Consider the following 115,343-nt stretch of genomic DNA (forward strand, 5'->3'; position numbering starts at 1 on the left):
TCGTCGAGCCGGACCGCCAGATCATGTTCCGCGTCCCGTGGGTCGACGACGCCGGCCGCACCCAGGTCAACCGCGGCTACCGCGTGGAGTTCTCCTCCGCGCTCGGCCCGTACAAGGGCGGGCTGCGGTTCCACCCGTCGGTCAACCTCGGCGTCATCAAGTTCCTCGGCTTCGAGCAGATCTTCAAGAACGCGCTCACCGGTCAGGGCATCGGCGGCGGCAAGGGCGGGTCCGACTTCGACCCGCACGGCAAGTCCGACAGCGAGGTCATGCGCTTCTGCCAGTCGTTCATGACCGAGCTGTACCGCCACATCGGCGAGTACACCGACGTCCCCGCCGGCGACATCGGCGTGGGCGGCCGCGAGATCGGCTACATGTTCGGCCAGTACAAGCGCATCACCAACCGCTTCGAGGCCGGCGTGCTGACCGGCAAGGGCACCGGCTGGGGCGGCTCGTTCGGCCGCACCGAGGCCACCGGCTACGGCACCGTCTTCTTCACCGAGCGCATGCTCAGCCGCCAGGGCAAGTCGCTCGACGGCCAGCGCGTCGTGGTCTCCGGCTCCGGCAACGTGGCGATCTACGCGATCCAGAAGGCCCAGCAGCTGGGCGCGCACGTCGTGGCGTTCTCCGACTCCTCGGGCTACGTGCTCGACGAGCAGGGCGTCGACGTCGAGCTCCTCCGCGAGGTCAAGGAGGTCCGTCGCGGCCGCGTGGCCGACTACGTCGAGGGGCGTCCCGGAGCCGAGCTCCGGACCGAGGGCTCCGTCTGGGACCTGCCGTGCACGATCGCGCTGCCCTGCGCCACGCAGAACGAGCTCGACGAGAACCACGCCCGCACGCTCGTGGACAACGGGGTGATCGCCGTGGCCGAGGGCGCGAACATGCCCTCGACGCCCGAGGCCGTCGACATCTTCCAGGCCGCCGGCACCGCGTTCGGCCCGGGCAAGGCCGCGAACGCCGGGGGCGTGGCGACGTCCGCCCTGGAGATGGAGCAGAACGCCTCGCGCGAGCAGTGGAACTTCGACAAGACGGTGGCGCGGCTCGAGGTCGTCATGACCCAGATCCACGACACCGTGGCGCGCACGGCCGAGCGGCACGACGCCCCGGGGAACTATGTCCTCGGTGCGAACGTCGCCGGCTACGCCAAGGTGGCGGACGCCCTCCTCGCCCACGGCGTCGTCTGACCACTTCTTGTCGAGAGTGCGGGTTGGCTCGCAACTTCCTTCGTCGAGATTGCGGTTCGTCGTCACCGAGATTGCGGTTTGTCGTCGTCGAGATTGCGGTTGGGGCCCCAACCGCAATCTCGACGAGGGGCGGGCGGCCCGAACTTGACCGGGCCGGTTCCCCACCGCACTCTCGATGAACGAGGGCGCTCTCACGCTGGACAGACGGAGGCTCCCAACCGCAATCTCGACGAGCACCAACCGCAATCTCGACGAATTCCCCTCGGCAACACCCCTCGGAGGAGACATGACCCGCACGGTTCGTCCGGCGCTCACCGCCGGCATCCTCGGCGCGGCCCTCGCGCTCGCGGCCTGCACGGGTGACGACTCGTCCGCCCCCGCCGCCGAGACCCCGCCGGAGTCCGACACCTCCGCCGCCGAGGCCGACCAGCGCGCCGAGGAGGCCGCGGCCACGCTCGCGGACCTGCCGACCACGGACGTCGACGTCAGCCCCGACGAGAACTACCTCACCGCCGTCGGCGCCCCGGACGCCGAGGTGACGATGGTCGTCTTCGAGGACTACCTGTGCCACTACTGCCAGGCCATGTCCACGCAGGCGCTGCCGGAGCTGCAGGACCTCGTCGACGACGGCACGCTGCGCATCGAGTACCGCGACGTCGGCGTGCTCGCCCCCCAGTCCGTCACCCTCGCGCAGGCGGCGTGGGCGGCCGCGCAGCAGGACGGCTACGCCGCGTACCACGAGTCGCTCATGGCCGACCCGCCGGCGGCCGAGGACGTCACGGCGGAGACGCTGACCGAGCGTGCCGTCGAGGCCGGCCTCGAGCCCGAGCAGTTCGGCACCGACCTCGCCGCCGCCGACACCGCCGCCCAGATCAGCGCCAACGCCCAGCTCGCGATGGACATCGACCTCAGCGGCACGCCGACCACCGTGGTCGGCGGGTTCGTCATGGTCGGCCTGCAGGACGCGGAGACGCTGCGGCTCGCCGTCGAGGGCGTCGCCGCGGGTGTCACGCCGGGCGGGGAGACCTCGAGCGAGTCGGGTTCCGGCCCCTCCGCGTAAGGACGATGCCCGACGCCGAAGCTCACCTCGCGTGCGTCGCGGAGGGCCGCGTAGCGGCCACGATCGACGACGACGAACGACTCGCCCGCTCCCGGGATTCCGCGTCCTCGTCGAGAGTGCCGTTGGGGCCCCAACCGCACTCTCGGCGAGAGAAGTGGCGTCAGCGCAGTCGCGACACATCGGGCACCTCGCCGGCGCCCGACCAACCGCGGGTGAACTCTTGGAGACCGGCGAACGATCCCATAGTTTGGCCTTCACCCCGGGGATAACCTGGCCGAGCCTTACCCCTGTCGGCCAGACGAAAGACTGAGGTCTCTCTCCCATGTCACGCCCCTCCCGCGTCAGGATCACGGCCAGCGCCGGCGTCCTCGCGCTCATCGGATCGGTCGCCGCTGCGGCCCCGGCCTTCGCGGTCGAGAACGAGGACGGCACGGTCACCATCGACCTCGCCGTCATCACCGACTTCCACGGCCACATCGAGACGGCCGCCCAGGTGCAGACCGTCGTCGACGGCATCCGCGCCGAGAACGAGACCGGCACGCTGTTCCTCAGCGCCGGTGACAACATCGGCGGCTCCGCGTTCGTGTCGGCCATCGCCAACGACCAGCCGACGATCGACATCCTCAACGCGATGGGCCTGAACCACACGGCCGTCGGCAACCACGAGTTCGACCAGGGCTACGAGGACCTGCGCGACCGCGTCATCCCGGCGTCGGAGTTCTCGCACCTCGGCGCGAACGTCGCCGGTGCGCCGGAGATCGCGGACCCGGGCTTCGTCGTCGAGGAGATCGACGGCGTCAGCGTCGGCATCATCGGCACGGTCACCTCCGACACCCCGAACGTCGTCTCGCCAGCCGGTATCGAGGGCCTCGAGTTCCAGGACGAGGTCGACGTCGCCAACGAGCGCGCCGCCACCCTCAGCGACGGTGACGACGCCAACGGTGAGGCCGACGTCGTCGTCGCACTCATCCACGAGGACGCCGACATCATCGCCCCGGGGCTCGACGAGAACATCGACGCCGCGTTCGCCGGTCACTCGCACCTCCTGAAGAACACCGAGACCGGCGCCGGCGCCCCGCTGCTCCAGCCGGGCAACTTCGGCAGCCACGTGGCCAACACGCAGCTGACCGTCAACCCGGAGTCGGGTGAGATCACGGTCGACACGGCCGAGAACATCGAGATCACCGAGGAGACCGCGCGCGACGCGGACATCGAGGCGCTCTACCAGGAGGCCCTGGCCGAGAGCCAGGTGCTCGGCCAGGAGGAGGTCGGCACCGTCATCGCGCCGTTCAACCGCGGCTCGCGTACCGGCGCCCCGGACGGCACCAACCGTGGCGCCGAGTCCACGCTCGGCAACCTGCTCGGCGACGCCGCGCTCGCGTCGGCGAACGAGTTCAACCTCAACGCCGACATCGGCGTCATCAACCCGGGCGGCATCCGCGCGGACCTCGACCCGAACGGCGACGGCACGGTCACCTACGCGGAGGCCTTCGACGTCCAGCCCTTCGGCAACACGATCGGCGCCGTGACGATCCCGGGCGCGGACCTGCGTCTGCTCCTCGAGCAGCAGCTGCGCACCGCGACCGACTCGCACCCGTACCTCGCGCTCGGCTGGTCCGAGAACCTCGACTACGTGTGGGACCCGGAGAGCAACGAGATCCTCTCGCTGACGATCGACGGCGAGCCCGTGGCCGACGACCAGGAGATCCGCATCGCGGGCAACACCTTCCTCCTCGCCGGCGGTGACGCCTTCACCGGCTTCACGGACAACGCGAGCAACTTCGTCGACACCGGCGTCCAGGACGTGCAGGCGCTCAACGACTACCTCGCGGCCAACGAGCAGCTGGCCCCGAGCTACGACCAGGCGTCGATCGGCTGGACCGGTCCGACCACGGCCGCGGCCGGCGAGACCGTCTCGGTCGACCTCTCGGGCCTGTCCTTCACCACCGAGCCCGACGCCAAGCCCTTCGAGGTCGAGGTCCTCCTCGGCGACGAGGTCGTCGGCACGGGCGAGGTCAACAACGACCCGTCGGACGGCTACAACACGACCGGTACCTCCACGGTCGAGATCACGATCCCCGAGGGCGCCGAGGCCGGCGAGCAGTCGCTGACCGTCAACGCCGAGCCCACCGTGGCCCAGGTGCCCTTCGAGGTCACCGCCGGCGCCGAGGAGCCCGAGCCGACGCCCCCCTCGGCCGGTCGCGGCTTCTACCTCAACAACGGCTGGGACGCGAACGCCGAGCACGAGTTCTCGTTCGGCCGCGTCGGTGACGACGTCCTCGTCGGCGACTGGGACGGCGACGGGCAGGACACCCTGGGCGTGCGTCGCGGCAACGCCTACTTCCTCACCAACTCGCTGTTCGGCGGCGACGCCGACGTCGAGCTGACCTACGGCCGCGCCGGCGACACGGTGCTCGTGGGTGACTGGGACGGCGACGGCGTCGACACCTTCGCCGTGCGCCGCGGCAACGGCTACTTCCTCTCGAACTCGCACGAGTCGGGCTGGGCCGAGACCGAGCTGGACTACGGCCGTGCGAACGACCAGGTCCTCGTCGGTGACTACGACGGCGACGAGGTCGACACCTTCGCGGTTCGCCGTGGCAACACCTACTTCGTCTCCAACACGCTCGAGTCCGGCTGGGCCGACGCGGAGTTCGACTACGGCCGCTCGGGCGACGAGGTGCTCGTGGGTGACTGGGACGGCGACGGCAACGACACGTTCGCCTCGCGTCGCGGCAACCTCTACCTCATGTCCAACGCCCTCGAGGGTGGCTGGGCCGAGATCGAGCAGAACTACGGCCGCTCCGGCGACGAGGTCTTCGTCGGCGACTGGGACGGCGACGGCTCCGACACCCTGGGTGTCCGCCGCTGATCCAGGAGGGATGCGCCCGCCTCGCCCTCATGGCGAGTGAGCGGACGTCCTCTTGACGAGTGAGCGGACCTCGGTCCGACACACATCGAGCGCTCCTCCACCCGATCCGGGTGGGGGAGCGCTCGGTCGTTCACGGGCCATGGTCGACAATCCCGGCACGGAAAGTGCTGGCAACAATGCGGGGCGCCGTCGTCGGTGGTGTGAGTCTCGAGTCAGCCGCGGGGGAGCGTCATTCCACCCGCGGTGCACCGCGCAACGGATGCGCAGGTGCGTGAGTCGAGGACGACTACAGGAGGACGGACGATGTCAGGATCCCCACGCGCGAGACGACTGCGGGTAGCCGTCGGCACAGCGGCCACGGTGCCGATGCTGTTGACGGCCGTATTGTCCGGCGGAGCCGCTGCCACCCAGAGTCCCACGGACGACACGACCGACGACGCCGGCATCGCCGAGAGCTCCGCGAACGTGCCCGCGACCCCAACCCTCACCGCGATCCCGGAGGTGCGTGGCCCGATCGCCGAGACGTCCGACAGCCTCATGTGGTCCGGGATGGAACGCGCGCGGGTGCCGTTCGACGTCGCAGACCACGGGTACGTCGAGGAGGAGTACTTCCTGTCCGGCACGGCCAACGTCTACGACGACGCCGACGGCATCGAGATCACCCGCGAGGAGGTCCCGTACGTCAACAACATCCTCGTGCGCCGGCCGGCGGACCCCGCGGACGCGAGCGGCGTGGTCCTCGTGGACATCCTCAACGCCTCGAACGGTTTCCCGGGCGAGGACCACTGGCGGCGCATGTGGGACTGGGCGATGGAGGAGGGGCACACCGTCATCGGCCTCACCTCGAAGCCGATCCAGGTGAACGCGCTGCAGAACTACGACCCGGAACGGTACGCCGACCTGTCCTGGGTGACCGACCCGTCGGTAGACCCGGGCCCGATCGTCGCGGACCCCGAGGACCCGGGGTCGTTCGACCCGTTCATGCTCGTCGAGGGCTCCGAGGAGGGGCTCGTCTGGGACATCACCACCCAGCTCGGAGTGCTGCTCGCGAGCGACGAGGCAGGAACGATCCTCGGCGGCCAGACGCCCGAGACCACGCTGCTGCTCGGCCAGTCGCAGTCCGGCGTGTACCTCAACACCTACACGAGCGCCTTCCACGAGGCGCAGGCCGAAGCGAACGGCGGTTCCGTCTGGGACGGGTACCTCAACTCCGTCGGCGCCGTGCTCGAGCGCCCGCTATCGCAGAGCGACGAGGGCGGCTTCGTCACCGTTCCGGGGGCGGAGCCGGGCTTCGACGTCCCCTTCATCACGGTCTCGTCCGAGGGCGACGCCGGCCTGTTCGGTGCGGCCACCCTCGCCGAGACCGAGCTGCCCGAGAACCGCTTCCACTGGCAGGTCCCCGGCACGCCGCACACCGACCTGCTCTCGACGGTCATTCCTGCGGACGAGGAGATCCATCAGGCGGGGCGTGTGCCCAACACCCAGGTGCACGACGCCGACTTCCGCGACGCGCTCAACCTCTACCCGCTCGAGCCGGCGATCATCGCCGCTGCCGAGGCACTGGTCGACGCCGACCAGGACGGCACGGCCCCGGCGCAGTCGCGGTGGTTCGACCAGACCGAGGCCGAGCTCGTCCGGGACGGTGACGGCAACGCCACCGGCGGGGTGCGGTACGGGCTCATCGAGCACCCGCTCGGGACGTACGCCGGAGCCGCGTCCCCAGGTGCCGTATACGGCTCGATGGACCTCATCTCGGCCGAGGAGTTCGCCGCCCGGTACGGGACACGGGACGCGTACCTCGAGATCGTGTCGTCCGTCGACGCCGAGCTGATCGAGGCCGGTTACCTCACGGAGTACGGCGCCGAGTACTTCCTCGACGTCGCAGAGCAATTGCTCGACCGCATCGGCGTGACCGATGAGCCGGAGGAGCCCGAGCCCACGCCCCCCTCGGCCGGCCGCGGCTTCTACCTCAACAACGGCTGGGACGCGAACGCCGAGCACGAGTTCTCGTTCGGCCGCGTCGGTGACGACGTCCTCGTCGGCGACTGGGACGGCGACGGGCAGGACACCCTGGGCGTGCGTCGCGGGAACGCCTACTTCCTCACCAACTCGCTGTTCGGCGGCGACGCCGACGTCGAGCTGACCTACGGCCGCGCCGGCGACACGGTGCTCGTGGGTGACTGGGACGGCGACAGCGTGGACACCTTCGCCGTGCGCCGCGGCAACGGCTACTTCCTCTCGAACTCGCACGAGTCGGGCTGGGCGGAGACCGAGCTGGACTACGGCCGTGCGAACGACCAGGTCCTCGTCGGTGACTACGACGGCGACGAGGTCGACACCTTCGCGGTTCGCCGTGGCAACACCTACTTCGTCTCCAACACGCTCGAGTCCGGCTGGGCCGACGCGGAGTTCGACTACGGCCGCTCGGGCGACGAGGTGCTCGTGGGTGACTGGGACGGCGACGGCAACGACACGTTCGCCTCGCGTCGCGGCAACCGCTACCTCATGTCCAACGCCCTCGAGGGTGGCTGGGCCGAGATCGAGCAGCACTACGGCCGCTCCGGCGACGAGGTCTTCGTCGGCGACTGGGACGGCGACGGCTCCGACACCCTGGGTGTCCGCCGCTGATCCAGGAGGGATGCGCCCGCCTCGCCCTCATGGCGAGTGAGCGGACGTCCTCTTGACGAGTGAGCGGATTCCGGTCCGACACACATCGAGCGCTCCTCCACCCGATCAGGGTGGGGGAGCGCTCGGTCGTTCACGGGGCGCCATCGGGGATGGCGATATCCGACGACGCCGCATCTCACCTCGAGTGGGTCGCGCACCCGGGCGGGTCGGCCCGGAAGCGCGAGCCAACGGCTCCGGGACGAGCTGCCCTGCCCATCGAACGGCGGAGGGGGAGGGGTGTGCTTCCCGCGCGGATCTGCACATGCCAGTGTCATGAATAGCTTCGCTTCAAATAGCACTGTGATGCATAGTTCCCGCGGTGAACAACACCCCCGCCCCCAGGGGCATCCCGCGAGGAGAGCGACGTTCGTTCACTCGCAGAGGTCGGCGCGTCGCAAGTAACCTTGCGACATGGAGGGTGAGCTGCTCATCATCGCCGACGCCCAGGGGCACCGAGTCTCCGAAACGGCGATCGACCGCGCGCGTCGGTGCCCGATCAGCCCACGCGTCCGGACCCTTTCGGCAAGGTGACTGACGATGACCCGACGTTCCATCGAGGAGATCAAGGCTCGCGCTGACGAGTTCGCGGACCGTTTCGAGAACTATGAGCCTGCGCCCGGCGACGAGGGTGCGCCGCTCCCGCCCGTGTTGGCGGTCAAGCTCGCTGCATGGCGTCGTGGCGTCGCCGAGCGGGAGCTGGCCGATGCGGTGCGCGGTGCCCGAGCGCAGCGACTCTCGTGGCGAGAGGTCGGCGATGCGATCGGTACGACGGGCGAGGCAGCCCGTCAGCGGTACGGAGCGGGCGACGTTAGCGACGAGTGATCGTGGACGGGCGTCAGGCCACCATGGAGAGAATGTGGTCGATCCGTTCGGGGACGAGGACATCGTCGAGGACGAGGCGCGCGAGCCCGTACACGCCGGCGCGCGATCCGAGGGTGCTCGGCACGATCTCGAGATCCCGGGTGGCGAGGGGGAGTGAGCGTCGGTACACCGTCTCGCGAATCCCCGCGATGAGGCTGTCGTCGACGCCGGCGATCTGTCCCCCGATAACGATGCGTCGCGGGTTCACGATGTTGACCAGGTGGCTGATCGACGTGCCGATCACATCCGCTGACCGGCGTACGAGCTCAACGGCGGCTGGTTCCCTCGCCCGAATGAGCTGTACTGCGTCGTCGACGCTCTTGACGTCGAACCCGGATGATTCAAGCTCCCGGACGAACGCCCATCCGCTGACATATGCCTCGAGGCACCCGTAGTTGCCGCATCGGCAGATGGGCGGCGACCCTTCGTCTGAACGGCTCTCGATCGGGATGTGCCCGATGTCCCCGGCTGCGCCGTCGGCGCCGCGATAGATGCTCCCCCGCAGGACCATTCCCGTACCGATGCCGGTCCCCAGCTTGACGAAGACGAGGTCGGAGATCGCCGAGTGGTTGAGGCTCTGCTCCCCGAGCGCCATCGCGTTGGTGTCCTTCTCGACCAGCACGGGGCAAGAGAAGCGATCCTTGAAGAAGGCGGGGATGTCGTAGTCGTGCCACCCCGGCATGATCGGAGGTCGTACGACGCGGCCGAGCTCGTGATCGACGGGGCCCGGAACGTCGAGACCGACCCCGACGACGTCGGCTGGGAGCCGCCCGGTTGACGCGAGCAGCTCATCGAACATCCCACCGATGACGGCAAGGATCGCTTCCGGGCCGCTCGTAATGTCGACCGGCGCCGTCTTCTCGGCAAGGAACGTGGCGCGCAGGTCGCAGACGGCAGCTCGGATGGCTGTGGCGCCCATGTCGGCGATCAGCAGGAGCCCCCAGCCTGCGTTCAGCTCGAATCGTTCGGCGGGTCTGCCGCCCGTGGCCCCCTGAGTATCGGCCGGCCCGAGCAGACCGGAGTCGATGAGAGGTGCGATTCGCGCGTTGATCGCACTTCTCGATAGCCCGGAGTGCCTGGCGACGTCCGACTTGGTCAGTGGGGTCAGGTGGTGCCGAAACAGCTGGTACACCGCCCCAGGGCTGTCGCGAAGCCAGCCCTGAGGAGAGACGTCGGTGTCCATGGTCATGACGCTAGCGCGCGTCGTCGCGCCTCGATGCACGATCACCACCCCCTTATGACGGCGACAGTAACAGAATTGACGTTCGAAGTCAGAAGTGGCAATGTACCGATCGTCGATGCAAGAGCGCGTCGACCCTCACCACAGGAGCTGAGATGACCCGAACCACGCACCGGCGCCGCGGGCAGGCCGTTCTTTCCGGTCTCGCCGTCGCCGCGCTTGCACTGACCGCTTGTTCCTCCGACGATGCGGAGGCCGGTGGCGACGGATCAACCACCTACGTCACCATCATTACGAAGGACCCGGACAACCACTTCTGGACCGCGATGGTCGAGGGTGCCGAGGAGGCCGCCGCTGACGCCGGCATCGAGCTCACCGTTGCGGCGGGTGCTGACCAGTCCGACGCGGATGGCCAGATTCAGGCGATCGAGGATGCGATCGCTCGCGGCGACAGCGCGATCCTGATCGCGAACAACGGACCCGCGGTGAACGATGCCATCGAGCGTGCGCGTGACGAGGGACTGCTCGTCCTCGCGTTGGACACGCCGACCGACCCGGTGGATGCGGTTGACGCAACGCTTGCGACAGACAATTTCGAGGCCGGGCAGTTGATCGGCCAGTGGGCGGCGGGGTCGCTCGACGGAGAGCAGGCCACCATCGCGCTCATCAACCTCTTCGACGACAAGATTGTGTCCGTCGACTACCAGCGTGGTCAGGGATTCCTCGACGGGATGGGGATCGACATCGCGGATCCCGAGACCAACGGCGACGAGTCTGCGACTGGCGAGTACAGCGCCGGCGAGTACGAGATCGTCTGCAACGAGGCGTCGAACGGCTCCGAGGATGGCGGCCGCACGGCGATGGAGAACTGCCTGTCACTGAACCCCGACATCAATGTCGTCTACACCGCGAACGAGACTTCGGGTGTCGGCGCCGTCCAGGCGCTTGAGGCCGCTGGCAACACAGACGCTCTCGTTGTCTCGCTCGACGGCAGCTGCTCCGGCGTCGACTCGGTCGCGGCCGGAGAGTTTGGAGCGGTCGCCCAGCAGTACCCCTTCCAGATGGGGCTGCAGGGCATCGAGGCGGTCGTTCAGTGGCTCGACGACGGGACCCTGCCCGAACCCACCGAGGGATCTGACTTCGTCAACACCGGCACGGCCCTCGTCACGGACGAGGCGGTTGACGGACTCGACAGCATCGACACCACCGAGGGCTCCGAACTGTGCTGGTAAGGAATCCGTTCGAGGAGCGACGCCGTGACCACGACTGAAGCCGAGCCGCAGACAGCGGCAGAGTTCTTCAAGAGTCGAAAGCTCTCCCCACTGCAGAGGCTGCAACAGCTGCTGCACCGGAACCCGACGATAAGCCCGCTCGTCGTCCTGGTCGGCGCGGTGCTCGTCTTCGCGCTGATCAACGACCGATTCCTGCAGCCGAGCAACCTCTCGCTCGTACTCCAACAGGTAGCGATCATCGCGGCCCTTGCCGTCGGCCAGACCCTGATCATCCTTACGGCGGGGATCGATCTCTCGGTCGGTGCCATCATGATCTTCGTCGCGATGGTCATGGGGACGCTGGCCGGCGAGATGGATGTGCCGGGTGGCATCGCCTTCGTCGTCGGCATCGCCGCTGGTGCGGCCGCGGGCCTCCTCAACGGGGTGCTCGTTGCCGTGCTCAAGCTGCCGCCGTTCATCGTCACTCTCGGCACGATGGGCATCTTCACCGCGCTGGGGCTGATGATGAGTGGCGGCCGTTCGATCCGCGGCGACCAGCTCGGGTCCTTCCTCACGTGGACTTCAAGCTCGATCTCGGTCGGTCCGTTCCGGCTGACCGCGGGTGTGCTGCTCGTACTCGTGATGTATGCGGTCGGCGCCTATGTCCTCTCGCAGACCTCGTGGGGACGGCACGTGTACGCCATCGGCGACGATCCTTCGGCTGCGATGCTCGCCGGGATTCGTACCACCCGCACGTTCCTCAGCGTCTACATCAGCGCCGGCGTGATCTTTGCCCTGTCGGCCTGGGTGCTCATCGGACGCGTCGGTGCCGCAACGACGAACTCGGCTGTTGACGCGAACCTGGACTCGATTACCGCCGTGGTCATCGGCGGCACGAGTTTGTTCGGAGGGCGTGGCCGCCTGCTGGGCTCACTGATCGGGGCGCTGATTGTCGGGATCTTTCGCAACGGGCTCTCGCTCGCGCGGGTCGACGTCCTCTGGCAGACCCTGGCGATCGGTGTGCTCATCATCGCCGCCGTAAGCCTCGACCAGTGGATCAGAAGGGCGGGACGGCGATGACGACCACCGACGTGACAAGCGTCGAGACGACGCCAACGCGAACTCCGATCCTCTCTGTCCGCGGCCTGGTGAAGACGTACGGAGCGGTCGTTGCCGCCGACGGGGTAGATCTGGATCTTTACGGGCTCTTCACATTCGAGGGTGTAGTTGGGGTCGGAATCCGCCCGTCTCGAGTAGTGATCGGGCGATGTAATTGGTCAGGTTGCGGAAGCCGAGGGCCGAGCCGCGCAGGTGCTCGAGCCTGCCGTTCATGGCCTCGGTGGGGCCGTTGGACGTGCCGGGCCGGTCGAAGTAGGCGAGCACGTCGGCGGCGCGGCGCTTCAGGGTCCTGCCCAGCTTGCGCAGCTCGGTCAGGGCGGCTGGCACGGTGGAGCTGACGGAGGCGATGAGCTGGGCCATGAGCTGGCGACCATGTGCGCGGTCGGGGACGCGGTAGGCGGCGATCATGCGCTGGTAGACGGCCCAGGCGGCCTCGACCGCTACGTGGGTGTCGCCGTCGAACAGGCCCTCCAGGCGCTGGGACTGCTTCTCGGTGAGCAGGTCGGCGCCGGTGTGCAGGGTCCGGCGGGCGGCGTAGAGCGGATCGCCCTTGCGGCCCCGGTGCCCGCAGGTGTCCTGCTGGACACGGCGCCGGCAGTCATCGAGCGCGTCGCCAGCGAGGCGGACCACGTGAAAAGGATCCATGATGGCGACCGCGTCGGGCAGCTCTTCGGCGGCGGCGGTCTTGAACCCGGTGAAGCCGTCCATCGCGACGATCTCGACCCCGTCGCGCCAGTCCTGCGGCCGGCCCGCGAGCCACTGCTTGAAGGCGTGTTTCGAGCGGCCCTCGACCATGTCCAGCAGCCGGGACGGGCCGGTCCCCTCGCGAACAGCGGTGAGGTCGATGATCACGGTCACGAACCTGTCGCCGCGGCGGGTGTGGCGCCAGACATGCTCGTCGACACCGATGGCGCTGACGCCGTCGAACCGGGTCGGATCATCGATGAGGACGCGGCGTCCTTCGGTCAGGACCGCGGCGTTGGCGGTGTTCCACGAGACCCCCAGCCCCTCGGCGACACGAGCGACACTCAAGTGCTGGCACACGATCCCTTCCAGCGCCCACCGCAACCCGCGGCGGGAGAGCCGAGCGCGCGGCTCGGCCGCGGCGGTCGTGTCCTGACGCCACACGTGCCCGCAGCCCGTGCACCGGTACCGACGCACCCTCACCTCCAGCGTCGTGGGACGCCACCCCAAAGGCTCGTGAGCGAGCTCGCGCGTGACGGTGTCCCGCGCGACGCCCTCGCACCCGCACCGCCGGCACCAGCTGTCCGGTTCGACGACCCTGCAGGCCAGGACCGCCCGACCAGGCTCGATGCGCTGGCCGACGACCTCCAAGCCGAGCTCGTCCAGACGAGCGAACGTGGTCAGATCAGGGCGGGCGAAGGTAGCGTCAGGCACGTCGAGGTCTTCCCGGTGGGTGGCGTGAGAACCCCCATCATCGGAAGACCTCGACCCCTATCTGGACGCTGACACGCCGGCACCTCGCTCACCACCGCGCCAGGCCGTCTACACCCTCAATCCGGAAGAGCCTCTTTACGCGGGCGAGATTCTGGCTGTCATCGGGGACAACGGCGCCGGCAAGTCAACGCTCATCAAGTGTCTGACCGGAGCTGAGACGCCTGACGCCGGCACGATCACTGTCGACGGCGAGGAGATGCAGTTCCGGAGACCCCAGGATGCGCAGGACGCCGGCATCGAGACCGTCTATCAGCAGCTGTCGCTCGCACCGGCACTCGACATCGCCTCGAATCTCTTTCTGGGGCGGGAGCGGCGCCGGCCTGGGGTGCTCGGGTCGGTCCTGCGGATGCTCGATCACCAGGGCATGCGTGACGAGGCGAGAGAGAAGGTCGATGCCCTGGGGATCCGCACCCTCCAGGACATCACCCAACTCGTGGAGACCCTGTCGGGTGGGCAGCGCCAGGCAGTGGCGGTGGCTCGCGCGGTTGCCTTCGGGAGCCGTGTGGTCGTGCTCGACGAGCCCACCGCCGCGCTGGGTGTGCGCGAGACCGGTCAGGTCCTCGACGTCGTCCGCGGTCTTCGTGACCGTGGGATCGGAGTCATCCTCATCAGCCACAACATGCCCAACGTGTTCGAGGTAGCTGACCGCATCCAGATTCAGCGGCTCGGACGTCGCATCGGCGTCATCAGCCCTGAGTCGCACACGCCCGCCGAGGCTGTGGCCATCATGACCGGCGCAGTCTCGGTTCACGACGACACGGAGGCCGGGGAATGACTCGGAAGATCATTCTTGACACCGATCCGGGTGTAGGGATCCCCGGAACGGACGCCGACGACCCCATTGCGCTCCTGCTGGCGCTTGCTGACCCACGGCTCGACCTCCTCGCGGTGACGACGACATTCGGGAACTGCCCGCCGGAGCTCGGTGCGCGCGGAGCCGCTGCGGTTCTGGCTGCCGCGGGGCGCCCGGACATCCCGGTAGGGGTGGGACGGGGAACCCCGATCGCTCGAGATCTTCCTGGTGTGCTGCGCGACGCGTACGACGGCGAACGGGGAAGAGAAGGTGCGATCGCACTCCCGCAGATCGATGCGGGTGCAGCCCCGACAGCGGTCGAGCTCATCATCGAGACGGTCCGCCGACACCCCGGTGAGGTGACGATCGTGGCCGTGGGGCCACAGACGAACCTCGCGGAGGCTCTGGCGCAGGCCCCGGACATCGCCGATGCGATCGAGTCCATCGTCTTCATGGGCGGTGCGCTGGGACGGGAGCCGGTATACGGGCGAGGGAACATCACGCCGGTCGCCGAGTGCAACATCTGGTTCGACCCGGAGGCGGCCGACCAAGTCTTTCGCGCCGGCGTGCCTCTGACCATGGTGAGCCTGGACGTCACGAGTCCGGCAAGCGGGGTCGTCCTGGCGGCCGACACGATCCGGTCATGGGAACCGACTTCGACCGCGACCCGGTTGCTCGCTGAGATCTGTTCGACCTACCTCGACCGGCCGATGTTCGAGTGGGCGGATGGCTGCGTCCTCTACGACCCGTTGGCCGTCGCGGTCGCGGCGGACGGAGCCCTCGGTCGATTTGAGGATCTGTTGGTCGGCGTCGAGACGAACGGCGACCTCACGACCGGCCAGACCGTCGAACTTCGCGACGGCGATCCCAACCTGCGTGCGCTCGTCGAGGTCGACGGGCCTCGCGTTGTCGATCACATGGTCGACACGCTCTTCACCCATCTCTGACATGAAGGAAGACCACCTGATGGCTAGTACCACCACGACCAACCCGCTCGGTATCCATGCCCTCGTATGGGAGGGCAACACCTCGGTCGACGAGGTCCAGAGCATCGTCGCGCAGTCTGCGAAGGCGGGTTACGACCTCGTCGAGCTCTCGCTGCACGACCTCGAGAACCTCGACGTGGCAAGCACGCGAGCGGCGCTCGACGAGGCGGGTCTCAAGGTCGCGTGCTCCCGTGGACTTGCGTTCGATGCTGACGTCTCCAGCCCGGACACCGGTGTCGTTGCACGCGGTCTGGCGCTCCTGCAGGAGTCGCTGGCCGCCACCGCCGCGCTGGGTGGAACGGTCTTTACCGGAGCCCTCTACAGCGCGCTCGGGAAGTACGGAAGCGCGATGACGCCGGACGGGAGAGGCAATGCGGTCGCGGCTCTGCGCGAGCTGGCGTCCGAGGCAGAGAAGCTCGGCGTGACGCTGGGTCTGGAGATCTGCAACCGTTACGAGACGAACGTGATCAATACTGCTCGTCAGGCATTGCGGTTCGCCGATGACATCGGCAGCGACAACGTGATGATTCATCTCGATACTTATCACATGAATATCGAGGAGGATGACCTTGTGCGGCCCGTCCTCGAGGTCGGTAGCCGACTTGGCTATGTACATGTCGGTGAAAACCACCGCGGATATCTCGGGTCGGGGCATCTCGATCTTCCTGGCTTCTTTCATGCACTTGCGGACGTGAACTACAGCGGGCCGATCACCTTTGAGTCGTTCTCATCGAGCGTGGTTGCGCGTGGCCTCTCCGACGACCTCGCCGTCTGGCGCGACCTCTGGGACGACGGTGCCGATCTCGCTGCTCACGCTCACCGGTACCTGACGACGCACCTGGCAGTGAGTGGTCCCCGTGACTGACCGCCTCATCGAGCTCGCGGCGGCCATCGTGGAACGCGCTCGGTCCGCCGAATCCCCCACCCGCCCGATCCTCGGCATCACCGGCGCCCCCGGAGCGGGCAAGTCCACCCTCGCCGCCGCCCTCGCGGCCGGTCTCCACGACCGCGGCATCCGCACCGCCCTCCTCCCGATGGACGGCTTCCACCTCGCCGACGTCGAGCTCGACCGCCTCGGCCGCCGCGACCGCAAGGGCGCCATCGACACCTTCGACGGCTGGGGCTACCTCTCCGCCCTCGAGCGCGCGGCCGCCGCCACGGACCACGTCGTCTACGTCCCCGGCTTCGAGCGCGACCTCGAGCAGCCGATCGCCGGCGCCGTCCCCATCGACCCCGCCGCGGACCTCGTCATCACCGAGGGCAACTACCTCCTCGCCGACGCCGCCCCGTGGGACCGCCTGACCTCAGTCCTCACCGAGACCTGGTTTATCGACATCGCCGATGCCTTGCGCCGGGACCGCCTCGTCGCCCGCCACGTGGAGTTCGGCAAGTCCCCCGACGACGCCGCAGCCTGGGTCCGCGACGTCGACGAGCCGAACGCTCGGGCCATCCTCGCGCGGAAGCACGCGGCCGACCGCGTGGTCCAGGGCGGCTGACGCTGCGCGCTCCGACGGCGGACTGCCCCGCGCTAGCGAGTGAGCGACTCGTGGGCCGGCGACCGGCCGTGCGGGTTCTCGAGGCATAGACGTCAAACAGGCGTCGGAGTATAGTCGGAACTCACTCGTCTATCAGTCGTTTCGATGATGGCGTCCCGGCCCGGAGGGAGTTCCGTCATGGTGTCCCCGCGATCGGCGCATGGAAGCCGATCTCACGCTCACTCGACGATGTCCGGCGCGCGTCCGGAGGATTGGACGACGGCACAGATCGTCGAGTACTTGAACGAGAACCTCGGGCCCAAGCTGGTGGCCTTCATGGTGGGCAAGTCGCCGCAGACGGTGTCCCGGTGGGCCGAGGGGACGCAGCGCCCCCCGCAGCCTGAGGTCGAGCGCAAGCTCCGAGGCGCCTTTCAGATCTTTCAGCACCTCGTCGAGCGAGACTCCCGGCACGTCGTGCGGGCATGGTTCATCGGGATGAACCCTCAGCTCGAGGACCGCAGCCCGACCGAGGTCATCGCTGACGGTGACGTCCGCGCCGCGATGTCTGCGGCACGCGCCTTCTCCATCGGGGGATGAGCGATATCCACCCCCGAACTGTCGAAGCGCCGGACCGCATCTGGCGCGTCGCTCGGCTGGGGAAGGGCACGGAGTTCTCCTTCATCGACCCGGCGGAAGCCCTGTCGCCGCACGCGGGCAACCGCTTCGATGTCGTCGGTGGGGGAGTGCTGTACGCGGCGACCGATATCGAGGGGTGCTACCGGGAGGTGCTTGCGCGTCTTCGACCCTCGCCGGCGATGGTGGAACTTGCCGAGGACGGTGGCGAGCACATGCGGCCCGGCTCGATCGCTGCTGACTGGCGACAGACGCGACGTAGATTCGAGCTGGCGACACCAGCGGCGTTGCCGTTCGTCGACGTCGAGCATCAGGACACCTGGAACGTGCTCGACCGAGATCTGGTGCTGCCCGCTGGTGTGGAGCACCTGGATGTCGGGCACGTGCGCGGGGCCGATCGGCTCCTGACACGGGCGATCGCGTCCTGGGCCTATGCCCAGGCCGACGACGACGGCGATCCTCTCTACTCCGGTCTGCGGTACATGTCGCGCACCGGCGACTTCGAGTGCTGGGCAATCTTTGACGGGACGCCGGTCGTGGACGCAGCACCGGCCGGCGAGATCGCCCTGGACGACCCGGCGCTCGCCCGCGTCGCTTCGGCCTTCCGACTGACGATGAACTGATCTCCCGTATCGCGGTCGTTCTCGATCTCTGCGCGGATATCAGCACCTTTCTCGCCAGGTTGGCGCCTCCGACGACGAACACCAATCCCGCTGGGCTCGCCTGGACGTGCAGCTCGACCAGACCCGGGGAAGCCTGCGAGATCAGATGATATTGCCTCTGGTCTCATCCGTTTCACCTGATCTCGTGGGGTGTGGCGACGCCTATATGTCCTAGAGGCCGGGAAATCCCCTCACTCGCGAGGGAATCTCCCCTCATTCGTCAGAAGGCGAGCGGGCACCTCTACCGGGGGCAGCGCTCCCTCTGGGCCGGCCCCCTCACGCCCCCTACGGTCGGCTCATGACGACGACGTCCCCCCGCCGCCGCTGGCGCCAACCGGTCCTCGGCGTGCTCGCCGGCGCCGCGGCCGCGCTCATCGCCTTCCTCCTCATCGGCCTGATTCGCGGCGACCACCCCGAGGAGCTCACCACCGGCTATTCGCTGAGCGACGAGGACGCCTTCGCCCCCGGCCCCGTCTCGCTCGTCTCCGTCTGGGACGTCCGGCAGCCCTCCTCTATCCCGGGTCTCGCGGCGCCGACGGGCGACCGCTACCTCACCCTCGACGTGGCCCTCGACAGCAACGAGGGGACCGCCGACGACTGGCTCGACCTCGAGGGGCTCGAGCTCGGGCTGTTCGCCGTCGACGACTCCGGCGAGCGCGAGGAGCTCGTCCCCACCGACTCCTCCCGCGCCACGCTCGACAGCATCGGCGGGACCATCCGCGCGATCGACCCGTACTGGATCGACCTCACCTACGAGCCACCGTCCGGCGACGCCGCGCACTACGAGGTGGACCTGACGGTCGGCGGCGAGGAGTACACGCTCGCCGCCCACCCCGGGGAGGACGCATGACCGACGCCGACCGCCCCGCCCCCGATGCGGCCGCCCCCGAGGAGACGACCGCCCCGCCGGGCGCCGCTGACGACACAACCCCCGCCACGTCGACCACCCCCTCGCGCCGTCCCTTCGTCACGACGGCGATCCTCACCTTCGTCCTCGCCCTCACCATCCTCGTGCTGCTCCCGCGCGGCGACGCCGCGACCCCGGCCGTCGCCGGGGACGAGTTCACCGTGGAGCTGACCGACGACGTCACGGCCACCGTCGTGCCCGAGCTGCGGGACCAGGGCTGGCGCGCGTCCTCCTCGGTCCGCCCGTATGCGCTCGACCTGCGCGTCACCGTCACGAACGACTCCGCGGACCTGTTCCCTCGCTGGTACCGGGTCGAGGTGTTCGAGGCCGGCAACGTCGTCGACGGAGAGGACCTCGGCGAGCGGGTGACCGCCAGCCTGGGAACGGCGCACGTCCCCGCGGGCGGCCGGCACGCCGTCGAGTTCTCCTACACCTACGACCGGCCGTGCGGCGAGTTCGTCGCCCGGATCTCGTCCCTCCTCACCCTCGACGGCGACGAGCGGTCCGAGACGGAGACCCCGTTCAGCGTGGGTGACGAGGAGTGCCTCGCCGAACTCGAGTGACGCGAAGCGCCCACTCGCCGGGAGGAAGTCCGTTCCCTCGCCGCAGGGTTGAGCGCACTCCCACCTACTCGACCGGGAACACACCGTCCTCCGTCTCAATGAGCCCGTTCGATGCTTGGCACCCCTCACCGGTGACCGGCCCGTGGAGCTCCCCGTCCGGTGCCATCGCCCAGCAGACAGGCCTCTCGTGCCCCGTGACGTCGCGGATCTCGCCGCCCAGCGACAGCCACGACCAGCCGCCAAGGGTCCATACATCGTCGACATTCACCCCGTCCGGAACCTCGACAAGCTCGTCGCTGATGGGGTTCCACAGTGTGTGCCCCTCCTCGCCGGGGACGAGCACCCACACGTCGTCCTGCCGTTGCCACTCCAGCACCTCGATCCGTCCGGCGTCCGGGTCGAGCACGCCCGCGGGGGGGCGGACCCGCTCGGACTCGCCGGTCTCGACGTCGATGAGGTCGACCCCGGCCCAGTCGGCTGCACGAGAGCTGGGTGGGACGACGATCGTGCTGCCGCTGCCCTCCCACACCCAGGGGCGGTCGATCTCGGTGCGCCAGAGCTCCGTGCCGTCGGTGATGCTCCTGCCGACCAGATCGTCGCCGCCTTCCTCGACAAGGATTCCGCCCACGAATCGGGCCTTGTGATCGCAGTTGGCGACTGTCACGGTGACCTCGCCCGTCGCAACGTCGAGGACCCGCCACTCCCGGCTCATGGGGGAGTCGTTAGGCCCGATCAGCACCGCGGTCGACTCCGTCGCTGGCCGGTCCGTGCGCCTGCTGCGGTCGTTGGTGCACTCGTGCGTGGGTGCTCCCGGCCGCTTCCACCGGACTTCGCCGTCGGCGAGGCCGAGGGCCACAGCGTCGTCGTCGTTGGTGGCCATGACGATGACGTCGCCGTCATGGCTGATGCCGAATCCGCCGACCGGGGCGGTCCATACCTGTTCGCCGCTCGTAGGGTCGACGGCCACCGTCGCATCGGCGGTCGCGAAGACGACGAGCTCATCGGACACGGCCGACGGGATCGCGTAGTCCGTGAACTCGATCGACCACGCGACATCGCCGGTCGCGACGTCCCACGCCGCGCCGTCGGCGATGTACAGGTCGCCGACCCGGACCGACCTGCGGTCCACCACGTCTGCGTCCTCGCCGGGGTCGTCCCACGCCTCGTACTCGCTGGGGGCGCCGTTGACGGCGACGACCGCCCCGCCCGTCAGCATCACCGCAGCGGTGCTCGCGAGGACGGTGGCGACGGCACGACGACGAACAGCTTCCGTGATCAGGGCCGTCACGCCCAGGACGGCCAGCAGGACACCGGCGCCGTAGGCGAACCGTCCCCAGCCCCAGATGATCGTCGAGGCCACGAGGACCGCCCCGACGATCGCGAGCACCGCGCCGATGCGGAGGCCAGACCTGGTGGGGGAGTCGTTCACATCCCGAGGTTATCGAGCGTCAGTGCAGGCTCCATGGGCACTTCTCCCTTGCGCAGCCCGCCCCTCAGGCCCCGACCGGCCGAGAACCAGGCTGCGGCCCCCTCGCGCGCAACCACTTCTCCGCCGGGTGCTCGACCAGCGTGTACAGCCCCCAGGCCGCCACCTGGGTCAGCACCAGCAGGTACACCCACTCGAACGCCGGGCCCACCCCCATCGCGTGATGGCCGAACCCGTCCGGCACCACCTGATTCCACGTCCGGATGACGGGCTCGTGCACGAGGTACCAGGCGTACGACCACGCCCCGAGCCGCACGGACACCCGGTCGCGCACGAGGGTCGGCCGCCCGTCGATGTCGTTCTGCGCCGCGGCCACGATGAGCAGCGCGAACAGGGGAGTGGACCACCACTGCGACCCGGAGTACGGCCCGAACGCCGCCCCATCACCGACGGCCCGCTCCCACGGCACCATCGCCGCGTGGAACACCACCACGAGAGCAACAGCCACCCAGTACCCCACCGGCGACCGCCCGCCCCGGCGCACCATGACCGCGCACAGCACCCCGACCACGAACTGCACGAGCCGCGACGGCGGGAAGTAGTCGAGCCAGAACCCCGCCCAGCCGGCGGTCCCGAACACCCACCACAGCCCGACGAGCACCACCGCGCACGCCACCCACAGCGCCGCCCGCCACCGCCTCCCGGCAGCGGCCAGCCCCAGCACAGCCGGGAACAGCAGGTAGAAGAACCACTCGTCGCTGAGGGACCAGGAGGCGGGATTCGCCCCGCTCGCCCACTCGGGCCGCCACGCCTGGAGGAACAGGAACGTCGACGCCGCCTCGCCCCGTCCGGGCATCGCACCGATCCACCAGTAGATCGCCAGAGAAATCACCCCGGTGACCAGCACGAGCGGCCACAGCCGCGCGAACCGCCGCCACATGAACACGGAGAACCGCACGGGCCGATCCAGGTAGGTCCACGCGAGGACGAACCCGGACAGGACGAAGAAGAAGGTGACGCCGGTGCGGCCGAACGCGGTGAGGTAGCTGAGCACCGGCACCTGCCCCACCTGCGCGCTCAGGTGGTACATCACCACGAGCAGCGCGGCCCAGAACCGCAGTCCGGTCAACGAGTGCAGGCGGGACGGAAACTCCCGCCCACCCGCGGAACTTAGGCCCCCGCCGCTCATGCTCGACACGGGCGGACACGCTACGGCCATCGCCGAGCCCCCGCAGTCCCTCGTGCCCAAGGGCACACCGCCCGACGACGAACCCCCACGCCCGGCCCGCCACTGCCCGATCTACCCTTGAGCCATGCCCCGCCGCCGTATCGACCCCACGATCGGGCTCGCGGCCGTGCGCGCCTGGCAGGAGGATGCGGGGTCGATCTCGCGGGCCGATCTGATGACCGCGGTGCGGTTCACGCTCGAGGAGCTGGCTGTCTCCTCCCCTGGCGGTGCGCTCGAGGTGCGGGTCCCGCCGGCCGGCGCGGTCCAGGCCATCGCCGGCCCCAAGCACACACGCGGCACGCCGCCGGGCGTGGTGGAGACCGACCCGGCCACGTGGCTCGAGCTCGCGTCCGGAGACGTCTCCTGGGACGAGGCCCTGGCTGCGAACCGGGTCTCGGCCTCCGGTGAGCGGGCCGATCTCGCGGCGTGCCTGCCGCTCGTGCGCCGGGGTAGGTTCAGCCGGTGACTCCCCCCGACCCCGCCGACACCCCGCGCCCCGCCGGGGGAGAGCCCACCATTCCCGACGACGACGCGCACCCGCCCGCCGCCGACCCCGCGTCGCGCCCCGAGGAGTCCGAGGGTGAGCCGGAGGCCCAGTCCGAGGACGTGACCGACGACCCGGCCGAGCCCGAGACGACGCCCGAGCCCGAGAAGCCGGCCGCCACGACGGTCGGGCACATCCGCAGCGCCCCGCGGTACGGCCGGTTCATGTGGACGGGGTTCCTGCTGGGGATCCTCGTCAGCATCCTGCTCGTGGTGTTCACGGAGGGGCAGTCGTTCGACGAGGGCTACGCCGAGCAGGTCGGCGGCAGCCAGTTCTACGTGGACCAGCTGAGCGACTCGAACGCGATCGGCCTGCTGGTCCTCACGCTTGGGCCGCTGGGCATCCTGCTGGGCGCGATCGTGGCGTACGTCCTCGATCGCCGCTCGCTGCGCCGCCGCGAGCGGGCGACGCGCGGCCTCGCTGGCTGAACAACGCTGACCGGGCGCGTGCGGATCGCCGGGTCCCAAGGTTCCTGACCAAGCGGTGAAGCTGCCAACAGGACGAGTGTCTGGGCATAGGCTTGCGTCATGGCCAGATGGGTAAAGCGTGTGATCGATGTTGGTCTCTCGACCCTTGGAATCGTTGCCGCTGCACCGATTGTCGCAGTGGCCGCCGTGGCGATTCGGATGGAGAGCGACGGGCCCGCGATCTTCAAGCAGGAGCGCATCGGTCGCGATGGAGCACCATTCGAAATTCTGAAACTGCGCACGATGACGAAGGATGCGTCGAAATCTGGACCGGGTATCGCGGCGAACGATCCCCGAATCACACGGGTGGGCAGTGCCTTGAGGGCGACCAGTATCGATGAGCTGCCGCAGTTGGTGAATGTCTTCAAAGGAGACATGAGCCTCGTCGGCCCCCGTCCGACCTTGGGCTACCAAGTAGAGCAGTACACCCCACGACAGCGACGCCGACTCGAGGTTCGGCCAGGCATCACAGGATGGGCTCAGGTGAATGGCAGGAACGAGTTGTCCTGGGCCAAGCGAATCGAGCTCGACATTTGGTACATCGACAACTGGTCGAACAAGCTGGACATGCAAATTATTGGGATGACCGCTCGTCGAGTGCTAGGCCGTGAGGGAACATACTCGGCAAGCGGCGGGACCACGCTCTTTTCGGAAGGTGCGCTGTAGATGTCCCGGCCGATCGTGATAATCGGAGCTGGTGGTTTCGGTCGCCACGCGCACGACGTCGTGGAAGCCATGAATGCGGTGGCGCCGACGTTCGAGATGCTTGGGTTTCTCGATGACGGTGAGCCCGATGAACGCTTGCTCGATGAGCGCGGTTCCAAGCTGCTGGGTCCGGTGACGACTCTCGAAGAACTCCCGGCGGAAGTTGGCTATCTCATCGGCATTGGCGTGGGGGATATTCGCCGCCGAATCGACAAGTGGGCGACGTCGTTGCATAGGGAACCCGTGATTGCCGCGCACCCCAGTGCGACATTCGGGCGCAACGTCAGACTGTCACCCGGTGTGGTCGTGTGCTCGAACACTAGTGTGGGCACCAACATATCGATCGGTAGGCACACGCATCTCAACTTCAACTGCTCGATCGGTCACGATGCCAAGCTGTCTGACTACGTCACTGCATACCCTGGGGCCAACATCGCCGGAAGCGTCAACCTGGACGACGGCGTGACTGTCGGAACGGGTGCCGCCATCATCCAGGGAATTACAGTGGGAACTGACGCCAGTATTGGCGCCGCTGCTGGTGTCGTGCGTGACATTCCATCCGGCGTGGTGGCGGTAGGAGTGCCAGCCAGACCTCGTCCACGTGAATCCTGACAGTCGTACCACAGTCAATAGACTCGTTAGCAGGAAGTACAAACCAGAGGTGAGAGAACCTTGGATTTGCAGATAGGTCGCCGTGCAGCGTTCCAATTGATTGACACCGTTCGTGGACGGCAAACTGCTCGGGCCGTCGCGCACATGAGGCGTGTGATGACTTCGAGTAGTTTCGGTAATGACGCTGCGGACAGCGCACTACGACGACTCCTTGAGCATGCACGGGCAACTACTATTGCTTATAAGTCAATGCTGCCGGGGAGCGCGCTCGAAGATTTTCCGGTAGTCAACAAGGCATACTTGCGTGATCATACCGACGATCTTGTGTCAAGCCAATTCAGCGTTGACGATCTGGTGACCGCTTCGACAAGCGGGTCGACAGGCACCCCGTTGCGGGTTTTGCAGGACCGTGGGAAGAGGTTCTGGCGCAATGCGGAGACGATCTATTTCGGCGCCGAGGTGGGGTTTGACGTCGGAATGCGGCTGTATAACCTGAAAGTGTGGAGTGAGCGGAACAGGCAGCCTCGTTGGCGACACCTCATTCGGAACACGCGGCCGGTCGACGTAGTGAAGCTGTCGGACGATCAGATCGCTCGCTTCATCTCAGAGCTAGCGGAATTGAAGCAGCCTGCAGCGATCATCAGTTACGCATCAGCCCTTGACCAGATCGCCGCCTATGTGACCCGAACGCCAGATTGCCCGCAGGTATCAAAGGTTCAATCGATCATCGCTCAGTCGGAACCGCTCTCCGAGGAGACGCGGAATCGGATGGGGGCGCACTTTGGCGTCCTTCCGGTGTCGCGGTATGGGATGGAAGAGGTCGGTGTGATCGGCCAGGAATCCGTCGGTGGTGTTAGTGGGTATAGGTTGAATCGTTCGGGTGTCGTCGTTGAGGTGCTTGACAACAATGCGGATGTGCCTGCGGGGCCGGGTGAGGTCGGCCGTATCGTGGTGACAGACTTGCGGAACTATGGCATGCCGATCATCAGGTATGACACCGGCGACGTCGGAAGGTTCGCCGTTAAGGACACCGGTGAGCCCGACACGTCGAGGCTCGCCTCAATCGAGGGAAGATTTCTGGACCGCATTACCGATGCCTCCGGAAATCACGTGTCTCCGTTTGTCTTCTACAAGAGCGTGTGGAAGTACCCGGAGATCAGACAGTTCCAGTTGGCGCAGACAGCGCATGCGAAGTATGAGTTGCGCCTGCAGGTCGACGCGCCACTCGCCGACGAGGCGCAGATCGCGCGTGACTTTACAGAGCATCTAGGATCTGGCGCCGATTTCGAGGTGCGGTATGTGGATGATTTTCCTGTCTTGAAGTCAGGTAAGCGCAGACAGGTTGTGAACGAGAGTCGTGCCGCGTAATCTATTGCCCTCCCGGAACACCACGGCATGACTGATTGGCCAATCGTGGCCCGTCGGACCGACCTTGTGGACGCATGTGCGACCTGGGGTCAATGTGTCTGGGCGGGTTCGACTGATGGATCTGCGCCTGGCAAGTGGATGAGGTAGTTCCGGTAGGCGACTGCCGTGGGGCGCCGCCGTACGGCCCTGCCGCTTGATGTGGATCGGGTTCCTGAGGGATCTTCGTCGTCATCTTGCTCGTCGCGGTCATGGCTCGCGTGATCCACCGCGGCCTTGAGCGGGCCACGTGCGGTCTCGCGGGCCGACTACCTTTCGCCAACCAACTAGTGGCGTAGCCGCGCGACTACCAGGTCGACCCACCATCGGTGGACACGAGCGTCTCGTCGTCGGCCCAGAGCCACATCGCACCGCCGGCACCAGACACGGCCGTCTGCCCCGCCTCGGTCTGGACGTCCTCGGCGCAGCCCACCGGCGCGGTGTCACCCTCGACCCCCGCCGTCCAGATCTGCGTGCCCGCGCACTCCTCGTCGGACCCCGCCAGCACGTACCCCTGCAGCGTCAGCCCGATGGCCACGGCGTTCGTCTCCTCGGCGGCCGTGGTCCACGAGGCGCCACCATCATTGGAGACCGTGAGGCTGCCGTCGGTGCACAGCAGTGCGGCGGCGTTGTCGTCGAAGCCGGCGAGCCCGGCCACCTCGCAGGGGGCGTCGACCTCGCCGACAGACGTGCCGAGCACGGCGCGGTCGCTCGGGTCGATGTACCAGCTGCCCTGGGCGAGCTCGGGCGCCTGCTCCCAGTTGTTCCCGCCGTCCACGGAGCCCGCGTAGGTGGGGGAGCAGTTGGGATCCACGCCGCCGATCGCGAACACAGCGGCCGGGGTGATGGCCTTGAGGCGGGAGACGGGGGCAAGACCACCGACGTCGGCCGGCGACCAGGTCGCGCCACCGTCCGTGGTGAGTTCGACTGACCCCGGCGCCTCGCAGCTGCCGACGATCGCCCGCCACGCGACGTCGCCGCTCGCGCTCGCGATGAGGCGCTCGGCCGGTTCTGGCATAGGTACATCGATGGCAGGCGCGTCTGACTCCGACTCGGTGGGCCCCTCCACGACATCGTCCGACGGCGATTCGGCCGGCGTCGTGCCCTCGTCGCTCGGCGACTCGTCGGTCACGGAGCCGGCGGTCGGTGTCGTGTAGGCATCGCCCATGACCGACTCGGCGCTGACGTCCCTGGTCAGGAGGAGTGCGAGGAGGACGACGTTGAGGACCACGAGGGCGCCGAGCCCGGCGTACAGGAGGACTCGGCGCGCGCTGGAGGACATGGCGTCGAGCATAGGGGAGCGCATCCGTCCGCGACCCAGATCTGTTATGAAATTGTGCGCAGCCCCGGACGAGTTCTTGGCGTGATCGAGGAGCCATTTTCATGCGTCTCAATCGAGCGGGGGTGAAGTGGAGGGTGATTACGATGCCAGTACCCCCCCTCGTCGATGGCCTGTTGTGTGGTCAGTAGGAGTCGTCTACCCGATGGACCTCCATCCGTTCGTCCGGCGCCTACTCAGAGCGGCGTGGGATGTCGCCGCATGGTTGATCGCGATCGTCTTCGTCGTACTCACGCGGTACGACTTCTACCTCGAGACCGACCAGTGGAATTGGATCGCCGTCTACGCAGCACTCGCGTGCGGCAGCCAGCTCGTGGCCGGTGCGGTGCTCAAGCTCTACCTGGGCCGCTACCGGATCGGAAGCTTCGACGAGATCATCGGCCTCATCACTACTGTCGTCATCTCCAGCTTCATCGCCGGTTCGACGTTCCTCGCGATCCGCCCGATCAGCGACTTCCCGCGCGGGATCGCGCTCCTCGCGCCGCCACTCGCCCTCCTTCTCATGGCCTCGGCCCGGTGGGGGTATCGCGCCTGGCGGTCGCGCGGTCGAATCATCCCGGACGACGCCGAACCCGCGCTCGTCTACGGGGCCGGAGACGCGGGCTACCAGCTGGTGCGGTTGCTGAAGATGGATGCCGCCTCGCCGTTCCGACCCGTCGGCCTCATCGATGACGATCCGAGCAAGCGGAACCTCGTGCTCACTGGCGTGCCGGTCCTCGGTAGCCGGGACCATCTTTCCGATGCCGCGCGGGCAACGGGCGCGACCACGGTGATCATGGCGATCTCGGCGGCCACCCCGGAGATGATCCGCGAGGTCTCCAAGCTGGCGGAAGACTCAGGGATCAAGTTCCTCATCTTGCCCCCTGTCAGGCAGATGGTCGGCGGGCGCGTGAGCCTGTCCGACGTCAAGGAGCTCGATATCGCCGACATCCTCGGACGGCGGCAGGTCGACCTCGACCTTGACTCGATCGCCGGCTACCTCACCGGCAAGCGCGTCCTGGTCACGGGAGCTGGCGGGTCGATCGGTTCCGAGCTCGCACGGCAAGTCCATCGCTTCGGGCCGGCGGAGCTCGCCCTGCTCGACCGGGACGAGTCTGCGCTCCACTCCGTGCAGCTCTCGATCTACGGCAAGGCGCTGCTCGACACCCAAGACATGGTGCTCGTGTCCATCCGGGACGAAGACTCGTTGCGGGAGGTGTTCCGAGCCCACCGCCCGGAGGTCGTCTTCCACGCGGCTGCACTCAAGCATCAGCCGCTCCTCGAGCTCTACCCGGAGGAAGGGTGGAAGACGAACGTCCTCGGCACGCTTAACGTTCTTAGAGTCGCCGAGGAGTTCGGCGTCGAGCAGTTCGTCAACGTCTCCACCGACAAGGCCGCGGACCCGGTCAGCGTGCTCGGTCGGACAAAGCGCATCGCCGAGCAGCTCACGTCCTGGTACGGCGAGCAGGCGAAGGGCACCTACATCTCGGTGCGCTTCGGCAACGTGCTTGGCTCACGCGGCTCGATGTTGCACACGTTCCGGGGCCAGATCGAGAAGGGCGGGCCCGTGACGGTCACCCACCCGGAGATCACTCGCTACTTCATGACGATCCCCGAGGCAGCCCAGCTCGTCATCCAGGCTGCCGCGATCGGGAACGACGGCGAGGTGCTCGTGCTCGACATGGGCGAGCCCGTCAGCATCCTCGACGTCGCCGAGCGCCTCATCGCCGCCTCGGGGAAGCAGGTCGAGATCGTCTTTACGGGGCTCCGCCCGAACGAGAAGATGCACGAGGTGCTCCTCAGCGACCAGGAGACGGCCTCCCGCTCGAACCACCCGTTGATCTCCCAGGTTCCTGTGCCGCCCCTCGCGCCGTCAGCTCTCGATTCGGCGCACCGAGCCGAGTTGATGAACGGTGTGGATACGGGACGCAGGGTGCCCGAGAATCCCACGACCTCACCTGAGCAACAGACCGGAGCAATCGCACGTGGCTGACCGCATCTTCCTCTCGTCACCGGACGTCACCGAGCTCGAGGAACAGGCTCTCCTGCGGGCATTCCGCTCCGGTTGGATCGCACCGCTCGGCCCGGAGGTCAATGCGTTCGAGGAGGAGATCGCGCGGTTTGTCGGTCGCAATCACGCGGTGGCACTCTCCTCGGGTACCGCAGCGCTCCACCTCGGGTTGATCAATCTGGGTGTTGGGCCAGGGCAGGTAGTCATCACCGCGAGCATGACCTTCGCAGCCACTGCAAACGCCATCACATACACGGGCGCGGAGCCCGTGTTCGTCGACAGCGATGAAAGCGGCAACATGTCGCCCGCGCTCCTCGAGGAGGCGATCGAGGATGAACGCCGGCTTGGGTCAACAATCGGAGCGATCATCCCGGTCGACCTGCTCGGAAAGCCTGCTGACTATGCCGAGATAGAGCCATTGGCTGCGAAGTACGGCATCCCGGTCCTGTCCGACGCGGCAGAATCGCTCGGTGCAGTCCGCGACGGCAGACCTGCGGGCCAACCGGGTGTCGCCGCAGCCATCTCCTTCAACGGCAATAAGATCATGACGACATCTGGTGGAGGAATGCTGGTCACCAACGATGCCGACCTTGCCGATCGCACTCGCTACCTCGCGACCCAGGCGCGCCAGCCCGTGCCATATTACGAGCACACGGACATTGGTTACAACTACCGACTCTCCAATTTGCTGGCAGGACTCGGACGCGCACAGTTGGGTCGCCTTCACGAAATGGTCGAGCGTAGACGCCAGAACAGGCTACGGTATCGGAAGATGTTCACCGATGTGCCTGGCGTCGAAATCTTCGGACAGCCAGATGGCGCTAACGACGTAAGCGGCGACCACGATAACTTCTGGCTTACTTCGATGCTCGTTGACCCCCTTGCTGCGGGGTGGGACGCATACCAGCTGCGCGAGCACCTTGCCGAAGCCAACATGGAGGCGCGACCGCTGTGGAAGCCAATGCATCTACAGCCAGTATTCGGAAAGTGCACCAGCTATCTCGACGGGACGAGTGAAAGGCTGTACCGGACTGGGATCTCCATGCCCAGCGGATCCTCACTCACCACCGAGCAGTTCAATCGAATCCAAGAACGCGTGCATGCATTTATCGACTTGGTGGAGTAGGTGGTGCAGCAAAACTAGACTCCGAATGTTGAAACCCATCGGAACTTGCATTGAGCAGGGTTGGTTGAAATCCGTATGTGACTCGCCGGTGAAATGACCAATCACATTTCGACCGTACTTCAGGTCGAGAGCAGTCATCGACGGGAGCGGGATTTAAGTAGCGGACGCATATGCCGCGAAGCGGCACGGATGTTTCAGCAGAAGGGAGAACCAGGTGGAAGGAAACCGCGAGCAGATTGCTCGTTCGAGAGCCCATGTAGTGCATGTTACGACGGCGCACCCCGCTACCGATAATAGGATTCTGTATAAGGAATGCTCCGCATTGGCCGGGGCGGGATTCCAAGTATCCCTAATTGCGCGAACGGATCACGACTTCACCACGAACGATGTCGAAGTTCATGCGATCCCGACCGTCCCGGGACGTCTCAAACGGATGATCATTGCGCCAGTAATAGCATGGAGAAAGCTACGGAGCCAGAATCCGTCGCTCGTACACCTGCATGATCCGGAACTAATACCTTTCGGACTATTGTGGCGCGCCCTCCACCGCACACCTGTCATATATGATGCACATGAAGATCTCGAATTACAGATCCGAAACAAGCCATATATTCCTTCATGGGCAAAGAAGCCTGCATCTGTATTCGGCAAGTACATTCAGGCTGTAGCTGGCCTAGGAATGAACGGCGTTGTCGTAGCGATACCAGATTTCGTCGACAAGTACCGTCGAAGTTTGGTAGCAACAGTGCAGAATTACCCTTGGCTAAGGGCATACGAGGAACCGGTCGATGCGCCCGATAATCGCACATTCGCCTATGTTGGGGCTGTCTCCCGCATCCGAGGAGTGTCGGAAATGTGCAAGGCTGTTGCGATAAGCAGATCTGGAGCTAGGCTCGTCGTTGCTGGCCCTGGCCAGAACGAGGACTCCCTTGCAACTCTGGACGCTGAGTCCCGGGTAAAGTATCTTGGGCGGGTAGACCCAACGAAGGTTCCCAGAGTAATCGCCGATTCGATCGCCGGGCTAGTAGTGCTTCATCCAACAAAGAATCACCTCGAGTCAAGGCCCACGAAGCTATTCGAGTACATGGCCGCCGGCCGCCCGTTCATCGCGAGTGATTTCCCCTACTGGAGGAGACTCGTGGGGGAGGACTGCGGAATCTTTGTGGATCCGAATGAGCCTGCGGAGATTGCGCAAGCAATGGATTGGCTCATTGAGAACCCATCAGAAGCACGAGCGATGGGGCGCAGAGGACGTCAGCGATTCGAAACTGAATTTACGTTCGAGGTCGAAGCTGCGTCCCTCATAAAGATGGTTGACACTCTGCTAGGTACGAAGCCCAGCAGTAACGTCGCTTGCTCTGGTAAAGGCGAAAAGACGATGGTTGAACGAACCGAACGAAACGGCTAGCAGTGTCGGGTTCATCGTTCAGGCGATCGACCGGAATCGTTCTGGCGGGAAGCGCATCGGGCCATCTAATCGGACTTGTGTTCACGATCCTCGTCGCTCGGATCTACGACCCGTCAACATACGGAGAGTTTGCGGCGGTACTAGCGCTCAGTTCCGTATTTATCGGGGTTTCGACGTTACGTTTGGAAGTTCGAGCGCATGGTATTGAGGGCTCAGAGAAGCCGCTATTCCGTCTGGCGCTAGTCGTCGCAGCTATTGTATCCATTCCGATTCTCATACTCTCAGCTGTAGCGGTCCTTCTCGGTGCTGACATCGTATGGCTATTCTGCGCGCCGATGGTCTACATCGGCAGTGTGCAACTCGTAAGGTCGGCACAGTTGGTCTACGGTAGGCGGTATCTGGCCCTGGCGACGAACAATTTCGCTCAGGGTGCGTCCATGGGTTCCACGCAATACATCCTTGGTTTAGCGGCTCCAGCTAGCGCCACGCTAGCCGTGGGTTTTCTTGTATCGAGACTTACTTGGATCAAGGGAATCGGGGTGATGTTTACCAACGTAGAACCTCTTTTGGTCACTTTCAAGTCGCACTGGAGGTATGCAGTCGTAGCTGGAACCACAGCGCTTATCAATAGTGCCGCTGGTCAGCTTCCTGTGCTCTTGATAGTTGCCGTGTATAGCTCGGTGGAAGCTGGACTGTTTGCGATGATGCTCAGATTGCTCGTGTCGCCATTGGCGGTGATCGGAAGGGCCGCGGGAGCAACTTCGATAGGTGAAGTCGGCAAACTTGTCCGACGGAGGCAGCCTGGAGCTCGCCGTTTCATAGCTCGCGCCTCAATGGAGCTTGCGATCGCAGGCCTGGTGCCATGCCTTATAGTTGGATTCGCAGGCCCGTGGATCGCCACCACTCTAATGGGAGGAGAGTGGCGCGGAGCTGGCGTACTGATGGCAATCATGTCGGTCGGGGCATTCGGGCAGTTCGTAGCTTCTCCGTTCTCACAGCTTCTGAATGTCGTGGGTGCGAGCAGATCGCTCCTGGTGTGGGACTTGGTGAGGCTGCTACTGTTCGCAGGTGCGATCGCATTGCCAGCTGCGTTTGGCCAATCTTTCACCTACGCGATTGGCGTCTATTCTCTGATGCACGTTCCCGTATATGGTTTGCTACTTATGCAAGTATGGACCGCAATCGGGCGTATCGGCGATGAGGAGTAGTTTATGGAGCCGCATGGACCGGATGCTCGACGCGTAATGCATATGACTGGGGGAAACGTCAGCATGCCGTCGCCGGAGCGGCTGCGTGCGGACGCAACAGGCGAGCTACGGAGTTTCGGGATCCGTAGGACTATAACGCTAGGTGCGGTGGTCCGAGACGCGTTGATTGGTTGCTCGGCTGTGGTCTATGCATTGACATTGCACTGGGTGTATGAGGACTACGTTTCTCCCGCGTTCGGTTACATGGGGTCGACCTATCACACACCCGAGTATGATCTGTACTTCTATTCGCTGGCGATTTGCGCGGTTACCGCGTTAGCGCTACCGCGCGCAATCTCAAAGCCATCCTCATTTGTGATCTGGGTTCTTTACATAATTGCCGGCGTTCCTTCAATTACCATTGGCCACTACTCTGGCACTGTGTCACCTGTTACGGCAATGCAAGCATCCATCGGAATTGGGCTTGCCTTTATCTCGACTTGCCTGTTGCTGCGATGGTTCGGTGCGCCTCGAAGCTTGCTGAGATGGCGTCCGAGCGGAACGACATTCTGGATTCTGCTGGGCGTATTCTCTTCGGCGTCGTACCTGTACATAGCAGTTTCGGTGGGTCTGCGGTTCGAATTGGTGGGAATCCTGGATGTTTATGACGTTCGCGATGAGTACCGGGAGAACCTAACCGGAGCGGGTGGACTAGCGGCCTACTTGATTGGTTGGCTCGGTAATGTCATTAATCCGGTGATTATGGCTGCGGGTACCTTGCAGCGGCGCCTGCCGATCGTGTTGGCTGGTTCTCTCGGGCAGTTTGTGCTGTATTCTACTACTGGCCTGAAGACATTCTTGCTGTCGGTGCCAGCGATTCTCATCGTCGGATGGGCAGTCGGGCGTTCATCGAAGCAGCGATCTGTTCTACTTGTTTGGGCGGCGGCCGCACTTCCTGTTTTTACGATGGCTGCGGACAGGGTACTGGGTTCTATACTATTCACGTCACTTCTTGTGCGACGATTCTTGGTAGCACCCGGGCGGATCACGGTCGAGTATGTGGAGTTTTTCAACGTCAATCCTCGCTTGTATCTGAGTAACTCAGTACTTTCAGGGTGGGTAGATTACCCATACGACGGGTCCTATATGATGATAATCGGGGAGAAGGTCACCGGATCCCCGGGCCTTTCAATGAACGCTAATGTGTTTGCGCATGGGTACGCGAATGCTGGTTGGGTCGGGGTGGCGCTTATTGTCGTGGTGCTCGCGGTCGTTCTAGTATCAATGGATTACGCAGCACACGGCCTGAGGCCGGTGATTCCTGCGATGGTCTTGTTAATGCCCGCGATCACCTTATCGAATTCGGGGCTTCCCACATCTCTCTTGACACATGGTGTGGCGGTGGCGGTGGTAGTGCTAGCTTTGTTTCCTCGTGAGTCGTGGGCTGTTGCTGACATGTGCCAATCACTCGAAAGTTCTGAATCGGGACCATCAATCGGAGGGCAGTGGCAAATGGGTAGGAGAAGATGGTGAAAAGCGCTCGTAGGAAAAGAGGATTTGGCGCCAATTCTAGGGCCAACGCCGTGAACAATGTCGTCGTTGTGATTAATCAATATGCTATGCCCGCGGGTGTCGGCGCGGGCAGTCGGCATGCCGACTTGTTTGGCGGTCTAACGACGTGGTCACCGGTTATCATCACTTCTGATCGTACGCATCAAACGCAGGAACTTGTGCCCGACGCCGATGGCTTCATTTTGCTTCGTTTGCCAAAGTACAATTCAAATGGCATTCGACGTGTGTTTGGCTTTGTGGTTTACGGCTTCAAGAGTGCGCTGACCGCATTTCGGCTCAATCCTGACGTGGTGTATGCCTCTACGCCCCATCTCCTCTCGGCTTTGTCGGGGCTTGCAGTCTCAAAGCTGAGAAGGGTGCCGTTTGTGCTGGAGGTCCGTGATTTATGGCCAGCGTCAATCGTTGATGCAGGTGTGATCCGAGAGGGCGGTCTCTTGGAGATCGTATTGAGTTGGCTTGAGCGCGTGTTGGCGCGATCTGCCGACTCGATAGTTGTGGTTACTCCCGGCTGGGAGGAACACTATGGCGCTATGGGTATTGAAAGTAGTCGCATTGTGGTGGTGCCCAACAGTGCAGACTTGGCGCGTTTGCGGAGAGAGCCTAAGGTCGAAGTTGGGGTCTGGCGGTCGGAGCGGTTTAAGGTAGTGTACGCGGGCAGTCATGGCCCAAAGAATGGGATCGACTATATTATCGACGCCGCCGCGAAGCTTCCGGAAGTTGACTTCCTGCTAATTGGGGGTGGTGCTTCGAAAGGTGCCGCCGTGCAACGAGTGGAGCGAGAGCGTCTTCGCAACGTGGAATTCCGTGCGCCGGTACCCAAGGACGATCTGGCTGATGTCCTTGCGGATTGTGATGCTGGTATCTTTTCGATCTCTCCCTATCCTGTATTTCGTTTGGGGATGAGCCCGAATAAGGTGTTCGACTATCTAGGTGCGGGACTTCCGGTGGTCAGTAACGCGAAGGTTCCGCTCCGGCACGTTATGGCAGATAACGAATGCGGACGTCTTGGGGATATTGATGAGTTGACTGAATGTATTGAAGCTGTACGGGCTGCAACAGTTGAGCAGCGTGCTGAATGGGTTGAGCGCGGCAGGGGCCTGGTGGAGTCGAGGTTCTCTAGGTCGGCGGGAATTCGTGCGCTTGAATCGGTCCTGGATCGTGCGCGGCGCATAAATCCGCGCCTTGGGTGAAATGTCCCCAATTCGTGGAAAGATGGATGTGGGTGAGTTCACCAGGTAGCGAATAGGTCTTGTCGCATTCTGGGACGTGGGGGCGTAGAATGCGAGTGAATCGCCCGGTGCGGCCCTATAGACGACTAGAGCGTGGGTGAGAGTAGTACTGGTGGCCTGGCGAGGACCTGAGTTTGTCTCTAGCTATCAGATGCTCTTGGGTGCTCAGTGGTCGTTTTTCGCGGAGGCACTCTTTGGCTTGAAGGGAAGCTGGGGGCGGCTGTTCGCGCATGCTCGGGCGTTGATTGAGTTGTTCATCAATCGCTACCGGTGCGTAATCGCGTGGTTGGACCTGCCCGAGACGCACGGGCTGTGGCAGGCGGTGTGGACATGGCGTCACCGCATGGCAGTGGTTGTCGTTTGGGACATGATCCTTGCAGCGTTCACCGCCATGGCTGATGCGGGAGGTGTCATCGACTTGTTGTTTCGATCGACTCCACGGTCGCTCGCGCGCATCGGATCCAGCGGATAGAGTAATCCCATCTGCGGGAGATAGCTCGTAATGTTTCGACACTCAAACAACGGAGAGGGTGAGATGCTTGAGCGTTCTCTACCTGGCGGTGTGGTCGGACGTCGCGTCGGCACGCGAACCCGGAACGATCGACGGGCTTAAAGCTCGTGTTGCTGGATGGGTCGAGGAGTCCGATGAGCCGGGGCCCTTATTGGAAGGCCGGGGCGAGTTCAAGGTCTCTCAGGGACGGCGCAGGCGAGTGTCCGTTCGATCGATCGGCTCGGAGGCTTTCGAGGTCATTGCGACCGACCAGGTCCCCGGTGACTCGACCGAGTGGGTGACGACGATTCGGGTCGTTGCCGACGATGAAGGCATCCACACTTTGGTCGAACTCAGTATGTCCTCTGACGACCTCGCGCGCCGAGTCTCCGTCGGCCGACCGAAGATCGTGCACGAACTGTTGGAGGCGGCCCAGAAACCGCGTACTGGTGGCAGCGGTGTGCTGATCGAACCCCTGGCGCTGCCGGTGAACGGGATCGCCGTGCTAACCGAGATGCTCGCGGACGCGAACCGGACGCTTCCGATCATCGTCTGTGCCGAACCGAACGGCAGCCACGATGGGTCATGGTTGCGCACCGCTGGGAGGATAGCGGCGCGTTCGGAGGGAGTCGCTGCGGTGATCACGCTTGACCGGGCGGCGGTCAGGGCATTCCGAAGCCAGTTCGGTCCGCTTTCTATCTGGGACGGTGGCGTGCGCGTATACGCACCCGGCGTCGTGACTGCAGAGTCTGAAGGGTGGAGGCACCGCTACTACCTTCGGCCCCGCCTGGAAGAGTCCACGCGGGCCACCGTTGATCGGATCGTCTATTCCGTCTCGCAGCTCTCGACCAGGCGTCGAGTACCTGAAGTTTTCCGCGTCTTCGGCGTTCAGAATGGGCTCCCTGCGGATGTTCTCGACGGAATGATCCCCAGTAGGGACCTCCTCGATGCCCGCGAGCATTGGGAGTTTGAGCTCGAGATGGCACGCGACGAGCAGAGCGCGCTGGAGCGCGAGCTCGTCAGCACGAACGGTCACCTGGCCCGTCTCAAGAAGGCGTTAATCGACAGCGGCCAGTCTCAGTTGCTGTGGGGGACCCAGCACGAGGAAGCAGGTTCAGTTCCAGATGAGGTGCAGGACACCTCGGAAGCCGCTATGGCTGCTCAGGCCTATTTGTCTGAGTGGCTCGTGCTACCCGATTCGGCGATCCGGGAGCTCGACGATATCGATACTGCGCCTGAGGCTTACAACTGGGGGAACAAGACCTGGCGCGGTCTTCGAGCCCTCGCCGCCTACGCGGAGGATCGTGCAGGCGGTTGGGACAGGGGAGGGTTCTGGGATTGGTGTGCCTCGGGTCCGCTCCTCGGATGGCCAGCGACGAGCAAGAAGCTTTCAATGACCGAGAGCGAGACGGTTCAGAACAATGAGAGGTTGAGCAAGGCCAGGGTCTTTGGGGTCGACCCGAATATTGATCCGTCGGGCGAAACAACTATGCTCGCGCACCTGAAGATCTCCGAGGGTGGAGGAAGTCTCGCGCCCCGCGTCTACTTTTATGACGACACCAATGGCCCCACGAAGAAGGTGCATGTGGGCTTGGTTGGACCGCACTATCTTGTTCCAAACAAATCGACGAACTAGGAGAGCGGGGATTGCCGGGGTGGATGGGCTAGTCAGGCTGATGGCGAAAGGGCGCCTGCCGGAACAGTGAGAGCCGCCCTGGCACTCTCTCTCTCTCTCTCTCTCTCGATAATCGGCTCGTCACATTCGGGGGGTCCGCCAGTCTATTGGAGTATCTGGTGGATGTAGTGGGTGGGGTCGCTGAGGCCGAAAGTTGAGTAGCAAACGTGTTCGAGGCAGCCGTAGGTCCCCTTTCAAGCGCTCGTCGCGCGCCGGTGCCGCGCGACCATCGCCACGAGCGGCGCCGCGGTCGCCAGGTCGAGCCCCAGTGCAGCGACCGCCCAGAGTGGCCCGTGGAACGGCCCCCAGGGCAGCAGGTCATCGATTGAGCACTCGCCCGGGACCGTCACCGCAAGCACCAGTGCGATGAGCGCGTAGGCGAGCCGCACCTCGTATCCACCGAGATGCGCCCACAGGCGCTTCTGCGAGAGCGTCGCCGCCTCGAGCTCGGAGAGCCCGGCGATCGTCACCATCAAAGCTCCGGGTCGCACGCCGTCGGCCTCGAACAGCGGGGCCGTGCCGGGGTTGCCGCGACCGTGGAACCAGCCGAAGAGCTTCTGGCCCGCGCGCCCCGCCAGTAGGGCCCCGAGGGCCATGCGCAGGAGGAGCAGCCTCAGGGCGGTCTCCACTGTCGCCTCCATGCGTCCGTGTAGCGTACGGGTGTCCGTTGCTGAGGGGTTCGGCGTCGTGCCGGTCGACGATCCGCCCCGTGGGTCGACACCTACACTGATCGGCCGGCGGCGGGTCGTGCCAGCAGACGTCAGGAGAGCGGGATGCGCGAGAAGACGAACCCCGACTTCGTCGAGGCGATCGCCCGGGGCTTCGACGTGGTTCGCGCCTTCGACGGCGCCCCCGTCCAGAGCCTGAGCGAGGTCGCGCAGCGCACCGGACTCGCTCGGCCCACCGCGCGCCGCGTGCTCATCACCTTGACCGAGCTCGGCTACGTGGCCGCCCGCGACGGCCGGTTCGAGCTCACTCCTCGCGTGCTCGAGCTCGGCGTCGCCTACTTCAGCGGCGGCGACCTCTGGGCCGCCGCCATGCCACGGCTCCGCCAGCTCGTCGACCGCACCCACGAGTCCTCTTCCATCGCCCAGCTCGACGGCTCCGACATCGTCTACGTTGCCCGCGTCGCCGTGCCCAAGCTCGTCACGCTCTCCGTTTCCGTCGGCACCCGGTTCCCCGCCGCCCAGACCTCGCTCGGCAAGGTGCTCCTCGCCGACCTCACCGCCGACGAGCTCGACGCGGTCCTCGAGCAGCCGTCCCGCTCGGGCGTCGTGCCCAGCTGGCAGCCCAGCCGCAGCGAGCTCGACTCCGTGCTCGCCGAGGTCCGCGACCAGGGCTGGGCCATCTCCGACCAGCAGCTCGCTCCCGCCATCCGCTCCGTCGCTGCACCGGTGCGCCGCGCCGACGGCACCGTGCTCGGCGCCATGAACGTCAACGCCCACGCCGCCGAGACCACCCTCGAGACGCTCCGCGAGCAGCACCTCCCGCACCTGCTCCGCGCGGCCGCCGACCTCGGGGTGGACATCGCCCTGCGCGAGCGCGTCCCCGCCGCCACGGCCTGAGCGCACCGGGGGGCGGGCGTCGTCGTCGGGGGAGGCCGTTGACTTCCCGCATCTGGCATCGCTAGCCTCGCCACCACACCGAGTGTCCGCCAGGCGGGTGACTGTACGCAGGGCGGACACGGGTCGACGACGACCGCAGCACAGGAGGACCCCGATGACGGATGGACGGCGCGCGCCGCTCGGCGAGACGCGGCCGGGTCGCTCCGACTTCTCCGAGCCCGGCGGGCGCGGACCGCTCGACGGCCTGCTCGTCGCCGACTTCTCCCGCGTGCTCGCCGGCCCGTTCGCTACCCAGATCCTCGGCGACTTCGGCGCGGACGTCATCAAGGTCGAGGCCCCCGTGGGTGACGAGACGCGCGACTGGCGCCCGCCCGAGCTCGACGGTGTCTCCACGTACTTCCTCGGCATCAACCGCAACAAGCGCGACCTCGTGCTCGACTTCCGCGACGCGGACGACCGCGCGGCGGCCCAGGAGCTCGCGCGCCGGGCCGACGTGGTCATCGAGAACTTCAAGCCCGGTGGCCTGGCGAAGTTCGGCCTCGACTACGGGAGCGTCTCGGCGAGCAACCCGGGCGTCGTCTACTCCTCGATCAGCGGGTTCGGCAGCGCCGGGGGAGCGGGACTGCCCGGCTACGACCTCATCGTCCAGGCGATGTCCGGGCTCATGAGCCTGACCGGCGAACCGGGCGGAGCGACCTACCGGTCCGGGGTCTCCGTCTTCGACATCATGAGCGGGCTCCAGTCCGTCATCGGCATCCTCACCGCGCTGCGCCACCGCGATGCCACGGGGGAGGGGCAGCACGTCGAGGTCAACCTCCTCTCCACCGCCCTGGCCGGCATGGCCAACCACTCCTCGACCTACGTGGCCGGCGGCCAGGTCCCCACCCGCATGGGCAACGCGCACCCCAGCCTCTTCCCCTACGAGCCGCTGCCCGCCGCCGACGGCGAGATCATCGTGGTGGCCGCGAACGACCGGCAGTTCGCCGCGCTGGCGAAGGCGCTCGGCGTGCCGGAGGTGCTCGACGATTCGCGGTTCGCGACCACCGACTCACGCAACCGGAACCGGGACGCGCTGCGGCCGATCCTCGTCGAGGCCCTGAGCCACGCGACGATCGGCGAGTGGTTCGAGCGCCTCACCGAGGCCGGGATCGCGTGCGGCCCCATCCAGGGCATCGACGGCGGCGTGGCCCTCGCCGAGCGACTCGGGCTCGACCCGGTGGTGCAGGTGGGCGAGGGGGAGCGGGCCGTGCCGATGATCCGCAACGCCATCACGTTCTCGAGGACCAAGGCGCAGTACCGGCTCCCACCGCCCACGCTCGGCGAGCACGGCGACGAGCTGCGGGCGTGGCTCGCGGCGCCTCAGGAGAAGGTCGAGGAGACGGCATGAGCGAGGAGCGGTCCTACCCCACGGGCATCGGGACCTCGAGCGAGGACACCATCGAGCTGCTCGGCGTGGACCTCGCCGCCGACGTGCTCGGCCAGGTGACCTTCGGCGAGCTCGCCTACTGGCTGGCCACGAAGCGCCTCCCCACCGCCGGGCAGCTGCGCGTGTTCGAGGCCGTCCTCGCCTCGCTCGCCGACCACGGCTACACGCCCACCGCGATCGCCGCCCGGATGACCTACTACTCCGCGCCGGACTCGATCCAGGGCGCCATCGCGGCCGGCCTGCTCGGCGGCGGCTCGCGGTTCCTCGGCGTCACCGAGGACACGGGGCAGTTCCTCGCCGAGGCGGTGACCGGGCTCGGCGACGTGACCGGGTACGGCGAGGGGGAGTGGGACGACGTCGCGCGGGAGCTCGTCGCAGCCGCGCGTGCCGAGGGCCGGAAGATCCCCGGCCTCGGGCACCCCGTGCACAAGCAGGGCGACCCCCGCACGCCGGTGATGTTCCGGATCGCGCGGGAGGAGGGCGTGTTCGGGGCGCACCTGGCCCTGTTCGAGGCGATCGGGCGCGTGCACGCCGAGGTGCTCGGGCGTCAGCTCCCCTTGAACGGTGCGGGCGTGGCCGGGGCGTGCCTCGTCGACGCCGGCCTGCCGGTGGGGCTGCTGCGCGGGTTCGCCCTCCTCGCGCGGACCGCCGGGCTCATCGGGCACCTCGCCGAGGAGCAGGAGAACCCCGTCGGGCCGTCGATCTACGCGGAGGTCGACCGGCACGCGCGGTACGTGCCGCCGGCAGACGAGACGCCGACCGACTAGCCGCTTGCCGGACCCCACGCTCGAAGGAGAGTTGCATGGCCACCCTGTCCGCGGTGCTCGCGACGACGCACCACCCCTTCTACTACAAGGCCACCGAGCTGACGCCACCCGAGGAGCAGATGCCGCAGGCCGCTGAGTGGAAGGCCAAGGTCGAGGCCTACCGGGCCACGCTGACGGCGGCTGAGCCGGAGCTGCTGGTCATGGTCGGCTCGGACCACTTCCACCAGTTCTTCTACGACAACTACCCGACGTTCCTCATCGGCAAGCAGGCCCGCTACGACGCGACGTTCTCCAACGAGATCCGCGAGTTCGGCATGCCCACCTACGAGCTCGAGGGCCACGAGGAACTGTCCGGCTTCATGCTGCGCGGCCTGCTCGAGCGCGGCTTCGACTTCTCCGTGTCCAACGAGCTGAAGATCGACCACTCGATCATCTGCCCGATCATCACCACCCGACCCGCGGGCGACCTCCCGATCGTGCCGATCTACACGAACATCTTCGCGCCGCCGCTGCCGAGCCCGAAGCGGTTCTACGAGCTGGGCCGGGCGATCCGGGAGATCATCGAGGAGTTCCCGTCGGACAAGCGGGTGGCCGCGATCGGGTCGGGGCACCTGTCGCTCGAGCTCGGCGGGCCGCGGATGTTCGAGGAGCACGGGCCGGACCCCGAGTGGGACGTCCAGGCCATCGAGTGGCTCGCGACCGGGAACATCGAGGCGATCCTCGAGAACGTCACGTGGGAGTCGATGTCCGCCTCCGGCAACGCGACGCCGGGCTTCCTCGATCTCATCCTCATGCTCGGCATCGCCGGGCCCGAGCAGGCTGCCTACGTCGACGACCTCGACCTGTACCACACGCGCGAGATGTACATGACGTGGTACCCCGGCGGAGACCCGCGCGAGAAGCGCGGGGCGAGCTCCGCCGTCGTGAGCGAGGAGGCGAGGGCATGACCAGGTACGCCGTCAACAAGTTCCTCTTCCAGGTCGACCGCGACCCCGAGCTGCTCGCCGCATACAGGGCCGAGCCGGCGGCGATGGTCGCGCGGTGGGAGGTCGAGTTCCTCCCCTACCTCGGCGCGGGGAACCAGCGCGTGGAGCGGTCCACGGTCCATTCCCTCGACGACGACGAACGGCGCGCGCTCGTCGATCACGACTACGTGGCCCTGTTCGAGATGGGCGCGCACTACTTCCTCACGCTGACGATCTTCATCGGCATCTACGAGGAGGACTACATGGCGCGCAGCGGTCCGCTCGCGTTCCAGAAGGAGTACCGCGAGAAGCTCGCGCACTGGATCGGCAGGCAGTACCCCAGCGTCGAGGTCTGACGCAGCCGCCGGGCCTCGCGCGGGGACGCCGCGGGCTCGGCTTGGGCTCGATGCGGGCCCTGTGCGGGCTCGACACGGGACCAGCACTGGCTCGGCCCACCCCCGGATCGACAACGAACCGTCCAGACATTCTCAACGAGGAGCATGCAATGACCACCCCCGCACCCGAATCAGGCCGGCCGATCGTGCTGCGCGGCGGCATCGTCGTCACGATGGACGAGAGGCGGACCGTGCACGAGGGCGCCGACGTCCTCGTCGTCGAAGGAGAGATCGCCGCGATCGGACCGGCGCTCGCCGTGCCCGACGGCACGTTCGAGATCGACGCCGCCGGCGGCATCGTCATGCCCGGCATGATCGACTCCCACCGGCACATGTGGCAGACCGCCATGCGCGCCTACGGCTCGGACTGGACGCTCACGCAGTACTTCGTCTGGTACTACCTCGAGCACGGCACCGCGTTCCGACCCCAGGACTACGCGGCGGGGAACGCGCTGAGCGCGCTCGACGCGATCGAGTCGGGCATCACCACGACCGTGGACTGGTCGCACGGGCTGCAGTCCGTCGAGCACGCCGAGGCCGCCATCGACGCCCTGGTGAGCTCGCCGGGTCGGTACGTCATTGGCTTCGGCAACATCTTCGGCGGCCCGTGGGAGTGGACCGCCGACCCGGCCTACCGCCGCGTGTTCGAGAGCGCTCGTGCTGATTCGAGGCTGGCCGGCGTGCAGCTGGCGTTCGACGTCACCGGCGACCCGGCGTTCCCCGAGCAGAAGGCGTTCGAGGTGGCCCGCGAGCTCGACGTGCGGGTGACCACCCACGCCGGCGTGTGGGGCGCGACCAACGACGACGGCGTGCGGCTCATGCACGAGCACGGCTTCATGGAGCCCGGCACCGTGTACGTCCACGCGGCCACGCTCAGCGAGGACTCCTACCAGCGGATCGCCGCGACCGGCGGCATCGTGTCGCTCTCGACGGAGAGCGAGCAGAGCTGCGGCCAGGGCTACCCGCCCTCCCACGCGCTGCGCGCGCACGACATCCCGGTGTCCCTGTCCGTCGACACGAGCGCCTGGTTCAGCGCCGACCTGTTCTCCGCGATGCGCACCACCCTGGGCGCCGACCGCTCCTGGGAGCACCTCACCGCCCACGAGCACGGCGACACGGTGACGCACTCGCACCTGCGAGCGCAGCACGTGGTCGAGTGGGCGACGCGGGGTGGGGCTCGCGCGATCGGGCGTGAGCGGGAGCTCGGGTCGCTGGAGGTGGGAAAGCTCGGCGACGTCGTGCTGCTGAAGAACGACCACTCGCCGACGATGTTCCCTGTGCTGAACCCGTACGGGCACATCGCGATGCAGGCGAGCCGCGGGGACGTCCACACGGTGCTCGTCGGCGGGGACGTGAAGAAGTTCGACGGGCGGCTCGTGGGCGTGGACCTGCCGGCGATGCGCTCGCGGCTCGAGGACACGGTCGAGCACCTGCGCTCGACCCTCGGCGACGACGTCTGGCAGGCCGGGATGAACCCCGACATCCCCGAGACCAAGGTCCTCGACAACCCGTACATGTACACGGAGTACCGGGACAGCTCGACGCGGGGGGCGTTCCAGACGCAGGCGCCTGGTGGTGGGGCTGGTCGGCCGACGGACTGACTCTTCACCTCTTTCCGCCGACCCAGGTAGTTGTGCGCCGAGCCAGGCCACGCCGTCTACTGGCTCGGCAGGGGACCTCTAGGGTCGGCACGCAACGTCTGGGTTCGACGTCGGCTCGTCCTCCCCTCCGCCGACCCGTGTAGTTGTCCGCCGACCTCAGTACCTCCCGCCGACCCAGGTAGTTGTGCGCCGAGCCAGGCCACGCCGTCTATTGGCTCGGCAGGGGACCTCTAGGGTCGGCACGCAACGTCTGGGTTCGACGTCGGCCGGTGGTGCGCAGCGCCCGATTAGTCGCCGCCGAGGAACTCCTCGCTCGCCACGCTCGGGCGCGGCGGGCCGAACGTCTCGATGAGCATGTCCTCGTCCCGGTAGGACGCCAGCCGCGCCCAGCCAGGCTGGTCCGCCAGGGCCCGATGGATCGCGTCCGCGTTCCGGTAGGCGCCGGGGATCGGGTGCCGCCAGTGGGCCGCCACGAGCACCCCGTCGACCGCCAGGGACTCGCGCGCGTGGCGGAGGGTGTCCTCGAACTCTGTGTCGTCGAGGTAGTACGCGAGCTCGCTGAGCACGATGAGGTCGAGCTCTCCCGCGGGCCAGTCGGCGATGCCGCCCACCCGGAAGTCCACGTGCGGAGGCGGGACGCGCTCGCGCGCGGTCTCCAGCGCGGCGGGGACGACGTCGGTGGCGAGGAGCTGCTGGCAGCGCTCGGCCAGCAGCGCCGTGAGTCCGCCGATCGAGCAGCCCGGCTCGTAGCCCCGCCGGAAGGTCCGCCGCGGCAGCAGCGCCGCCGTCAGGGCGTACTTGCGCTCCTCGTACCAGCGCCCGGTGACCGACCACGGGTCCTCCCCGCGGTCGTAGATCGCGGCGAACCCGGCCGCCGGGTGGGGGAAAACGACCTGGCGGCGGCGCAGCATCCGGTCCCGCACCCGGCGGGGCAGGACCACCTGGTGCTCCGGGTCTACGCCGGCGCGGCCGGTGGGCACGCCGAGGTCGAGGCTGATCTGCGAGCGGAACGCGTCCATGGCTGCGGACCGTGCGTGGTCGAGCTCGTCGTCGACGACCAGCGCCCGCGCGCTGCCCCAGTCGATGACCGGGTGCTCGTGGGGCTGCGTGTGCTGCCACAGCCACACCGGGTACTCGACGAGCCGCGCCGTCGGGACTCGTGCCAGGGCTCGGCGGGCGGCGCGCCCGGTCGCGTCGTGGTCCGGGTGCCCGTCGTGGCGCAGCGGTGCGGCCACCCACGTCCCCGGCGGGAGTCGGCCGAGCGCCGCGCCGATGCGCTCGGCGAGGGCGTCCTCGTGCTCGGTGACTCGCCCGTCGGGCAGCCGCAGCCGGGTGCGCCGGATCTCGTGGTCCGGGTCGGCGGCCAGCCCCGCGAGCGAGGCCAGCGCGGCGCGGGACTCCGCGGCGCGGAGCTCGGCAAGGTCCGCCGGTGCGACGAGCTCGGGCGGGTGGGAGGCGTCGCCGTCGGTGACGGCGAGCACGAGCGTCGGGATCCCCTCGCGGGCGGCCGTGCCGATGAGGGCGCCGGCGCCGAGTACCTCGTCGTCGGGGTGCGGGGAGAGCACGAGCAGCGCCGGTGCCGCGGCGATCTCGGGTGGTGCGGCGTCGTCGGGTGCCTGGTCGGCAGGACGGTGGTCGCCGGTCCGCGCCGCGCGCAGCGTCCACGGCGCGAGTCGGGACTCGAACCGGGCCAGCGACGGCTCGGACGTGGCCGGCGGGTCCTCGGCGCGGAAGAGCGGCTCAGGCATCATCGTCGGTGCTCGCCGGACGGTCCGCTGCCGGGGCTCGTTCCGGGGCGTTCGCCCCGGTGGGGGAGAACCCGATGATCGCTTCCCACAGGGTGGTCGCGTCCTCGCCCGCCTCGGCGCGGGCGGCGACCTCGGCGGCGATCTGGGCCTCGTCGGCCTCGGCGTGGGTCTGGCGGATGTAGACACCGAGATCGGCCACGCGCCGGGCATGGTCGCCGTCCGCGCACAGGGGACCGGCGCCGAGGCCCCGGCCGACGCGCTCGACGACGGTGGCGGCGAGGCGGTCGATGCGGGTGCGCACCGCGAGCGCCCGCGCCGCGCGGAGGCCGTCCCGGTCGTCGGGGTCGGCGTCGATCGTCGCCGCGGCCTCGGTGAGCATCGCCCACCCGGCCCCGAGCTCAGTAGCGGTCGCGCCGGCGTGTGCGCGGACCAGGTCAGAGGCGCCGGGACGGGCGGCCCGCGCCAGCAGGGGAGCCGCGACGCCCGCGGCCCCGCCGAACCAGCAGGCGGCCACGCCGGCGCCGCCGTGCCAGAAGCCGGGTCGGTCGAGGTAGTCGGCGTGGCTGCCGAGGCGGCGCGCGGGGACGCCCTCGAGCTCCACCCATCCTGAGTCGCTGTCTGCCATACCCACGGCCGGCCAGGTGTCCGGCACGGCGCGCACCCCGGGCAGGCGCAGGTCGACGGCGAACAGTGCCACCGCGCCGTCGTCGTCGGTCGTGGCGGTGACGAGCGCGTGCGTGCACAGCGACGCGCCCGAGCACCACGGCTTGGTGCCGGTCAGCGTCCAGCTGCCGCCCGCCTCGGCGGCGTAGAGCCGGGGGCGGGGTGGCTCGGCCGCCCAGACGCCCCAGTGGGAGCCGGGCTCCACCAGTTCCGGCGCGCCGAGGTCGGTGGTGATCGCGACGGCGTCGGCGTGCGCCTCGGCGAGCCGGCCGGTCACCACGTTCGCGGCCGTCAGCTCGGCGAGCGCGCGCCAGCGGGCGAGGGTTCTCCCGCGGCCCGGCAGCGGGAGCTCCAGCCCCGCGAGGAGCCGGCCGTAGGTGCCGCGCGCGGAGCTCACGGGCGCCTCGCCGTCGGCCCGTCCGTGCCCGGGGCTCGCTCCTCGTGCTCGTGCTCGTGCGACGGTGTCGCCATCACGGTCCTTCCTGTGCTCGGGATGTGCTGCGGTCTCGTGCTCCGCGAAGGGATGCGCGCCCGTGCCCCACGCTGCGGTGGCCGTCGGGCGAGGCCGGGTGGTCCGTCGGTCGCGTCGGGGCGGTTGTCACGCGGGGCAGGTCCCGGCCGGGGCGAGGGATTCGGCCAGGTCGGCGAGGTCGCCCGCGAAGCCGGCGGGTGCGCGGCCGGCGGTGCGGCGGGAGGTGACGACGGGCATGTCCAGGGCGCGCACCGTGCACAGCCCGCGGGCCGCGGCGCGGCGCACGAGGTCGACGTCCTCGCCGGTCCGCAGCGGTCGGAAGCCGCCGAGGAGCCGCAAGGCCTGCGCGGAGAGGCCGAGGTTGGCGCCGTGCACGTGGTCGTGGCCGCGCGCGCTGACGGCGCTCGCGTACTGCTCGGCCCAGGCGCGGGCGAGGGGGTCCTCGGCGTGACCGCCCTCAAGCGCGACGGTCCCCACCACGAGGTCGACCTGCCTCGACCGGTATCGAAGGTGCGCCGCGACCCAGTCCTCGGGGACCACGGAATCCGCGTCCGTCGTCGCGATCCAGGAGCGCGGGTCCGGTGCGGCGCCGGACAGCAGGGCGCGGTCGCAGCCGGCCTGGCGGGCGGCACCGACGTTGCGCGCGTCGATCTCGAGCACCTCCGCGCCGCAGGCCCGGGCGATCGCCGCGGTGCCGTCGGTGCACGAGTCGGCGACGACGATGACGCTCACCTCCGCCCCGGCCGCTCCGGCGGCCGCCCGCAGGGAGTCGAGCGTGCGCCCGATCAGCGCCTCCTCGTCACGCGCGGGGACGACGACGCAGACGTCGGGCCGGCGCGCAGGACCCACGCTCACGACTGGCCTCCTCACGGTGTGCCGGGTCGACGCGCGCGAGCGCACGCCGTCACGGGCAGTGCACCACAGCGCGGACCGTCTCGCACGGCGAGGTGGCCGGCAGGGGCGGCGCCGGGTGCAGGGACGATGGGCGGATGCGTCCACTGCGAGAGCTGGCCCTGCGGCCACAGTTCACGACCGACCTGCTGCAGATCCTCAAGAGCGTCGCCGCGGCCACCGCGGCGTGGTGGGTCTCAACCACCGTGCTCAGCTCTCCGCTGCCCTTCCTCGCTCCGTGGACGGCGCTGCTGACCGTGCACGCCACGGTCCACCGATCGCTGTCGCGCGGGGTGCAGTCGACGGTGGCCTCGGCGCTGGGCGTCGGGCTGTCGTTCCTCGTGGGCGCCTACCTCGGGGTGAACGTGTGGACCTTCGCTCTCGCACTGTTCGTCGGGCTGGCCGGAGCGCGAATCAGCTGGATCCGCGACGAGGGCGTCGCGATCGCGACCACCGCGATCTTCGTCCTCGGCAGCGGATTCTCCGAGCAGCAACCGCTGCTGCTCGACCGCATCATCGAGGTCGGCCTCGGCGTGGTCATCGGGGTCGCGGTCAACCTGCTGGTCATCCCGCCGCTGCGCGATCAGCAGGCCTCGCGGTACGTGGACAGCATCAACCGCCGGATGGGGGACGTCCTGGTCGACATGGCCGACGAGTTCTCGAGATCCTGGGAGACCGACAAGGCCGAGTCGTGGCGGGACGAGATCGAGTCGATGACCCACGAGCTGGACACCGCGTGGCAGTCGGTGCGCTTCGCCACCGAGAGCCGGCGGTACAACCCCCGGGAGCGCCTCGCTCGTCGGTCGAGGACGGGCGAGGAGGTCGGCTACGAGAACATCCTCGAGCGCGTCGACGAGGGGGTCTCGCACCTGCGTCACCTGGCCCGGACCTTGTACGAGGCCGCCTACGCCGAGGGCGCGTGGGACGAGGAGTTCCGCGAGCGGTGGACCACGATCGTGCGCGACACGGGTCACGCCGTCGCCGATCCCGACGCGGACGTGGAGCCGGTCCTCGGCCGGCTGACCGCCCTGGCGCGGGACGTGTCCCACGAGCACGAGCTCCCGGCGGAGAGCTGGCCGCTCTACGGCTCCCTCCTGTCCGGCATGCGGCACATCGTCGTCATCATCGACGACGTCGCCTCGGCCCGCGAGGCGCGCGAGGCCGGGGCGAGCAATCCGCGAACCAGCGGTTCGTCGTAGGCACGCGTCGACGGGCAGCCGGTGCCCGACGGCGGGCAGGCGGTCGGGCCCGCGGAGCTCGTCGCTGATCGGAAGGATCGGAGCGAGCAGCGCCGGAGCCTCGGCAGCGCCGACCCCACCACTCACCGCCGACCCATGTAGTTGTGCGCCGACCTCACCTCTTCCCGCCGACCCAGGTAGTTGCGCGCCGACCCCAGCACCTTCCGCCGACCCATGTAGTTGTGCGCCGACCTCACAGGTTGCCGCCGACCCAGGTAGTTGTGCGCCGACCCAGGTGACGTCGTCCGCTGGCTCGGCGGTCAACCTCTAGGGTCGGTACACAACGACTGGGTTCGGCGATGAACTTCTAGGGTCGGCACACCACGACTGGGTTCGGCGGTGAACCTCTAGGTTCGGCACTCAACGTCTGGGTTCGGCGGTGAACCTCTAGGGTCGGCACGCAACGTCTGGGTTCGTCGTCGAGCGGAGTCGTCAGCGGCGGGGTGTCGTCGTCGTCGGGCGTTCGAACGTCTCGGTGGCCGCCCCTCGTGACGCGCGATGCGTGCCCGCCCAGCCGAGGACGACGCCGGCCATGAGGACCAGCGGCGGGAACTCGGCCAGGTGGTCGATGCTCGAGTGGATCGCCAGCGCGGTCCAGGCCGTGGCGGCGATCGCGGCGGCGGCGCGCGAGCCGCGGGTGGCCACCCCGTAGGCCACGACGAACATCGCGAGCAGCAGCACCACCCCGACGGCGCCGAGCTCCGCGCCCACCTGCAGCACGTCGGAGTGGACCTCGGAGAGCTTCGCGTTCCCCGCGGCGAGGGCAGAGTGCTCGACGAACGACCCCGGACCGGACCCGGTGAGCGGGCGCTGCGCCCACAGGTCGAGGGCGTCGCCCCAGAGCCGGTGGCGGGCCGAGCTGAGGCTGCCCTCGGCCGCGAGGAATCCCGGCCACGTCTCGCGGCTGCCGAGCCACGCGACGACCACCGCTGCGGCGAGGCCCAGACCCGCCCCGACCGCCGCGACGGTGCGCACTGGTGGGCCGCGGCGCGTGGCGACGACGAGGGCGACGACCGCCGCCGTCGCGAGGACGAGGACCATCCCGGCCTGGGCGCGCGCCGCGAGCAGGACGGCGACGACGAGGAGCATCGTCGTCGAGACGCTGAGGTGCGTGCTGGTGCGAGCGTCGCCGGGGTCAGTGCCGAGTCGGAGCAGGCCGGCGAGCGCGACGAGCTGGACGCCGATCGCGGCCTGCGCGTTCGCGTAGAACGGGATCCCCACGACGACGACGAGCGCCCCGATCGTCAGGACCGTCGCGACGGTCCACCCCGGGACGCGGCGGGAGAGGTGTCGCCCGGCGACGATGCCGACGAGCAGGACGACCGGTGCCGCGAGGTGCGGGGCGGCGTCGATGAACGGGTGGGCGCTGGCGGCCGTCGCGGTCAGCGTCCAGAGCAGCCAGAGGACGGCGAGGCCGACGAGGTAGCGGTCGGCGCGTCCGTCGAGGCCGATGACTGCGAGGCCGCGGGCGACCGCCCGGCGTGCGGTGCCGAGTCGCGGGGTCGCGGTCGGCCGGCGGGCGGAGCTGTCGCCTGGGTCGGGCGACGGCTCGGCGTCGGGATCGGGGGAGGACACCACGTCTCCCGATCGTAGGTGCGCGGCCGGTCGCACTGGTGGGCGGGCGGTGAACGGCGGGCGTCGTCGTCGGGCGTGGAACGTATCCGACGCCGACGCACGGGCCCGAACGGCGGTGAGAGCTCGGCGTCCTTACGCTGACCGGATGGATCAGAGCGAGCAGCGGCGACGGCTGGGCACGACCGACTTCGACGTCGAGGACGAGCTCGTCGGCGAGGTGGCCACCACCGTGCGCGAGGGGTCGAAACGGCTCAACCGGACGTGGCCCGAGCTCCTCGTCACCGGGTTCTTCGGTGGCGTGGACGTCGGCCTCGGGATCCTCGCGATGATCCTCGTCAAGGACGCCACGGGCTCGACGATCCTGGCGGGGATGGCGTTCGGCGTCGGGCTCCTTGCCCTGCGACTCGCGCACTCGGAGCTGTTCACCGAGGAGTTCCTCCTGCCCATCAACGCGGTGCTCGCGGGGCAGGGGACGTGGCTGCAGGTGGTCCGGCTGTGGTCGAGCAGCCTCGTGATGAACCTGGCCGGCGGGCTGATGTTCGCGTGGCTCATCGTGCTCGCGCTGCCCGGGTACCACGCGACGATCATCTCGTCGGCGACGTCGTACCTCGAGCAGCCCTCGCTGACGGTGACGATCGCGCTCGCCCTGCTCGCCGGTGCGACGATCACGCTGTCCACCCGGATGCAGCAGGGCACGTCGAACGACGTCGTGGCTGCCATCATCTGCATGAGCTCCGGGCTGCTGCTCATCGGGCTGGGGATGCTGCACGGGGCACTCAACGCGATCGTCATCTTCGCCGCGATGCTGGCCGGCGCGGACATCTCGGTGGGGGACTTCCTCCAGTGGTTCGGCCTGGTGATCCCGTTCAACATGCTCGGCGGGCTGCTCATCATCACGATCCCGCGCGTGACGCGGACGTGGAAGCTGCTGCGCGGGCTGCGCACGGGGAAGTTCGAGCTGGAGGACGTGACGCGGCAGGCCGGGTGAGGTGGTGCGACGTGGTGGGTGCGGCGTCGGGCTGAGGTGCGATGACGTCTCCAGCGGCGGGCGGGCGTTCGTCGTCGTCGGGCATGTCCCTCTCCGCCCGACCCTGCCGCCCTCGCACGTTCCCGCCCACCTCACAGAATCCCGCCGAGCCGGCTGACGGCGTCAGCGGGTGGGGCGCTCGTTGTATGGGGTTCGTCGGCGGGTGGGCCTGCAACTCGTGGATCGCTGACTGTTCGTCGACTTCGGGTTCGACTGCCATGGTGACGGTGTGGCGCAGGAAGAGTTCTCAGCGCGACAGGTGTGACTCGGCGCCCTGTGCCTGCAATCCGAGCGTCGGCATGCCCGCGTCCTGAGAGGACCGGCATTGCTTCGATGCGAGCGACATCCGGACCAGCACAGAGCACCGAGCTCGGCTGAGTAGTCCGTCGGCACGCGGTCCAGTCTCTGCTGTGCTCGGAGAAGCCATGAGTGCCAGCGTTCCAAGTGGACCGTTGCCTAACGATGGTTGAGCCGTCATGCACACCGCAGTCATGTTCCATCGGCCTAGCCCCGGGCCCCGCGCGGTCACCGCCCGTCGGGGACGGGACCTCGGGCGGTAAGTCGGGGCTCCGACAGCAGAGGCCGGCACCGCCTGTCCGGTACCGCCGCCAGGCGGTGCCGGACAGGGGATTGACACGGAGAATCCGAACTGGTTACGTTACCGGTACCGATACCGGAAGGATGAGAATGGGCTCATCACTGATCGACCAGGTCGACGTACGCATCCTGGAAGTCCCCCTGAACAAGCCGTACTGGATGTCGCAACAGGCGTACGCCACCGCCGGACAGGTGTTCGTCACCGTCCGGACGGCGGGAGGCGTTCTCGGCTACGGGCAGGCACATGGCAACCCAATGACGACGATCGCCGACCTCGTCACGGACACCCTCGCGCCACTGGTGCTCGGTCGATCCGTGTGGGAGGTTCGGGCGATCTGGCGCGACCTGTTCGCAGTCTCCACTGGCAAGCGTGAGGCTGTGGCTACCGGTCAGCCGCACTTCGGCATGCGCGACCGATTCCAGCTCCTCGCCGGAATATCCGCGCTCGACATCGCGATCTGGGACGCACGCGCCAAGACGGCAGGGCTCCCTCTCTGGAAGCTCCTAGGAGCGGATAATCCGGTGCTACCGGCCTACGCGACGGGCGGCTACTACCCGAACGGCGATAATGACGACCCCGGAATCGACTCGTTGCTCGCTGAAATTGGCGCATACGTCGACGCTGGATTCACAGCGGTGAAGATCAAGACCGGACGAGCTCCGGAGGTCGACATAGCGAGAGTACGTGCGATCCGGGACGACCACCCTGACCTGCGAATCAAGGCGGATTCAAACGGCGGCTGGGACCTCGACGAGGCGCTCACGGCAGGGCGTGCATTCAGTGACCTCGGCGTCTTCTGGATGGAAGAACCCATCCACTGGCACCTCGGCACGCACCACCTTCGTCGACTCCGTGACGAGTCCGGCCTCCGCATGGCTGCGGGTGAGCAGGAGATTCATCAGTGGTCGAGTGCGTCGCTCGTGGACGAGGGGGTGATCTCGGTCCTGCAGACCGATTGCACCCGTGCTGGCGGCCTGACTGCGTGGATGGAAGTCGCAACCTACGCCAATCTCCGCGGCGTTGCCGTGGCACCGCACCACGACGGCCACATCCACGGTCACTTCCTCGCCGCGCTCTCCGGTGAAGTCCACTGCGAGACGTTCCCCGACTCCGATCGAGATCCACTCTGGGCCAGGTTGTATGGGGAGAAACCCGAGTTGGTGAATGGCGCCTTGGTGCTTAGTGAACGTCCTGGTCTCGGCATCACCCCCGATTCCGGGCAGCTCGACGCCTGGACGATCCGACAGACAACTATCCACCCCGAATAGTTCCCCCGACCAACGACTACACAACTCACACCAACGGAGGTGTACCGAGATGGGCAAGTCAACGAAGCTACCTCTTGCAGGTGCCGCGCTCACAGCCACCCTCGCCCTTGCTGCATGCGGAGGCGACACAGGCGGCCTCAGCGCGCCGGACGAGGATGAACAGGGAGGACAGAGCGGAACGAGTGCCAGCCTCGCCACGTCCTGGGGGCCCAGCGACACCGACTGGTACCTCTACGGCGCCGAGAGCATGGCACTGATTGAAGAAAGTTCAGCCCTCGACATCACGGTTCAGGAGAGTGCAGGCTCCGAGGAGAACGCCATCCGGATGGACGCGGGTGAAGTCGATCTCGGCATGATCGACGTCCAGGGTGCCGAGACTGCCCTGGGGGAGCACGAGCTGGCTGCTCTCTACCCGATTTCTATCGTGCTCTGGCAGCTCGTCGTCGGTGCCGACACCGACGCCGAGACGCCGGCGGATCTCGACGGCCTGCACTGGAACGCCGGCCCAATCGGCGGCGGCTCGACGCAGATCACCATGGACGCGCTCGAAGCGCTCGGTGTCACGCCCGACTACTACGAGGCGGGACTTGGAGATGCCGTCTCGGCCTACGCTGGCCGGCAGATCGAAGGGTTCTCCTACCGGGGAGCCGGAGTGCAGGCAACGGGAGCGATCCTGGAAGCCTCGTCCAGCAGGCCGATCAACCTCATCAACTTCGCCGATGAGGACATCGCCACCGTCCAGGATCAGAACCCGGCGATCGTTCCTGTCGACATCCCGGGCGGCACCTACTCGGACGTTCCCAACGACATCCAGACACTTGGGTACTGGGGTGTCATCGTCGCGGCGGCTCCGGAGCTCTCCGAGGACGTCGCGTACGAGGTCACCGCCCAGTTCTGGGAGAACATCGACGAGGTCAACGAGCGTCTTCCCCAGACCGAGGGCCTGACTCCCGAGGTAGCGATCGACGAACTACTCCTGCCGCTCCACCCGGGCGCCGCGCGCTACTACGAGGAGCAGGGCATCGACATTCCGGAAGACATGATCCGATGACCTCGACTTTCGCGGAGGAAGCCGAGGCGATCGTCGACGACGAGACCGAGGAAGCGCCACGCGGCCGCTTCGAGAAGACCGCGGTGGCGCTTCTCAACGTTGTTGCCGTCGGGTCCGCCGCCTTCCACGTCTGGACGGCCGGAGCAGGCCCGCTAGCCGGGATTAAACAGACGACTATTCACGTCGTCTTTGCAATCATTCTCTGTCTGTTCAACGTCAAGTCTGCGACCGGCTCGAAGAAGCCGACTACCGACGTCGGCAAGGCGATCGACAGAGTGGCCATCATTCTGGAGATCGCCATCGCGATCATCGCCACGATATACGTCTGGTCGGAGTTCGACAGGATCGTCTACGAGCTCGGTTATGCGCGGCCGACCGAAGCCGACATCATCATCGGCACCCTTATGGTCGTCGTGCTGTTCGATGCCTGCCGACGAGCCATGGGCTGGGCGTTCCCGATCATCGGGCTCGTCACGATTTTGTACTGCATCTTCGGCAGTTACATACCGGGGATCTTCGGTCACTCCGGACAGACTTTCGAGTCGGTCATTGCCAACTCGTTCACATCTCCGCTCGGAATCTACGGCAGCGTGACAGCTACGTCCGCGACACAGATCGCGATCTTCGTCATCTTCGGTGCGCTGCTCATGAAGCTCGGTGGGGGCGACGGTTTCCTGAAGATGTCGCTCGTTGTCGCAGGCCGCCTGCGCGGTGGTCCCGGCAAGGTGTCCGTGCTTTCCAGCGCGCTGTTCGGCATGGTGAACGGAAGCGCGGTCGCCAACACCGCGAGTACAGGCGTCATCACGATCCCAATGATGAAGAAGTACGGATTCCCCAAACGGTTCGCAGCGGCCGTCGAAGCCACGGCTTCCACCGGTGGACAGTGGACACCTCCAATCATGGGAGCGGCTGTATTCCTCATGGCCCAGCTGCTCGGGATGTCGTACTACTCGATCGTCCTCGCTGCCATCATCCCAGCAATCATCTACTACATTTCATTCTGGTTGACTGTGGATTCCGAGGCTGGGTTGCACAACCTGAAGGGGCTAAAGCGCGAGGAGATCCCGAGGGTCCGCGACTTCGTCGACGAGCTCGTCATCCTCATTCCGGCTGTCAGCGCGCTTCTTGCACTCATCATCATGGCGTACCCAGTCCGCATGGCTGGCTTCGCAGCCACCGTCGTCCTGTTGGTCAGCGCTCTGGCCGTTCAGGTCTTCTGGAAGCGTCGGTCGATCCTCGAGTTCGGCAAGGACATTGTCATCGGCTGCCGCAACGGCGCCCTGACTGCAGCCACCATCGGCGTACTGGTTGCCGGCTCGCAGATCGTTGTCGCAGGCATCGGCACGACGGGCGTCGCTCTGAACGTGGGCTCGTTGATCTTCTCGATCGCATCGGCATCGATCATCCTGGCACTTGTCCTCGCGGCGATCATCAACATCGTGCTCGGGCTCGCGCTCCCCACCGTGCCTTCCTACCTGATCGCTATCGCGATCACGGGATCGGCTCTGATCGAGCTTGGCGCGACCCCGCTTAGCGTTCACATGTTCGCTCTGTACTTCGCCGTTCTCGGGGGGCTCACGCCACCCATCGGCGCAACGGTGTTCGTGGCTTCTGCGATCGCCGGGACCGACTGGTTCCGCGCGAGCCTTACGGCCATGCGCATCGCCGCGATCGCCTTCGTGCTCCCGTTCGTATTCGTGCTGCGACCGGAGCTCCTTCTGCAGGGACCGGCTGGTTCGATCATCTGGACATCCCTTGCCGTGACGGCTGGTGCGGCCCTCTTGGCGATTGCAATGGCGAGGTATGCAGGTCGCAAGCTCCGGTGGTGGGAATCGGTTAGCATCCTCGCCGCAGCGGCAGTCCTCTTCTACCCGAACAATATCCTTAACTACATCGGCGCGGGAGCCGGCATTGTGCTCCTCCTCTGGTGGCTCTGGCGTAGGAATCGAAAAAGGGCGTCGATGCCCGACAGTGGCGATGTGCCTGTTGCGTCGAACTCGAACTGAAGGAATCAAAAGTGCAGATCATTGACATTGATATCATCCCCGTTGTCGTCGATCTTCCGGAGAAGTTCTCCGGGTCGAAGTACAGCATGACCCAGCGCGCCACCCTGGTCACGCGCATCGCGACAGACGACGGCATTGTCGGGCTGACCTACAACGGTGACGAGATAGACACTCAGCACGAGATCGCAGCCATCATGAAGGACGAGCTCTTCCCGTTGATCAAGGGAAAGGATCCACTGTTCGTCGAAAAGCTCTGGAACGACATGCTTCCAGTCACATTCGATATCTTGCGTGATCGAAAACTCGTCATCATGGCAATGTCCGCCATCGACTCCGCGCTGTGGGACATCGTCGGGAAAGCAGCGAATCTCCCGCTCAATCGGTTGTGGGGTGCCTACCAGGACAGCATCGAGATTATCGCGATCGGTGGCTACTACAACAAGTCCAACTCCGAGCTCGCAGAGGAGGTCGACTATCTGCGAGGCTTGGGTCTCGGCGGCTGCAAAATGAAGATTGGCGGTGCAAACCCCTCGATCGATGCCAGCCGCTTCATGGCGATGGCGGACGCTGCTGGCGACGACTTCCAGCTGATGGCAGACGCCAACCAGGGATACACGCTCGCGGAATCGGTGAAGTTCCTCGAGCAGATCGATCGTTCGAAACTGGTGTGGTTCGAAGAGCCTGTCCGCTGGTATCACGACAAGACTTGGCTGCGCGACGTTCGTTATCAGGGTGGTGTGCGGGTCGCCGCGGGCCAGAGCGAGACGTCACGCCAGGGCGTGCGTGAACTGTTGGAGAACGGCGCGATCGATGTCTGCAACTACGACGCATCATGGGCGGGTGGCCCAACCGAGTGGCTACGCGTGGCAGGGATGTGTTCCGCCTACGGTGTGCAGATGGCGCACCACGAGGAGGGACAGATCTCAGCGCACCTCCTGACGAGCACACCGAATCCTGGCCCCGTCGAGGTCTTCGCGCCGGCCCGAGACCCACTGGTGTGGGCAATCCACGCCGAGCCGCTCAATCCCCGGAACGGCATCTATGAGGTCCCCAAGGGGCCCGGCCTAGGGCTGAACCTTGACTGGGACTGGATCGAGGCTCACCGGGTGGACGCCGAGTAAGGTGGATGAACTCAGCACGGCCGACGCGCAGCTGCCCGGCACCCACGTAGTCAGCGGAAGGCACTGATTTGAGCCGAAAGCAGCGGCCCCGGGCGGCCACCATCAAGATGGTGGCCGCCCAGGCCGGAGTCGGGCCCGCTTCTGTCTCCCGTGTGTTCTCCGGGCACCCCGATGTGTCGGAAGATATGCGTGAGTCCGTCCTCAAAGCGGCCTCGGAGGTTGGGTATGAGGTCGACCTCGTCGCACGAGCATTGCGGAGCGGAGAGTCACGGACGATCGGCATCCTGATCGGCAACATCCTCAACCCGTTCCTCGCTGAGATCGTCGCGGGGGCCTCCGAGCATCTGCGGTCCAAAGGCTATGCGGTGCTGCTTGCCGATGCGGCAGGCGACCGTGAAGATGGCAGTGACGTCGAAGCGATCCGGGTCCTGCTCCAGCGGCGTGTGGACGGTCTGATCCTGTCGCTGACTGACGAGACGAGCGCTGGGCTTCGCGAACTGCTGGAGCGTTCGGCCGTGCCCCAAGTCCTGCTCGATCGCAGTCTTGACTTTGCTGATGTGGACGCCGTGATCTCCGACCACCGTGGGGGCATGAAGAAGATTGTCGATCACCTGCACGGTCTTGGGCACAGGAGGATCGGTCTGATCATCGGCTCATACAGCACTCGACCATCACGCGAGCGTCGAGCGGGGTTCATTGATGCAATGACGGAGTTCGGACTTGCAGTCGACGAGGAACTAATCCTTTCGGCGGCGCTATCTGAGCCGTTTGGTTATGAAGCAATGTCGCAACTCTTGAACCATCCTGAACCGCCGACTGCGATCATCTGCGGTGGAAATCAGATCACGGCCGGGGCGTTGCGTCTAACTCACGATCGACAGGTCGAGATCCCCTCGGATGTTTCCGTAGTGGCCTGCGACGACATCCCGATTACCCAGCTTCACCAGCCGAGCATTACCGTGCTGGCGCGTGACGCGATGGAGATGGGTAGGACGGCAGCCACTGCCCTCCTGTGTCGGCTCCAAGACGACGGCACGCCACCTCAAGAGATCAACGTGCCGACGACGATTGTCGTTCGAGGTTCTACAGCTCCGGTGGAGTGAGGCGCCTCTTCTTAAGCGCCTCGTTCCGCGGAGGTCAAGGTACCCTGGTTAGGCGACTGACCATCGGCGTTTACGGCATTCCTCGATGGCTGTGCGCGTTTGATGCTCCGGGTCCTTTTAGCGGCTCTTCGGACATTGGGTGGGGAGGGTGACGCGCGGGGGTGAGCATCCGGGGGTAGGGGTCGAGGTCCTCGATGATCAGTAGCGACCAAGCAACTGCTCTACTCGAGGACCTCGACGATGCCCAACGCTACGTGGTGCCCGGACGCGCCTTCTACTGATCCCTGCGACCGCTGTGACGAGCTGGTCGGAATCCCCGGGCTGCATGTCGAGGCCGTCGAGCGGACGGACGCGGTCGTGAGGGTCACTGTTTCTACGCCGTGGCAGCTGATGGGCTGCCCGGCCTGCGGTGTCATCGCGCCCAGCCGTGGCCGACGACGGCGGGTCCTGCGCGACGTGCCGTCGGTGGTGCCAGTGCAGATCCTGTGGCGTCAACGGACCTGGCGGTGCCCCGACCCGCACTGCCCGGTCGGGATGGTCGTCGAGCAGCATCCCGGTCTGGTCGCTCCGCGCGGATCGATCACCTGCCGGGCGATCGAGTGGGCAATAGGTCAGCTGCGTCGCGAGCACGCCACGATCCAGGGCCTCGCCCGTCGGCTCGGGACGGCGTGGAAGACGTTGTGGCGCGCGATCCGGCCCCGCCTGGAAGCGATGGCCGACGACGAGGACCGGTTCGGCGGCGTGCGGTCTCTCGGGGTCGATGAGCACGTCTGGCACCACATCGTTACCCGCAAACGGGGCCCGAAGGAGCTCACCGGGATGGTCGACCTGACCCGTCACCGCGATGCGAAGGGCAACTGGCGAGTGCGTGCCCGGCTGCTCGACCTCGTCCCCGGCCGGTCAGGGACGGCCTACAGGAACTGGCTCACCGAACGCGGCGAGCACTTCCGCTCCGGCGTGCAGGTCGCCGCCCTGGACCCTTTCGCCGGTTACAAGGCCGCGATCGATGACAAGCTAGAGGACGCCGTCGCCGTGCTGGACGCATTCCACGTCGTCAAGCTCGGCACCCAGGCCGTCGACGACGCCCGCCGCCGCGTCCAGCAAGAGACCCTGGGTCACCGCGGTCGCAAGGGCGACCCGCTGTACGGCATCCAGAAGCTGCTCCGCGCCGGCGCGGAGAACCTCACCGACCGCCAGCTCGACCGTCTCACCACCGCGATCACCGCAGATGAGGCCCACCAGAGTGTCTATCTCGCCTGGCGCTGCGCCCAGGACCTGAGGGCCGCCTACCGGTCCGAGAACCAGGCCGAAGGCAAGAAGATCGCAGAGACGATCCTGGCGACCTTCTACCGGTGCCCCGTGCCTGAGATCGCGCGCCTGGGCCGGACACTACGCAGGTGGCGCGGAGCGTTCCTGGCCTACTTCACCGCCGGACGTTCCTCGAACGGCGGCACCGAGGCCATCAACGGGATCATCGAGCTCCACCGCCGCCTCGCCCGCGGCTACCGCAACTTCGAGAACTACCGCCTCAGAATGCTCCTCGCCGCAGGCGGACTCACACCCTGATCCCCACCCAATGTCCGAAGAGCCCTGAAAGCGGCTCGAGCACGTCGAGCTCGAGGTCCTTCGATGGGTCGACTGGTACAACACGACCCGCCCGCACTCCTGGTGCGACCACCTCGCCCCCTCAGCGTACGAACACGACTACTACGCTGCCCTCACCCCCTCGACGGCACCCGCCGCCGAACCACACACAACTCTCCACTGAACCCGGCGCGGTTCACTTCGCCTCGTCCTGCGGGAGCGGTTTGTCCAGGAGCTTTGTGCTGGTGCGGTCAAGAGCGACGGCGTGATGCTCGCTCTTGCCGACATCGATGCCGAGGAACACCTCGACGCTGTCGTGCTCGGGGATCACTAGTCCTCCAGAGTCTGCGCTGGTAGTGGCCAGGCTGGCATGTCCCACGGCCCCAGAGCTCGGCGGGCTCGGCAAGGCCCCTACGACGTTGGCATTGCTGCCTCGTCCCCCTTCGCTGACTGTCCCGCCCCGCCTTTCGCCGACCCGGGTAGTTCCCGCTGACCCAGGTAGTTGTGCGCCGAGCCAGGCCACGTCGTCGGTGGGGTCGGCGGCGAACCTCTAGGGTCGGCGCCAACTGCATGGGTCGGCGGCGAACCTCTAGGGTCGGCGCCAACTGCATGGGTCGGCGCGGGTTCGGCGTCGGCTACCGGGCCCCCGAGGGACACCACCGCAACGTCCCGAACCCTGAGACGAGCGTGACTCGCGCCGGAGCGCCTGGCGTACGTTCCCCTCGTGCGCATCAGTCGTCAGTATTGGTTTGGCGTGTCGGCCCCGGCCGGCGCGTTGATCCGCTGACGCGCGCAACCGGAGCCGACAGGGCGTGGACCGCGAGGTCCGCGCCCTTTGCCATTCATGGTGGGCGCTCCGGACGGGGCGGACCGCCTCTGTCCGAGGAGAGCCGCATGACCGCAACCGTCACTGAACGCGCCGAACGCACCGACGACCTGCGCGTCCGACGCATGGCCCCGCTGCCCACGCCCCGCGAGGTCCTCGACGAGCAGCCGCTCCCGGCCGCCGCCGCGGAGCTCGTCGCCCGCTCCCGCCACGAGGTCCAGGAGATCCTCTACGGGCGGGACGACCGGCTGCTCGTCGTCGTCGGGCCGTGCTCCGTCCACGATCCGGACGCCGCCCTCGACTACGCACGCCGGCTCGCCGTCGCGGCCGAGCGGCACGACGGCGAGCTGCACGTCGTCATGCGCGTGTACTTCGAGAAGCCGCGGACCACGGTGGGCTGGAAGGGCCTCATCAACGACCCGGGCCTCGACGGCGGCTACGACATCCCGCGCGGTCTGCGGCTCGCCCGCCGCGTCCTGCTCGACGTCCTCGACGCCGGGGTCCCCGCCGGCTGCGAGTTCCTCGAGACCACCTCGCCGCAGTACATCGCCGACACCGTGACGTACGGGGCCATCGGCGCGCGCACCGTCGAGTCGCAGGTCCACCGCCAGCTCGCGTCCGGGCTGTCCATGCCGGTCGGCTTCAAGAACGGGACCGACGGCGACGTGCAGGTCGCGATCGACGCCTCCGTCGCTGCTGCGGCCGAGCAGACGTTCTTCGGCGTCGACGACGAGGGGCGGGCCGTGCTCGTCGACACCGCCGGCAACCCCGACGGGCACGTCATCCTGCGCGGCGGGCGGGGGAGTAGCAACCACGGGCCGGACGCGGTGGGGGCCGCGCTCGAGCTGGTGCGTCGGGCGGGGCTGGAGTCCGGGCTGGTGGTCGACGCGAGCCACGCCAACAGCGGCAAGGACCACGTGCGGCAGGCCGAGGTGGCGCGCGAGATCGCCGGGACGGTCGCGGCGGGTGAGCGCGGGATCGCCGGCGTGATGCTCGAGAGCTTCCTCGTGGCGGGGCGGCAGGAGCCGGCGCCGAGCGGGCTGACGTACGGGCAGTCGGTGACTGATGCGTGCATGTCGTGGGAGACGACGGAGGGCGTGCTCGAGGAGCTGGCCGCGGCGGTGGTCGCGCGGCGGGGTCGGCGTGGGTGACGGCGACGGTTCGCGACCGCATCCGGGCCTCCGCACCCCGCAGTGACCCGGGTCTCGTTACTGTCTACGCGTGCCCACACGCCACCTGCGCATCAACACCGCCGCCCCCGACGAGCTCAAGGCCGCCCTCGACGCCCTGGCCGCCGAGCTCGAGCTCCCCACCGCTTTCTCCCCCGAGGTGCTCGCCGAGGCGGAGGCCGCCGCCGAAGGCGCCGCCCTGCCTGCCAAGGACCTCACCGACCTCGACCTGGTGACGATCGACCCGCCCGGCGCGCGCGACCTCGACCAGGCCGTCCTCATCGAGCGCGACGGCGACGGGCACCGCATCCGCTACGCCATCGCGTCCGTCGGGTCGTTCGTGAGGCCGGGCGGGGCGCTGGACGAGGAGGTTCGACGTCGGGCGATGACGGTCTACGGACCCACCGGGTCCGTGCCCCTGCATCCGGAGGTGCTCTCCGCGGGGGCCGCGAGCCTGCTGGCCGACCAGGTGGCGCCGGCCTGCGTGTGGGACGTGCGGATCGACTCCACCGGCGAGGTGCGGTCCTCCGCGGTGGAGCGGGCCCTCGTGCGCTCGCGGGCGCAGCTCACGTACGACCAGGTGCAGGACGCCCTCGACGGGCGCGCTCCGCTGGCTGAGGGTGTGCCTGCGGACCTGCCGCGACTGCTGGCCGAGGTGGGGCGGGCACGGCAGGCGCAGGAGGTCGCCCGCGGGGCGGTCTCGCTCGACCTGCCCGAGCAGGTCGTCGAGCTCGGCGACGGCGGGCGGTACGTCCTCGACAGCCGCACCGTCCTGGAGGTCGAGGGCTACAACGCGCAGATCTCCCTGCTCACCGGGATCGTGGCCGCGGAGATGATGCTCGGGGCGGGCGTCGGTGTGCTGCGGACGTTGCCGCCGGCGAGGGGCAAGGACGTGGCGAAGCTGCGGCGGACCGCCCACGCGCTGGGCGTGCCGTGGCCGGACGGCATGACGTACCCGGACCTCGTGCGGTCGGTAAAGGCGAGCACGCCCGAGGGGGCGGCGTTCCTCAACGAGGCGACGGCGTTGTTCCGCGGGGCGGGGTACCTGGCGCTGCCAGTCTCGCCCGGTGAGGGCGGGGACGACGGCGAGGGCGGGGATGTGGTGTCGACCCAGCACGCCGCGATCGCGTCCGACTACGCACACGTCACCGCGCCGCTGCGCCGGTTGGCCGACCGGTACGGGCTCGAAGCGTGCCTGGCGATCGCGGCGGATACGGAGGTGCCGGGCTGGGTGCGGGAGGCGCTGCCCGAACTACCCAGTGCGATGGGTGCCGGCGGTCGGAGGGCGAGTGCGTACGAGCGCGGCGCCGTCGACGCCATGGAGGCTCTCGTGCTGCGCGGCCGCGAGGGGGAGGAGCTGCGCGGGGTGGTCGTGGACGTCGACGAGAAGAAGCCGCAGCGCGGTGAGGTCCAGGTGGCCGAGCCGGCGGTGCACGCCGTCGTCGAGGGGGAGGGCCTCGAGCTGGGCGCCGAGGTGACTGTGCGCGTGGCCGAGGTGGATGTGCAGGCCAGAAAGGTGCGCGTCGAGGTGGTGTAGGGGCGGGGTCCGGTGAGCGCTGAGGCCTCTGCGACGAGCGGATGGGTCGTGTCATGAGCGGATGGACTGAGGGCATCCTCTCGTGACACGACCCATCCTTTCGATTGGGGGGGCTGGCGGAGCAGGCCGACCGGGCGGACCCGGTGGCGCTGCCCTCGCACGGCGGGACCACCGCGGGTTCAGCGGGCGGCTGCGCGATCGTCCCGTGTGCGTCGCACGGCTTGATCCTGCTCGGTCCGCCGTTCCGGGGTGCGGCCGGCGCTCGAACCCGCACCGGCGCGGAGCCGGAGCAGCCGCATGGCGTTGGCGATGACCACCAGCACCGAGGCCTCGTGGACGAGCATGCCCACCGACATCGTCACGCCACCGGCGAAGACACCGGCCAGCAGCACGACCACCGTGGCCAGCGCGACCGCGATGTTCTGCCGCATGATCCGCGCGGTGCGCCGCGCCAGGTCGATGGCCTGGGGGAGCCTGAGCAGGTCGTCGGCCATGAGGGCGATGTCCGCGGTCTCCACCGCCACCGCGGACCCGGCGGCGCCAATCGCCACGCCGATGTCGGCGGTGGCCAGCGCGGGGGCGTCGTTGACGCCGTCGCCGACCATCGCCACGGTGTGCCCCTGACGCTGCAGCTCCGCGACGGCGTCGAGCTTGTCCTCCGGGAGCAGGGAGGCGCGGACCTCGTCGACGCCGGTCGCCGCGCCGACGGCCTCGGCGACCCGGTGGGTATCACCGGTGAGCATGACGACCGTCGACACCCCTGCCCGGTGCAGGCGCTCGACCATCTCGGCGGCGTCGGTGCGGACCTGGTCGGCCACCGCCAGGACGCCGATGACGGCGCCGTCCAGCGCGACGATCATCGGGGTCCTCCCCTGAGCGGCGAGCGAGTCGGCGACCTGCTCGGCGTCGGGCTGCTCGGGGAGCTCGTGGTGCGCGAGCAGGGCGGCGTTGCCGATGAGGACCTGGCGGCCGTCCACGACCGACGCGATGCCCTTGCCGGGGACCGGGGTGACAGCGCCGTCGATGGCATCCGGGGCGACGCCCTGGGCCGCGGCCGCCTCGAGGATCGGGCGGGCGAGCGGGTGCTCGGAGCCGGCCTCGGCGGCGGCGGCCCAGGCCAGTACCTCGGTGCGGTCCATCGCGGGGTCGAGGACGACGACGTCGGTCAGCTCGGGCCGACCCTCGGTGAGGGTGCCGGTCTTGTCGACGGCGACCGCGGAGATCCGCGCCGACGTCTCGAGGTACTCGCCGCCCTTGATGAGGATGCCGGAGCGGGCGGCGCGGCCGATGCCGGCGACGATGGCGACCGGGATGGAGATGACCAGGGCGCCGGGGCAGCCGATGACCAGCAGCGTCAGCGCGAGGACGATGTCACCGGTCAGTAGGCCGGCGACGAGGGCCAGCACCATGACGCCGGGGGTGTACCAGCGGGAGAAGCGGTCGATGAAGGTCTGGGTGGCCGCCTTGGCGTCCTGGGCCTCCTCGACCCGGTGGATGATGCGGGCGAGCGTGGTGTCGGCGCCGATCCCGGTGGCGCGCACCTGGAGGAAGCCGCCGCGGGAGACGGTGCCGGCGAAGACCTGGTCGCCGGTGGCCTTCTCGACGGGGATCGACTCGCCGGTGATGGAGGCCTCGTCCAGGGCGCCGGTGCCGGAGACGACCTCGCCGTCGACGGGAACCTTCGCACCGTTCTTCACCAGGACGACCTCGCCCATCGCGACCTGACCGGCGGGGATCTCCTGCTGCGCGCCGTCGCGGACGACGATCGCGGTGTCCGGGGCGACGGCCACCAGCTCGGCCAGCGCCGAGCGGGTCTTGCTCAGCGTGGCCGACTCCAGCGCATGCCCGACGGCGAACAGGAAGGTGACGGCGGCGGACTCCCAGAAGTTGCCGATGACGACGGCGCCGATCGCCGCGACGGAGACCAGCAGGTCGATGCCGATGACGCGCGCGGTCAGGGCGCGCAGGGCCTTGACCACGATGGGGTAGCCGGCGACGACCGCCGCGGTCAGCATGAACACGTCGGCCAGGGTGAAGACGCCCGTGGCGTGGGTGGCGTGCCGTCCGGCGTCGAGCCACCACTGGGGCGTCAGCGCGAGGTTCGCCGCGCCGCCGGCGACGTGCTGCAGGGCGAAGGAGATGAGGATGAGCGCACCGGAGATCGCGGGAACTGCCCAGTTCCCGCGCAGCCGGCGCTGAAGCGTGTGCACGTGAGTCACGACCTTTCCCGTCGCGAGGTGGAGAAGCTGGTGATGGGTGGTTGGAGGAGGACCGGGGCGATGAGGAGAGGGAGGGCGGGGCGCCCTCCCTCTCCTGACGTGGAGTGAGTGGCCGGGGGTCAGAACGCCGAGGGGGCGGCGCTGTAGCCCGCCTTGGCCACGGCAGCGACGAGGTCGTCGACCGAGGCCCGGACCGGGTCGTGGTCAATCTCGATACGGGCGGAGGCGAAGTGCACGGTGACGTTCTCGACGCCGTCGAGCCGGCCGACCTGCTTCTCGATCTTGGCCACGCACGAGGGGCACGAGAATCCCTCGGCCCTGAGGATCGTGCGGGTGGTGGCGGCGGTGGTGGTCATGTCGATCTCACCTGTCCTTTCGTCGTGGATTGCGGTGTCTTCGCAATCTAGGAAGGTGGCGCGGGATTCTCCTTGACGCAGGTCAAGTCCGTGCGAGGTGAGGGGCGCCGGGTAGATTCCGGGTATGTCCGAGCCTGATCTGTGCGTGGTCCGGGTCCCGATCTTCCAGGGGCTGACGCGCGCCGAGCAGGAGACGGTGGCGGAGGTCGTGCGACCCCTGCGGGTGGCCAGGGGCGAGACCGTGCACCTGCCCGGACAACCGGTGACCCGGGTGCTCGTGGTGCACAGCGGGCGGCTCAAGGTCAGTCAGACCTCGGCCAACGGGCACGAGCAGGTGCTGCGGACCGCCGGCGCGGGTGAGGTGGTGGGGGAGCGGGCCTTCCTCACCGGGCAGCGGTCCGAGGACCTCGTCGTCGCGATCGAGGACAGCCAGATGTGCGCGCTGGACCACGACGACCTCTCGGCGCTGCTCGGGCGCTACCCCGACATCACCCAACGGATCCTGCGCACGCTGTCCGATCGGCTGCACTCGACCGAACGGCTGCTGGCCGCGGTCACCTCCAGCGACGTCGGCGCTCGCGTGGCGGCCTACCTGCTCGACCTGCCCGTGAGCGTGCGCGACTCGGTGGTGGCGGTGCGGCTCCCGATGGCCAAGCAGGACGTCGCGGGCTACCTGGGCACGACGCCGGAGACCCTGAGCCGGCGCCTGGCGGCGCTGTCCGACCGCGGGATCATTCGCCTGCAGGGGCGGCGAGACGTGGAGCTGCTGGACATCGACGCGCTCGAGGAGGTCGCGGAGCCGGGGTGAGGGTGAGCCGGTGGTGGATCACTCGGGTGTGGTGGTGCGCCGTCGTGCGGGGTCGGGGCCAGGTAAGGCTTGCCTGACCGGTGGGTTGACGACAGACTGTCAGCACACTTGATCGTGACGCGCCGTCAGCAACCCAGGAGCCCCCATGGCCACCACCACCCAGCCGCTGTCCGAGGTCCTGCGGGACACCACCCGGCCGCAGCACGAGCACGCCGAGACGCGCTCCTTCGTCAGCGACCTCATGGGCGGGCGCCTGGGCCGTGCGGCGTATGTCGACCTGGCCCGTCAGCACCACGCGATCTACACCGCGCTCGAGGGTGCGGGTGACCGGCTGGTCGGTGGTGGGACAGGTGGTGACCCGGTGGCGGCGGCCTTCGTGCTGCCTGAGCTGCGGCGGGTGCCGAGCCTGGAGGCGGACCTCGCCACCCTCGCCGGCCCGACCTGGCGCAAGGAGCTCCCCGTGCTGGCGGCGACCGAGACCTACGTGGCGCGGCTGGAGGGCATCGCGGACGCGGCCACCTACCTGGCGCACGCCTACACCCGCTATCTCGGCGACCTCTCCGGCGGCCAGGCCATCGCGCGGATGCTCCAGCGCCACTACGGCATGACCGCTGACGATCTGACCTTCTACACCTTCACCGGGATCGAGAAGGTCAAGCCGTTCAAGGACCACTACCGCGCCCTCATCGACGCCGCCCCCTTCACGTTCACGCGCGAGGAGCGCGATCGGGTGGTCGAGGAGGCCAAGGTGGCCTTCGACCTCAACGCGGCGGTGTTCGTCGCACTGGGCGAGAGGCACGTGGCCGCGGCGGAGGGCGGGCGCGAGACGGCGTCGTCGGGGGCGGCCTGAGTCGCATCCCTTACCTCGCGCGTCGGGACTCAGACCGTCTCTCCCGCTTCGAGAGGATGGGTTGTGTCACGAGGGGATGCCCTCTGCCCATCCTTTCGTGACAGAACCCATCCTTTCGATGAAGTGGTGGGGCTGCGGAGGAGGTGGATGGGGCTGAGCGGGGTACGTGGCCGGTCGGACAGTGGGCGCGTGGTCAAGCAGGTCGGTGGTGCGGGGCCGAGGCCCAGCCGAGGACGAGGCCCGCGGCCAGGGTGACGGGCGGGAACTCGTAGAGATGGTCGATCATCGAGTGCACCGCCAGAGCGGTCCAGGCCGTGGTGGCCACGAGCGCCGCCCGACCTCCGCGTTGCGCCCCGACGGCCAGGCCCGCGGCAAGGAGGCCCGCCAGCATCAGGACGCCGACCAGGCCGAGCTCGGCAGCGACCTGCAGGACCGAGGAGTGCACCTCGGACAGGTCGGGACGCGACGCCGCGATCGGCGAGGAGGCCACGAAGGAGCCCGGCCCCGACCCGGCCTGCGGACGCTGCGACCACAGCTCGAGGGCGTCGGCCCACAGGGCGTGGCGGGCACCGCTGAGGCTGCCGGAGGTCGACAGCCACGTGGGCCAGGTCGACAGGCCGCCGAGCCAGGTGACGAGGGCGGCCGCCACCGCGATGACGGCACCACCGGCGATGACCAGGGTGCGCGGGGCGGTCAGACGGCGTCGGGACGGCAGGTCGCGGCGGACGAGCGCGAGGGTGAGGACGAGCGCGAGAACGACGACGAGCACGCCGGCAGCCTGGGCGCGACCCGCGAGGAGCACGCCGAGCACGACGGCGACGAGCGTCGGGACGGGCAGCGTGAGGTGGGTGACGCGGGTCGGTGCGAGGGTGTCTGGTTCGTGCCGCTCGTTGCTCAGCGCGAGCAGACCGGCCAGGGCGACGAGCTGGAGGCCGAACGCCGCCTGGGCGTTGGCGTAGAACGGGACGAGCAGGGCCAGGCCGGCGACGAGCGCGACGGCGGCGCTCAGGTGCGTGGTGGTGACCCCTCGTCGGGGAGCTGGTGCGTCGGTGGTGTCGTCGTCGGGGGAGCGACTGGGGTCGACGTGCGCGGAACGTGAGGCGAGCACCCGCCCCGCCGCGACGCCGGCGAGGATGACGACCGGCGCGATGAGGAAGGGCAGGGCGTCGGCAGGCGGGCCGCCGTGGGCGAGCGAAGCGATCGCCGTGTATCCGAGCCACAGCGCGACCGCGAGCACCAGCAGGAGGTCGGCGCGCGAGTCCAGGCCGAGGTGGGACAGGCCACGACGGGCGGAGCGCTCGGCGGCGGCGAGGCGGGAGCGGGCGGTGGACTGGGAGGTCGCGCCGGTGCGCCGCTCGGCAGAGGACAGGTCTGCGCGGGAGCTGTCACCGGTGCGCGGCTCGCTCGGTGTGGAGTCCTCGGACCGGGGGAGTCCATGAGGCGCGTGTGGGGGCACGTAGGACGACGCTAGCGAAGTCGGGCTGTCCTGGGGGCGATGGTGATCTGCGGCGGGAGGAGCCGGCAGTGCGATCCGGGGCGTCACTGCGTCGAGCGGATGGGTGGGGCCAAGTGAGGATGTGCTGAGGGCGTCTGCTCGTGACACACACCAACCCCTTGTGAGGGGGACGAAGATCGGGGGTCGGAAGCGCCGTGGGAGATCCTCGTCGGCTGGGGCTGCTGCACCTGGCGGTCTTCTTCAGCTCCTTCGACCGGCTCGTCATCGCGCCGATGCTGCTGGCGATTGCCGACGAGTTCGACATCTCCCTGACCGAGGCGGGCGTCATCGCCTCCGTCTACCTGGTCGGGTACGGGGTGATGCAGATCGTCTGGGGGATGATCTCGGACCGGCTCGGGCGGGTGCGGACGATGCGCGTCGCGCTGCTCATCGCTGCATCCGCCAGTGTCCTCAGCGCGGTGTCCCCGCACGTCGTGGTCCTGACGGTGGCGCGCATCCTCGCCGGTGGCGCCTATGCCGCCGTCGTCCCGGGTGCACTGATCTACATCGGGGACACGGTCCCGGTCGAGCGGCGGCACGGCCCGCTGACCGACGTCATGATGATGACGGCGAGCGGGATGGCGACGGCCACCCTCGTCGGCGCTGCCCTGGCGGACCTTGCCAGCTGGCGGCTGGCCTTCGGGGTCCCTTCGATCCTGGTGATCGGCGTCGTCGTGCTGATGAAGCAACTTCCCGAGGTGGTCTCCCACGGGGAGCCGCGCTCGGTGCGTGCCTCGTTGGTGCGAGTGATCGGGCATGGGTGGGCGCTCGTGGTGTTCGCCTGCGTCTTCGTCGAGGGCGCGGTCCTGCTCGGCGTGCTCAACTTCCTGCCGACCGTCCTGCAGGCCGAGGGGTTGAGTACCACGTTGTCCGGTGTCGTCACCGCGGCGTACGGGGTTGCCGTCGTGGGTGCGACCCGGGTGGTCAAGCGCGTGGCGGACCGGATGAGTCAGGCGGGGCTCATCGCGGTGGGTGGGGTCTCCGGGGTCGGTGCGTACGTCGCGCTGGTGCTCGATCCGTCCACGGCCGGGGTTCTCGTGGGGTGTGTCCTCCTGGCGGGTGCCTGGGCCTTCATGCACTCCACGCTGCAGAAGTGGGCCACCGAGGTCACGCCGGACGCGCGCGCGACGAGCGTCAGCCTCTTCGCCTCCTCCTTGTTCCTGGGCAGCGCGGTCGGGACCGCGCTCGGAGCGGGACTCGCCGATCGGGGCAGCTTCGTCACGCTGTTCTCGATCGGTCTGGCGATCATGGTCGTCCTGGGTGCGTCGGCGTCGGTGCTCCGCGCCCGTAGCGAATGAGGCGGCCCGTTGGCGTCTGTGCGATGGGCGGGGCGCCTCCCCTGACCACCGAGCTTGGGTCCGGTCCGACCCGACGGTGCCCACAGCTGCTCCCCGTACCGTGGCGGCCATGCGCAACCTCTACGTCGTCACCCACCCCGAGGCCACGCATCACGTCGACCGCCTGGTCGGCGGCTGGTACGACTCCGAGCTGACGGAACGCGGCCTGGCGGCCTCGCGGGCGCTCGCGACCAGGGTTCGCGGGCTCGTCCCCGAGGGCGCGACGGCGGAGGTCATCAGCTCCGACCTGCGCCGCACCGCGCAGACGGCGCAGGTCATCGGTGCGGCTCTCGGCGTCGAGCCGGTCCTCACGGCCGACCTGCGCGAGCGCTCCTACGGGGAGGGCGAGGGGCGCCCGCAGGCATGGCTCGACGAGCGGTACGTGCCCGCGCCGGCGATGGGCGACCGGATGACCCACGACCACGGGGTGGCCGGCGCCGAGCGCACGATCGACGTCGCCGGCCGCGTCTACCGGGCGATGGACCAGGTCACCGCCCGCGACTGCGAGCACCAGGTGATCGTCACCCACGGCGGGGCGCTCACCTACGTGATCGCCGCGTGGATCAAGATGCCGCTCGACGCCGCCGGGCACGTCGCGTTCCGGGCGACCAGCGGGGGACTCACCCACCTGCGCGAGCACCCCCGTTTCCGCAGCCGTGAGGTGGTCACGCTCAGCAGCGTCTGAGGTGGCCTGGGCCGGACTCGCGCGCTCCGGTTCTCAGCTCCCGACCGGCGCGGCCGGGATGCCGCCGTGGCCACCGACCACCTTCATCGTGAACACCGGTCCGAACCAGCGTTGCCGCGAGCTGTCGGTCGCGAGGTCCACCAGGCTCAGGGCGGCGGCGACGCCGTTGGCGATCAGGCGGCGGCCGGGTGAGCGGGGAGCGAGGCGCTCCAGCGCGACGGTGCTCGCGACGGCGGTCGAGCAGCGGAGTCCCGCACGCCTCCAGGATCCTTCGCCCAGCAGCGGCAGCGCGAACGGCTGGACGTGGACCAGGGCGAAGGTGAGGCGCGAGCGCATGGCCTTCATCGAGTAGCGCTCGCGGGTGGCCGGGAGCTGGAACGCGACGAGCCCACCGACGAGGTCGAAGGCGACGGCGCCGACGAGCGAGCCGCGCAGCCAGCCCGATCGTCGTGCGGTCCGAACGCCGACGGCGAGGGCCGAGGCGGTCGCCACGCCCAGTACTGCGGCCGACTCGCCGCGGCCCAGCGGGCCCACCAACGACGTCCACGCCGAGGCGGGGCGCGTCGTGTCGGCGGGGCGGGTCGAAGCGCGTCGTGCGGGCGAGAACATGGCTGCCTCTCAGGTCGGGATGTCGTGGTCGGCTGTGCGGTGGGAGCGGCTGAGCCGTGCGGCCGTCGCGGACCGGATGCTCAGCGGTGCGGAGCGCGAGGTGCTCCGCCTCGGTCGATTCGGCACGTCGTCGACCCCTGCTCACGAGGCCGTCGACGAGGAGCCCCAGGACGATGCCGAGCGTGACTGCGACGGCGGCGTCGAGCAAGCGATATTCGTCGGACCGGTGGCCGGCGAAGGTCCCGATGCCGAGGCGCACGCCCGTCCTCCGGCGACCAGCCGGTTACACGTTCTTCGAGACGATGGGTGGTGTCTCGAGACGATGGACCCGGGGCATGTTCTCGAGACACCACCCATGCTCCCGACGCGAGCAGCGGGCAGGGGAGTGGGCCAGGCGGTCAGTCGCGGGTCAGCAACTGGTCGATCTCCTCGGCCGTCGGCGACGTCGCCGGGCCGCGGCGGGTGACCGCGATGCCGGCCGCGACGTTGGCCCGCCGCACCGCCTCCGCGAGCGGCACGCCGGCGGCGAGGTCCGCGCACAGCACGCCGGTGTGGGCGTCACCGGCACCGTTGGTGTCCACCGCCTCGACGTCGATGCCCGGCACGTGTACCGCAGCCTCGCCCGGCCGGGCGACCCAGCAGCCGCCCGCCCCGACGCGCACGAGTACCACCGCCTCGAGCTCCTGGCTCAGGGCGGCGGCGAGCTCGTCCGCACCGACGCTCGCCTCGTCAGTGCCCGCCGCACCGGCGCCCGCAGCGTCCTCGGGCACATCCGCAGGATTCCGCTCTCCCGCGCCGTCCCGCTCACGGAGCACCCGCCCCGCGAGGATGCCGGCCTCGCGCTCGTTGACCGACCACAGCGTCGCCGCGCCGCGCACCGCCGCCAGCGCCTCGCCCGCCACCTCACCGATGACCGGCGAGGCGTCGACGACGACCTGCGCCGCCTCCGCCATTCTCGGCAGCGCCCGGGCAAGCATCGCGGCGTTGTCGGGGTGCAGGAGCGAGTAGCCGCTGACGTAGACGACGTCGCCCGGCCCCACCGGTACGCCGTCGAGTGCGTCCACCGCGACGTGTCCCTCCGCGCCGAGTGTGGAGACGAAGGTGCGCTCGGCGTCGTCGTCGACCAGGGCCACGCAGAAGCCGGAGTCCATCCCGGGACGGGCGGCCAGGAGCACCTCGATCCCCTCTGCGGCCAGCGCCTCGCGCACCCGGTCGCCGAACGGCCCGGTGCCGTGCCCTCCCGCGTAGAGCACCTCGGCGCCCTCGCGTCGGGCGGCGGCCATGACGTTGAAGCCGCCGCCCACCTCGAGCGCGTGCTCGGAGGCGAAGACGTCCTCGCCGGCGGCCGGCACGCGGCCGACCTGCATGACGACGTCGACGATCGCCTGCCCGGTGTGGATCACCCGGCCCGCACGGCCGGTCACCGCGGCCGCACCCCCGACGCGGGCCGTCATCGCGCGGCCACGGACGGGTCGCGGCGGCCGGCGCGGGCACCGCCGAGCGCGGCGTAGAGGCCGGCCGAGATGGCGAACGTGGCGACCCACGCGAGACCGTTGGACCCGATCCAGGTCTCGGCCAGCGCGCCGGTGAACCACACCTCCTCGGAGCTCACGCGCGCCGTCGTGAACAGGAAGCCGACGACGATCGCCGCCGCCCACGCGAGCGTCGAGCGCCACTCCACGCCCCCGCGGTACCAGTAGCCCGACGTCTTGCCCAGGTCCATCAGCGAGTCGGCGTGGTAGGTGCGGCGCCCGATCATGTCGACGACGAACACGCCCACCCACGCCGTGATCGGCACCGCGAGCAGCGAGATGAACGTGATGAACGGGCCGTAGAAGCTCTCCGAGACGAGCATGAAGTAGATGGCGCCGATCGTGGTGACGACGACGTCGAGGATGACGGCGTTGACCCGCTTGATCCGGATGCCCAGGGTGAGCGTGGTGAGGCCCGCCGAGTAGACGGACAGGTGGTTCGACAGCAGCAGGCCGCCGAACGCGGTGACGAGGTAGGGGATCGCCACCCAGGCCGGCAGGACCGAGCGGACCGCCGCCACCGGGTCGCCGGCGCTCGCGAGCCCGGAGTCGCCGGCGCCGAGGATCGCGCCGAGACCGATGATGATGACCAGCGGTATGCCGGCCCCGGCGGACGCCGAGGCGATGAGCGACCCGGCCCGCACGCGGGGCGACTGGTAGCGGGCCATGTCCGCGCCGGCATTCGCCCAGCCGATGCCGGTGCCGGCCGCGATCGTGCCGACGCCGATGATCACGGCGGAGGCCGGCCCCGCCGGGGCCGACAGGACGAGGTCCCAGTCCACGGTGGTCACCAGGTAGGCGGCGACGAAGATGTTGAGCGCCCCGAAGATCCACGTGGCCCACTTCTGCACGGCGACGAGGAAGGCGTGGCCCATGCCGGACACCGCGACGGTGCAGACGACGAAGATCGCGATGCAGACCAGGGCGAGGACCGGGCTCTCCTTGGCGTCCGCGTTCGTGCCGAGCACCAGGGTGGACAGCGAGAGCAGCGCGAACGCACCGGTCGTGGTGTTGACGGTCTCCCAGCCGAGCCGCGAGGCCAGCGAGACGATCGTCGGGCCGATGTTGCCGCGCACGCCGAAGATCGCCCGGGACAGGGTGAGGCTCGGTGCGCCGCCGCGGCGGCCCGCGATCGAGATGACGCCGACGATCGCGAAAGAGCCGAACGCGCCGAGCACGGCGGCGATCAGGGCCTGCCAGATGTTCATGCCCAGCGCCACGAGCGTGACGCCGAGCGGGATGCCGAGGATCGACAGGTTGGCGGCGAACCACACCCAGAACAGGTCGAGCGGGTTGCCCTGCTGCTCCTCGACCGGCACCGGCTCGATGCCGCGCTGCTCGTACTTCGACAGGATCACGTCCTGGGCCTGCTCGGCCGCGGTCGGTGAGGCGTCGTGGTTCGGGGACATCATGCACCCTTCGTTGGATGGTCCGGGGAAGGACGGGTGGGCGCCGGTACGCGCCGGCGGATCGTCGGTTCCGGGTTGTTCGGGTAGTTCGGAGTCGTTCGGGTTGGTCGGGCGGTGCCCGGTGCGTCAGGCGGGGTCCGGTGCCGCGGGGGCGTGCGACCGGCGCAGTGCGAGCAGCTCGTCCGTGACGCCGGCGAGGTCGAGGTCGGAGACGGACGAGACGGTGGCGACGTCGTCGGCGGGGAAGCCGGCGGGCCCGTGGGTGGCGCCGAGGATCGCGCCGGCCATCGCCGCCACGGTGTCCGTGTCCCCGCCGATCGTGGCGGCGAGGCAGAGGCCGCCGTAGGGGTCGTCGCGGAACCGGCTCGCGATGACCAGAGCGCTGACGACCGACTCCTGGGACTGCACCGACGTGCCGACCACCCCCACGAGGAAGTCCGCCAGGTCGGCGGTGCTCATGGCGTGGGTGGCACGCAGCACCCACCCGGCGCGGTCGGGGATCGAGGCGCCCGCGACCCAGTGGCCCATCGTCTCCGCGCGGCGGGCCAGGTCGAGGCCGTAGGTCAGCGCGTCGTCGAGGTCTGCGCCGTCGACCGCGGCGGAGACCGCCCCCGCGACGGCGGCCGCCCCGGACAGGCCGAGCCCCGTGTTGTGCGTGACGAAGCTGAGGTCGTGGACGGCGCGGAGCAGGGCGTCGGGGTCTGCGGACGGCACCGCCACGGCCACCGGCGTCACCCGCATCGCCGCACCGTTCGTCGTCCCGCCGGAGCCGGTCTCCGCCGGGTCTCCGCCGTCGGCGATCGCCGTGATGGCCGCGGAGGTGGAGGGGCCGAGGAGGTCGAGCGAGCCCTTCGCGCGCATCCGTCCCTCCCAGGCCATGAGCGCGTCGGCGAAGGCCCGGGTCGCCACCCGGCCGCCGCCGTCGACGAGCAGCCGGGCGACGAGAAGGGCCTGCTCGGTGTCGTCCGTGACCGAGCCCGCCGGCATGCCCGGGGCGATCGGCTGGTCGGCCGGGCCGTCGACGAGGCCGGTGATCGGCCCCAGCTCGCGGGCGATCCGCTCGCGGGACATCGACTGCGTGGGCATGCCGAGCGCGTCGCCGAGCGCGAGACCGGTGAGGGCGCCGAGAGCGCGGTCGTGCAGGGTGGTCATGCGGGGGTGTCTCCGAACGTGAGGTGGAGGCTGAAGTGCGCCGGGTCGAGGAAGGACTCGACGTGCTCGACGACGTCGCTGCCGATCGAGAAGGACAGCCGCGTCGTGCGCAGCACGACGGTGCCGGGGGCGTGCTCGAGGTGTGCGGCGACGTCGCCGGACGTGGGCACGACCCGCGCGTCCTGCGTGCCGTGGTGCGCGACGAGGCCCGCGCCGCGGAGCGTGGCCGTGAGGGAGTCGTCCACGAGGCCGGTGGTCGGGAGGTCGCGCAGCGGGCCGGTGGCGGGCACGACGGCGCGCTCGTAGGAGATCGGGCGGCCGTCCAGGAGGCGTCGTCGGGCAAGGACGACGACGTCGCGGCCGGCGAGCTCGGGCGGCACGGCGTGTGCCGGGGCGGCTGTCGGGTGCGCGGGGCCGGGTGGGGGCGTGGCGCTGGCCGCGGGGACGAGCGTGATGCCGAGGATCTCGGTGGTGACGGCGGCGCCCGCGTCGGTCAGGGCGCGCGCCCAACCGACGCCCGGGTCCAGCGGGCTGCCGTCGAAGGTGACGAACGAGCCGAGCCCCGCGCGGGTGGCGATGAGGTCGCGGCGCTGCAGCTCGGCCAGGGCGCCGCGGACGGTGCCGCGGGAGACGCCGAACTCCGCGGCGATTCCCGACTCGCTGTCGAGGCGCTCGCCGGCACGCAGCGCGCCGGCGTTGATGCGCGCGGACAGGGCGGCGACGATGCGCTCGCGCTGCGTCATCGCAGCCGGGGAACCGGACATGCTGCACATGTTCATACCTGTTCACTTCGCCTGTCAAGGCCGTGCCGCGACCGAACGCTCACCGCCCCTTGCGCGGCTCCGCCGCCAGCAGCCACGCCAGGTACGCCCCGCCGAGCACCACCGTCACGGTGCCCACGGGTACCGGCTGCGCGAGCGTGTGCTGCGCCAGCAGGTCGGCGCCGAGCAGCACGAACGCCCCGGTCAGCGCGGAGTGCACGAGCGGGATGCCCGGGCTGCGGGCCAGCCGACGCGCGATCTGCGGCGCGGACAGGGCGACGAACGCGATCGGCCCCGTCGTCGCGGTCACCAGCGCGGTGAGCAGCACGCCCACCCCGAGCACGAGCAGCCGCGTCCGCTCGACGTGCACGCCGTGGGAGGCGGCCACGTCGTCGCCGAGCTCGAGCTGCCGCATCGGCCGCACAGACAGCAGGAGCAGCGGCAGCGCGGCGAGCACGACGGCGACGGCCGGCACCACGTCCGACCAGCTCGCCAGGCTCAGCGACCCCGACCCCCAGATCGCCGCCGTCATCGCCGTCTCCGTCTCGGCGCGCAGGAGGATCCACGAGTTGACCGCGTGCAGCGCCGCCGTCACCGCGATCCCGACGACGATGAGCCGGAAGCCCTGCACCCCGCCCCGCCACGCGAGCAGGTAGACGAGCACGCCGGTGCCGAGCCCGCCGAGCAGCGCCCCGCCGGTGGCCCCGACGAGCCCGCCGCCCAGCACGATCGTCGCCACGACCACGCCCGTGTACGCGCCGGTCGAGAACCCGATGATGTCCGGCGAGCCCAGCGGGTTGCGCGTGAGCGTCTGGAACAGCGCGCCGGCCACGGCCAGAGCGGCCCCGAACACCAGCGCCGCCGACACCCGCGGCAGCCGCCACTCGAGCACCACGGTCGAGGGGAAGCCGTCCTGCCCCGTCGCCGCGCGCAGCACCTCGAGCGGGGTCAGCGGGTAGTCGCCGATCCCGAGCGCCAGCACGGTGAGCGCGAGCAGGACCGCCGCGAGCACAAGACCCACGACCATCGGACGACGACGACGCCGCCTCCGCGCTCTCGCCAGACCCTGACCGGCGGTCTGCGGGTGCTGCGTCGCGGTCCCGGGCTCCTGGGCGGTCACAGGGTCAGCGCCTTTCGTCGTCGGGCGAGTGCCACGAGAACGGGTGCGCCGATGAGCGCGCTGACCAGACCCACGGGCATCTCCGCCGGCCACACGACGAGGCGGGCGAGGATGTCCGCGCCGATCATGAGCACCGGCCCGAGCACGAGGGACAGCGCGAGCACCCACCGCTGGTCGGCCCCGGCGAACCGCCGCGCGGCGTGCGGGACCATGAGGCCGATGAAGGCGATGGGGCCGGCGATGGCCGTCGCGCTGCCCGCGAGCACCGTGATGGCGACGACGCTCAGCACCCGCGTCCGCCTGAGGGAGACACCGAGGGAGGTCGCGACGTCGTCGCCCATCGCCACCCCGTTGAGCGCCTTGCCGAGCAGGAGCGCGAGCACGAGGCCGGGGATGAGCAGCGGCGCCACGGCCCCGACGACGTCGAGCCCCCGACCGGACAGGATCCCCGCCTCCCAGACCTGCAGGGCGTTGAAGGTGCGCGGGTCGGACAGGCGCAGCGCGCCGAGGATCCCGGACAGGACCGCGCTCAGCGCCACGCCGGCGAGGACGATGCGTACCGGGTCGACCCGCCCGCCGCCCGTGCGGCTGATGAGCGTGACCGCGACGGTGGCGAGGAAGGCCCCCGCGAGCGCGAACCACACGTAGGCGCTCGGCGCGGACACGCCGAGGAGCGAGATCGCCATCGCGACGGCGAAGCTCGACCCCGCCGACACCCCCAGCAGCCCCGGCTCGGCCAGCGGGTTGCGGGTGAGCGCCTGCATGAGGGCGCCGGCCACCGCGAGCGCGGCCCCGACGGCGACCGCCGCGATCGTCCGCGGCAGCCGCAGCCCGGTGACGGCGTGCTGCTCGGTCGGCGGGACGTCGCCGCCGGTGAGGGAGTCGAGCACGGTGGGCAAGGGTATGTGGCTGCTGCCCACGACGATGCTCAGCACCCCGAGAACGACCAACGCCCCGACGCCGATCAGCAGCGCCGCGATGCGCGCCCGCGTGGCTGAGCCGCGGGATCCCGCGCGGCCGACGGCCGGCCCGCCGGAGTCCGCGCGGCCGGCGTCCCGCCCGCCGGAGCCCGCGCGGCCGCCGGCGGGAGGGGGAGTGGTGGGTGCGGCGTCGTCGTCGGGCACGGGTGTGGTGGTTCGTTCGGCGACCGGACTGCCGGCGGGCGCGCCTGAGCTCGCGCCGTGCCTGCCGCTCTCGGCGGAGGGGCCGCTGCCGGCGGGTGGCGGTGGTCTCATCGTCGTCGTGCCTGTTCCTTGATCTATTAGGTGAGGCTTACCTTAGGGGCTCTGTGGGCCGCCCCGGTCCGCACCCCCGGTTCGACCAAGGAGTATCGATGACCATCGACCGCCCCGCGCGCACCCGACGCCTGACGATCGGCGCCGGCCTCGCGCTCGCCGCGTCCCTCACCCTTGCGGCCTGCGGCGGTGGTTCCGAGGAGGAGTCGGGTGACTCCGGCGAGTCCGGCTCCGGCTCCGGCGCGGGCGCGGGCGACTCGGGCGAGGCGTTCCCGGCCACGGTCGAGACCGAGTTCGGCGAGGTGACGATCGAGGAACGGCCCGAGCGCGTGGTGGCGCTGGGCTGGGGCGACGCCGAGGTCGCGCTCCAGCTCGGCGTGCAGCCCGTGGGTGCGTCGGACTGGATCGGTTTCGACGACCCGACCGGAGTGGGGCCGTGGATGGAGGGCGCCTACGACGAGGCCCCCGAGATGTTCGGCACGCTCGAGCTGTCGTACGAGGCGATCGGCGCGCTCGAGCCGGACCTCATCCTCGATGTCCACTCGAGCGGTGACCAGGAGCGCTACGACCGACTCAGCGACATCGCACCCGTGGTCGGCGTGGCCCCCGGCGGCGGGGACTACCTGACGACCGGGACCGAGCAGCTCGAGATGATCGCCGCAGCGTTGGGGGAGAGCGACCAGGTCGAGGAGATCCTCGCCGAGCAGGAGGAGGCGTTCGCCGAGGTCGCGGCGGCGCACCCCGGCTGGGAGGGGCAGACGGTGACCGTCGGGTCGCGCACCTCCGAGGGCTGGGGCGCGTACACCGCCGCGGGCAGCCGCGTGTCGTTCATGACCGAGCTCGGGTTCGTGCCCAACCCCGAGATCGAGGAGCTCTCCGAGGACGGCAGCTGGAGCGTCTCCCTGTCCGACGAGCAGCTGCCGGTGTTCGACGCCGACCTCGTCATGGCCACCCCCATCTGGATCGAGCCCACCGAGATCTCCGAGGATGCCGGCTGGCTCGCGATCCCCGCGGTCGAGGACGGCCGCTCGATCCTCATCGACAACGAGGTCTCCGACGCTTTTGCTCTGGCCACGCCCGAGGCCAGGCTGTACGCGCTCGAGCAGCTCGAGCCGCTCATCGAGGAGGCCCTCGGCGAGTGAGGGGAGTTCTCGTTGTTCGCCGACCCATGTACTTGCGCGCCGACCCATGTACTTGTGCGCCGAGCCATGTACTTGCGCGCCGACCCATGTACTTGTGCGCCGAGCCATGTACTTGTGCGCCGAGCCAGGTAACGGCGGGGGTGGGGTCGGCGCACAACGACTGGGGTCGACGAGAGCATCGCGGCTCGGCACGCGACCGCTCCGAGACCTGACCCCCACCCCTGGCGAGTGAGGGGTTTTCGGTCGGGTGAGCGAGCGGAATCCCGCCCGGCGAGTGCGCGACGATGAACCGACCCGCCCCCGAACGAAGGACGACCATGCCCCGCGACGCGCACTCCAGCTCGATGATCACGGACCCGCAGGTCCTGGCGGTGCTCGACGAGCTCTACGAGCGTGAGCGCCACATCGAGTGGGCCGAGTACGCCTGGCACGCGGACCCCCACCGGCACGCGGAGACCGGGTTCTCGCTCAGCCCCGAGCAGGGCGACCAGCTCTACCTGCTGGCGCGGTACGGGCGGGCTCGGAACGTCGTCGAGTTCGCGACGTCGCTCGGCTTCGCCACGATCTACCTCGCGGCCGCCGTACGTGACGCCGGAGGCGGGATCGTCCGCACCGCCGAGCTCGTGCCGGAGAAGGCGGAGCGGGCGCGGGCGAACGTCGAGCGGGCGGGGCTGGGGGAGTACGTCGAGGTCCTCGTCGGGGATGCGCGCGAGACGCTGACGTCCGTGCCCGACGGCGTCGACCTCGCCCTCATCGACGGCTGGGCGCCGGACGTGTCCCTCGAGGTCCTGCGCGTGATTGAGCCGAAGCTGCGCAGCGGCGCGCTGGTGTACAACGAGAACCTCGACGCCTCCTTCCTCGACCACGTCCGCGGCGACGGGAACGGCTACCGGAGCGTGACCCTGCTCAGCGGCTCGGAGTACAAGCCGAAGGGCGAGCTGGCGCTCAGGATGTGAAGGAGTCGGGCGACGTCGCCGGCCGGTGACAGCTCGCGACCGTCCGGCGATCGCCGCCCGCCTGTGACCCCTACCACGGCGAGCGACTCCTCGATAGCATCGGCGTCGTCGGGGCCGTACGGGGGTGCGCGCGGGAGCCATCGCCCGGATCAGGGCCGCGGCATCCACCCGGCGATCCGCGCGAGCAGGCACCACACCTGGTCAACGACGAGCCAGTGGTGCGCGTGTCGCCACCTGTCAAGGAGGCACATCATGACCGACTCGACCGACTTCACCCGCTCCGGGGTCTCCCGGTTCAAGGACCGCGACCTGGGCGTCCAGCGGTTCCGCTGCGAGGTGGGCGTCCCGCTCGCCGAGCAGAAGCATCTCGGCCACAACCGCTGGCACCCGGACATCCCGCCGCTGGTCGAGGTGGGCATCGGCGACGAGCTCATCCTCGAGTCCGGCGGCTACGACGACTACCAGCTCAAGGACGTCGACGACGACGCCGACATCCACTCCTTCGACCTCACCCGCACGCACCCGCTGACCGGCCCGGTCAAGGTCGACGGCGTCAAGGCGGGTGATCTTCTCGTCGTCGACATCCTCGACGTGCTCCCGCTGTCCGGGATCGGCTACTCGAACATCCTGCCCGGGATGGGTGGGCCGCTCGCGTCGCAGTTCCCGCAGGGCTTCAAGACGATCTGGGACCTGCACGGGACGTACGCCACGAGCCGGCAGATCCCGGGCGTGGAGATCCCCGCGATCAGCCACCCCGGGATCATGGGCGTGGCGCCGTCGCACGATCTGCTGCGGATCTGGAACGAGCGCGAGGACCCCCTGATCGCCGACGGCCTGGCCGGTCCGCGTGCGGACGCCGTCGCGACGTCCGTCCTCCGCGACCTCGAGGGCGACGAGTGGCGGCGCGTGGCCCAGGACGCCGCCCGCACGATCCCGCCGCGCGAGAACGGCGGCAACATGGACATCAAGAACCTCTCGCGGGGCTCGCGCGTCTACTACCCGGTGTTCGTCGACGGCGCTCTGTTCTCCTCGGGCGACTTCCACTTCGCCGAGGGCGACGGCGAGGTCACCTGGAACGCCATCGAGATGGACGGGGCCGGCTGGTACCGGTTCGGCGTCATCAAGGACGGGATGGCGCGCTACGGCGTGAGCACGCCGATGTTCCGGCCCTCGCCGTTCGATCCGCAGATGGGGACGAGGTACCTCTCCTTCACCGGGCTGTCCGCGAGCGGCTCCGAGCAGAAGTACCTCGACACGACGATGGCCGCCGTCCAGGCCCTCGAGCAGGCGATCGAGTACCTGGGGAAGTTCGGATACACGCCCGAGCAGGCGTACACGATCATCTCGGTGGCGCCCTGCGAGATGCACGTGGGCGGGATCGTCGACATCCCGAACGCGGCGGTCGTGCTCAAGGTGCCGGTCGACATCTTCGACAAGGACATCCTCCCGCAGCCGGAGTAAGGCCCGGTCCCGCGGGGGTGGGTGCGGCTCGCGAACGGAGCACGACGTCGAACCCCTCACCCCCGCTGCGGGACCGACGTCTCTTCGCCGACCTCACGCTCGGTCTGACGGCACCACGCCCCCTCGCCGACTCACGCTCTGTCCGCCGGCACCACGCCCCCTCGCCGACTCACGCTCTGTCCGCCAGCACCGCACTCCCTCGCCGACCTCACACTCTGTCGCCGAGACGGCCGACGGCGTCTGTGAGGTCGGCGAGGGGGGCGGGTGGCCACTGCTGACGTCGCTCTCTCGTGCACCGCGCCATGTACTTGTCCGCCGAGCCAGGTACCTGCTTGCCGAGCCGTGTACTTGTCCGCCGAACCAGGTAACGGTGGGGGTGGGGTCGGCGTACAACGACTGGGGTCGACGAGAGCATCGCGGCTCGGCACGCGACCGCTGGTGTCGGCGCGGGTCCGTAAGCTGCCTTCCGGCTCTCGGGGGGCGGTGACGGGGCACCTGCACGGTCACCACACCACATCGAGTCGGTCCGACCACTCGTGTGTCACGGCGACCGCGAGCGGGCGTGGATGAATGGCGCCGTCGCGCCTGGTCCGTCACTGCGAGGCGCCCCACCGGCCTGGTGCAGGGAGGGGCCCGTCAGGCCGACCGGCCGGTGCGTCGCCGCGTCCGGGGCATGAGGTCGGTGACCGGCGAGAGACTGAGCCGGACACCGTCGGGCACCTTTGCGACGATCCGCTCGACCGTGAGGGCAGGGTTGCCGGCCTCGGAAGCGCTGAGGTGCAGCACCGTGTGGCCCGCACGCTCGAGTGCCTGGTCCCGACGTCTTTCCTTCATCAAGGCGTCCGAGGTGACGGTGGGGTCGGTGCCGAACTTCGAGTGCCCGTCGAACTCGACGATGAGCCATCGCGGCCTCCCGTCCGGCGTCGTGCCGATGGGGATGGCAAGGTCGACCCACCACCGGTGCCCGTCGGCCGCGATCGGGCACTGCTGTACCGCGTCGCGCACGCCCCAGACGAGAACGATCCACCTGACACGCGACTCCCACGCCGACTCCGACCACGGCGACGCCAGCTCGACCAGTCGGATGGCGCGCCGGACGCCCCGTGCGCCCCGGAACTCGGTGCGCAGCCGGCTGATCAGCAGGGCTCGCAGCTCGCCCGCCTCCCGATCGACCCGTTCGCGCTCCGTCCGACTCGCTCGGCACATCCTGGCGAACACGTGATCCAGCGTGACGATCGCCTGCTCTGGATCACGAAGGCGTGCGAAGTCCATCGCTGTCCGCTCGAGCGTGGTGACAGGCTGGCCGCCGATCATCACGATGTCGCCGTCAGCCACGGTGAACTCGTGTCGGAGCACGTCACGGGCACTCCCGGGCCCCGCGGGACTCGGGGCCGCGAGGTGCACCGTGGTCGGCACCGTCCATGTGTAGAGGTCGTGGACCGCAGCGGCCGATTCCAGCACCAAGGGCCGAGGAGTCGACGTCCGTGCCTGGGCCGCGGTGCATCGTGCGCGGTAGAGGGCCCGTGTGCGTGCACCTCCGTTGAGCCCCTTCGGCACCACAGCGACGGCACCGCGGCGGACCGTGACGAGTTCAGTTCCTTCGTTCGACCGCGACCTGGCCAGGGGGTCGTGGAGGCCGCGGACGTCGCCCAGGAGGACCCGCAACGTCGGTGTTCCCGTGGGCAGCGCCGAATTCATCATGGCCCGACCCTGAGTGACGACGTCCGGTACGACTGGGGAGGACATCGCGACCTGTGGATGGACGTGTAGCCGCAGTGCCTGTGGTGATCTCGTGGCGTCCCGGATGGTGCTCACGCCCGGAAGCTGGGCAGGCGTGGACGGAGGCGCGCGCTGCTCGAACACTCGAGCGTGCGACGCGACCTGTGGGGGCCCGGCGATCGTCGAACCAGCACCTTGTCGCCGACCCATGTACTCGTCCGCCGACCCGTGTACTTAATTGCCGACCCGTGTACTTGTCCGCCGAACCAGGTGACGGCGTGGGTGGGGTCGGCACCCAGCATCTAGCTTCGGCGACAACCCTCGGGGTCGACGCACAACCTGTGGCCTCGGCAGGAACGAGTGAGGTCGGCACTCACCCTGTGACCTCGGCGGAACCGGGGGAGGTCGGCACCGTCCCGCCGCGCTCACGCCCTCCCGCGAGGCCCGGCCCAGTGCTCGGCCACCGGTACGGTCAGCCGTCTCTCTGGCGGCTCCGGCGCGCTCCCGCCGAGCAGGGCCAGCAGGTGATCCATCGCCGCCGCGCCGAGCGCCTCCCCGTCCACGTCGACCGCGAGCGACCCCGGCACGCCGACCACCTCGACCGCGTCGTCGCTCCGGGGCTGGTCGCCGAAGTGCGCCCGGCCGCGCGAGATGAGCTCGAAGAGCAGACCCAGGCCGAGGTCGGACGCGAAGGGGAGGGCCACTGTCGCGCCCGTCGCGAGGACGTCGTCGGCAAGCGCCGCCCCGGTCGTGAAGAGAGCGGGGGAGGGGCCGAGGATGTCAACCTCGACCCCGGTGGCGCGTGCGGCACCGAGAACGGCCTCCGACCGCTGGACGTTCTGCCACGACTTGTCCGGCCCGTTGAGGAACGCCACCCGCTCGTGCCCGGCGTCGGCAAGCCGCTCGACGAGCGAGCCGAACGCGGCGGCGGTGTCCGCGGACACGGACGGGATGCCCTCGATCTCCCGGTCGACGAGCACGCTCGGCTTGAGCGCGCAGGCCCGGCGCACGAGCTCGTCGTCGCCGCGCGGTGCCACGACGATGAGCCCGTCGACCTGTGCGACGAGCTGCTCGAACCGCACCCGCTCGGCCTCGTCCTCCAGCGGGTGGACGGCGATCGTCACGTGCAGGTCCGTTGCCGCGGCCCGGTTCTGGGCGCCGCCGATGATCGGCGTGAAGAACGCGTTGTGCAGGGTCGGCACCAGCAGCGAGACGATCCCGGAGCGCCCCCTGGCCAGGTGCTGGGCGCCCCGGTTGGGGATGAACCGCAGGTGCTCCGCCGCGTCACGGACCCGCTCGACGGTTCGAGGGGCCACGAGGTCCGGTCGGTTGAGGGCTCGCGACGCCGTCGCCTTGGAGACCCGTGCGTGCGCCGCGACGTCGCTGAGCGTGGCCACCGGGCTCCCTCCCTCGTCGTTCCTGGCATTGTTCCCCGCTTGCGCGCACCTCGCGCGTGAACCGCACCGACGACGTCGGCACGCACCTCCCGCCCGAACGGCACCGTCGGCACGTCTCGCCCCGGAACGGGTCCGACGACGCCGACACGCACCCCGGACCACGCCGGCATCACCACCCCCGCTGGCGCAAGACAGGCATCGCCACCGGGCGGCCCGGTATGTATAGTCCCACCGTAACCGGTTGTGGAACCGGTTGCGGTCGCCAAGCGCCGAGTCCTGGACCACAGGGGCGTCGAGCGGCCGACCGTCAGTGACGACGCCCCACCCGAAGGAGGAACTCGTGCGCCAGACCCGTGGCACGACCGCGCTCCTGCTGCTCCCCGGTCTCGCGGTCCTCCTCGTGGGCTTCCTCGTGCCGTCCGTCGCGATGCTCGTGGCCCCGCCCGACATCGGGCCCGGAGAGGTCCTCGCCCGCCTGGGGCAGATGCTCAGCGACCCCTACGACCTCGCGATCATCGGCCGCACGCTGCTGCTCGGGCTCATCACGACGATCCTGTGCCTGCTCCTCGGTTTTCCCATCGCCTACCTGCTCGCCCGGTCGACGTCGCGTTGGTCGGGCGTGCTCCTCGCGCTCGCGATCTTCCCGCTCCTGCTCAGCTCCGTGGTCCGCACCTTCGGCTGGCTCGTGGTCCTCGGCTCGCAGGGGGCGGTTCCCCAGCTCCTGCTCCGGCTCGGGCTCGTCGACGAGGCGCCCCAGCTGCTCTACACGCCGCTCGCGATCGTCCTCGGGCTCACGCAGCTGTTCCTGCCGCTCGCCGTCGTCGCCTCGTACTCGGCGGTCGCCCAGGTCGACGCCGGACTCGACGACGCCGCCCGCGGGTTGGGTGCCGGGAGGATCCGCACCTTCTGGACGGTGGTCCTGCCGCTGTCGTTGCCCGGCGTCGTCGTGGCCTCGGTCCTTGTGTTCGCGGGCTCCATCACGGCGTACACGACCCCCTATCTCCTCGGCGGCTCGCGCGAGCGCGTCCTCGCCACGCAGCTCTACACCTACGCCAGCACCACCATCGACTGGGCGGCCGCCAGCGCGACGGCGCTCGTCATGACGATCCTCGTGTTCGCCATCTCGGGCCTGTCCGCACTCGTCGGCCGCAGAGGGGCGATCGCATGAGCAACCGCCGACCCGTCGCCGCGGCGCTCGCCGTCCTCGGCTACATCGTGATGATCGTGCCGATCCTGTTCGTCGTCGTCACCGCGTTCTCCGCCGGCAGCACGCTCCGTTTCCCGCCCGAGGGCTGGTCCCTGCGCTGGTTCTCCGAGGCGGTGAGCTACGAGCCGTTCATGACCTCGCTCGTGTCCAGCCTCCAGCTCGGGCTGCTCGCGACCGTCATCGCGCTCGCGCTCGGCGTGCCCGTCACGCTGGCGATCCACCGCGGCCGCCTGCCCGGGAAGGGGCTCGTCGAGGGCCTGTTCCTCTCGCCGCTCATCGTGCCCGAGCTCGTCGTGGGTCTGGCGCTCTACCAGCAGCTCATGCTCGGCCTCGACCTCGACAACTTCGAGGTCCTCCTCTTTGGTCACACGGTGCTGATGTTCCCCTACGCCGTGCGGGTGACGGGGGCGTCCCTCGCGCTCATCGACCCCGCCGTCGAGGAGGCGGCCCGCGGTCTCGGCGCCGGGCCCGCACGGACCTTCTTCACGGTCACGCTGCCGCTGCTGCGACCGGGGATCTTCTCGGCCGCGCTGCTCAGCTTCGTCGCGTCCTTCAACAACGTGCCGCTCTCGCTGCTCCTGCAGAGCCGCGACTTCCGCACGCTCCCGGTGGTGATGCTCGACTACGTCCAGCAGAGCTACACGCCCATCATCGCCGCGATCTCGGTGCTCATCCTCGCCGGCACCGTGCTCGTCGCGATCATCACCGAACGGACCCTCGGGTTCGCCAAGGTCTTCGGAGGCATCAACGGATGACTGCTGCCCAGCTCGTCGGCGTGACCCAACGGTTCGGCGACTTCACCGCCGTCGACTCGATCGACCTCACCATCCCCGAGGGGAAGCTCACGACGCTCCTCGGACCCTCCGGCTGCGGGAAGACCACCACCCTGCGCATGCTCGCCGGCTATCTCGCCCCGACGTCGGGACAGATCCTCATCGGCGGCAAGGACGCGACCCGCACCCCGCCCGAGAAGCGCAACCTCGGCATGGTGTTCCAGTCCTATGCGCTGTTCCCGCACATGACCGTGGCCGAGAACGTCGGCTACGGCCTCAAGGTGCGTCGAGTAGGGGCTGCCGAGCGCAGGACGCGCGTGACCGAGTCCCTCGAGCTCGTCGGTCTCGCCCACCTGGCCGGCAACAAGCCGAAGAAGCTCTCCGGCGGTCAGCAGCAGCGCGTCGCGCTCGCGCGTGCCATCACCATCGGCCCCGAGCTGCTCCTGCTCGACGAGCCGCTGTCCAACCTCGACGCCCGCCTGCGCATCCAGATGCGCGCCGAGATCCGGCGCATCCAGTCCGAGACCGGGCTGACCGTCGTGCTCGTGACCCACGACCAGGACGAGGCCCTCGAGATGAGCGACGAGATGGTGCTCATGCAGGACGGCCGCATCCAGCAGCAGGGCGCGCCGCAGGACGTCTTCCCCGCGCCCGCCAACCGGTTCGTCGCCGAGTTCCTCGGCTACGAGAACTTCCTCCACGACGCCGGTGGACAGCTCCTCACCGCGCGCCCCGAGCACATCGAGCTCGATCCGGCCGGTGGGGCGCGGGGGAGCGATACAGCCTCCTCGGGCCTCGCGCTCGACGGCACCGTCCTCGACGTCGCCTACCGCGGGGTCGACGTCCTCGTGAAGGTCGCCGCCCAGGACGCCTCCGGCGAACGCGTCGAGCTCCTCGCAGACCTGCGCGCCACCACGGCACCCCACCTCGACGCCGGCGACCCCGTCCGCGTCCAGGTCCCCGAGTCGCGGCTCGTCGCAGTCGCCCCCTGACCGTCGCCCTCCGCACCCGCGGCCCCCGAAAGGAACAGTCCATGTCACCCAGCCGCCGGTCCACCGACCGCCGCCGCGTCCTCGCCCTCTCCACCGTCGTCGTGCTCTCCGCCGCAGGCATCGCCGCCTGCGGCGGCGGGGGAGACTCCGAGGGCGACGCCGACACGATCGTCGTCAGCACGTTCCCCTTCAACGTCGAGCCCTTCACGGAGGCCGTCGTCGACCCCTTCACCGAGGCCACCGGCATCGAGGTGGAGATCGAGACGGGATCCAACGCCGACCGTCTGTCCCAGCTGCAGCTCGACGAGGGCGACTCCGGCATCGACGTCATGCTCATCTCCGACACGTACGCGGCGATCGCCCAGGAGGACGACCTCTTCCAGCAGGTCACCGCCGAGGACGTGCCGGCGCTCGAAGAGATCGCGCCGTTCGCGACCGAGGAGGGGTTCACCGGTCCCGCGTACAGCTACCAGCTCAACGGGATCATGTACGACACCGAGACGTTCTCCGCCGAGGAGGCCGCCGACTGGGCGATCTTCGGCGACGAGGCCAACGCCGGGCGCGTGGTCCTGCCCGACATCGCTGTCACCTCCGGCCAGCTCACCGTCTCCGCCATCGGCGAGGTCTACGGTGCCGGCCCCTACGACGTCGACACGGCGTTCTCCACGCTCGCCGAGTGGTCCCCGAACGTGCTGCAGTTCTACGGCTCGAGCACCGAGATGACGAACCTGCTCACCCAGGGGGAGATCGTCGCGGGTGCCGCGCTCAACGGGTTCGCCACCGACCTGGTCGCCGCGGGCGAGAACGTCGGATGGACGCCGCCGGCGGAGGGGCGCTACATGGCGACCAACCGGGCGATGGTCCCGAGCGAGGCACCCAACGTCGAGGGCGCCCACCAGTTCATCGACTACCTGCTCTCCCTCGAGGCGCAGCAGGCCAGCGCCGAGCTCGTCGGGGACCTGCCCGTCAACCTCGAGGTGGAGATGCCCGAGGAGCTGACCGCCGTCGTCGGTGACGTCGCCGACGACCCCGAGGCTGCCGGCTACTCCACCCTCGACCCGAACGAGATCACCCCGAACCGCAACGAGTGGGTCGAGCGGTTCGCGCGGGAGGTTGTTGGTGGCTGAGGCGACAGGAGCCGTGACGGCGGACGTCGGGCCCGACGCCGAGGCCTTCCTCCGGCGCCTGCCCAAGGTGGACCTGCACTGCCACCTGCTCGGCACCGTGCGGCCGACGACGTTCGGCGACCTCGCGCGCCGCGAGGGGCTGTCGCTGCCCGATGCGCCCGAGCGGATCTTCGCCGACATCAACTCGACGCCGCCCGACCCGTCGTTGTACCTCGACACGCGGATCCCCATGCCGCAGGGACGCAGCGACGACGAGCCCGACCGGTCGTACTCGTTGTTCGAGGCGTCGGACTGGGTTCGCCAGGTGCTGCGCGGGCCCGACGACCTCACGCGGATCGTCTACGAGGCCCTCGAGGACGCACACACCGTCTCCGGGACCCGGCACGTCGAGTTCTCCATCGACCGGCCACCGCCGCAGATCGAGGCCCTGGGGTACGCGCAGATGGTCGAGGCCTACGCCGAGGGCATCCGGTTGGCCGAGCGCGACTTCGGGATCACCGCGCGGATGCTCGCCGCCGTCGACCGGTCGGGGACCGGCGAGGAGGCGTTGGAGTGGATCCGGACCGTCGTGGACCACCCGCACGAGCACCTCGTGGGGATCGGCCTGGACAACCTCGAGACCTCGGGCCCGCCGGAGCGGTTCGTCGACGCCTACCGCCTGGCGGGGGAGGCCGGGCTGCGGCGCACCGCGCACACGTCCGAGCACGTGCCGAGCGCGCGCAACGCCGTCACCTGCCTCGACGTCCTCGGCTGCGAGCGGCTCGACCACGGGTACTTCGTCCTCGAGGACGACGCCGTGGTGGCGCGGATGCGCGACGAGCAGGTCGCGTTCACGGTGGTCTCGACGACGTCGCGGCGCTCGTGGCGGCCGTGGCGGCGTGCCTCCATCCGCGCGATGCTCGACGCCGGTCTCAACGTCTTCCCCGCCAGCGACGACCCGGGGATGTTCCCGACGACGCTGCTCAGCGAGTACCGGATCCTGCACGACCAGGTCGGGGTGGGGTTGGAGAAGCTCGCCGCGATGGCACTCGCGGGGGTGGAGGCCAGCTGGCTGCCGGAGGCGGGCAAGGACGTGCTGCGCTCCGACATTCGTCGCGAGGCCGAGGCGCTGGCAGGAGGACAGGAGTAGACCGGCTGGACGTGGGGCCGGTCTCCCCTCCCGCGCCGACCCATGTACTCGTCCGCCGACCCGTGTACCTGTCCGCCGAACCAGGTGACGGCCGGAAGGTGTCAACCTGTTTGGAGTCGTTGGGTTGATTGTTCGGTGTTGAGAGTGACGTTCGCTAACGGTGCTCTGATTCGGGGGGTGCGGGGGTAGCGCTCGGGGTGGCGGGCGGCCAGGTCTTCGAGAGTGGACTGTCGCTGGTGATGGACAGTGCGCCAGCTGCCGTCATGGACGCTCTGCGGTGTGTGGCCCTCGAGCGACGTGTGCCGGTGAGTGGTGTTGTAGTCGGTGATCACGGTCGTGGCCCAGCGACGAGCATGGGCCATGTCGTGGAACCAGCCGGGATAGCGGGACTGGTACTTCGCTGTCTTGAACCATGATTCGGCGTACGGATTGTCGTTGGAGACCCGGGGCCGGTTACGTGAGCGGGTAATGCCCAGCTCGCGGTAGAGGTCGGACAGGGTGTCGGACATCATCGACGGGCCGCCATCGGAGTGCACGATCTGCGGGTGCGTGCCCTGCGCGTCGAACGCGGTCTCGAACATCGCTCGGGCCAGGTCATCGTCCTCGCCCTGTTCAACCCGCCAGCCCACGACCAGGCGCGAGAAGACGTCGATGACGAGATAGAGACTGAGCCACTGCCCGTGGTACTTGCCCGCGAGCTTGGTGATGTCCCAGCACCAGACCTGGTTGGGCGCGGTGGCTCGGAACTGCGGCATCGCGCTGGCCCGCCGCCGGCGCCGGGGCCGGCTGGGCCGTTGCGGCCCCAGATGAGCAGCGGCGAGCCGGTGCCACGTCCTGAGCGAGGCGATCGGATCGCCCGCGTCCAACGCGTCGTGCCACGACGAGTACACGCCGCGACCGACGGCGAACCCCTGGGCGATCAGTCCCAGGATCTGCTCCCGCTCGGCGTCGGTGACCCGGTTGGGATAGTCCCGCCGTGCCTGCGGAACCGGACCGGGCACCCGGTCGCGGGGATGGCGGCGGTAGTGCCACGTCGCGCGACTGATCCCGAGCAGTTCCAAGGTGGCGCGCTGACTGGTCCCATAGCTCTTGATCTCAGCGACCAGCTCGTTCTCGAACGCGATGAAGTCCGAACCGCCCGTCGCCGTACCCGAGCCGGTGGTTGGGTTCAGCTCTCGTCCTTGGGCTCCTGCTGCTCGCCGGCGCGGTCGTGCAAGAGCCCGATAGCTTTTCCCAGCGCATCGTTGACCTCCTGGAGTCGCTCGATCTCAGCGGCGTGTTCCCGCCGATCGGCCTCCCGCGCAGCCTTCTCCGCCGCGAGCTGGACCTCGAGCTGTTTGAACTTGGCTCCACCAGCGACATCCATCAAGGAAGTGTCCCTGGGAATCAGCTCGGCATCCAGATCGCCAAAGAAGAACGCCTTACGCCAACGACTCATCGTTCGCGAGTCGATCCCCCTCTCTGCGAGCCATGCCAACTTCTGACCGTGCTCGACAACCAGGTACTCGGCCACGAACTCAGCCTTCTCCTGCGGAGTGCGCAGACGTGCCAACATCGACCTCCTCGATCGACTCACACCCAGGCTGACACACAGGGGGCGTGGGTGGGGTCGGCGCACAACCTCTAGGTTCGGCGGCAACCCTCGGGGTCGGCGCACAACATCTAGCTTCGGCGACAACCCTCGGGGTCGGCGCACAACCTCTAGGTTCGGCGGCAACCCTCGGGGTAGGCACCCAACATCTAGCTTCGGCGACAATCATCGGGGTCGGCGCACAACCTGTGGCCTCGGCGCAGAGGGGGCGCGGGTGCCGAGAAGGGGAGCGGAGGTATCGGGAGAACCCCGGCGCGCGTCCACCGCACCACGCGCAGAGCGGTAGCGTGCTGGGTGGCACGCGTCCGACGTCGGGCACGTGCGTGATCGTTCATCGCCCAGGAGGTCGGACCATGGTCCAGCGGCAGTTCCCCCGCCCCAGCGAGATCTTCGAGCTGGTGCAGCTCCGGCGGCCGAGCCTCGACCTCAAGAAGCGGCGGCTCGCCTCGGCTCTGACGATCGAGGACCTGCGCCGCATCGCCAAGCGCCGCACGCCCGCCGCCGCCTTCGACTACACCGACGGCGCCGCGGAGGCCGAGCTGTCGCTCGCGCGGGCCAGGCAGGCTTTCCGGGACGTCGAGCTGCACCCGTCGATCCTCCATGACGTCTCGACCGTCGACACGAGCACGACGATCTTCGGCGGACCGTCCGCCATGCCGTTCGGCATCGCGCCCACCGGCTTCACCCGCCTCATGCAGACCGAGGGCGAGAGCGCGGGCGCGGGGGCGGCCGGCGCGGCGGGCATCCCGTTCGCCCTGTCCACCCTCGGCACCACGTCGATCGAGGATGTCCGCGCCGCCAACCCCACGGGCCGCAACTGGTTCCAGCTCTACGTCATGCGGCAGCGCGAGACGTCGTACAACCTGGTCGAGCGCGCGGCTGCGGCCGGTTTCGACACGCTGCTCTTCACCGTCGACACCCCGATCGCCGGCGCCCGCCTGCGCGACGCCCGCAACGGCTTCTCCATCCCACCGAGCCTCACGCTCCGCACCATCGCCGACGCGATCCCGCGGCCCTGGTGGTGGTACGACTTCCTCACGACGCCGAAGCTCGAGTTCGCCTCCCTGTCTTCCACGGGCGGCACCGTGGGCGAGCTGCTCGACTCCGCGATGGACCCCACGATCGACGACGACGACCTCGCGACCATCCGCTCGATGTGGCCGGGGAAGCTGGTGGTCAAGGGCGTTCAGACCGTCGACGACGCCAGGCGGCTCGTCGACCTGGGCGTCGACGGGATCGTGCTGTCCAACCACGGCGGTCGTCAGCTCGACCGTGCACCGGTTCCGTTCCACCTCCTGCCCGAGGTCGTGCGCGAGGTCGGCCACCACACGGAGATCGCGCTCGACACCGGGATCATGAACGGCGCCGACATCGTGGCCGCGCTCGCGCTCGGTGCGCGGTTCACGATGGTCGGGCGCGCGTACCTCTACGGGCTCATGGCCGGTGGGCGCGACGGCGTCGATCGCGCGATCCAGATCCTCTCCGAGCAGGTCGTCCGCACGATGAAGCTGCTGCAGGTCGCATCCGTCGAGGAGCTCGAGCCGCGGCACGTCACGCAGTTGCAGCGCCTCGTCCCGCGCGCGGTGCCGGGTGGTGTGGCTGGTGGGGTGCCGGCGAGGTCGGCGTCGTCGGTCTGAGCGGGAACGTCCCCCGCACATAAGCGCGTTCTTCCGCCTGCGCTCGCACCCACCCTCAGGCCCACCACTCCCCTCGGATAGTGTCGAAACGCAACGACGCAACCGCCTGGGGAGGCCCCGATGGAGAAGTACTTCGCCGGCATCGACGCCGGGACGACCGGCACGACGGTCATGATCTTCGACCGCGACGGCAACGTCATGAGCAGCGGCTACGCCGAGTACCGGACGAAGCACCCGCACCCCGGGTGGGTCGACCAGGACATGCACGAGCTGTGGGAGGGCGTCTGCCTCGCCTCGAAGCAGGCCACCAGCCGGTTCCGCGGTGATCTGACGAGCATCGTCTCGATCGGCGTCTCCTCGCAGCGCGGCTCGTTCGTCCCGGTCGACAAGGACTGGGAGCCGCTGAGCGACGCCATCGTCTGGTCGGACGGCCGCGCCACCGCAGAGACGCAGTGGATCAACGACGAGATCGGCTCCGACGAGTACTGCCGCATCACCGGCCTCAACCCCTCGAGCTTGTGGGTCTACCCGAAGCTCAAGTGGCTCAAGGACCGCCGCCCGGAGATCTACGACCGCACGTGGAAGATCCTCAACGGCCAGGAGTGGATTCTCCACCGGCTCGGGTCGACCGAGCTCTTCGCCAACCCGTCGGCGCTCAACTACAACGGCATGTTCGACCTCACCACGCTCGACTACTCCCCGGAGCTGTTCCAGCGGGCGGGGCTCGACCTCGACCTCATGCCGCCGATGGTCCACGACCTGCGGCCCGTCGGTGCGGTCTCGGCGGCCGGCGCGCTGGCCACCGGCTTCGCCGAGGGCACGGTCCTCTCGCCGGGCGGCGGCGACCAGCAGTGCGCGGCCGTCGGCTCGGCCGTCAACAAGGCCGGCATGGCCGAGCTCTCGCTGGGCACGGCGGCGGTGATGGTCGCCCAGCTCGACGAGGCCCCCGACATGGCGGCGAACCTCGACAGCGGCGTCTCCTTCGGCGCCCACGCGATCCCGCACCGCTGGGACATGGAGGGCACCGCGCATGCCGCCGGCGTCGTGCTCCGGTGGTGGCGCGACACCTACGGCCAGCCCGAGGTGACGGCGGCCGAGGCCCTCGACCTCAGCCCGTACGACCTCATCACGCTCCAGGCCTCCCAGGCGCCGATCGGCAGCGACGGCCGGAGGCGGTGCGGTGGTCCCTCGGGTGACCACGTGGACATCGAGCATGCGGGAACGCCCTTCCTGTTCGTCGTCGAGCAGCAGCTCGGCGGCCTGCCGCCCGAGCTCGTCGATCTGTTGGTGGATCGTGGTGAGCCCCGGTCGCACGTAGGACGCGAGGTGGATGTCGTCGAAGCCGACGACGCTGATGTCGTGCGGTACCGCGAGGCCGTGTTCGTCGAGCGCGCGGATCGCCCCGATGGCGGCCAGGTCGTTGACGGCGACGATCGCGGTGAGGTCGGTGCCGCGGGCGAGGAGACGGAGCGTGCCCTGGTAGCCGGCCTCCTCCTCGAAGTCCGCCTCGACGACGAGCGTCGGGTCGACGTCGATCCCGGCGGCTGCGAGACCCTCCCGATAGCCGGCGGCGCGCTCGCTCGCCACGGCGATCTCCGGCCGTCCCCCGACGTGGGCGATCCGCCGGTGCCCGAGGTCGAAGAGATGTTGGACAGCGAGCCGGCCGCCGGACCGGTGGTCGCTGGTCACGGACGTGGCGCGGCTCGGGTCGAGCTCGCGGTCGAGGGCGACGAACCGCATGCCGTCCAGCGCCCGGACGAGCCGGTCGTCGTCGAGCTGGTCTTCGACAAGGACGACTCCGGCGACGTGGCGTGCCCGCATCTGAGCAATCGCCTCGGCTGTCCGTCCGGGGTCGGCGCCGGTCGCGGTGAGTAGCAGGACCGCGCCGTGGCGGGCCGCCACCTCCTGGACCCCCTGGGCGAGCTCGGAGAAGAACGGGTTGGTGATGTCCGGGACGACGATCCCGACCGAGGAGCTCTTCCCGCGCTTGAGCTGACGGGCCAGCTCGTTGGGGCGGTAGCCGAGCTCCTCGGCGACGGCGCGCACGCGCTCTCTGGTCGTCTCCGCGACGCGCCCGGTGCCGTTGAGCGCGCGGGACGCGGTCGTCACCGAGACGTGCGCGGCTCGAGCGACCTCCCTGATGCCCACCTGGTCCTCCTCGTCGAGGTCCGCGCCGGAGATGCTCGCCGCGCCCCTCGGCGGGGCGGCGGTCGTGGGGATGCCGGGTCTGTCCTGGCGTCACTGCCGATGCGGAAACGTTTGCGCATGACGGTGCACCTGCGTCGGGAGGAGAGCAAGCAGGTGGAGCGGATGCGCAGATATGCGCAACAGACGGGGGAGCGTCAGGCCCAGCGACCGAGCCGCAGACTCCCGAGCCACTGCTCGGCGTCGAACTCGGTGAAGGTCCCCGCGTCCTCGAACCCGAGCCGCCTGGCGAGCCCGATCGACCGTGCGTTGTCCACCGTGCTCACCAGCAGCACCGGCTGGTCCTCGAGGTGCGCGGCGGCCTCCCGCAGGAGCAGGCCGGCCGCCTCGCGCGCGAGCCCGCGCCCCCACACCGACCGACGCAGCACGTAGGACAGCTCGAGCTCCTCGCCCTCGTCGCGCACGTGCCCGGGTCGGGTCGCGGACCGGCGGTCGAGGACGACCATGCCGAGCAGGTCGTCCGACTCCGCGTCGGCCACGACGAACTCGCCCGAGCCCTCCGTGGACCACGAGATGCTGCGGGCCGTCAGCAGGTCCCGCACGCGCCCTTCGGGGACCGCCCCGCCGAGGTGGCGGCGCACGTCCGGGTCGGACCGCAGCTCGACGAGACCGTCGAGGTCCCGGTCGATCGCCTTGCGCAGCGCGACCCTCTCGCCGGCGGCGAAGCGGAACGGCAGGTCGACATCAGGCATGCCTCTGATTGTGCGTGCCCGAGCACCGGATCACCTCGTTTTGGGAGGACCAGAACCCACATCTGAGCACCGGGTGGACAACCTGTCTGCACCGGTCATACCTTCCCGAGCACCCGCACCGACCGGAGCTGCGGGCCCACGCCCGCACGGCACCACCCTGCGGGCCCACGCTGCGACGAAGGAGCACCCCATGTCGGACCTCAGGACCCGGTTCTCGCTCGAGGGGAAGACCGTCCTCCTCACCGGCGCCTCGCGCGGCATCGGCGAGGCGATCGCCCAGGTCCTGGCGGAGGCCGGCGCTGATTTCGTCCTCTCGGGCCGCGACGAGGCCGCGCTCGAGGACACCGCCGCCGCCGTCCGCGCCCACGGCCGCACCGCGCACCTCGTGCCCACCGACCTCACCACCCCGGCCGGCGCGCGCGAGCTCGGCCGCAAGGCCCTCGAGCTCCTCGGCCACGTCGACGTGCTCATCAACAACGCCGGCGTCGCGCGCGTCGCCCCCTACACCGAGCTGAGCCAGGAGGACTGGGACCTCACGCTCGCCGTCAACCTCACGGCCCCGTTCGCCCTCACGCAGGAGATCGCGCCGAGCATGATCGAACGCGGGCGCGGCAAGATCATCAACATCGCGTCGCAGACCGGCGTCATCGCCGCCGACGACCACGCCGCCTACGCCGCCTCCAAGGGCGGCCTCATCTCGCTGACGAAGGTCCTCGCCGGCGAGCTCGGCCCGCACAACATCCAGGTCAACGCCGTGGCCCCCACCGTCATCCTCACGCCGATGGGCGAGCAGGTCTGGGGCCCGCCCGAGAAGGGCGACCCGATGAAGGCGAAGATCCCGCTCGGCCGATTCGGCCAGCCCGTCGAGGTCGCCGACCTCGTCCTCTACCTGGCGGCCCCCGCGTCCGACTTCATGACCGGCAGCACGGTCATGCTCGAGGGCGGCTACACCGCCATGTGACGCGGGGGTCGACACACCCCGCCCGACGGCGAACCCCGCCCCGCTCCCTGCCCGCCCCGATCGCCGAGCGACCGCACCACCCCTTGCGGCCGCGCGGCTGTCGGCGTGCAATGGCGGTATGACCACGACCGCCCCGACGACGAACCCCGACGCCCAGCGCCTCGACGTCGTCGTCGACGACTCGTCCTGCGACCTCGACGACCTCTCGCCGTGCGGCGGCGTCGAGATCAGGGCCGGTGCCGACGTCGACTGGGACGCCCTCGTCGCCCGCGCCGTCGACTCGTCCTGGCCCGGCTTCGAGCTGCTCGGCGGCGCGGCGGCGACGGTCGGCGAGGCGGTGCGGGCCAACGCGGAGCGGTACGGGCAGGCGGTCGCCGACGTCGTCGCGTCCGTGCGTGTCCACGACCGCGCCGACGACGCGCCGCGCACCTTCGCCGCCGTCGAGTGCGGGTTCGTGCCCGGCGGGTCCCGGTTCACCGAGGCGCTCGCCGACGGGCGGCCGCGCTACGAGATCCTCGACGTGCTGTTCCTCCTGCGCCAGGGCGACATCACCGCCCCGATCCGGGACGCGGAGCTGGCGACGCTCCTCGGCGTCGAGCCCGGCGCGCGCGTCCCGCTCGCCGACGCCGCCCGCACCGCCGCGGCCGCCTGAGCACCGCCCCCCCCGCGGACGCTCCCCGAACCACCGCCCACCCTCGTGAGAGACTGCCGGGCGTGGCAGGTGGCGACGGTCGGCTCTCGCACGAGCTCATCCCCGGAGAGAAGGGCCCGCAGGACTCCTGCGGCGTGTTCGGCGTGTGGGCGCCCGGCGAGGAGGTCGCGCGGCTGACCTACTTCGGCCTGTACGCCCTCCAGCACCGGGGCCAGGAGGCCGCGGGCATCGCCACCTCGGACGGGCAGTCGATCCTCGTCTACAAGGACACCGGGCTCGTGTCCCAGGTCTTCGACGACCAGGCGCTCGAGTCGCTGCAGGGGCACCTCGCCGTCGGCCACGCCCGCTACGCGACCGCCGGTGGCCGTGCCTGGCACAACGCCCAGCCCACCCTCGGCCCCACCGCGACCGGCACCGTGGCACTCGGCCACAACGGCAACCTCACCAACGTCCGCGAGCTCCTCGAGATCGTCCGCGAGCGCTCGGGCACGGACCTCAGCGGCGACCTCGGCAAGGGCTCCTCCACCGACACCGCCGTCATCACACACCTCCTCGGCACCGAGCCGGCCACCGCGGGCGGGCTCGGCGACGCCGCGACGGCCGTCCTGCCGCTCCTGCGCGGCGCCTTCTCGCTCGTGTTCATGGACGAGCACACGCTCTACGCCGCCCGGGACGCGCACGGCATCCGCCCCCTCGTCCTCGGGCGGCTCGAGAGCGGCTGGGCGGTGGCGTCCGAGACGGCGGCGCTCGACATCGTCGGCGCCACGTTCGTCCGGGAGGTCGAGCCCGGCGAGCTGCTCGCCATCGACGCCGACGGTGTGCGATCGAGCCGCTTCGCCGAGGCCGAGCCCCGGGGCTGCATTTTCGAGTACGTCTACCTCGCGCGCCCCGACACCACGATCGCCGGCCGCTCCGTCAACTCCGCGCGCACCGAGATGGGCCGGGCGCTGGCCCGCGAGGCCCCCGCCGACGCCGACCTCGTCATCCCCACCCCCGACTCCGGCACGCCCGCCGCGATCGGTTACGCCCAGGAGTCCGGCCTGCCGTTCGCCCAGGGCCTCGTGAAGAACGCCTACGTGGGCCGCACGTTCATCCAGCCCACGCAGACGATCCGCCAGCTCGGCATCCGGCTCAAGCTCAACCCGATGCGCGAGGTCATCGCGGGCAAGCGGCTCGTCGTCGTCGACGACTCGATCGTCCGCGGGAACACCCAGCGCGCGCTCGTGCGGATGCTGCGCGAGGCCGGCGCCGCCGAGGTGCACGTCCGGATCTCCTCACCGCCGGTCAAGTGGCCCTGCTACTACGGCATCGACTTCGCCTCCCGTGCCGAGCTCATCGCCAACGGGATGAGCGTCGAGGAGATCCGCGCCTCCCTCGGCGCCGACTCGCTCGGCTACATCTCCGTGGACGGCATGGTCGCGGCCACCGCCGTCGACGCCGGGCGCCTGTGCACCGCCTGCTTCACCGGCACGTACCCGATCCGCCACGAGAACGCCTCACTGACCCCGGTGGTGTCCGCATGACCACGCCCACGACGCCGGAGCCTCGCCCCGTGGTCCCCGCACCTTCGGGCGGGGAGACGGGGGAGGCCATCACCTACGCCACCGCCGGCGTCGACACGGAGGCCGGTGACCGCGCCGTCGAGCTGATGAGGTCCGCCGTCCAGCGCACGCTGACCCCCGAGGTGCTCGGCGGGTTCGGCGGCTTCGCCGGGCTCGTCGACGCGAGCGCGCTCAAGGACTACGGCCGCCCGCTGCTCGCCACCTCGACCGACGGCGTCGGCACGAAGATCGCGATCGCGCGGGCCATGGGCGTGCACGACACGATCGGGCAGGACCTCGTGGCGATGGTCGTCGACGACATCGTGGTGGTCGGTGCGAAGCCGCTGCTGATGACCGACTACATCGCGTGCGGGAAGGTCGAGCCCACCCGGATCGCCGACATCGTCCGGGGCATCGCCGCCGCCTGCGAGATCGCCGGCGTCCCGCTGCTCGGGGGCGAGACCGCCGAGCACCCGGGCCTCATGGCCCCCGACGAGTACGACGTGGCCGGCGCCGCCACCGGCGTGGTCGACGCCGAGGACGTGCTGGGCCCCGAGCGCGTCCGCGACGGCGACGTCCTGCTCGCCATGGCGTCCTCGGGCCTGCACTCCAACGGGTACTCGCTCGTGCGGCGGGTGGTGGACGCGGCCGGCTGGGCCCTCGACCGCGACGTCCCCGAGCTCGGCCGGACGCTGGGGGAGGAGCTGCTCGAGCCGACGGCCCTCTACACGCGCCCCTCGCTCGACCTCGCCGGCGCGCTGGGTGCCGACCTGCACGCGTTCACGCACGTCACCGGGGGAGGGCTCGCGGCGAACCTCGCGCGCGTGCTGCCGGCCGGGCTCGTCGCCGGCGTCGACCGCGGCTCGTGGGCCGTGCCGCCGATCTTCGGCCTGCTCCAGGGCCTCGGGCGCGTGCCGTGGGACGACCTCGAGGGGACGCTCAACCTCGGCGTCGGCATGGTGGCCGTGCTCGCGGCCGACCGCGTCGACGAGGCGATGGTCCTGCTCGCGGACGCCGACGTGCCCTCGTGGGTCATCGGCGAGATCGCGCTCGGTGACGGCTCGGCCCCCGACGGCGCGCGCGTCGTCAGCGGAACCAAGGGCGTCGACGGCGGAGCCGTCCACCTCACGGGCAATTACCGCCCCGCCTGACCGCCGCTCGCTCTCCCTCGTCGAGATTGCGGTTGGTCGTCACCGAGATTGCGGTTGGTGCACGTCGAGATTGCGGTTGGGAGCCCCGCACGTGTCGAGGGTGCGGTCCAGCGCCGTCGTCTCTCGTCGAGATTGCGGTTGGTGCACGCCGACATTGCGGTGGGGAGCCGCCGCCCGCCCCGCGCACATGTCGAGAGCGCGGCTCAGCCGCCTCCCGCGCCCGCGGGCACGCCGAACCGACGACGCCTCGCGCCGTGTCGCTGTGGACCTCGTCCGACGAACCGGGGTGGTGACGCCCCGCCCTGACCTCGCCCGGCGGTCACCGGGCGTTCGGCGTCAGGAACGGGCCGAGTAGCCGTCCCACTCGTCGTCGTCGTCCGCCGCCGGAGTCGTCTCGTACGACCTCTGGTTGTCGCCACCGTCTCCCCGGGACGCGAGCTCGCGCTCGAGTGCCGCGTAGTCGGTCGCAGGGCTGAAGTACTTCAGCTCGCGGGCAACCTTGGTCTGCTTTGCCTTCTGACGGCCGCGCCCCATGGAGCCGACCCCCTCCAACGTAGGAACCGGGGCAAGCATCGCGAACGATGGGGTCCCGGCTGAGTGGTCAAGTGTCTGTCGTGGGGCCACCGTACCCCGCCGTCGGGGCGGGTGCCCATTCCCGCCAGGGCGTCGTTGGGCACACACCACGGGTGCACGACGACGACGCGCCGGCCCGGAGCGCCCTGCTGTTCGGCGTCGTGCGGGGTGTGATGCGCCGCCGTCCACCGCTGCCCGGTCCGCCGGAGTGGTCCCTTATGTCGGGACCATGGGCCCAGGATTTCGGACCGTGCAAGGCCGACGATGATGAGGACCGCTCGACCCGGGACGAGGGATGCAGAAGATGGACGCGACGCCGACCGACGACCTGATGACACCCGCCGAGGTGGCCGCCTGCTTCCGGGTGGATCCCAAGACGGTCACGCGGTGGGCGAACGCCGGCAAGCTCGCGGCGGTCCGCACCCTCGGTGGGCACCGCCGGTTCCGCCGCGACGAGGTCGAGGAGCTCATGCGCAGCGTCGGGCTGGACCCGGAGGCCAGGCAGCGCGCCGCCGGGTGAGGCCGCACAGAACGACGCCGAGCCCGTAGGTCGTGCGTCCACCTCACCGACGGCGTCGGTGGGCTCGGGACGGGGCCTGCGGGCTCGGCGCGTGGAGCGTCTGCTCCGGTCAGTCCTTCTTGCCGCGGATGGCGGCGATGACGAAGACGCCGACGACGGCCGCGGCCACACCGGCGACCGTCAGCGCGCCGGAGTCGCCCTCCTTCACGCCCTTCGCGAGGCCGGTGGCCTTGTCCTTCACCCCGCCCACGGCGTCCTTGGCCCCGGCCTTGGCGGCCTCGACCTGACGCTTGGGGTCGAGCTTGTAGGACAGCTCGCCGACGGTCGACGTCAGCTCGGCCCGGGTCCGCTCGATCTCGGCCTGGATCTCCTCGGCCGACTGCTTCTTCTTCTCCGGCGCGGAGCCGTTCGCCTCGCTCATCGCTGAGACCCTTCGTCCGAGGTGGTGTCGTCGTCGCTGCCGAGACCCTTCTTCAGGGCCGCGACATCCTCCTTGAGGCCCTCCTGCGGGGCGACGTTGTACTGCTTGTGCTTGTTGAGCGTCTTGATCCCGACGAGGGCGAGGATCCCGACGACGAGGAAGATCGCCACCGTGACGATGAGCGCCGACAGCCACAGCGGCAGCGCCTCGGCGATGCCCCACGTCGCGGTGAGGAACACCATGCCCAGGCCGTAGAGCGCGAGGACGCCCGCGACCGCCAGGAAGACGGCGCCCTTGGAGATCTTGCTGATCTTCTCGGTCGCCTGCGTCTTCGCCAGGTTGATCTCACCCTTGACCAGGGCAGAGACCTGCTGGGACATCCGGCTGAAGAGCTCGCCGACCGACGGCTCGGCGTTCGGGGCGTTCGGGGACAGCCCCGGTGCCTGGCGCGCTTCCGTGGGGTCGACGCCGCCCAGATCGGGTTGGCTCACCGTGGATCATCTCCTCCGTGTCGCTGCACCGGCGGCCGTTGATGCCGCCTGGTGTGACTCTCGCTCAGCGTAATGGTGTGCGCCACCCGACCCCAACCGCAGCGCCGACCGGCCGGTTCGCGTCGGGCCGTCGGCGCCATCCACAACCTCCCCGAGGTGAACAACCGGCGACCTCCCGCGCATAACGGCTTCCGGAGCCGGTGCGAGTGGCACGCTGTGCGCGGCTCCACTTCCCCGGCCACCCCGCAGACCACCATGAGGACCACCGTGCGCTCGTCCCTTCCCCTCCCGACCGGCTCGACCGGGCGACGTCGCCCGACCGGCCTGAGCGCCGCCGTCGGGCTCGGCCTGCTCCTCACGCTCGCCGGTCCGGCCGCCGCCGGCCCCGCCGCGGCGACTCCGGCCCCCACCACCCCGGAACCCGCGCCCGAGGACCCCGCCCTCGAGGAGCCCACGACCGTCCCGGGGACCGAGGACAGCAGCAACGCCCCCGACGACGCCGACACCCCCGGCGCCACCGGCCCGGACGCCCTCCCGGCGGACCCGGCCCCCTCGGACGACCCCCTGCGCGAGGGCGAGCTCGTCCCGCAGACCCGCAGCAACGCGCCGATCACGGCAGGGCCGCTCGCCCAGATCGACGCACCGCCGGCGGGCAACCGGGGGATCGTCGGGCCGCTCGGCAGCAACACGTACGCGCTGACCTCGTACATGGGCCCGCGCTGCATCCCGATCATGTACGGCTCGACGAGCCATGGCGGCGTGGACTTCGGCGCCCCCGCCGGCACGCCGCTCTACGCGATCGCGGACGGCGTGGTCGTCAACCAGCTCAACGACCCGGTGGCGGGGGAGTGGCTGCTCGTGCGCCACACCATCGACGGCCGGCACGTGTTCGCCAGCTACTCCCACACGCTCGACCGCGACCGCTACGTCCGGGTCGGCGACACGGTGCGCGCGGGCCAGCGGATCGCCGACGTCGGCTCGACCGGCGTGTCCACGGCCCCGCACCTCCACCTCGAGATCTGGCTCGACGCCTACCTGCGCGGCACCCGCGTCGAGCCGATCGGCTGGTTCTCGGGCCGCGGCGTCGACCTGCGCGAGGCCGCCGTGCGCGCCGTCCCCATGACCACGCCCGCCACCTGCCGGTACTACGCGATCGGGTCGACCCCGATCCGGGCGTCGGCGTCGTCGGGGGCCCGGGTGCTGACGACCGTCCCGAACTTCACCCCGATGACCGGCTGGCCGGGCGACAAGACCGGCGACTGGGTCCGCGTCCGCGCGAACGGGGTCACCGGCTGGGCGCACGCCTCCGACGTCTCGCCCGTCCGCTCCGGCGAGCCCCAGGCCCGCACGACGGCGGCCACCATCCTGCGCTCCTCCCGCGCCTTCGACGCCGGCAACCAGGTGGCGTCGCTCGGGGCGGGGGCGCGGATCGACGTCGTCGACGCCCTCATCGACGGCTGGTACCGCGTGACCGTCGGCTCCCGCTCCGGCTGGCTGCACCACTCGACCGTGGCGGTCACCCCCGGCGTGCGGCACGGGATCGACGAGGGATTCTTCCTCGCCGACACCTTCACGACGAGCGCCACCTCGATCTTCGGCTTCGGCAGCTACTACGACCGGTTCTACGTGGGCGACTGGGACGGTAACGGGACCGACACCGTGGCCTACCGCCGCGAGGCCACCTACCGGATCCGCCAGACCAACAGCCCGGGCAACCCGGACGTCACTATCAACTACGGGCGCCCCGACGACGAGGTGTACGTGGGCGACTGGGACGGCGACGGCACCGACACCTTCGCCGTGCGCCGGGGCAACGAGTTCCACATCCGCAACTCGCTGACGTCGGGCGTGGCGGACGTCGTCCTCCAGTACGGCCGCGCCGGCGACGAGGTGCTCGTCGGCGACTGGGACGGCGACGGCACCGACACGTTCACCGTCCGCCGGGGCAACGAGTTCTTCGTGTCCAACACGATGGAGTCCGGCTGGGCCGACGCCGAGATCTCCTACGGCCGCGCCGGCGACGACGTGTACGTGGGCGACTGGGACGCCGACGGCGAGGACACCTTCGCCGTGCGCCGCGGGTTCACCTACTTCGTGCGCAACTCGATGGAGTCCGGCTGGGCCGACACCCAGATCGACTACGGCCGCGCCGCCGACGAGACCTACGTGGGCGACTGGGACGGCGACGGCTCCGACACGCTCGGGATCTACCGCTTCTCGTGACGCAGACGCGAGAAGGGGCCGGATCCGCGTGGGATCCGGCCCCTTCTGTGCAGTGGCTCCGACCGGGGTCGATCCGGTGACCTTCCGATTTTCAGTCGGACGCTCTACCAACTGAGCTACAGAGCCCTGCGCCGACGCGCGGCCGTTCGACCGGCTCGACTGCGACCCTGACGGGACTTGAACCCGCGACCTCCGCCGTGACAGGGCGGCGCGCTAACCAACTGCGCTACAGGGCCTTGCTGTGTACTTCTGATCCTGCTGTCGTGCTGACCTGCTCGGTACTCACCGGTCAAGGAGCGTACCCCCAACGGGATTCGAACCCGTGCTACCGCCGTGAAAGGGCGGGGTCCTAGGCCGCTAGACGATGGGGGCCGGAGACTCCCGTCGCCCAGGCGTCCTGAGGCCTGGACAAGCATAGGTGGCGTTCGGCGATGGTTCCAACCAGTTCGGGTGTGCGCTCCGTCATGCCCGGACAAACATCCGACGACGACGAACGACCCCGGCCGCCACCCCCGTCCCGACGCCGCCCCCGTCCCGGGCCCACCGCGGGCCGGGTGCGACCATGGCCCCGTGGTGGAGATGAGCGAGGCCGAGTTCGAGGAGGCGGTGGCCGACGCGCTCGACCTCGTCCCGCCCGAGCTCGCGGCGGCGATGGACAACGTGGTGGTCCTCATCGAGGAGGAGGCCACGCCGGAGCAGCTGGACGGCGTCGAGGAGGGTGAGCTCTTCGGCATCTACGAGGGCACGCCGCTGACCGACCGCGACGACGGCTGGGCAGGCTCCCTGCCCGACCGCATCACGATCTTCCGCGGCCCCACGCTGCGCTGGTGCGAGGACGTCGAGGAGGTCGTCGACGAGGTCGCCGTGACCGTGGTGCACGAGATCGCCCACCACTTCGGCATCTCCGACGAGCGGCTGCACGAGCTCGGCTGGGGGTGACGCACGGGCAGGGCCCCGCGCCCTAGCCTGGAGGCATGGACGACGAGCAGACCGACCAGGCCATCGAGACCACGCTCGACGTCCTCTCGGTGGCCGGCAGCTCGGTCATCGGGGCGGCGGCCGGCCTCGTCGTCGCGCTGCTGCTCGGCGCCGTGTTCGGCTTCCTCGCGCGCCGCAGGGCCGGCATCCGGATCGTCTATGCCCGCATCAAGGGGCCGGTCCGGCTGCTGCTCATGGTCATCGGCACCATGGTCGGCTTCTACCTGGCCACGCGGCTCCCGGCGGACGCGCGCGTGCCGGGCTGGCGCGGGGTCATCCAGCATGCGCTCGTCGTGGCGATCATCCTCAGCGTCACGTGGCTCGTGGCGGCGCTCGCCAACGTGGCCGAGGACTTCGCGCTCAAGGGCGTCCGGGAGCGCGCGGGCGGCGGCGAGGTCTCCACCCACGGGCGCCGCATCCAGACGCAGGCGGTCATGCTGCGCCGCGTCGGCGTGGTGGTCGTCTGGATCATCGGCATCGCCATCGTGCTGCTGACCTTCCCGGGGGCCCGCGCGGCCGGCGCCTCGATGCTGGCCTCGGCGGGTGTGCTGTCGGTCGTCGCCGGTATCGCGGCGCAGAGCACGCTGGCCAACCTGTTCGCCGGCATCCAGCTCGCGTTCACAGACGCGATCCGCGTGGACGACACGATCGTCATCGACGGCGAGTACGGCTACATCGAGGAGATCACCCTCACCTACGTGGTGGTGCTGACCTGGGACAACAGGCGGATCATCCTCCCGTCGTCGCACTTCACGACCAACCCCTTCGAGAACTGGACCCGACGCGAGACGAGCATCCTAGGCACGGTGACCTTCGACGTCGACTGGCGCGTGCCCGTGCCCGCGATGCGCGCGGAGATGCAGCGCCTCCTCGACGCCACGCCGCTGTGGGACAAGAACCTCGGGATCTTCCAGGTGTACGACGCCGTCGGCGGGTTCGTCACGGTCCGCGCGCTCGTCTCCGCGAAGGACCCCGGGACGCTCGTCGACCTGCGCTACTACCTGCGCGAGGAGCTCCTCGACTTCCTCCAGACCCACGCCCCCTACGCGCTGCCGCGCACGCGGATCGAGGACCACGAGCCGCCGTTGGAGGCGCTCACGCCGCCCCGCCCGCGCGACGTCCACGAGCAGGCCGACCTCGACGCCGACCTCGCCGAGCTCGCGGAGATCGAGAAGAGCTACCGCGACCAGGAGCAGGTGGCGCAGGAGGCCGTGGTCGTCCGGCAGGAGACGGTCGAGGCGCGCAAGCAGCGCGAGTCGGCTGCGCGCCGGGCGCGTCGGCGGGCGGCCCGCGAGGACCGGCGCCGGGCCCGCGAGGTCGGCGGCGCGCTCGGTCGGCGCGGGCAGGTCGGGCACCACGACGACACCGGCTCCCAGACCACCGTCATGAGCACCGAGGCCCTCGAGGAGGCGCTCGCCGCCTCGCGCCCGGGGGACACGACCCACGCCCCCGACGCCGACTCCCGGACCAGCGGGACCGGCGCGCCCTCGGCGGGCGCGACGGACGGGCAGCGGGGCCGAGCGACCCGCTCCGGGCGTCCGGGGCGGGCGGATCGCGGCGAGCGCGGTGAGCGTGCGGAGCGCGGCGAGCGCTCGGGTAGGTCGGCACGATCGCCCCGGTCCGCGCGTTCGGCCCGCTCGGCCTGGTCCGCCCGCTCCGCGAGCTCCGCCGGGTCGGCGCAGTCGGCCTCCTCCGCCCAGTCGGCGCACTCGGCCCAGTCCGCGGCCCACGCGGCGGCGCCCTCGGCGTCGTCGGCGTCGGAGGGGCCGGTGGCGTGGACGGCCCGGACACGGACGTCGGCCGTCTCGGCGATCTCCGCCGGCTCGGCGAACACCGCGGCCGTCTACCCGCCCGGCTACCCGGACGACATGGTGTGGCAGAACCGCGGGGAGTCCGCCGAGGGGTCCGCCGTCCCCGGCCTGCGCGACGAGTTCCCGCTCGGCCCCCTGCGCACGAGCCTCGTCTACCGGTTCGGCCGCGGGCTGTCGGCGCCGAGCGCGCGCTCCGCCGCCGCAGCCGGGCAGCTCCCGCCCGTCATCACGCCGCAGTCGGCGGCGGAACGGCCCGACGTGTCCGACGCGACGTCGGTCACGACGACGACCGGCGCGCACGCCTCCTCGATGTACACGGGCACCCCCGAGAACGAGGAGCGCGGCGCGAAGTTCACCGGGCCCGACGAGGCCGTGCAGGCCGAGCTCGAGGCCGGCGTGGAGCGGCGCCGGGCGGCGACCACCGGCGAGGGCGAGGCGGTCGACGGCGAGGATCACACCTCGGACGCCGCGGCGGTCGCCTTCGGTTCCGTCGCCACGGGTGGCATCCCGGTGGTCGACGACGACGATCGCGCCGCCGTGTACGACGGGTCGGAGGCGTTCGGCGACGAGCGGGTCGTCGAGGGGCCGGTCGAGGTCACCGGCGCGCTGGGCGACGCCCCGCCCGCCGACGTGCAGCCGCCGCGCTCCGGAGAGACGTCCGTGCTGCCGGCACTGGACGCCGAGCACTTCGCCGCGACCGATGCGGCCGTCGAGCCGGCGGGAGGGGCCGCGGGCGGTGCCGGTACCGGGCCCGGCGCCGATGCGGACGTCGCCCCGGCCGACGATCCCGCGGTCGCCCCGGCCGACGACCCCGAGTCCACCCCGGGCGTCGACACCGGGTCCACCCCGCGCCGGTACCGCGACCGGTCGGGCCGGCCGCCGCGCGGCCACGAGGTCGTCTACGGCCGCGACGCCTCGGACGGCGGCGGCGGTGCGACGGGCGCCGGCCGCGGCGAGGGTGGCGACGGGGGCGGCGGCGACTGACCCGCACTCTCGACCACATCGGCCGGGGGCGGACGGACGTGACGTCCGCGCCGAAGAGGAGGACGATGGCCTCATGACGACCTCCACCGGCGACTACGCCGTCAGCAGGACCGACGAGGAGTGGCGGCAGATCCTCGACCCGGCCGAGTTCCAGGTCCTCCGCCTCGCGGGCACCGAGCGCCCCGGCACGGGCGAGCTGCTCGACGAGCACCGCGAGGGCCTGTACTCCTGCCGCGCGTGCGGCGCCGAGCTCTTCCGCTCGGAGACCAAGTTCGATGCGCACTGCGGCTGGCCCTCCTTCTACGCCCCGCAGGACTCCGACGCGGTCGAGCTCATCGAGGACCGCTCCCACGGAATGGTCCGCACCGAGGTCCGCTGCAGGACGTGCGGCTCGCACCTCGGGCACGTCTTCGACGACGCCCCGCAGACCCCGACCGGCGACCGCTTCTGCATGAACTCGGTCTCGCTCACCTTCGCGCCCGCGGACGACGCGGACGCCCCCACCGCCGACGACGCGGTCGCACCCGAGTCGCGACCGTGACGGCCGGCCGCCCGATCCGGGTGGCCACGGTCAACCTCCAGCACGGCACGCCGGCGAGCGGGGGAGGCCCCCGCCTGCCCGCCGACGTCGGCACCGCGCCCACCAGTACCACGCCCACCGGCACCGCGCCCGCGCGCGCCGGCGCCTGCGCGCTCCACCCCGACCACGCGTCGCTCGTCGCCGCCGGCCGGGCCCTCGCGGCGCTCGACCTCGACGTCGTCGCGCTCCAGGAGGTCGACCGCGGTCAGCGGCGCTCGCGCTACGTCGACCAGGCCCGGGTGCTCGCGCGGATGCTCGGCACGTCGTGGTGGCGCCTCGCCGCCGCCGAGGTCGGCCCGCGCGGCGGCCCCCGCCTCCGCCCGCTCGTCGCGCCGGCGGTGTGGCAGCCGGGCTACGGCGTCGCGCTGCTCAGCCGGCTGCCCGTGCGCGCCTGGCACGCATGGAGCTTCCCCGCCGAGCTGCGGCTCCTGCGCCCCGGCCACCCGCTCGCGCAGGGCGGCCCCGTCCTCCGCGTCGGCCCGCGCGTGCTCCGGCGCGACGAGGCCCGCGTCGCGCTCGCCGCCCAGATCGACGCCCCCGGCGGCCCGCTCGCCGTGGCCGCCACGCACCTGAGCACCCGCGCCGACGCCGCGCGTGCCCAGCTCCGCACCGTCACCGAGCGGCTCACCGCCCTGCCCGGCACCCACGTCCTCGCCGGCGACCTCAACCTCGGCCCCGACGACGTCGCGGCCGCCACCGGGCTCACGCCCCTCGCCGTCGGGCCCACGTTCCCCGCCCGCCGCCCGCACCGCCAGATCGACCACGTCCTCGGCACGAGCGACCTGGTCGCCTCCGGCGAGGTCCACCGCCTGCCCGTCTCGGACCACCTCACGCTCGTCGCGACGATCACCGACGCCCGGGTCGCCGGCGCGCACGCCACCGGCGCCTCGTGACCGGGGTCGTCACCGGGTTCGCCGGCCTCACCCTCATCGTCGTCGTGGGCTACGTGCTCGCGCGCACCGGCGTCGTCGGGAAGGGCGGCGCCGACACCCTGAGCACCGTCGTCTTCCACGTGGGCGTGCCCATGCTCATGCTGACGACGGTCGCGACGGCCGACGTCGCGCACGTCCTCTCGCTCGCCTCCGTCGTCACGATCGTCACGGCGCTGCTCGTCGCGGCGCTCTTCGTCGTCGTGGCCCGGACGATCCTCAGGGTCGACGCCGCCGGGACGGTGGTCGGCGCCCTGTCCGCGTCCTACGTCAACGCGGGCAACATCGGGCTGCCGATCCTCGTCCTCGCCGTCGGTACGGCCGCGCCCGTGGTGCCCGCGATGATGCTGCAGCTCCTCGTGCTCGCGCCGCTCAGCTGCGCCCTGCTCGACCGGTTCACCGGCCGCTCCGGCTCCGGCTGGCGGCGGGTCGTCACCCCGGTGCTCTCCCCTCCGGTGCTCGGCGTGATCGCGGGCCTCGTCCTGTCGTTCACCGGCCTCGAGCTGCCGACCGTGCTCGCGCAGCCCGTCCAGATGCTCGCCGACATGACGGTGCCGATGCTGCTCGTCGCGTTCGGCCTGTCGATCCACGGCGGCGGCAGCGGGCCGGACCGGGAACCGACCCCGGTGGTGTGGACGGCGATCGCCATGCGCCTCGCTCTCGGACCGTTCCTCGCCTGGGTGATCGGCGGGCCGGTCGCGGGCCTCGAGGGCGACGTGCTGCTCGGCGTCGTCGTCGTGGCCGCCCTGCCCACGGCCCAGAACGTCTTCGTCTACGCCATGCGCTACGAGGCCCACGTCGACCTCGCCCGCCGCGCGATCCTCGTCACCAGCGTGGCGTGCGTGCCCGTCATCGTCGCCGCGACCGGGCTGTTGTCGTGAGCGGGACACCCGGCCCGACGACGCCGGACGGCGCACCCGGCGGACCGCCCGGCGGTTCGCGCGGCGGTCCCGGCCGAGGCGGGGCGCTCTCCCGCGCGGTGGGCAAGGTGCCGCCGCCGGTGTACTTCCTCATGTCGGGGACGTCGAGCTACGTCGGCTCGGGGCTCGCCGTCGGGCTGTTCGCGTCCTCGCCGGCGCTCGCCGTCGGCTGGGGGCGGATCCTCGTCGCCTCGCTCATCCTCGTGGCGTGGCGTCGGCCGTGGCGGCGCTGGCCGCGCGAGCACCCGTGGACGGCGCTCGGCTGGACCGTCGCGTTCGGGCTGGCCCTCGGCGGGACGAACCTCCTGTTCTACGAGTCGATCGCCCGGCTGCCGCTGGGCACCGCCGTGTCCCTCGAATACCTCAGTCCCGTGATCCTCGCGGCGATCGGGGGCCGCGGGTGGCTCGCCCGGGCGGCGGTCGTGCTCGCCTTCGCGGGCGTGGCGACGATCGGCGGCCTCGGGGTCGACCTCACCGACCCCGACCAGCTCGTCGGCACGATCTACGCGCTCCTGGCGGGGGCGACGTGGGCGATGTACATGTTCGTCGGCCAGCGTCAGGCCGCGCGGGTGCCGGGGGCGGACACGCTCGCCGTCGGGCTGGCGATCGCCGCCGTGGTGTACGCGCCGGTCGGGCTGCCCGGGTCGGGCCCGCTGTTCCGGCCGGAGAACCTGCTGTTCGTCGTCGCCGTGGCCGTGCTGTCCTCGGTGGTGCCCTACGTCATCGACCAGGTCGCGTTCCGGCGGCTCACCGCGGCGATGTTCGCCCTGCTCAGCTCGCTGCTGCCCGTGACGTCGCTGCTCGTGGGACTCGTCCTGCTGGGGCAGGTGCCCAACGCCGCCGAGATCGCCGGGCTCGTCATGGTCTCGGTCGCCGTGGGGCTTGCAAGCCGCCCAGCGCCGCCGCGGCAGGGTCGGCCGGGGTCCGAGAAGGCCTGATCGCGCCGAGAAGGACGAGATGTCCGGCGGGCGACCGTGCGGGGGCCTCCCGATAACGCGGTGCCGAACCGTGACTTTCCCCTCGCCGCGCCTGCGTGCGGTTGTGCGCAGATGGTGCAACAGTAGGCCCGCTGTCACAACAGGGGGCTGCCCACCGGCCCCCGGACAAGGAGGCACATCATGTGGTCGTTCATCTCTCTCGTCGTCGTCGGTGCCATCATGGGCGCCCTCGCCCGGCTCTTCATGAAGGGTGACCAGAACCTCGGCATCCTGTGGACCATCATCCTCGGCGCGCTCGGAGCGCTCGCCGGCGGGTGGATCGCGGACTCGCTCTTCGACGGCTCCACGATCGTCACCTGGATCGCGGGCGTCGTGCTCGCGATCGTCTTCATCACGATCTTCATCGCGGTCCGTGGCCGCGCGGGTCGCGCAGCACGCTGACCCGTGGGGCTCTGACCCCGGGGCGCCACCCGGCGCCCGCACCGGGCGGTCGACCGACCGTCCGACCTGCACGGCCCGGAGGGGCCGGCTCCCGACCGGGGGCCGGCCCCTCCGGCACGTCCGGCGGTCGGTCAGTGGTTGCGGAGCAGGTCGACGAGCTCCGCCTTCCTCAGGTCGGAGTAGCCGCGGAGGCCGAGATCCCGCGCGCGGCGCCGCAGCTCGGCGACCGTGCGGTCCTCGTAGCGCCCCGTGCCCGTGCCGTCCCCCGTGGTCCCCGTGCCCGTGCCGTCCTCCGTCGTCCCTGCGTCGCCGTCCTCCTCGACCGGCATCGCGGCGCCGTGGCGGGTGCCCGCGCGGCCCTCGAGCGGAGCGATGACGTCCATCGGGTCGCCGACGTCCCGCACCCGCTCGAGCACCTCGTCGATCGTCAGCTGGCGCAGGTCCGCGTCCTCGAGCTCGTCCCAGGAGCGTGGGACCGCGACGGTGGGTCGCGTGCGCCCCCGCATCGAGTACGGCGTGACCGTGGTCCGCGCCGCCCGGTTCTGGCTCCAGTCGATGAGCACCTTCCCGCGCCGCACGTCCCGGCGGATCGTGCTGACGACGAGGTCCGGGTGCTCCTCCGCCATCTCGCGGGCGAGCCGTGCGGCGGCCTCGGCCACCTCGTCGCTGGTCGCCGAGCCGTCGAGCCCGGCGTAGACGTGCACCCCCGTGCTGCCGCTCGTCACCGGCACCGAGGTGAGGCCCAGGTCGTCGAGCCGGGGCCGCAGCAGCCGGGCCACCTCGACGCACTCGGCGAGCCCCGCGCCCTCCCCGGGGTCGAGGTCGAGGACGAGCCGGTCGGGCGGGAGCTCCTGCCTCGCCGCCGGCCCGAACCGCCACTGCGGCACGTGGATCTCGAGCGTCCCCATCTGGACGAACCAGGCGAGCGTCGCGGCGTCGTCGGGCAGGGGATAGGTGTTGACGTGGTCGGCGTGCTGCTGCTCGCGGCGCGGCACCCAGTGCGG

Annotated in this window: 99 protein-coding genes, 3 tRNA genes and 4 pseudogenes (2 of these 106 cut by a window edge); 72 read left to right on the forward strand and 34 right to left on the reverse strand. The window is 69.5% G+C overall.

Annotation, left to right across the window (positions count from 1 at the left end):
• From gdhA to AC24FB_RS09530, 5 genes are all read left to right on the forward strand, one after another.
• Positions 1 to 1,184 carry the 3' portion of an NADP-specific glutamate dehydrogenase gene (gene gdhA, locus AC24FB_RS09510; protein WP_425715409.1) on the forward strand. It extends 151 nt beyond the left edge of the window, so the window shows 1,184 of its 1,335 coding nt (coding positions 152-1,335); its start codon lies beyond the left edge, outside the window; it ends in the stop codon at positions 1,182 to 1,184.
• Positions 1,185 to 1,470: 286 nt separating this feature from the next.
• On the forward strand, positions 1,471 to 2,244 hold the full coding sequence (locus tag AC24FB_RS09515; RefSeq protein ID WP_425715410.1) for a thioredoxin domain-containing protein: 774 nt from the start codon (positions 1,471 to 1,473) through the stop codon (positions 2,242 to 2,244).
• A 322-nt stretch (positions 2,245 to 2,566) separates the two neighbouring features.
• Entirely contained in the window at positions 2,567 to 5,116 is a 2,550-nt protein-coding gene (locus tag AC24FB_RS09520) for a bifunctional metallophosphatase/5'-nucleotidase (RefSeq protein WP_487560164.1), read from the forward strand.
• Between the two features lie 366 nt (positions 5,117 to 5,482).
• The gene (locus AC24FB_RS09525; protein ID WP_487560165.1) at positions 5,483 to 7,744 is read left to right on the forward strand and encodes an alpha/beta hydrolase domain-containing protein; all 2,262 of its coding nucleotides are present in this window, start codon (positions 5,483 to 5,485) and stop codon (positions 7,742 to 7,744) included.
• 576 nt (positions 7,745 to 8,320) lie between these two features.
• Complete coding sequence (locus AC24FB_RS09530; RefSeq protein WP_425715930.1) at positions 8,321 to 8,605, forward strand: hypothetical protein; 285 nt, start codon at positions 8,321 to 8,323, stop codon at positions 8,603 to 8,605.
• Between the two features lie 13 nt (positions 8,606 to 8,618).
• Here AC24FB_RS09530 and AC24FB_RS09535 read toward each other — a convergent pair whose 3' ends face one another.
• Positions 8,619 to 9,827, reverse strand: a complete 1,209-nt coding sequence (locus tag AC24FB_RS09535) for an ROK family protein (RefSeq protein WP_425715931.1) — start codon at positions 9,825 to 9,827, stop codon at positions 8,619 to 8,621.
• Positions 9,828 to 9,979: 152 nt separating this feature from the next.
• Between AC24FB_RS09535 and AC24FB_RS09540 the strand changes: the two genes are divergently transcribed.
• A complete protein-coding gene (locus tag AC24FB_RS09540) occupies positions 9,980 to 11,056 on the forward strand; it encodes a substrate-binding domain-containing protein (protein WP_425715932.1) in 1,077 nt (358 codons plus the stop codon).
• A gap of 24 nt (positions 11,057 to 11,080) precedes the next feature.
• On the forward strand, positions 11,081 to 12,115 hold the full coding sequence (locus AC24FB_RS09545; RefSeq protein WP_425715933.1) for an ABC transporter permease: 1,035 nt from the start codon (positions 11,081 to 11,083) through the stop codon (positions 12,113 to 12,115).
• 129 nt (positions 12,116 to 12,244) lie between these two features.
• Here AC24FB_RS09545 and AC24FB_RS09550 read toward each other — a convergent pair whose 3' ends face one another.
• Entirely contained in the window at positions 12,245 to 13,552 is a 1,308-nt protein-coding gene (locus tag AC24FB_RS09550; RefSeq protein WP_425713489.1) for an ISL3 family transposase, read from the reverse strand.
• A gap of 61 nt (positions 13,553 to 13,613) precedes the next feature.
• Here AC24FB_RS09550 and AC24FB_RS09555 point away from each other — a divergent pair, with 61 nt between their 5' ends.
• From AC24FB_RS09555 to AC24FB_RS09590, 8 genes are all read left to right on the forward strand, one after another.
• The gene (locus AC24FB_RS09555) at positions 13,614 to 14,387 is read left to right on the forward strand and encodes an ATP-binding cassette domain-containing protein (protein WP_425715597.1); all 774 of its coding nucleotides are present in this window, start codon (positions 13,614 to 13,616) and stop codon (positions 14,385 to 14,387) included.
• The gene (locus AC24FB_RS09560) at positions 14,384 to 15,352 is read left to right on the forward strand and encodes a nucleoside hydrolase (RefSeq protein WP_425715595.1); all 969 of its coding nucleotides are present in this window, start codon (positions 14,384 to 14,386) and stop codon (positions 15,350 to 15,352) included. Before AC24FB_RS09555 ends, AC24FB_RS09560 begins: the two co-directional genes overlap by 4 nt.
• Position 15,353: 1 nt before the next feature.
• Positions 15,354 to 16,256 (forward strand): sugar phosphate isomerase/epimerase family protein, encoded by a 903-nt coding sequence (locus AC24FB_RS09565; protein ID WP_425715594.1) that lies wholly within the window; start codon positions 15,354 to 15,356, stop codon positions 16,254 to 16,256.
• Positions 16,249 to 16,887 carry a nucleoside/nucleotide kinase family protein gene (locus AC24FB_RS09570; RefSeq protein WP_425715593.1) on the forward strand — a complete coding sequence of 213 codons (639 nt, stop codon included), beginning with the start codon at positions 16,249 to 16,251 and terminating at the stop codon, positions 16,885 to 16,887. Before AC24FB_RS09565 ends, AC24FB_RS09570 begins: the two co-directional genes overlap by 8 nt.
• 279 nt (positions 16,888 to 17,166) lie before the next feature.
• Positions 17,167 to 17,463: a hypothetical protein gene (locus AC24FB_RS09575; protein ID WP_425715592.1), complete on the forward strand. Its 297-nt coding sequence runs from the start codon at positions 17,167 to 17,169 to the stop codon at positions 17,461 to 17,463.
• On the forward strand, positions 17,460 to 18,122 hold the full coding sequence (locus AC24FB_RS09580) for an RES family NAD+ phosphorylase (protein ID WP_425715591.1): 663 nt from the start codon (positions 17,460 to 17,462) through the stop codon (positions 18,120 to 18,122). Before AC24FB_RS09575 ends, AC24FB_RS09580 begins: the two co-directional genes overlap by 4 nt.
• Before the next feature lie 337 nt (positions 18,123 to 18,459).
• Entirely contained in the window at positions 18,460 to 19,011 is a 552-nt protein-coding gene (locus tag AC24FB_RS09585; protein ID WP_425715590.1) for a hypothetical protein, read from the forward strand.
• Positions 19,008 to 19,631 carry a hypothetical protein gene (locus AC24FB_RS09590; protein ID WP_425715589.1) on the forward strand — a complete coding sequence of 208 codons (624 nt, stop codon included), beginning with the start codon at positions 19,008 to 19,010 and terminating at the stop codon, positions 19,629 to 19,631. Before AC24FB_RS09585 ends, AC24FB_RS09590 begins: the two co-directional genes overlap by 4 nt.
• Before the next feature lie 64 nt (positions 19,632 to 19,695).
• Here the strand turns inward: AC24FB_RS09590 and AC24FB_RS09595 are convergent, their stop codons facing one another.
• Entirely contained in the window at positions 19,696 to 21,060 is a 1,365-nt protein-coding gene (locus tag AC24FB_RS09595; protein ID WP_425715588.1) for an outer membrane protein assembly factor BamB family protein, read from the reverse strand.
• A gap of 64 nt (positions 21,061 to 21,124) precedes the next feature.
• On the reverse strand, positions 21,125 to 22,186 hold the full coding sequence (locus tag AC24FB_RS09600; RefSeq protein ID WP_487560166.1) for an acyltransferase family protein: 1,062 nt from the start codon (positions 22,184 to 22,186) through the stop codon (positions 21,125 to 21,127).
• A gap of 184 nt (positions 22,187 to 22,370) precedes the next feature.
• On the opposite strand from AC24FB_RS09600, the gene AC24FB_RS09605 reads away from it, so the two are divergent.
• From AC24FB_RS09605 to AC24FB_RS09625, 5 genes are all read left to right on the forward strand, one after another.
• Positions 22,371 to 22,751 (forward strand): sterol carrier family protein, encoded by a 381-nt coding sequence (locus AC24FB_RS09605; RefSeq protein WP_425715587.1) that lies wholly within the window; start codon positions 22,371 to 22,373, stop codon positions 22,749 to 22,751.
• Entirely contained in the window at positions 22,748 to 23,257 is a 510-nt protein-coding gene (locus AC24FB_RS09610; protein ID WP_425715586.1) for a hypothetical protein, read from the forward strand. Before AC24FB_RS09605 ends, AC24FB_RS09610 begins: the two co-directional genes overlap by 4 nt.
• Before the next feature lie 99 nt (positions 23,258 to 23,356).
• Positions 23,357 to 23,962, forward strand: coding sequence for a sugar transferase (locus tag AC24FB_RS09615; RefSeq protein ID WP_425715585.1), 606 nt, complete (start codon positions 23,357 to 23,359; stop codon positions 23,960 to 23,962).
• Positions 23,963 to 24,613 carry a NeuD/PglB/VioB family sugar acetyltransferase gene (locus tag AC24FB_RS09620; RefSeq protein WP_425715584.1) on the forward strand — a complete coding sequence of 217 codons (651 nt, stop codon included), beginning with the start codon at positions 23,963 to 23,965 and terminating at the stop codon, positions 24,611 to 24,613. It abuts the gene before it with no gap.
• Between the two features lie 249 nt (positions 24,614 to 24,862).
• Positions 24,863 to 25,981: a phenylacetate--CoA ligase family protein gene (locus AC24FB_RS09625; protein ID WP_425715583.1), complete on the forward strand. Its 1,119-nt coding sequence runs from the start codon at positions 24,863 to 24,865 to the stop codon at positions 25,979 to 25,981.
• Between the two features lie 343 nt (positions 25,982 to 26,324).
• Here the strand turns inward: AC24FB_RS09625 and AC24FB_RS09630 are convergent, their stop codons facing one another.
• Positions 26,325 to 27,299 (reverse strand): WD40/YVTN/BNR-like repeat-containing protein, encoded by a 975-nt coding sequence (locus AC24FB_RS09630; RefSeq protein ID WP_425715582.1) that lies wholly within the window; start codon positions 27,297 to 27,299, stop codon positions 26,325 to 26,327.
• A 202-nt stretch (positions 27,300 to 27,501) separates the two neighbouring features.
• Here AC24FB_RS09630 and AC24FB_RS09635 point away from each other — a divergent pair, with 202 nt between their 5' ends.
• The 8 genes from AC24FB_RS09635 to AC24FB_RS09670 all read left to right on the forward strand — a co-directional run bounded on the left by AC24FB_RS09635 (position 27,502) and on the right by AC24FB_RS09670 (position 37,994).
• Positions 27,502 to 29,328: a polysaccharide biosynthesis protein gene (locus AC24FB_RS09635; protein WP_425715581.1), complete on the forward strand. Its 1,827-nt coding sequence runs from the start codon at positions 27,502 to 27,504 to the stop codon at positions 29,326 to 29,328.
• Positions 29,321 to 30,472, forward strand: a complete 1,152-nt coding sequence (locus AC24FB_RS09640; RefSeq protein ID WP_425715580.1) for a DegT/DnrJ/EryC1/StrS family aminotransferase — start codon at positions 29,321 to 29,323, stop codon at positions 30,470 to 30,472. The genes AC24FB_RS09635 and AC24FB_RS09640 overlap by 8 nt, the downstream gene beginning before the upstream one ends.
• A 214-nt stretch (positions 30,473 to 30,686) precedes the next feature.
• Positions 30,687 to 31,880 (forward strand): glycosyltransferase family 4 protein, encoded by a 1,194-nt coding sequence (locus tag AC24FB_RS09645; protein WP_425715579.1) that lies wholly within the window; start codon positions 30,687 to 30,689, stop codon positions 31,878 to 31,880.
• Between the two features lie 77 nt (positions 31,881 to 31,957).
• A complete protein-coding gene (locus AC24FB_RS09650; RefSeq protein ID WP_425715578.1) occupies positions 31,958 to 33,088 on the forward strand; it encodes a lipopolysaccharide biosynthesis protein in 1,131 nt (376 codons plus the stop codon).
• Positions 33,089 to 33,295: 207 nt separating this feature from the next.
• On the forward strand, positions 33,296 to 34,600 hold the full coding sequence (locus tag AC24FB_RS09655) for a hypothetical protein (RefSeq protein WP_425715577.1): 1,305 nt from the start codon (positions 33,296 to 33,298) through the stop codon (positions 34,598 to 34,600).
• Positions 34,601 to 34,650: 50 nt separating this feature from the next.
• Entirely contained in the window at positions 34,651 to 35,829 is a 1,179-nt protein-coding gene (locus tag AC24FB_RS09660; protein WP_425715576.1) for a glycosyltransferase family 4 protein, read from the forward strand.
• Positions 35,830 to 35,980: 151 nt separating this feature from the next.
• Positions 35,981 to 36,340: a transposase gene (locus tag AC24FB_RS09665; RefSeq protein WP_425715575.1), complete on the forward strand. Its 360-nt coding sequence runs from the start codon at positions 35,981 to 35,983 to the stop codon at positions 36,338 to 36,340.
• 67 nt (positions 36,341 to 36,407) lie between these two features.
• Positions 36,408 to 37,994 carry a hypothetical protein gene (locus tag AC24FB_RS09670; RefSeq protein ID WP_425715574.1) on the forward strand — a complete coding sequence of 529 codons (1,587 nt, stop codon included), beginning with the start codon at positions 36,408 to 36,410 and terminating at the stop codon, positions 37,992 to 37,994.
• A 233-nt stretch (positions 37,995 to 38,227) separates the two neighbouring features.
• On the opposite strand, the gene AC24FB_RS09675 is transcribed toward AC24FB_RS09670, so the two are convergent.
• Entirely contained in the window at positions 38,228 to 38,674 is a 447-nt protein-coding gene (locus AC24FB_RS09675) for a hypothetical protein (RefSeq protein ID WP_425715573.1), read from the reverse strand.
• A 132-nt stretch (positions 38,675 to 38,806) separates the two neighbouring features.
• On the opposite strand from AC24FB_RS09675, the gene AC24FB_RS09680 reads away from it, so the two are divergent.
• The 6 genes from AC24FB_RS09680 (at position 38,807) to AC24FB_RS09705 (ending at position 44,752) form a co-directional block, all read left to right on the forward strand.
• Positions 38,807 to 39,598, forward strand: a complete 792-nt coding sequence (locus tag AC24FB_RS09680; protein WP_425715572.1) for an IclR family transcriptional regulator domain-containing protein — start codon at positions 38,807 to 38,809, stop codon at positions 39,596 to 39,598.
• 154 nt (positions 39,599 to 39,752) lie between these two features.
• A complete protein-coding gene (locus AC24FB_RS09685; protein WP_425715571.1) occupies positions 39,753 to 40,985 on the forward strand; it encodes a CaiB/BaiF CoA transferase family protein in 1,233 nt (410 codons plus the stop codon).
• On the forward strand, positions 40,982 to 41,791 hold the full coding sequence (locus tag AC24FB_RS09690) for a citryl-CoA lyase (RefSeq protein ID WP_425715570.1): 810 nt from the start codon (positions 40,982 to 40,984) through the stop codon (positions 41,789 to 41,791). Before AC24FB_RS09685 ends, AC24FB_RS09690 begins: the two co-directional genes overlap by 4 nt.
• A gap of 35 nt (positions 41,792 to 41,826) precedes the next feature.
• Positions 41,827 to 42,738, forward strand: coding sequence for a DODA-type extradiol aromatic ring-opening family dioxygenase (locus AC24FB_RS09695; RefSeq protein WP_425715569.1), 912 nt, complete (start codon positions 41,827 to 41,829; stop codon positions 42,736 to 42,738).
• Positions 42,735 to 43,112, forward strand: coding sequence for a hypothetical protein (locus AC24FB_RS09700; RefSeq protein WP_425715568.1), 378 nt, complete (start codon positions 42,735 to 42,737; stop codon positions 43,110 to 43,112). The genes AC24FB_RS09695 and AC24FB_RS09700 overlap by 4 nt, the downstream gene beginning before the upstream one ends.
• A gap of 149 nt (positions 43,113 to 43,261) precedes the next feature.
• Positions 43,262 to 44,752 (forward strand): amidohydrolase family protein, encoded by a 1,491-nt coding sequence (locus tag AC24FB_RS09705; protein WP_425715567.1) that lies wholly within the window; start codon positions 43,262 to 43,264, stop codon positions 44,750 to 44,752.
• A 287-nt stretch (positions 44,753 to 45,039) separates the two neighbouring features.
• Here AC24FB_RS09705 and AC24FB_RS09710 read toward each other — a convergent pair whose 3' ends face one another.
• From AC24FB_RS09710 to AC24FB_RS09720, 3 genes are all read right to left on the reverse strand, one after another.
• Entirely contained in the window at positions 45,040 to 46,503 is a 1,464-nt protein-coding gene (locus tag AC24FB_RS09710) for a PIG-L family deacetylase (protein ID WP_425715566.1), read from the reverse strand.
• Positions 46,493 to 47,560: an acyl-CoA dehydrogenase family protein gene (locus tag AC24FB_RS09715; RefSeq protein WP_425715565.1), complete on the reverse strand. Its 1,068-nt coding sequence runs from the start codon at positions 47,558 to 47,560 to the stop codon at positions 46,493 to 46,495. Before AC24FB_RS09715 ends, AC24FB_RS09710 begins: the two co-directional genes overlap by 11 nt.
• Before the next feature lie 201 nt (positions 47,561 to 47,761).
• Positions 47,762 to 48,490: a glycosyltransferase family 2 protein gene (locus AC24FB_RS09720; protein ID WP_425715564.1), complete on the reverse strand. Its 729-nt coding sequence runs from the start codon at positions 48,488 to 48,490 to the stop codon at positions 47,762 to 47,764.
• Between the two features lie 134 nt (positions 48,491 to 48,624).
• On the opposite strand from AC24FB_RS09720, the gene AC24FB_RS09725 reads away from it, so the two are divergent.
• The gene (locus tag AC24FB_RS09725; RefSeq protein ID WP_425715563.1) at positions 48,625 to 49,725 is read left to right on the forward strand and encodes an FUSC family protein; all 1,101 of its coding nucleotides are present in this window, start codon (positions 48,625 to 48,627) and stop codon (positions 49,723 to 49,725) included.
• Positions 49,726 to 50,196: 471 nt separating this feature from the next.
• Here the strand turns inward: AC24FB_RS09725 and AC24FB_RS09730 are convergent, their stop codons facing one another.
• Positions 50,197 to 51,342: an O-antigen ligase family protein gene (locus tag AC24FB_RS09730; RefSeq protein ID WP_425715562.1), complete on the reverse strand. Its 1,146-nt coding sequence runs from the start codon at positions 51,340 to 51,342 to the stop codon at positions 50,197 to 50,199.
• A 142-nt stretch (positions 51,343 to 51,484) separates the two neighbouring features.
• Between AC24FB_RS09730 and AC24FB_RS09735 the strand changes: the two genes are divergently transcribed.
• The 8 genes and pseudogenes from AC24FB_RS09735 to AC24FB_RS09770 form a co-directional block, all read left to right on the forward strand.
• Entirely contained in the window at positions 51,485 to 52,327 is an 843-nt protein-coding gene (locus AC24FB_RS09735; RefSeq protein WP_425715561.1) for a formate/nitrite transporter family protein, read from the forward strand.
• Positions 52,328 to 53,053: 726 nt separating this feature from the next.
• On the forward strand, positions 53,054 to 54,232 hold the full coding sequence (locus tag AC24FB_RS09740) for a mandelate racemase/muconate lactonizing enzyme family protein (RefSeq protein ID WP_425715560.1): 1,179 nt from the start codon (positions 53,054 to 53,056) through the stop codon (positions 54,230 to 54,232).
• Positions 54,233 to 54,281: 49 nt separating this feature from the next.
• Positions 54,282 to 55,283 (forward strand): TAXI family TRAP transporter solute-binding subunit, encoded by a 1,002-nt coding sequence (locus tag AC24FB_RS09745; protein ID WP_425715559.1) that lies wholly within the window; start codon positions 54,282 to 54,284, stop codon positions 55,281 to 55,283.
• A complete protein-coding gene (locus AC24FB_RS09750; protein WP_425715557.1) occupies positions 55,280 to 57,289 on the forward strand; it encodes a TRAP transporter permease in 2,010 nt (669 codons plus the stop codon). The genes AC24FB_RS09745 and AC24FB_RS09750 overlap by 4 nt, the downstream gene beginning before the upstream one ends.
• Positions 57,290 to 57,300: 11 nt before the next feature.
• A complete protein-coding gene (locus AC24FB_RS09755; RefSeq protein ID WP_425715556.1) occupies positions 57,301 to 58,410 on the forward strand; it encodes a mandelate racemase/muconate lactonizing enzyme family protein in 1,110 nt (369 codons plus the stop codon).
• A 68-nt stretch (positions 58,411 to 58,478) separates the two neighbouring features.
• Entirely contained in the window at positions 58,479 to 59,513 is a 1,035-nt protein-coding gene (locus AC24FB_RS09760; protein ID WP_487560167.1) for a LacI family DNA-binding transcriptional regulator, read from the forward strand.
• Between the two features lie 240 nt (positions 59,514 to 59,753).
• Positions 59,754 to 61,079: an ISL3 family transposase gene (locus tag AC24FB_RS09765; protein ID WP_425715554.1), complete on the forward strand. Its 1,326-nt coding sequence runs from the start codon at positions 59,754 to 59,756 to the stop codon at positions 61,077 to 61,079.
• A 73-nt stretch (positions 61,080 to 61,152) separates the two neighbouring features.
• A pseudogene (locus AC24FB_RS09770) lies at positions 61,153 to 61,281 on the forward strand (hypothetical protein); the annotation flags it as partial.
• A gap of 15 nt (positions 61,282 to 61,296) precedes the next feature.
• On the opposite strand, the pseudogene AC24FB_RS09775 reads toward AC24FB_RS09770, so the two are convergent.
• Positions 61,297 to 61,476, reverse strand: a pseudogene (locus tag AC24FB_RS09775) (IS110 family transposase); the annotation flags it as partial.
• A 515-nt stretch (positions 61,477 to 61,991) separates the two neighbouring features.
• Between AC24FB_RS09775 and AC24FB_RS09780 the strand changes: the two are divergent.
• Complete coding sequence (locus tag AC24FB_RS09780; protein WP_425715553.1) at positions 61,992 to 63,074, forward strand: 3-deoxy-7-phosphoheptulonate synthase; 1,083 nt, start codon at positions 61,992 to 61,994, stop codon at positions 63,072 to 63,074.
• Positions 63,075 to 63,144: 70 nt separating this feature from the next.
• Complete coding sequence (locus AC24FB_RS09785; protein WP_425715552.1) at positions 63,145 to 64,629, forward strand: RNB domain-containing ribonuclease; 1,485 nt, start codon at positions 63,145 to 63,147, stop codon at positions 64,627 to 64,629.
• A 179-nt stretch (positions 64,630 to 64,808) separates the two neighbouring features.
• Here AC24FB_RS09785 and AC24FB_RS09790 read toward each other — a convergent pair whose 3' ends face one another.
• Positions 64,809 to 66,839, reverse strand: a complete 2,031-nt coding sequence (locus AC24FB_RS09790; protein WP_425715551.1) for a heavy metal translocating P-type ATPase — start codon at positions 66,837 to 66,839, stop codon at positions 64,809 to 64,811.
• A 128-nt stretch (positions 66,840 to 66,967) separates the two neighbouring features.
• Positions 66,968 to 67,204: a heavy-metal-associated domain-containing protein gene (locus AC24FB_RS09795; RefSeq protein WP_425715550.1), complete on the reverse strand. Its 237-nt coding sequence runs from the start codon at positions 67,202 to 67,204 to the stop codon at positions 66,968 to 66,970.
• A gap of 124 nt (positions 67,205 to 67,328) precedes the next feature.
• Between AC24FB_RS09795 and AC24FB_RS09800 the strand changes: the two genes are divergently transcribed.
• Together AC24FB_RS09800 and AC24FB_RS09805 are read left to right on the forward strand one after the other, a co-directional pair.
• On the forward strand, positions 67,329 to 68,012 hold the full coding sequence (locus tag AC24FB_RS09800; RefSeq protein ID WP_425715549.1) for a Crp/Fnr family transcriptional regulator: 684 nt from the start codon (positions 67,329 to 67,331) through the stop codon (positions 68,010 to 68,012).
• 145 nt (positions 68,013 to 68,157) lie between these two features.
• Complete coding sequence (locus AC24FB_RS09805; RefSeq protein ID WP_425715548.1) at positions 68,158 to 68,862, forward strand: biliverdin-producing heme oxygenase; 705 nt, start codon at positions 68,158 to 68,160, stop codon at positions 68,860 to 68,862.
• A gap of 193 nt (positions 68,863 to 69,055) precedes the next feature.
• Here AC24FB_RS09805 and AC24FB_RS09810 read toward each other — a convergent pair whose 3' ends face one another.
• A complete protein-coding gene (locus AC24FB_RS09810) occupies positions 69,056 to 70,318 on the reverse strand; it encodes an O-antigen ligase family protein (RefSeq protein ID WP_425715546.1) in 1,263 nt (420 codons plus the stop codon).
• 194 nt (positions 70,319 to 70,512) lie between these two features.
• On the opposite strand from AC24FB_RS09810, the gene AC24FB_RS09815 reads away from it, so the two are divergent.
• Positions 70,513 to 71,655 carry an MFS transporter gene (locus tag AC24FB_RS09815; protein ID WP_425715545.1) on the forward strand — a complete coding sequence of 381 codons (1,143 nt, stop codon included), beginning with the start codon at positions 70,513 to 70,515 and terminating at the stop codon, positions 71,653 to 71,655.
• Positions 71,656 to 71,764: 109 nt separating this feature from the next.
• Positions 71,765 to 72,379, forward strand: a complete 615-nt coding sequence (locus AC24FB_RS09820; protein WP_425715544.1) for a histidine phosphatase family protein — start codon at positions 71,765 to 71,767, stop codon at positions 72,377 to 72,379.
• A gap of 33 nt (positions 72,380 to 72,412) precedes the next feature.
• On the opposite strand, the gene AC24FB_RS09825 is transcribed toward AC24FB_RS09820, so the two are convergent.
• The 7 genes from AC24FB_RS09825 to AC24FB_RS09855 form a co-directional block, all read right to left on the reverse strand.
• Positions 72,413 to 72,871, reverse strand: coding sequence for a hypothetical protein (locus AC24FB_RS09825; protein ID WP_425707671.1), 459 nt, complete (start codon positions 72,869 to 72,871; stop codon positions 72,413 to 72,415).
• A 515-nt stretch (positions 72,872 to 73,386) separates the two neighbouring features.
• Complete coding sequence (locus AC24FB_RS09830) at positions 73,387 to 74,442, reverse strand: PfkB family carbohydrate kinase (RefSeq protein WP_425715543.1); 1,056 nt, start codon at positions 74,440 to 74,442, stop codon at positions 73,387 to 73,389.
• On the reverse strand, positions 74,439 to 75,932 hold the full coding sequence (locus tag AC24FB_RS09835) for a purine-cytosine permease family protein (protein ID WP_425715542.1): 1,494 nt from the start codon (positions 75,930 to 75,932) through the stop codon (positions 74,439 to 74,441). Before AC24FB_RS09835 ends, AC24FB_RS09830 begins: the two co-directional genes overlap by 4 nt.
• Positions 75,933 to 76,055: 123 nt before the next feature.
• A complete protein-coding gene (locus tag AC24FB_RS09840) occupies positions 76,056 to 77,081 on the reverse strand; it encodes an ADP-ribosylglycohydrolase family protein (protein WP_425715541.1) in 1,026 nt (341 codons plus the stop codon).
• Positions 77,078 to 77,845, reverse strand: coding sequence for a GntR family transcriptional regulator (locus tag AC24FB_RS09845; protein WP_425715539.1), 768 nt, complete (start codon positions 77,843 to 77,845; stop codon positions 77,078 to 77,080). Before AC24FB_RS09845 ends, AC24FB_RS09840 begins: the two co-directional genes overlap by 4 nt.
• A 58-nt stretch (positions 77,846 to 77,903) precedes the next feature.
• A complete protein-coding gene (locus AC24FB_RS09850; RefSeq protein WP_425715538.1) occupies positions 77,904 to 78,869 on the reverse strand; it encodes a FecCD family ABC transporter permease in 966 nt (321 codons plus the stop codon).
• Positions 78,870 to 78,958: 89 nt separating this feature from the next.
• Positions 78,959 to 80,086 carry a FecCD family ABC transporter permease gene (locus tag AC24FB_RS09855; protein WP_425715537.1) on the reverse strand — a complete coding sequence of 376 codons (1,128 nt, stop codon included), beginning with the start codon at positions 80,084 to 80,086 and terminating at the stop codon, positions 78,959 to 78,961.
• Positions 80,087 to 80,295: 209 nt separating this feature from the next.
• Here AC24FB_RS09855 and AC24FB_RS09860 point away from each other — a divergent pair, with 209 nt between their 5' ends.
• The 3 genes from AC24FB_RS09860 to AC24FB_RS09870 all read left to right on the forward strand — a co-directional run bounded on the left by AC24FB_RS09860 (position 80,296) and on the right by AC24FB_RS09870 (position 83,756).
• Positions 80,296 to 81,339: an ABC transporter substrate-binding protein gene (locus AC24FB_RS09860; RefSeq protein ID WP_425715536.1), complete on the forward strand. Its 1,044-nt coding sequence runs from the start codon at positions 80,296 to 80,298 to the stop codon at positions 81,337 to 81,339.
• Between the two features lie 317 nt (positions 81,340 to 81,656).
• Positions 81,657 to 82,295, forward strand: a complete 639-nt coding sequence (locus tag AC24FB_RS09865; RefSeq protein ID WP_425715535.1) for an O-methyltransferase — start codon at positions 81,657 to 81,659, stop codon at positions 82,293 to 82,295.
• Positions 82,296 to 82,547: 252 nt separating this feature from the next.
• Positions 82,548 to 83,756: an acetamidase/formamidase family protein gene (locus AC24FB_RS09870; protein WP_425715534.1), complete on the forward strand. Its 1,209-nt coding sequence runs from the start codon at positions 82,548 to 82,550 to the stop codon at positions 83,754 to 83,756.
• Positions 83,757 to 84,392: 636 nt separating this feature from the next.
• Here the strand turns inward: AC24FB_RS09870 and AC24FB_RS09875 are convergent.
• Positions 84,393 to 85,091 (reverse strand): hypothetical protein, encoded by a 699-nt coding sequence (locus AC24FB_RS09875; protein WP_425715533.1) that lies wholly within the window; start codon positions 85,089 to 85,091, stop codon positions 84,393 to 84,395.
• An 809-nt stretch (positions 85,092 to 85,900) separates the two neighbouring features.
• Complete coding sequence (locus AC24FB_RS09880; RefSeq protein ID WP_425715532.1) at positions 85,901 to 86,872, reverse strand: LacI family DNA-binding transcriptional regulator; 972 nt, start codon at positions 86,870 to 86,872, stop codon at positions 85,901 to 85,903.
• Positions 86,873 to 87,212: 340 nt separating this feature from the next.
• On the opposite strand from AC24FB_RS09880, the gene AC24FB_RS09885 reads away from it, so the two are divergent.
• From AC24FB_RS09885 to AC24FB_RS09905, 5 genes are read left to right on the forward strand one after another with little or no spacing between them, the layout of a single operon-like run.
• Entirely contained in the window at positions 87,213 to 88,040 is an 828-nt protein-coding gene (locus tag AC24FB_RS09885) for an ABC transporter permease (protein WP_425715531.1), read from the forward strand.
• The gene (locus tag AC24FB_RS09890; RefSeq protein WP_425715530.1) at positions 88,037 to 88,834 is read left to right on the forward strand and encodes an ABC transporter permease; all 798 of its coding nucleotides are present in this window, start codon (positions 88,037 to 88,039) and stop codon (positions 88,832 to 88,834) included. Before AC24FB_RS09885 ends, AC24FB_RS09890 begins: the two co-directional genes overlap by 4 nt.
• A complete protein-coding gene (locus AC24FB_RS09895; RefSeq protein ID WP_425715529.1) occupies positions 88,831 to 89,844 on the forward strand; it encodes an ABC transporter ATP-binding protein in 1,014 nt (337 codons plus the stop codon). The genes AC24FB_RS09890 and AC24FB_RS09895 overlap by 4 nt, the downstream gene beginning before the upstream one ends.
• A gap of 41 nt (positions 89,845 to 89,885) precedes the next feature.
• On the forward strand, positions 89,886 to 90,971 hold the full coding sequence (locus AC24FB_RS09900) for an ABC transporter substrate-binding protein (protein WP_425715528.1): 1,086 nt from the start codon (positions 89,886 to 89,888) through the stop codon (positions 90,969 to 90,971).
• A complete protein-coding gene (locus AC24FB_RS09905; RefSeq protein WP_425715527.1) occupies positions 90,964 to 92,100 on the forward strand; it encodes an adenosine deaminase family protein in 1,137 nt (378 codons plus the stop codon). Before AC24FB_RS09900 ends, AC24FB_RS09905 begins: the two co-directional genes overlap by 8 nt.
• Before the next feature lie 101 nt (positions 92,101 to 92,201).
• Here AC24FB_RS09905 and AC24FB_RS09910 read toward each other — a convergent pair whose 3' ends face one another.
• Both AC24FB_RS09910 and AC24FB_RS09915 read right to left on the reverse strand, forming a co-directional pair.
• On the reverse strand, positions 92,202 to 93,161 hold the full coding sequence (locus AC24FB_RS09910) for an IS3 family transposase (RefSeq protein ID WP_487560168.1): 960 nt from the start codon (positions 93,159 to 93,161) through the stop codon (positions 92,202 to 92,204).
• Between the two features lie 107 nt (positions 93,162 to 93,268).
• On the reverse strand, positions 93,269 to 93,655 hold the full coding sequence (locus tag AC24FB_RS09915) for a hypothetical protein (RefSeq protein WP_425713778.1): 387 nt from the start codon (positions 93,653 to 93,655) through the stop codon (positions 93,269 to 93,271).
• Positions 93,656 to 94,044: 389 nt separating this feature from the next.
• Between AC24FB_RS09915 and AC24FB_RS09920 the strand changes: the two genes are divergently transcribed.
• Entirely contained in the window at positions 94,045 to 95,328 is a 1,284-nt protein-coding gene (locus AC24FB_RS09920) for an alpha-hydroxy acid oxidase (protein ID WP_425713777.1), read from the forward strand.
• A gap of 171 nt (positions 95,329 to 95,499) precedes the next feature.
• Positions 95,500 to 96,135 (forward strand): annotated as a pseudogene (locus AC24FB_RS09925) (xylulokinase); the annotation flags it as partial.
• Between the two features lie 432 nt (positions 96,136 to 96,567).
• On the opposite strand, the pseudogene AC24FB_RS09930 reads toward AC24FB_RS09925, so the two are convergent.
• Together AC24FB_RS09930 and AC24FB_RS09935 are read right to left on the reverse strand one after the other, a co-directional pair.
• Positions 96,568 to 97,476: pseudogene (locus AC24FB_RS09930) on the reverse strand (LacI family DNA-binding transcriptional regulator); the annotation flags it as partial.
• 194 nt (positions 97,477 to 97,670) lie between these two features.
• Positions 97,671 to 98,225 (reverse strand): GNAT family N-acetyltransferase, encoded by a 555-nt coding sequence (locus AC24FB_RS09935; protein WP_425713776.1) that lies wholly within the window; start codon positions 98,223 to 98,225, stop codon positions 97,671 to 97,673.
• Positions 98,226 to 98,415: 190 nt separating this feature from the next.
• Here AC24FB_RS09935 and AC24FB_RS09940 point away from each other — a divergent pair, with 190 nt between their 5' ends.
• From AC24FB_RS09940 to purM, 4 genes are all read left to right on the forward strand, one after another.
• Positions 98,416 to 99,186, forward strand: coding sequence for an SDR family NAD(P)-dependent oxidoreductase (locus AC24FB_RS09940; RefSeq protein WP_425713775.1), 771 nt, complete (start codon positions 98,416 to 98,418; stop codon positions 99,184 to 99,186).
• Positions 99,187 to 99,304: 118 nt separating this feature from the next.
• Positions 99,305 to 99,838, forward strand: a complete 534-nt coding sequence (locus tag AC24FB_RS09945) for a hypothetical protein (protein ID WP_425713774.1) — start codon at positions 99,305 to 99,307, stop codon at positions 99,836 to 99,838.
• 62 nt (positions 99,839 to 99,900) lie between these two features.
• A complete protein-coding gene (gene purF, locus AC24FB_RS09950; protein WP_425713773.1) occupies positions 99,901 to 101,361 on the forward strand; it encodes an amidophosphoribosyltransferase in 1,461 nt (486 codons plus the stop codon).
• Complete coding sequence (purM, locus tag AC24FB_RS09955) at positions 101,358 to 102,530, forward strand: phosphoribosylformylglycinamidine cyclo-ligase (RefSeq protein WP_425713772.1); 1,173 nt, start codon at positions 101,358 to 101,360, stop codon at positions 102,528 to 102,530. Before purF ends, purM begins: the two co-directional genes overlap by 4 nt.
• A 336-nt stretch (positions 102,531 to 102,866) precedes the next feature.
• Here purM and AC24FB_RS09960 read toward each other — a convergent pair whose 3' ends face one another.
• Positions 102,867 to 103,064, reverse strand: a complete 198-nt coding sequence (locus tag AC24FB_RS09960; protein WP_425713771.1) for a DUF3073 domain-containing protein — start codon at positions 103,062 to 103,064, stop codon at positions 102,867 to 102,869.
• 343 nt (positions 103,065 to 103,407) lie between these two features.
• Here AC24FB_RS09960 and AC24FB_RS09965 point away from each other — a divergent pair, with 343 nt between their 5' ends.
• Positions 103,408 to 103,623: a BldC family transcriptional regulator gene (locus AC24FB_RS09965; protein WP_425713787.1), complete on the forward strand. Its 216-nt coding sequence runs from the start codon at positions 103,408 to 103,410 to the stop codon at positions 103,621 to 103,623.
• Between the two features lie 109 nt (positions 103,624 to 103,732).
• Here AC24FB_RS09965 and AC24FB_RS09970 read toward each other — a convergent pair whose 3' ends face one another.
• Together AC24FB_RS09970 and AC24FB_RS09975 are read right to left on the reverse strand one after the other, a co-directional pair.
• Positions 103,733 to 104,044 (reverse strand): DUF3618 domain-containing protein, encoded by a 312-nt coding sequence (locus AC24FB_RS09970; RefSeq protein ID WP_425713770.1) that lies wholly within the window; start codon positions 104,042 to 104,044, stop codon positions 103,733 to 103,735.
• Complete coding sequence (locus AC24FB_RS09975; RefSeq protein ID WP_425713769.1) at positions 104,041 to 104,535, reverse strand: phage holin family protein; 495 nt, start codon at positions 104,533 to 104,535, stop codon at positions 104,041 to 104,043. The genes AC24FB_RS09970 and AC24FB_RS09975 overlap by 4 nt, the downstream gene beginning before the upstream one ends.
• 267 nt (positions 104,536 to 104,802) lie before the next feature.
• Between AC24FB_RS09975 and AC24FB_RS09980 the strand changes: the two genes are divergently transcribed.
• Positions 104,803 to 106,758, forward strand: coding sequence for a peptidoglycan DD-metalloendopeptidase family protein (locus tag AC24FB_RS09980; RefSeq protein ID WP_425713768.1), 1,956 nt, complete (start codon positions 104,803 to 104,805; stop codon positions 106,756 to 106,758).
• 53 nt (positions 106,759 to 106,811) lie between these two features.
• On the opposite strand, the gene AC24FB_RS09985 is transcribed toward AC24FB_RS09980, so the two are convergent.
• From AC24FB_RS09985 to AC24FB_RS09995, 3 genes are all read right to left on the reverse strand, one after another.
• Positions 106,812 to 106,884 (reverse strand) — tRNA-Phe (locus tag AC24FB_RS09985).
• A gap of 36 nt (positions 106,885 to 106,920) precedes the next feature.
• Positions 106,921 to 106,994 (reverse strand) — tRNA-Asp (locus AC24FB_RS09990).
• 63 nt (positions 106,995 to 107,057) lie between these two features.
• Positions 107,058 to 107,130 (reverse strand) — tRNA-Glu (locus AC24FB_RS09995).
• Between the two features lie 207 nt (positions 107,131 to 107,337).
• Here AC24FB_RS09995 and AC24FB_RS10000 point away from each other — a divergent pair.
• The 7 genes from AC24FB_RS10000 to AC24FB_RS10030 all read left to right on the forward strand — a co-directional run bounded on the left by AC24FB_RS10000 (position 107,338) and on the right by AC24FB_RS10030 (position 114,339).
• The gene (locus AC24FB_RS10000; protein ID WP_425713786.1) at positions 107,338 to 107,697 is read left to right on the forward strand and encodes a metallopeptidase family protein; all 360 of its coding nucleotides are present in this window, start codon (positions 107,338 to 107,340) and stop codon (positions 107,695 to 107,697) included.
• A gap of 35 nt (positions 107,698 to 107,732) precedes the next feature.
• Positions 107,733 to 110,531: a mechanosensitive ion channel family protein gene (locus AC24FB_RS10005; protein ID WP_425713767.1), complete on the forward strand. Its 2,799-nt coding sequence runs from the start codon at positions 107,733 to 107,735 to the stop codon at positions 110,529 to 110,531.
• Positions 110,532 to 110,604: 73 nt separating this feature from the next.
• The gene (gene msrB / locus AC24FB_RS10010) at positions 110,605 to 111,072 is read left to right on the forward strand and encodes a peptide-methionine (R)-S-oxide reductase MsrB (RefSeq protein WP_425713766.1); all 468 of its coding nucleotides are present in this window, start codon (positions 110,605 to 110,607) and stop codon (positions 111,070 to 111,072) included.
• Positions 111,069 to 112,004 (forward strand): endonuclease/exonuclease/phosphatase family protein, encoded by a 936-nt coding sequence (locus AC24FB_RS10015; protein ID WP_425713765.1) that lies wholly within the window; start codon positions 111,069 to 111,071, stop codon positions 112,002 to 112,004. The genes msrB and AC24FB_RS10015 overlap by 4 nt, the downstream gene beginning before the upstream one ends.
• A complete protein-coding gene (locus tag AC24FB_RS10020; RefSeq protein ID WP_425713764.1) occupies positions 112,001 to 112,921 on the forward strand; it encodes an AEC family transporter in 921 nt (306 codons plus the stop codon). Before AC24FB_RS10015 ends, AC24FB_RS10020 begins: the two co-directional genes overlap by 4 nt.
• Positions 112,918 to 113,898 carry an EamA family transporter gene (locus AC24FB_RS10025; RefSeq protein ID WP_425713763.1) on the forward strand — a complete coding sequence of 327 codons (981 nt, stop codon included), beginning with the start codon at positions 112,918 to 112,920 and terminating at the stop codon, positions 113,896 to 113,898. Before AC24FB_RS10020 ends, AC24FB_RS10025 begins: the two co-directional genes overlap by 4 nt.
• Before the next feature lie 180 nt (positions 113,899 to 114,078).
• Entirely contained in the window at positions 114,079 to 114,339 is a 261-nt protein-coding gene (locus tag AC24FB_RS10030) for a GlsB/YeaQ/YmgE family stress response membrane protein (RefSeq protein WP_425713762.1), read from the forward strand.
• Between the two features lie 131 nt (positions 114,340 to 114,470).
• On the opposite strand, the gene ligD is transcribed toward AC24FB_RS10030, so the two are convergent.
• Positions 114,471 to 115,343, reverse strand: the 3' portion of a protein-coding gene (gene ligD / locus AC24FB_RS10035; protein ID WP_425713761.1) for a non-homologous end-joining DNA ligase. The gene runs 252 nt beyond the window's last position; 873 of the gene's 1,125 nt are visible here — the last part of the coding sequence; its start codon lies off the right edge, out of view; the stop codon is at positions 114,471 to 114,473.

This window comes from Georgenia sp. Z1344, from assembly GCF_057652375.1.

Coding starts and splice junctions, on each gene's coding strand:
- AC24FB_RS09515 (WP_425715410.1), top strand. CDS start 1,471: ATGACCCGCACGGTTCGTCCGGCGCTCACCGCCGGCATCCTCGGCGCG.
- AC24FB_RS09520 (WP_487560164.1), top strand. CDS start 2,567: ATGTCACGCCCCTCCCGCGTCAGGATCACGGCCAGCGCCGGCGTCCTC.
- AC24FB_RS09525 (WP_487560165.1), top strand. CDS start 5,483: ATGCTGTTGACGGCCGTATTGTCCGGCGGAGCCGCTGCCACCCAGAGT.
- AC24FB_RS09530 (WP_425715930.1), top strand. CDS start 8,321: ATGACCCGACGTTCCATCGAGGAGATCAAGGCTCGCGCTGACGAGTTC.
- AC24FB_RS09535 (WP_425715931.1), bottom strand. CDS start 9,827: ATGGACACCGACGTCTCTCCTCAGGGCTGGCTTCGCGACAGCCCTGGG.
- AC24FB_RS09540 (WP_425715932.1), top strand. CDS start 9,980: ATGACCCGAACCACGCACCGGCGCCGCGGGCAGGCCGTTCTTTCCGGT.
- AC24FB_RS09560 (WP_425715595.1), top strand. CDS start 14,384: ATGACTCGGAAGATCATTCTTGACACCGATCCGGGTGTAGGGATCCCC.
- AC24FB_RS09565 (WP_425715594.1), top strand. CDS start 15,354: ATGAAGGAAGACCACCTGATGGCTAGTACCACCACGACCAACCCGCTC.
- AC24FB_RS09580 (WP_425715591.1), top strand. CDS start 17,460: ATGAGCGATATCCACCCCCGAACTGTCGAAGCGCCGGACCGCATCTGG.
- AC24FB_RS09585 (WP_425715590.1), top strand. CDS start 18,460: ATGACGACGACGTCCCCCCGCCGCCGCTGGCGCCAACCGGTCCTCGGC.
- AC24FB_RS09590 (WP_425715589.1), top strand. CDS start 19,008: ATGACCGACGCCGACCGCCCCGCCCCCGATGCGGCCGCCCCCGAGGAG.
- AC24FB_RS09605 (WP_425715587.1), top strand. CDS start 22,371: ATGCCCCGCCGCCGTATCGACCCCACGATCGGGCTCGCGGCCGTGCGC.
- AC24FB_RS09615 (WP_425715585.1), top strand. CDS start 23,357: ATGGCCAGATGGGTAAAGCGTGTGATCGATGTTGGTCTCTCGACCCTT.
- AC24FB_RS09620 (WP_425715584.1), top strand. CDS start 23,963: ATGTCCCGGCCGATCGTGATAATCGGAGCTGGTGGTTTCGGTCGCCAC.
- AC24FB_RS09625 (WP_425715583.1), top strand. CDS start 24,863: ATGCTGCCGGGGAGCGCGCTCGAAGATTTTCCGGTAGTCAACAAGGCA.
- AC24FB_RS09630 (WP_425715582.1), bottom strand. CDS start 27,299: ATGTCCTCCAGCGCGCGCCGAGTCCTCCTGTACGCCGGGCTCGGCGCC.
- AC24FB_RS09635 (WP_425715581.1), top strand. CDS start 27,502: ATGGACCTCCATCCGTTCGTCCGGCGCCTACTCAGAGCGGCGTGGGAT.
- AC24FB_RS09675 (WP_425715573.1), bottom strand. CDS start 38,674: ATGGAGGCGACAGTGGAGACCGCCCTGAGGCTGCTCCTCCTGCGCATG.
- AC24FB_RS09680 (WP_425715572.1), top strand. CDS start 38,807: ATGCGCGAGAAGACGAACCCCGACTTCGTCGAGGCGATCGCCCGGGGC.
- AC24FB_RS09685 (WP_425715571.1), top strand. CDS start 39,753: ATGACGGATGGACGGCGCGCGCCGCTCGGCGAGACGCGGCCGGGTCGC.
- AC24FB_RS09690 (WP_425715570.1), top strand. CDS start 40,982: ATGAGCGAGGAGCGGTCCTACCCCACGGGCATCGGGACCTCGAGCGAG.
- AC24FB_RS09695 (WP_425715569.1), top strand. CDS start 41,827: ATGGCCACCCTGTCCGCGGTGCTCGCGACGACGCACCACCCCTTCTAC.
- AC24FB_RS09700 (WP_425715568.1), top strand. CDS start 42,735: ATGACCAGGTACGCCGTCAACAAGTTCCTCTTCCAGGTCGACCGCGAC.
- AC24FB_RS09705 (WP_425715567.1), top strand. CDS start 43,262: ATGACCACCCCCGCACCCGAATCAGGCCGGCCGATCGTGCTGCGCGGC.
- AC24FB_RS09710 (WP_425715566.1), bottom strand. CDS start 46,503: ATGATGCCTGAGCCGCTCTTCCGCGCCGAGGACCCGCCGGCCACGTCC.
- AC24FB_RS09725 (WP_425715563.1), top strand. CDS start 48,625: ATGCGTCCACTGCGAGAGCTGGCCCTGCGGCCACAGTTCACGACCGAC.
- AC24FB_RS09735 (WP_425715561.1), top strand. CDS start 51,485: ATGGATCAGAGCGAGCAGCGGCGACGGCTGGGCACGACCGACTTCGAC.
- AC24FB_RS09740 (WP_425715560.1), top strand. CDS start 53,054: ATGGGCTCATCACTGATCGACCAGGTCGACGTACGCATCCTGGAAGTC.
- AC24FB_RS09745 (WP_425715559.1), top strand. CDS start 54,282: ATGGGCAAGTCAACGAAGCTACCTCTTGCAGGTGCCGCGCTCACAGCC.
- AC24FB_RS09750 (WP_425715557.1), top strand. CDS start 55,280: ATGACCTCGACTTTCGCGGAGGAAGCCGAGGCGATCGTCGACGACGAG.
- AC24FB_RS09765 (WP_425715554.1), top strand. CDS start 59,754: ATGCCCAACGCTACGTGGTGCCCGGACGCGCCTTCTACTGATCCCTGC.
- AC24FB_RS09780 (WP_425715553.1), top strand. CDS start 61,992: ATGACCGCAACCGTCACTGAACGCGCCGAACGCACCGACGACCTGCGC.
- AC24FB_RS09795 (WP_425715550.1), bottom strand. CDS start 67,204: ATGACCACCACCGCCGCCACCACCCGCACGATCCTCAGGGCCGAGGGA.
- AC24FB_RS09800 (WP_425715549.1), top strand. CDS start 67,329: ATGTCCGAGCCTGATCTGTGCGTGGTCCGGGTCCCGATCTTCCAGGGG.
- AC24FB_RS09805 (WP_425715548.1), top strand. CDS start 68,158: ATGGCCACCACCACCCAGCCGCTGTCCGAGGTCCTGCGGGACACCACC.
- AC24FB_RS09820 (WP_425715544.1), top strand. CDS start 71,765: ATGCGCAACCTCTACGTCGTCACCCACCCCGAGGCCACGCATCACGTC.
- AC24FB_RS09830 (WP_425715543.1), bottom strand. CDS start 74,442: ATGACGGCCCGCGTCGGGGGTGCGGCCGCGGTGACCGGCCGTGCGGGC.
- AC24FB_RS09835 (WP_425715542.1), bottom strand. CDS start 75,932: ATGATGTCCCCGAACCACGACGCCTCACCGACCGCGGCCGAGCAGGCC.
- AC24FB_RS09840 (WP_425715541.1), bottom strand. CDS start 77,081: ATGACCACCCTGCACGACCGCGCTCTCGGCGCCCTCACCGGTCTCGCG.
- AC24FB_RS09845 (WP_425715539.1), bottom strand. CDS start 77,845: ATGTCCGGTTCCCCGGCTGCGATGACGCAGCGCGAGCGCATCGTCGCC.
- AC24FB_RS09850 (WP_425715538.1), bottom strand. CDS start 78,869: ATGGTCGTGGGTCTTGTGCTCGCGGCGGTCCTGCTCGCGCTCACCGTG.
- AC24FB_RS09860 (WP_425715536.1), top strand. CDS start 80,296: ATGACCATCGACCGCCCCGCGCGCACCCGACGCCTGACGATCGGCGCC.
- AC24FB_RS09865 (WP_425715535.1), top strand. CDS start 81,657: ATGCCCCGCGACGCGCACTCCAGCTCGATGATCACGGACCCGCAGGTC.
- AC24FB_RS09870 (WP_425715534.1), top strand. CDS start 82,548: ATGACCGACTCGACCGACTTCACCCGCTCCGGGGTCTCCCGGTTCAAG.
- AC24FB_RS09890 (WP_425715530.1), top strand. CDS start 88,037: ATGAGCAACCGCCGACCCGTCGCCGCGGCGCTCGCCGTCCTCGGCTAC.
- AC24FB_RS09895 (WP_425715529.1), top strand. CDS start 88,831: ATGACTGCTGCCCAGCTCGTCGGCGTGACCCAACGGTTCGGCGACTTC.
- AC24FB_RS09900 (WP_425715528.1), top strand. CDS start 89,886: ATGTCACCCAGCCGCCGGTCCACCGACCGCCGCCGCGTCCTCGCCCTC.
- AC24FB_RS09915 (WP_425713778.1), bottom strand. CDS start 93,655: ATGTTGGCACGTCTGCGCACTCCGCAGGAGAAGGCTGAGTTCGTGGCC.
- AC24FB_RS09920 (WP_425713777.1), top strand. CDS start 94,045: ATGGTCCAGCGGCAGTTCCCCCGCCCCAGCGAGATCTTCGAGCTGGTG.
- AC24FB_RS09935 (WP_425713776.1), bottom strand. CDS start 98,225: ATGCCTGATGTCGACCTGCCGTTCCGCTTCGCCGCCGGCGAGAGGGTC.
- AC24FB_RS09940 (WP_425713775.1), top strand. CDS start 98,416: ATGTCGGACCTCAGGACCCGGTTCTCGCTCGAGGGGAAGACCGTCCTC.
- AC24FB_RS09945 (WP_425713774.1), top strand. CDS start 99,305: ATGACCACGACCGCCCCGACGACGAACCCCGACGCCCAGCGCCTCGAC.
- purM (WP_425713772.1), top strand. CDS start 101,358: ATGACCACGCCCACGACGCCGGAGCCTCGCCCCGTGGTCCCCGCACCT.
- AC24FB_RS09960 (WP_425713771.1), bottom strand. CDS start 103,064: ATGGGGCGCGGCCGTCAGAAGGCAAAGCAGACCAAGGTTGCCCGCGAG.
- AC24FB_RS09965 (WP_425713787.1), top strand. CDS start 103,408: ATGGACGCGACGCCGACCGACGACCTGATGACACCCGCCGAGGTGGCC.
- AC24FB_RS09970 (WP_425713770.1), bottom strand. CDS start 104,044: ATGAGCGAGGCGAACGGCTCCGCGCCGGAGAAGAAGAAGCAGTCGGCC.
- AC24FB_RS10000 (WP_425713786.1), top strand. CDS start 107,338: ATGAGCGAGGCCGAGTTCGAGGAGGCGGTGGCCGACGCGCTCGACCTC.
- AC24FB_RS10005 (WP_425713767.1), top strand. CDS start 107,733: ATGGACGACGAGCAGACCGACCAGGCCATCGAGACCACGCTCGACGTC.
- msrB (WP_425713766.1), top strand. CDS start 110,605: ATGACGACCTCCACCGGCGACTACGCCGTCAGCAGGACCGACGAGGAG.
- AC24FB_RS10030 (WP_425713762.1), top strand. CDS start 114,079: ATGTGGTCGTTCATCTCTCTCGTCGTCGTCGGTGCCATCATGGGCGCC.